Origin of the sequence: Capnocytophaga genosp. AHN8471 (genome assembly GCF_016806945.1) — a bacterium.
Lineage (GTDB): Bacteria > Bacteroidota > Bacteroidia > Flavobacteriales > Flavobacteriaceae > Capnocytophaga > Capnocytophaga periodontitidis.
Map to the genome: position 1 here is coordinate 1 of NZ_JAESPJ010000001.1, position 85,000 is coordinate 85,000.

Sequence of the window (85,000 nt, forward strand, 5' to 3'; positions counted from 1 at the left end):
AGGGGTCAGGTGTCAGGGGTTAGGTGTCAGGGGTTAGGAGGTTGAGGGTCTTTTTAATAGATAATTGATGGCGGTGGCGGCAGCGTGTAAGCCAAAAGCGGCGGGCATAAAACTAATGGTGCCGTAGAATGATTTTTTGTAGTCGAGGCCTTCGGTGCGCTGCATAGTGTCTTTGGAAACGATTTCGGAAGAGAATACAGCTTTAATACCTGAATGGATGCGCTCGTTTTTCAGGCGTTTGCGGATAAACTTTGCTAATGGGCAGTTATAGGTTTTCATCAGGTCGGCTACTTTTATTTGGGATACATCGGTGGCTCCTCCTGCTCCCATACAGCTTACTAAACGCACGCGTTGGCGTTTGGCAGAGAGGATGAGGTTGAGCTTGGGGGTGATGCTATCGATACAATCGATTACATAATCGAACTGAGGGGTTACGATTTCGGTAGCGCGTTCGGGGGTGAGGAATTCGTGTATTACAGTAAGGTTGAGTTGGGGGTTGATGTCTAAAAGTCGGGCAGCCATTACCTCGGTTTTGTTTTTGCCTACGGTGGAGTGAAGGGCAGGCAGCTGCCTATTGATATTAGATAGAGAGACGCAATCACCATCGACGATAGTGAGGGATCCTACGCCTGCGCGGGCTATAAATTCGGCGGCAAAAGAGCCAACGCCTCCTAAGCCTACAATGAGTATATGTGCTTTTTGCAAGGTGTTGATACCTTGCTGTTTGATTAATAGTTCAGTACGTTCTAACCAGTGATTGTTCATATTTTAAAAAAGCCTCTTCGGTATGGAAGAGGCTTGTACTCAATTTTATAGTATCAATTTTTCTACGGTGCAAAGGTAGGAATAATATTGTGAAGTGCAAAAATATTTTGCTACTTAATAAAACTGTCCGAAAAGTTTTTTTGTTTGGGTGGTTATAATAGGAGTTTATAGTGGGTGTTTGCAATGAGCATTTACAATGGGTGTTTGTGATGAGGGTGTCCAAAAAGTTTTATTTATGTGGGCGTTTGCAAAACGCCCCTACACAACATACTCTAAAAGTGATTGATTATCAGATTTATAGACTTTGTCAAAGTTTTGGGACTTTGACAAAGTTTATGATGCAAAAGCGATTGATTATCGGAGTAATCAACTTTGCCAAAGTTGCGAGCCGTATAGTTTGTTAGTTGATTGAACTAAATCATAATTTTTATCACTTTCAAACCATTGGTCTATAGATTTCCAAAGTGTTGAACTATCTACAACCCGTTTTTTTTTCAACATCTTCTAAGGCGAGCTTGATGTAGTAGTGATCTTCTGGTGTTAGTCCGTTATGATCTTCTTGAAAAAGAGAATTTTCAATTGAGAAATTATCAGATAGTTTATCTATCTCAATTTCTGGGGTATAATTTATTATTGATACATCTGTTTCCATTTTGTTTTATTTTTTAGAACTGTCCGAAAAGTTTTTTTGTAATGGGCGTTTGCAGCACATACCCAGCTATCGCTGGCTTTCCTACATAGCATACCGCAAAAGCGATTGATTATCGGAGTAATCAACTTTGCCAAAGGTGCGAGCCGCACGGGCAGGAAACTTTGGCAAAGTATAGCGATGTAAAATCAAATTTTAGACTTTTCGGACAGTCTTTATGGTTTTTAGAAGAATAGAGCAACACCAATACCAACACCGAATTTACCGAATTTTTCGGAATTATTAGTGTTTACTTTTTCCTTAAGGTTCATATAGTCATAGCCTACATAACCTGTAAGAGCAGCACCTTCGTTTACAAAGTAAGCGATACCACCTTTTAATCCAAAGAGAAAACCTCTTGATTTTTGGCTGTCACTGCTTCCTTCTGACTGCCAAGCGTGTCCAACTTTAGCACCTACAAAAGGGGCTAATTTACCTCCAATAGGGAAGTAATAATGAGCATTAGGGGCTATAGCAAAAGTGTTGGTAGCATCTGAAGCTCCTTTTGTTTTTTCGTGTCGGTATTCTAAACCAAGACCTACAGCCAAGTTGTTGATCACGAAATAGTTCACATTGGGAATGAACTTAAAAGTATTGGTAGTACTTTCTCTTTCAACAGTAGTGTTATTACGTTTTTCAGAGCTTGTTAATTTTGTAGACTCATAAGAAAAAGATAAATCAGAACCTACCATCCAGTTTCCTTTTTCGGTTTGTGCGTAGGTAGCGGCTGAAAAAGCGACAGCTACCATCAATAAAAATTTTTTCATATAATTCAATTTTAATGTTTATAAAGGCAAAGATATGAAATAATTACGAAATACGAGTTACAAATGACGAAAAAGTTAGTTTTTTGCCTTTTACTAATGGCAAAAAACAACCATATCCAATTTGTTTTTAAGGCAAAAAGTGATGTTTTCTTTTAAGCCTGTAAATTCACTATTTAAAGTAGTAACGGTATAGCAAGCCATCATCGGCAAAAGCGTATAACACATTTTGAGTATAGTAAAGTTTTTTGATATCGCTTTCGGCTTCAAACTCTTTTTGCCAAGTATTGCCTCCATCAGTAGTTTTATAGATAACTTTGCCTAATGATTGCCAGCCTGTATTTTCATCTTGAAAAGCTAAGGATCGTACACCAATAGGAATTTCAAAAGGTAATTTTTGCCAAGAATATCCCCCATCAGTAGACTTGTATATTTTGTTAACTGATCCAGATATTAAACAATAGCCTATTTGATTAGTAGGGAAATTCACATCGACAGCCCTTCCACTTCCATCGGATTCATTTTCAAATACATATTCTGTCCATTGTTCATTATTACCATTACAGAATAGTATTTTAGGTTTGTAATTTCCGTTTTTGATATCCAATCCACCAATCCATATATGGTTTACATCTCTTTTAAAAGCAAGAAATTGATAATCAACAAGATGACGGGTTGTATTAACTTCTCTTATAGGATAAAAATCTTTCCCATTAGTTGATTTATAGACATCTCCATGTATTGAGACCACAATGATATTTTTCATTTCATCATCACAAATTACTCTATTGAAAGTAATATTTTCTTTGTAAAAAATTTCTTTTCCACTATTAATAAAAGGGTTAGGAGTTTTTGTTCCTCCAATAGGTACTTTGTATACAACACTAAAATACACATTCAGACCTTCGTGAGAGGGGGTAATATAAAAATCAGAAATATAACTCCATACACCTGTATTTGCCCATTTTTCCCAAGTGATACCATTATCTTTGCTAAAAACCACAATATTTCCAGAGGATTTATCCCGTACTTGTGTACTATATATGTAATCTCCTATGATTTGGGTTTTTACATTATATAAATCTTCAGCATTGGCTACATCCCATTGAGTTTTTACCCATTGTCCTACGACTTTATCAATGATACCTATTTTTTGTTCATAGTCATTGGTTACTTTGTTGTCTACCACAGTTTTTTCGCCAAAGTAGAATTTCAACTCTGGCAAATAGGTACTACTGCGGGGTAATACAAGGGTGAGTTTCTTGCCATCGGCTGAAACTGAGGTGATAGTAGCTTCAGTATTTCCAAAAGTTACTTTACATTGTTCTTTTTTAGGGAAATTTTCGCCTAAAATATCCACGCTATCACCTGCATAGCCGTAGTTTTTGCTATACGAAGTGATCACAATTGCTTTTTGTTCAACGGGTGGGGTAACATTGCCGTTACCGTTCCCATTTCCGTTTCCATTGTTAGGGTTAGAATCGTCTTTGCTACAAGAGGTGAGTAGTAAGAGCACTAAGCCTACTGCTTTTAAAACTTGTTTCATATACATTTTATTTTTAGCGTTTTACATTGCAAAAGTAATATTATTTTTCACAAAAACAACAAAGGCTGTCGCAAATTTACTTTGCGACAGCCTTTTTGTCAATTATCAATTGTTAATTGTCAATTGAATATTGAGTTCTTTCAGTTGTGCCTCATCAATAGGCGAAGGGGCATCAATCATCACATCGCGACCGCTATTGTTTTTAGGGAAAGCGATAAAGTCGCGTATGGTTTCTTGTCCGCCGAGAAGTGCTACTAATCGGTCAAAGCCAAAAGCCAAACCACCGTGAGGAGGAGCTCCGTATCGGAAGGCGTTCATCAAGAAGCCAAATTGTGCTTGTGCCTGCTCAGGGGTAAAGCCTAATAGCTGGAACATCTTGGCTTGTAACTCTTGGTTGAAGATACGTATAGAACCACCGCCTACTTCATTGCCGTTGAGCACGAGGTCATAAGCATTGGCACGTACAGCACCTGGGTCGGTATCAAGTAACGGAATATCCTCAGGTTTAGGCGAGGTGAAAGGGTGGTGCATTGCAAAGAAACGTTCTTCCTCTTCGCTCCACTCCAAAAGTGGGAAATCTACTACCCAAAGTGGGGCATATTCATCAGGTTTGCGCAAGCCGAGGCGCTCAGCGAGTTCCATACGGAGGGCGCTGAGTTGCCCGCGTACTTTGTTTGCCTTGCCTGAAAGAATACAGATAAGGTCGCCTGCTTTGGCGCCAGTGCGCTCTGCCCACGCCTTGAGGTCGTCCTCGTTATAGAATTTATCTACTGATGATTTGAAGCTACCATCTTCATTACACTTTACATACACCATTCCGGAAGCGCCTACTTGCGGACGTTTTACCCATTCTACCAAAGCATCAATTTCTTTGCGGGTGTAGCTGTTGGCACCAGGAACGGCAATACCTACTACTAATTCGGCTTCGTTGAATATCTTGAAATCGCGGTGTTGCGCGAGGTCGTTGAGTTCGCCGAATTTCATACCGAAACGGATATCGGGTTTGTCGTTGCCATAAGTTTTCATCGCCTCGGCGTAGGTCATACGAGGGAAAGCCCCGAACTCTAAGCCTTTGAGTTCTTTGAGGAGGTGTTTTGCCAATCCTTCAAAGGTCTGGATAATGTCCTCTTGCTCTACAAACGACATCTCGCAGTCTATCTGGGTAAACTCCGGCTGACGGTCGGCGCGAAGGTCTTCATCACGGAAGCATTTTACAATTTGGAAGTACTTGTCTAATCCGCCTACCATAAGCAGCTGCTTAAAGGTTTGTGGTGATTGTGGAAGCGCGTAGAACTCACCAGCATTCATACGGCTGGGCACCACAAAGTCACGAGCGCCTTCGGGTGTTGATTTAATAAGTACAGGGGTTTCTACCTCTATAAAACCTTGTTCGGATAGATAGTTGCGCACCATTATCCCCACTTTGTGGCGAAAAATAAGGTTATCGCGCACAGGGGTACGGCGTATATCGAGATAGCGGTACTTCATACGGAGGTCTTCACCGCCATCGGTATTATCTTCAATAGTAAAAGGAGGGAGTTCGGAATGGTTGAGCAAGGTGAGTGCTGTAACGAGGATTTCCACCTCTCCGGTAGGAATATTTGCGTTGGCTGCCTCGCGTTTGATCACAGTACCTTGAATTTGAATTACGTCCTCACGCGAGAGGGTTTTCGCCTGCTCAAAGACTGCTTTATCAGTGCGTTCTTCATCGAATATAAGCTGGGTGATACCATAGCGGTCGCGAAGGTCTACCCAAATCATAAATCCCTTGTTGCGGATGCGTTGTACCCATCCGCTGAGGGTTACTTGTTGTTTTTCGTGCGAGAGTCGTAGCTCTCCACAAGTATGCGTTCTGTACATTTATTTTAATTATGAATTAGTACTATTTCTTAAATAATTCGGAGTGGGAACCTACTCTTACCAAGTAAATTTCATTTTGTCCCTCATCATATTGCAACCAAATTATCAATAAATCAGGTAGGATATGACACTCTAAATGACCTTTATAATTACCTGTAAGTTTATGGGGGCTCATATAATCAGGTAGAGCCTCAACTCCTCCTTTTTTTAACAATGTGATAGTGTCAGTAATCTTCTTTACTTTGGTCTCATCATTAAGGAATTTTTTAAAATCCTTTTTGAAAAGTCCTGTATAGTATATTTCATATTTAAATGTTTCTTCTTCCATAGTTAGTTTTTAAGAGATTCTATTAATTCCTCTACTGTTGCATAGCTCTTCTTGTTTTTATCTTTAGCCATAGTTTCGGCTTCTTTCATAGCTTGTAGAGTAAGATCATTAGGGATATAGCTCTCTTCTTGAGGGGGGGTGTATTCAAAATCAATGTTCATTTCTTTGAATAGAGTAGTTAGTACATTGATTTGATTTTGAGTTTTAGGATAAACTAATAAACACATAATATTCAATTTTTAAGTTTTTTACTTTTGATACTCTTCTATACGCCTACTCGCTGACTTCCTCCAAAGAGGAAATGCGATGCAAAAGCAATAACATTCTGTTAATCAGAGATTATTATTTTTCAACTCTTGATTCATATTAATAATAGCTGATTTCGTAAATAGTAGAAGCATCTTGTTTAGTGAATTTCAATTCTTTTCTATCCAAATATTTTCTCTTGCCATTCTCTTCTTTATAAGAAAAGGTGTAGACTCTCTCTTGTTCGTATTTTACATCAATAGGTTTGCCTTTAGAATCTTTGGTGATGTGCTCTTTATGGGTGATACTAAACTTATAAGTGCCATTGGCATTAGTGAACTCTTTGTAAGTCATATTTTTGACAGTACCTGCCTTTATTTTAGTAATTAGAGCTTCTAATTTTTCTATGTCTTCATCTGAGATTGAACCAGAAGAGATACTTACTCCGTTATCATCACCAGAACGATTTTCGACTATACGACTTACATAGCCGTCTTTATCGTAGGTATAAGTAAATTTTATAAGTGTGGCATACGATGCGTTTTCCTTTTTGTACGTATAAGATTTAGAGATAGACTCCAAAATATTTTTAGTGGGAACACCTACCGGAAGTGCATTTAGCAAATCAAAATAGGTGGTATAGATATCTATTTCATCTCTTTCTTCATTGTTGAAAATAAAAAAGCGATTCTTATTTTCGTTAGGATAGTAAGAAAATCTCATTTCTCGATTTTCTTTTGTTCCTTCCCAAGAAGTAGAGGTATAAGTTTCAGCAGTTAGGTTGCCATCTTTCCAAATAAATTTACTATTATTAATTTTAGACAACTGACCTTTTTCGTCATAGCTGAAATAATTATGTCCGCCAGTCTCTTTTAAGTAACCTTTCTCATCTAAAGGAAATTCAAAATTTTGTTTTCCACTATTTGCTATAATTTTTCCTTGAGGATAACTAAATTCATAGGTTACTTGTTCACCTCCCTTATTAGAAGTGTATTTTGAAATGCGCCCCTGAGCATCATATTCATAAGAAAAGACTCCATTTTTTAAAGTATAAATAAATTTAGGTTCCCCATTTAGAAAATAGGTTGGGTCGATATTAGAATTCTTTTTTCTACTTAAATAGGTAATCTTTACCTCTTTAATCCTCTTTACCTCTGTGGTTTTAGGAGGGGTAGGGTTATCAGGTGTTGGGTTGTTTGGGTTATCAGGTGTTGGGTTGTCGTCGCTCTTTCCACAAGAAACTAAAGTAAGGACGGCAGTTGCTACTAAAAATAAGGCTTTTTTCATTGTTGATAAATTTAAATAATTCATTTATTTTTATATTCTATTGAGATTTAACTTCTCGGGGTTATTTCTGTTATCCCAAAAAGATATAATTTCAATCACTTGTTTTTGTTCTATAATTTGGTAAAAAATTGAAAAATTACGAAGTACAATTACTCTTCTTACATCCTTTCTATTATCTACTATTGTTCCTATTCTTGGATTATACTCAAGCATTTCACAAATTTTAGCTATTTCAGCTTCTAATTTTAGAATATAACTTTCTGATTGAGTTTTTTCTAACCAATACAGCGAAATATCATACAATTGAATTTTAGCTTTTGGCAACCAAATAATCGTTAGATCTTCCATTTTTCCAATTCTCTATGAGTTCTCGTAATCCTTTCATTACTTCATTATGAGGAATAAAGACACCTTTTTTTGCCTCTTCTAAACCTTCATCTATAGAATGTAGTTCAGCTTCTGAAACCTTTGCATAAGGTTCAGTGTATTCATTAGTAACAATCTCAAAATCTAAATTTTCAAGAGCGGCTTTAGCCTTTTCCAATGAGAGATGTTTAGGTGGTTTAATAATAAGTGTACTCATAATTTTAGTATTTTTAAATTCAATTATTTTTGATATGCTTCAAGTTCTCTAGTAAGAATTTATAGACAAAGGTTTTTTCTCTTAGGCTTCTTTCTCTATGAGTTCTCGTAATCCTTTTCATTACCTCATTATGAGAAATAAAGATACCTTTTTTGCCTCTCCTAAACCTTCATAGTTCAGCTTCTGAAACCTTTACGTAAGATTCAGAATTGTCAGAGATATTGGAAATAAAGGTGTTCATTCATCTAATTGAGCAAAAACTCATCTTCCTCATTGCTTTTAATGCCTAAGGCTTCGTATATGTACTTGAAGGTGGAGAGCAATTTAGGTTTGCCATCAATGAGCGCTACATCGTGTTCAAAGTGGGCAGAAGGCTTGCCGTCGGCAGTGAGGATTGTCCAACCGTCTTTAAGTTGGCGTATGCTCTTGGTGCCCATATTAATCATAGGTTCTATGGCGACTACCATTCCGTCTTTGAATTTTTTACCATTACCGCGTTTGCCGTAGTTGGGCATTTCGGGGTCTTCGTGCATTTTGCGTCCTACGCCGTGTCCTACGAGTTCGCGCACTACTCCATAGCCGTGTGCCTCACAGTGTTGTTGTATAGCGTGTCCTACATCACCTACACGGTTGCCCGCACGAAACTGACGGATACCTATATACAGCGATTCTTTGGTTACACGCAATAGTTCTTTTACTTCGGGGGCTACTTCGCCTACTTCAAAAGTATAAGCGTGGTCGCCATAGTAACCGTTTTTCAGAGCCCCACAGTCTATTGAGATGATGTCGCCTTCTTGTAGCGGACGGTCGTTAGGAATGCCGTGTACTACTTGCGCATTAGGACTCATACATAGGGTATTAGGAAAGCCATACAAACCCAAAAATCCTGGGATAGCCCCTTGACTGCGGATGTACTCTTCGGCGATTTTATCTAAATATAGGGTGGTTACCCCTGGTTTTACTTCTTTAGCCATTATCCCCAAAGTGCGTGATACTACTTGGGCAGCTTGGTGTAGTAGTTCTATTTCTTCGGCTGTTCTAATGTGAATCATTTGTAATTACGAATTACGAAAGACGAATTACGAAAGTTTTGTCATTCGTAACTCGTCATTCATAATTAGATTTCTATTTTTTGAATTGTTTTAATAAATTGGTTGTGGAACTGTCGTGAGCAGAGAGTTCGGTAGCGGCAAGGTCTTTAAGGATTTTGCTTGCCAACTGTTTGCCGAGCTCTACACCCCATTGGTCGTAACTGTAGATGTTCCAAATCACACCTTCTACAAATATCTTGTGCTCATACATAGCGATAAGGCTACCTAAACTTTCAGGGGTGAGTTTATCGATGAGGAAAGAGGTTGTAGGGCGGTTACCTGTAAACACTTTGAAAGGCACTAACGCTTCGTTTACCTTGTCACCCATTTCTTTACGCACTTCAGCTTCGGTTTTACCTTTGAGGAGGGCTTCAGTTTGTGCAAAGAAGTTAGCCATTAGCTTGTTGTGGTGGTCGGTATTGCCGTGCAATGAGTGTTTAAAGCCAATGAAATCAGTAGGTATCAATTTAGTACCTTGGTGGATGAGTTGGAAGAACGCGTGTTGAGAGTTGGTTCCTGGTTCACCCCAGATGATTACCCCTGTTTGGTAACTTACAGGGTTGCCATCACGGTCGGTTTGTTTACCATTACTTTCCATTATACCTTGTTGTAGGTAAGCCGCTAAGCGGTGCAAATACTGAGTATAAGGAATGATCGCTTGACTTTCGGCTCCGTAGAAGTTGTTGTACCACACGCTGAGCAATGCCAATACTACTGGAATATTCTTCTCAAACGGAGCAGTGCGGAAATGCTCATCCATAGCGTGAGCTCCTTTGAGCAACTTATCAAAATTGTCATAACCTACTGATAGAGCGATGCTCAAGCCTACGGCACTCCACAACGAGAAGCGTCCGCCTACCCAGTCCCACATAGGGAATACATTATCAGGGTCGATGCCGAATTTATCGATTTCTTGCAAGTTAGTAGATACTGCTACAAAGTGTTTAGCAATATCTTTTTCGCTACCCGATTTGAGGAACCATTCTTTTACAGTAAGCGCATTAGAAAGGGTTTCGAGGGTAGTGAATGTTTTAGACACAATCACTATCAAGGTAGTTTCGGGGTTGAGGTGCTTGATAGTTTCGAGCACGTGGTCGCCATCTACATTGCTAATGAAGTGTACGTTGAGGTGATTCTTATAGAATTTAAGCGCCTCAGTTACCATTGCCGGACCGAGGTCAGACCCGCCAATACCAATGTTCACCACATCGGTAAAGGCTTTACCGCTATAACCTTTGCGTTTGCCACTGATGACCTCTTCGCTGAACTGTTTGATTTTGTGTTTTACAGCTACTACTTCGGGCATTACGTTTTTGCCATCTACGTTTATCACGCTATTTTCGGGCGCGCGAAGGGCGGTGTGCAAAACCGCACGTTTTTCGGTGTTGTTGATAAGGTCGCCACCGAAGTACTTTTCGATAGCATCTTTAAGGTGACATTCGTCAGCGAGTTGCACGAGGAGTTTCATAGTTTCCTCATCGATGCGGTTTTTAGAATAATCTACGTAAAAGTCGTGCCATTTGATAGTGAATTTTTCACCGCGAGCAGGGTCTTTCTCGAATAGAGAAAGCGTATGGCGGTTTTTTACTTCAGTAAAATGTTTTTGCAATGCTTTCCAAGCATTGGTTTGTGTTGGATTACTATTTTTTAACATTTTTAGTATAATTATATTAGTTGTTAGTTATCAGTTATTAATTATAAATTGTGTTTCAGAGTGCAAAGGTATAAAATAATCGCAAAACACGAAAAATAACTTGTCTTAAAGAAATACTCTATCTATTGCTTCTTTTAGTCTTTTTATTAATGGCAAATTAGGACTTTTAACAGCTTGAGTGTATAATTGGGTATCGCTAATCTTTGGTAGAACATATTTTTTTGAATACCCCTGAAAATTGAAAATCTCTCGAGGAGTAAGCCTACGAATGCCAAAATCATCTCGTACAAAAGTATTTTTTATAACACTCATTTGTAATGATATACTAGCATTAGGCAATAGGGCATATACTTTTGATGATTTTATTTGGTAAAGAGTATCTTTACACTTCATTTCTCTCATCAATTCTATTGAAAAAGCCGAACTGAGCTCTACATAATAGCAATCCCATTGTTTACCTTTTTCCAAAAAATCATTAATAGTACGACTTGTTGGCATTCTTTCTGGAAACTGAAACACTTCCTGCTGTTTTATACTCATTTTGTCTAAGACAACAATAAAAACCGATTCTTTATCCATCGGTATATCAACATACTCCTTAGGGCTCATCAGCTGGTAATAAGTGTGATAATCTTTACCTTCAAAAAAAGAAAGTAACTCCTTTAATGTTTTTCCCTTTGTATCGGTCAAAAGCCCTTTCTTACCTTCTAACAACATTACTTTAGGACGTGATGCTAATAACTCAATCTCTTTTTGAAACGCTTCTATACCGAAGATTTTGTATGTAGGTATTTTCTCCTCTTCTAATAAGTCAAAATATCTAAATTCAGTAGGTTTCATAATAGCTAAGCCACTTAATTTCCTAATTTATCCAATTGTTCTTTCAGTGGTTTGATAAACTCTAAATACTTTGCTTTTAGCTTGGCCTCTATAGGCACCGAGTCAGGTAGTTTTTCTTTCAAGGGGTCTACTTGCACACCATTTTTCCAGAAGCGATAACATACGTGAGGGCCTGTGGCTAAACCGGTACTTCCTACCAGTCCAATCACTTCACCTTGAGCTACGTGTTTCCCTTTACGGGCTAAGATTTTTGACATATGTAAGTACTGTGTTGTATACATATTGTTGTGGCGCACTTTCACATAGTTACCATTGCCTGAACTATAGCCTGCTTCTATCACGGTACCTGCAGCAGTTACGCGTATAGGGGTACCCGCAGGAGCGGCATAATCAGTGCCGAAGTGCCCTTTCATACGGTGAAGCACAGGGTGAAAACGCATTCCAAATTTAGAAGTAATACGGAAGATATCCAAAGGTGATTTTAGGAACATACGTTTCATCATATTGCCGTTCTCGTCGTAATAGCCATTTGTACCTTTGATAGAATCGGTGGTAAAATTGAAAGCGTAATACGCCTTACCTCCCCATTCAAAATAAGCGGCTTTTACTTTTTCAACACCTGCATAGATGGTGTCGTCTACATAGCGTTCGTCGTAAATAATTTTGAATTTATCGCCTTTTTGCAAGCGGAAGAAGTCGATAGTATAATCGAATATTTGACCTAATTGATAGGTAGCATTTTGGCTAATTCCAGCATTTTGTGCATCGACAGTAAGGTTGTTTTCAATTTCACCTTTTATAGCTTTTTCTTTTATAGAAACTTTTCGTTCAGCGTTATAAGCGTGGATAGAATCGGTGAGTCGCACTACGATATAATTTACAATGTCGGGTTGATAGACGAAGCTATGAGGTGTATCGGGGTGTTTTTTGTCGAATAAAAAAGCATAAGGATGCCCTACGCGGAAATCCTTAGGTTTGATAAATTCCTTAGTTACCTCGGTAATATGATGGATTTCGTTTGCACCGATATGCTGTTCTTCAAGGAGTTTGCCAAAAGTATCGCCTTGTTTGAGGGTGTCTTTCACAATGTTGTAGTCGTTGAGGTTGAAGCCAAACTCATACACGGGAGGTTTAGGGGCTTCGGTAGTGGAAGAGGCAGTAGTTTTTTCGGTTTTAGAGGTGCGGTCACAAGCCGTAAAAAGTAATAGAGAGCTGAGTAGTGAAAGGTAATATATTTTTTTCATTCTAATTGTTTTAGTAAAAAGATTGCAAATAATGCGCCAAAGGTAAGAATAATTTGTCAATTAGCAAATTTGTCGATTAGCAATTTTGCTTCTAAAAATATTTTGTCAATTCATTAAAAGTTTGTAATTTTGCTCGTCTAAAAATATATTTTGAATTATATAAACCTTTTATGACTCTTACTTTAGCCTCTTTAAAAATAGGACAAACAGCTGTTATTGTGGGATTTGCCCCTGAATGCCGACAAGAAGTGCGACAACGCTTACTCGATTTAGGCTTTGTGCGCGGCTCAAAAATTAAGATAGAAAATGTGAGTCCGCTTGCCGACCCGATTGCTTATACTATTCATCATACCCAAATTGCTTTGCGCAAGAGTGATGCACTTTGTGTGCTGATTCAGGTAACAGATAACAAGTAACAGGAAACAAGGGATAGAGGATAGGGGTTGTTCAAAAAAATAATTAATAATCAAGCTAATCAACTTTGCTAAAATCTGAAACTTTGGCAAAGTGTAGTAATAGAGATAAATAAAAAAGAATAAATCAAACGAGCTATTTAACGGCTTGTTGTACTACGACTATGAAAAATATTTGTGATACTTGTGCTCTTAATCCTTCAGCTTCCTTAAAACCTTTAGGCGAGGAGGCGGGCGCTTACCACTATACTATCGCCCTTGCGGGGAATCCTAACACGGGCAAGAGTACCGTTTTCAACGCGCTCACAGGGTTGCGTCAGCATACGGGCAACTGGCCTGGCAAAACCGTTACCCGCGCTGAGGGGAGTTTTTCCTTTCACGACCAGCGTTACCGCATTATCGACCTGCCAGGTACATATTCGCTGCTCTCTACCTCAGAAGACGAGGAAGTAGCGCGCGATTTTATCCTCTTTGGCAAACCCGATGTAACTGTGATAGTAGTAGATGCAAGTCGATTAGAGCGCAACCTCAGCTTGGCATTGCAAATACTTGAAATCACTGATAAAGCTGTGCTTTGCCTCAACCTGATGGACGAAGCACGCCGCCATCATATCACGATAGATACCCGTACACTCTCTCGCGATTTGGGTATTCCTGTGGTGGCGACTTCAGCACGTACTAAAGAAGGGATTGCCGATTTGCTTTTTGCTATTGAAGAAGTGGTAAGCGGTAAATTTCAAACCAAAAAACAGACTTATATAGATCTTCCTAAAGAAAATGCTGAAGCTATTGCTGAACTGCAATCGGCACTTTCTGAACTCAATCCCGAATTGCCAAATACTCGTTGGCTTGCTATGCGACTCATTGAAGGTGATGAGAGCGTGCAAAAAGGGGTTATGGCAGGCACTTTTTCAGCTGAAAATAATCCCGAAAAACAAGCACGAGTGCTGCGTATAGCCGATGAGTATCACAAGATTTTAGGCGATACCTACCGCAATGATTTGGTAGAGGCAATTTACGCTGAAGCTACGAAGCTGATTAACGCTTCGGTGAGTACTGATTTTTCGGCGCGTTCTTTCCGTATCGATCGTGCGATTGATAGGGTAGTTACGCATAAAATTTGGGGTTTTCCTATTATGTTTTTGCTGTTGGCAGGCGTGTTGTGGATTACTATCATCGGAGCTAATTATCCTTCACAATGGCTTTCGGATGTGTTTGTAGGGTGGCTTTATCCGCTTTTGAAAAATGGAGCTAATGCCTTGCACTTTCCTTGGTGGCTCAGCGGTTTCCTCATCGATGGGGTGTATTTAGCCACCACGTGGGTGATTTCGGTGATGTTGCCCCCAATGGCGATATTCTTCCCTTTGTTTACTCTTCTTGAAGATTTTGGTTACTTACCACGTGTGGCTTTCAATCTCGACAAGCTCTTCCGCACCGCGGGCGCTCACGGCAAACAAGCCCTCACAATGAGTATGGGCTTTGGCTGTAATGCTGCAGGGGTAGTAGCGACACGTATTATCAACAGTCCGCGTGAGAAACTGATAGCCATTATCACCAATAACTTCTCGCTTTGCAATGGGCGTTGGCCTACCCAAATACTTATTGCGACCTTGTTCATTGGGGCATTAGTTCCCAAGCAGTGGAGCGGTACAGTTGCGATGCTCGCTGTGATAGGCATAGCAGTGTTGGGCATAGTATTTTCATTCCTCACCTCGTGGCTGTTGAGCAAGACCCTCCTCAAAGGAGAATCATCATTTTTTGTATTGGAATTGCCGCCATATCGTCCGCCGCGTTTTTTTCAAACACTCTACACCTCAGTTATTGATAGAACCCTTATCGTACTTTGGCGTGCTATTGTGTTTGCTGCCCCTGCAGGAGCAGTGATATGGCTGATATGCAACTTGCAAATAGCCCAGCAACCCATTGCGCTTTGGCTTATACAAGGCTTAGACCCTATAGGTGTGTTTATAGGTTTGAACGGAGTGATTTTGCTCGCCTATATCGTTGCTATTCCCGCCAATGAAATTGTAATCCCTACGGTGCTAATGCTCACCACTATGGTATTAGGGCAAACAGCAGTAGGCGAGGGAGCTGGTGTACTTATGGAAGCCTCCACCTCACAAGTGGGCGTATTGCTACACGCTGGTGGATGGACACTCCTCACGGCTGTAAATCTAATGCTTTTCAGCTTGTTACACAACCCTTGTAGTACGACTATCTACACTATTTACAAAGAAACCCACAGCAAGAAATGGACACTTATTGCTACCCTGTTGCCTGTGCTCTATGGGATAGTGGTGTGTTTTCTCGTCGCACGAATTTTTGGTTAAAAAACATTAGAAAGATGAAACAAGTTACCCTATTTTTAGTATTGTTAGCATTCAGTTTAGTAGGGAATGCCCAGCCTTTTCAGATTCAAAAAATGAAAGATTTTAGCAAAATAAGTTTTAAAGATTGGCAACCCGATACTTCTGTATTTTGTGGAGGGTCGAGTACTTATTTGCGAAAAGGAGATGATAAAGTGCAAATACTTATAGACGAACGAATAAAACAGATAATGTTCAGCAGTGTTGTACACCCTTATAGGTATGTGTATCAGTATGATGTCCATAGTAATAAACTTATAAAAAGCACTACATTTTTTTATGATATGCTTGTAGGGAAGACCTATCATTACGGCGCAAATGGGAAGATTATTAAAGAAGAAGATTGGGATGCCCCTTATAAAATATCTATTGATGAGCTAAAAACTATTTGCAAACAGAAATTTCATCTCAATTTGATGGATGTCTCCTTGAAGTTAGACGTTCATAGAGCAAATCATCAAAAACCTGTTTATGTTATTTGTATTCCAGCACCTTATAGAAGAGGACCAGAAGGGAAATACATCACTTTGAGTGCAGATAATGGAACAGTCCTTTTTGAGAAAGAAATTCATTCTAAAGCAGAATTTAAAGCGTGTTTAAATGAAATTTACGGTATTTCAGAAGAATAAAAGGTTAATAGTTAATGAACAATTAGCTCTGCAAAGTGTTACCATCATCGGATTTAAAACATCCACCTCTCTCGCGGACTTCCTTCAAAGAGAGAGATGCGATGTAAAAGCAACAACATTCTGTTAATCAAGGATTATTATTTTTCAACTCTTGACCCATATTGTAATAAAAGATTTATAGCTTCGCAAGTGTTGTAGAACAAAAACATATTTTTAAATAGCAATTATCCAGCCTAATATAAAAAATAATACCCATACAATATGTAACACCCAAACAATGATTGCCCTATCAGCATCTCTTATCTTCTTTTGCCAAAGGTATAATAACAAAGAACAAATCACTACATACACCCCAAACAATATGTAATACACTTGATATTGCCACAAAGGTGGTTTGTATATTTCATAATCCAATCGTTGCATCAGATTTTCTGTATCAAACCAATTTCCAGCCATCCAAGAAAACTGAAATATCGCAAAGATATTGTAAATCCAAAATAAAAATACAATTTTATATAGTTTCATTATTTAGAACTTTTTCTTCATTAGAGCTTACAAAAAAGACATCTCGGCAACATCCTTTTTAGCCCAATATATGCATTTTTTACCATCTATTTAGTTCTCTTACTTAATTGTTCCAATCGGAATTCTTTAAAATTTTTGTAAAAAACAAAATCTTCAGGAAGTAGTTCATCAGCAATATGCCATTCGATAGTATCTCTTTGTCTGAAAATATAGAAACATTCGTAAGGATAATCACGAAAGAATTTGAAATTCAAAAAAGGATATGCTTTAGCATTATTGAGATATGTTTGAGGTATTGATGAAAATAGAGTATCAGCTCTGAAAGGGATATCCACTATGATGGAATCTTTAAGAACTCCCTTGTTGTAAATCTGTTCATAGATTAGAAATCTGCTTTTAGTAACTTCAACTATTTCTAGTTCATCTTTGTCGATATTTATAGGGATCTCAGGTTCTACATAAAAATATTTAATCTTTAAGATTTCATTTTCATTGGATTTTTGTGCTTTCTCTATGGTATTTTTGTCGCTTTTCTGTTCTTTGGTAGAGCAAAAAAAGAGTGAAAAAGCCATTAGTAACAAGTAAAATTTCATCTGTTTAGGAATTTAAAAGGTAATACGCTGACAAAGGTAATGATTTTTTAGTGGAAATCAAAAAGTTTTTTCTAATGAGAAGAGATTATTCAATTAACAATTGACAATTAAGAATTAACAAAGATGGTGTGGAGGGATTGGCAGCTAGGTATGTGAAACACAAATTTTCACGAATTTTCACCTGACGGTGAATTATTAGAATTACTGTACCCATAAAAAAGGGTTTATACAAAATTCCAAAAGTTCTTTGGCACTAACATATTCATTAAATGTTAGGAAAATAACAATCATTATCATAGGAAAATAATAATACCATAGAAATATTACTATAGGAAAAACATAGTAACTATAGCTACTAATATTGCATTTTTTTAATATATACTTGATTATTTTGAAAATAATAAAATGCAAACAAAAAACCCAAATAAGTAAAAAAGATAGTTTTACTAAGTAGTGAATAGAGAATTTATTTATAAATTTTACAATATCAGGTTTAATAGAGAATAGATATGATAAAAATTCAGTGCTGAAAAAGCTATTACTTTCTAAATAAGCAAAGAATATTTTTAGTATTAAAAGAGTGAGTACTATTATGTACAAAAAGTTACTCATTATTTTTTTGGGGGGATAAAACATATATTTCATTATAACAAACTATCTACAATTTCTTTTATTCTATTGGCTGTAAGGATTCCTTTTCCCTTTTTCTCTATTTCTTCTAATTCTTCAATAATCGCTTTAAAAGAGTAAAGTATTTTATTCAGCTTGTTGATGTCGCCAAAAATTTCAATGTAGACATAAGTCTTAGCAATTATTTTTATTTCAAAATCTATCCAATCCTTATCATTGTCTCTGCCCCAAGGTTTGCTTGCTTTTAAAAAATCGCCATAATTACTTATATCAGCGGATAAGAGCCACCCCGGATTGTCTAACATTTTGATAGATACTCCAAGCTCGTGCTCCCAATCTCCATCTATTTGACTCATAGTCCAATTTTGTAACCAATCTACTATATTATCCATAAATAGTTTTACTTTTTTAATTTCTAAAGAGAATGCACTTCTTCAATATCGGCTATAAAACCCTCGAAAATTTCATCATATGTATTATTTTTATCATTATTTTTTGCTGAATAAACGCATTCTTTGATAAAAGGATCTCTTTTAAAACATAAAATAATATACAAAAGCGTTTCAAGTTCTTCGACAGAAGATATATCATTCAGCAATTTTAGATAAACACTTTTGTTAGCTTCCATATAGGTTATAATTGAGGGTAAAAGAGGGGCTTCCCTCCCTACTGAAATAGGAATAAAATACTCAAACGGCTCTATTTCAGTATTATATTTAATTATTATATGCTCGCCTTGCGCATTTTTGTCGTTACCATTGAATATTTCAAAAATAATATTTAGGAGTTCGAGTCTGTTGTTTGTAATGGTTACCAATTCATTAAGAAAAGGTAGTATATAAAAACAGCTTTCGGATATACCTCCTTGTATAACAATATGGTTGTCTAACTTCCAATAAGCGATATTTCTTTTGTGTGGATCATCATCAATAAGGTTGTTCAATATATCAGCTATATTGTAATCTATAAAGCCTAAACAATCCTTTAGCGTTCTCCACTCTACTTCCCTGACAGATTTTAATATAATATCTAATGGTTCATTCATATCAATTGTGTTTTAACGATGTAGAAAAACGGCTACAAAGTCAGCGGGCTGGTGCAGTATAGAGAAAAGCCCACGAATTTTCACGAATTTGGGATTGTATAAAAGTCTTTGTTTTGTATTATCTCACGAATTTTTCACCTGACGGTGAATTAAAAGCCTCGCACTTTAGACGTATATTTAACTATTAAAATCCTCTTTGGGAGGAGCTATAATTTATTCTAATCTTTGTGTTTTATAATAAATAGTATTATTCCTCTACTTTGGGATTATCTTTTAACCATTCTTGAATGTTCTTTGCTTCATTGAGTAAAAGGGCTCTATCTACATCAGAATTGTCGTTAGGAATACACTCAACGTTGATATAAACTTGCTCTCTCGGCTGATTGATTGAGAAAACACCTTCCTGATCCAATTTTTGCATCGCTTGTACCATTGCCGAGATTCTTAGTTCAAACTCTCGCTCTATTTCATCTTCGTCTTCCATATCAAAAATACTAGGATAAGTATCTAACAAACTTTGAACAGGCTTGAAATATTCTTCACCAAAAGCGTAATAAGGCGAATCGGCAAAGTTCCATTTGTATAACCAAATTTCTTCTTTGGGATGTTTAGGTATCTCTCTTTCTAATGCTTCATAAGACCAAGCTGATAAAATAGGTGCATAGCCCTCGGCAGGAGCAAGTAATACACAATTGTAATAATGTTCCTTGTTCTTAAACAATTCCAAGAATGCTTCTTTAGCACACTTATAGATAAGCTGACTTAATGCTTCTGTTCGCGCTTCTTCTGTCATTTTAATTTGATGCTATTTTTTGAAAATATTGAGGGTTTATTACCTAATTATGGCAAAGTGGTATGCTCTAAAATAGTTATAAACTCGCTGAATGTATCGCATATAAAGTAGGTATTACAATCGCTATTGGAAGCCTCAAAAAAGTGAGAATGGTCATAGAAATAAATCCCTTTGGAGAAATCACCTACGTCTGTGGTTACTAAAAGAAGCATCCCCCCTCCTGGATCTGACCCGATGACAAGACTTTTGCTCGGAAAATCCTCACTGAACTCTTCATAGGTTTCTATACATTCTTTTATATCGTAGAAAAGTTCAAACATAATGTATTCCTCTATATCCTTTACATAGAAATAGGCTTCATCAATGGTAGCACCGTCATTTTGGGCTAAAAAATTAAAATAATCATCGGGCAAGGTAAAGCCTAAAAGCTCCTGAAAAGCAAGGGCTTTTGCTTCACTACCTTTGTTAATTGCTTTTATTTTCATACTTGTAAAATATTTGTTTTATGAATTGGTAAATGAACCTTAACAGCATATTTAATTCATTTCCTAAACCATTTTTCAAATCGACCGACCATAAATTCCTTTAAAACTAAATCCTTTGGCAAATGGGATATATAATCAATATCATTATAAGGATATGGCAAAACAAAGCAAAAGCCATAATCCTGATTGACGAATAAAGAATCAAACATTATTACTTGTTTATCTGTTTTACTAATAACTTCTTGTACTGTAATGCCTAAATAAAGAATATCTTTGTACTTGCCATAATAGGTGTTAGTGCAAGAAATATTGAGAATCTCTCCTTTTTCAGAGGTATTGATTTTTATATTCTTGTCGATAATATAGCGATGTATTTCATTGCTTTTGCCTTTGCTGAATATAACTCTATCCACTTCTACTTCTTGCAAATACAAATGGGGAAGGTATGAGTTTATATTCTTGCCTATATGAAATCCTGCAACAGATGTTCCTGATTTTATTTCATCATTGTAATTCATATTTTTAATATTTCATTCTTTCTAACCTATGATTTAAAATAAAGTATCAAATTCATTTACAACGCTATGAAATTGCGACATAATTCTTTTAATTTTATTAAAAACTGTTTAGTGTAATAGAGCTACAAGCTGTTAGGATAATAACTATAAACCTTTTTATCCTCTATAAAATCCTTTTTCTTCTAATATTTCTCTCTCACAATAGTCTATAGAAATAAATGTTGTAATGACATTAAAAGTTAAATCATATAACATAGGAGGAAATTTACATTCATAAATTACTTCTCCATTAAATTTGCGATAATATAATTCGTTATCTTTGTAGGTTGGGCATTCTATAAGACTATTATAGGACAATAAAAAGTCAAACAAATAATAAAGATCTGAAATAAAACTATCAAAGGTTGATGGCTTTTTTCTTGTTGAATAATAAACTTCTTGTTTTATGGAACACCAATCAAAGTTAAAATGAAATGGCAAAAATACCATTTTATTAAATCCCTGCAAATTAGAATTTAGATATATTGCTTTATAATTAGCTAAATTACTTCTTAACACCCAATCTTCTAATAATAAGGTGTTTTTCTGTAATATAGAAAGATAAGGAGTGTTGAAATCACTATCTATTTGCAATAATTCATCTCTTATTTTCTCATAAAAATAATTCCATTTTTTCATAATGTACTATAGGGGGGAGGGTAAAAACTCTTCTTTTTTATTCATATTGTTATAAGCTGTAGGAAAATCTTCTATCAAATAAATCTCAGGTTTATAGAATGAACTCAAAACAATATCTTTTGTCTCTTCCGTGAATAATAAACCTTGTTCGTAAGCTATCCTATCGTAATAGAACACGCCTTTTCTCTGATCTTTTATAGTTATATTCGGGTATAGATATTCGAAACGATTACCCGCCATACGTTTTTTCCCTTCTTCTTCTACGATAAAAGAGGAATTATCCACCTCTAAAAGGAAAAGAACAAAGTAGGACTTATCCGAGCAAGATACTCCTTTCGAGTGTTGCACCAAACAAGGAGATACTACATAACGATTTTCCCCCCAATACGCTGATAAAAAAGATAAAAACTCTTCTGAGACAACCATTATTCTATTTCTATAGAAAACCCAGTCAAACCTAACATTTCCTTTGTTTTTATAGGTAAGAAGCATCTGAGAAGGGATATTTTTCATATATTTCCAATCAGAATTAGTAGGATTTTCTAAATCCGATAACTCAGCATTGTAAAAGAACTGGGGTACCCCTGCCCTCCAGCGTGTTGTAGTCATAAACCATATAAATAATTTTTCTTTCATAGTTTGTTATAAATAAGTTGTTAATTGTTATAATATCCCCTCCTCTACTTGTTCTAAGATATAACTCCACCAAGTATTTTGATCCAAACAAGGAGTATCTATTTTTAAAAAATGTCTTTTTATAGTTTTTAGCTTTTCCGAGCGTAATGTATCGCTGTACTCTTCCTGAAAATCAAAGTTTTTAGTAAAAAATAGCAAGCAATCTATAAGTTGGTTTAAGGACGAATTTATAAAAAGAGTACTCTCTGATAGGGAATAAACAGAATGGTTGTTATGGTTAACCCCTATTTTATCCTCGTAATCAACTCCTATAATATAAAAATCACCTTCTGTATAAATGGGAAGTTTAAAAGAAAGTCCTATAAAGCTAAAGTCTAAAAAGTTTTTTATTATTTTCTCTATTTCTAATATATCCATTTTTATTTAGATAAATTGGTGTTTGTTGAATATTCCTTATTTCTAAAAATATTCCTATCTTCTAAAGAAAAAAGAGGGGGTGTTTGCTTCAAACAGATAGGATATATTCCATAAATTAACTACCCCTCTACTTTGGGATTTTAACGAGTAAAAGGATTTTTGCCACTGATAATTACATTATCTTCGCTTGTTAAACAAATCATAGCATCTAAATTTACATCTGTTATATAAACATCTAAACTACTGGGTAATTAGGGAGTCTTTTAGTAGTTTATCATCTATTTTCATAATGAATAATCAGAGTATTCTTTAGATTTTGTTGTTTTCTTCCCAAAACTCTACTAGCTTTTCATACAAACAATGGATTAAAAGCATTTCATCTTCTTTAGTTAAAGTCTTTGTGAAATCTTTTTTAAAAAGGTAATATTTAATTTGTTGAGAAAAGGCAAAGTTAGTAGGTAATTTGTATTTAGAAGCTAACCACTCGCTAAACCCCTCTAACAATATATTATCTTTAGCTAAATCATAGCCAATAATAAGAGATACATAGTTACTATAAGTACTATCGGGTACAAACATACCGATGCAGTCCTTTATATGTCTAAACAATTCTATTTCTTTCATATAACACACTATCTACAATTTTTAAAAAGAATATCGGCTATAAAACGCCTACAAAATCAGCGAGCTGGTAGGCTGGTATGTAAAATAGGGATTTTCACTTAACAGTGAATTATTAGAATTATTGTACCCATAAAAAAGGGTTTATACAAAATTCTAAAACTTCTCTAGCACTAACATACTCATTAAATGTTAGAAAAATAATCATCATTAACATAGGAAAATAATAGTGCCATACAAATACTACTATGGGAATAATATAGTAACTAAAGTTGCTAATATGGCACTTTTCAAATATATACTTCATTGCTTTAAAAACAATAAAATGCAAACACGAAACCCAAATAAGTAAAAAACACAGTTTGATCAAGTATTTAATAGAAAAATTGCTTGTGAACTCTACAATATCAGGTTTGATAGAGAATAGGTATGATAAAAATTTAGTGCTGAGAAAGTTATCACTTTCTAAATAAGCAAAAAATATTTTTATTACTAAAAGAGTGAGTACTATTATATACAAAAAGTCACTCATTATTTTTTTAGGGGGATAAAACATATATTTCATTATAACACACTATCTACAATTTCTTTCATCTTCAAACCAATCTACTATATTATCCATAAATAGTTTTACTTTTTTAATTTCTAAAGAGAATGCACTTCGTCAATATCGGCTATAAAACCTTCAAAAATTTCATTATATATACTATTTTTTTCATTATTTTTTGCTGAATAAAAGCATTCTTTGATAAAAGGATCTCTTTTAAAACATAAAATAATATACAAAAGCGTTTCAAGTTCTTCGACAGAAGATATATCATTCAGCAATTTTAGATAAACACTTTTGTTAGCTTCCATATAGGTTATAATTGAGGGTAAAAGAGGGGCTTCCCTCCCTACTGAAATAGGAATAAAATGCTCAAACGGTTCTATTTCAGTATTATATTTAATTATTATATGCTCACCTTGCGCATTTCTGTCGTTACCATTGAATATTTCAAAAATAATATTTAGGAGTTCAAGTCTGTTGTTTGTAATGGTTACCAATTCATTAAGAAAAGGCAGTATATAAAAACAGCTTTCGGATAGACCTCCTTGTATAACAATATGGTTGTCTAACTTCCAATAAGCGATATTTCTTTTGTGTGGATCATCATCAATAAGGTTGTTCAATATATCAGTTATATTGTAATCTATAAAGCCTAAACGATCCTTTAGTGTTCTCCACGCTACCTTTCTGACAGATTTTAATATAATATCTAATGGTTCATTCATATCAATTGTGTTTTAACGATGTAGAAAAACGTGTACAAAGTCGGTGAGCTGGCGCTGCATAGAGAAAAGCTCCCACGAATTTTTCACCTGACGGTGAAGTAAAAGTCTCCCACTGATTACGCGGATTACACGGATTGCGACACGGATAAATTTCTTTTATCGCACGGATTGGCAGCTGGCGCTGCCGGATTACACGGATTGTGGGGTAAAATGGGTGAAAAGCCCCCACGAATTTCACGAATTTTCACGAATTTGGGATTGTATAAAAGTCTTTGTTTTGTATTATCTCACGAATTTTTCACCTGAGGTGAATTAAAAGCCTCGCACAAAATCAGCTAGTTGGCGCAGTTGGGTATGTGAAACGCGAATCTGTACTTTTAATGATTGATGGTTAATAATTTTAAAAATGTTGCTCTTGGGATTTCTTCGGCGCCTAAACTTTCTAAATATTCACTGTGAATTTGGCAATCTACTAGGGCGATATGAGGGTGGGCTTGCAGGAAGGTGATAAAACCGTACTGTGAGGCATTGGGCTGCTTGCTAAACATACTTTCTCCACAGAAAATTTTGCCGATTTGAAGTCCGTATAAGCCGCCTACAAGGGTTTCGTCTTGCCATACCTCTACCGAATGTGCAATACCTTGCTGATGGAGGGTTGTATAGGCTTCTATGAGTTCGGGGTGAATCCAAGTGCCGTGTTGGTCTTTGCGGGGCACTGTAGCGCATTGCCGCATCACTTCGGTAAAACAACGGTTGTAGGTAACGCGATAAGATGCTTTGCGGAGGAGTTTGCGCATATTTTTGCCAATATGCAGTTTTTCGGGGAAAAGCACAAAGCGAGGGTCGGGACACCACCATAGTACAGGTTCCCCCTCATTATACCAAGGAAAAATGCCTTGAGAATAGGCTTCTATGAGTCGGGTAGGGGAGAGAGAACCTCCAAAAGCCACAATTCCTTCCTCCGAAGCGGTATCGGGGGAAGGAAAAGGCGTTTCATCGTTTATTAAGTATATCATTCTTAGAATGGTAGATCGTCTTCGGGTTCAGCAGGAGCCACGGGAGCATTTTGTACTGGAGGAGTGCCAAAAGCCTGCTGTGGAGTAGGCTGAAATTGCTGTTGAGGCGCTTGAGGTGGGTATTGAGGAGGTACTTGTTGTTGGTACTGAGGGGCTGCTTGCTGATATTGAGGAGGCGCCTGTTGGTATTGTGGTTGTGCATATCCTTGTGGAGGGTAAGCAGGTTGCCCATAGCCTTGTGGATAAGTTTGCCCTTGCGGAGGATAGTTTTGTGCCATTTCGGCATTTTCGATACGCCATCCTTGTAAGTTTACAATGTATTTGGTCTCTCCTTGAGGGTTTACCCACTCACGACCGCGAATATTGAAACTGATGCGCACTATTTGTCCTTCTTGAAAGTTATCGAGTAGCGCACATTTTTCCTGTACAAAGTCAAATGGGATGTACTGAGGGTATTGTTCCTCGGTCATAATTATAACATCGCGGCGTTGGAAGCCATTTTGCCCTACGGTTTGTGTAGGTGTAATTTTGATGATTCGTCCTTGGATATCCATATTGGTATTTTTATTTATTGGTTATTCGTAAATAATGATTTGTAAGGGCAAAGGTAGTACAAATTTAGATATTAGCAAATAGTTTTGTAAAAAAATGTAAGTGAATCTAACTCATAATCAACTATTGTTTATTACCTGCTTACTATAGCTGTAAGAAATAATACATATTTTATACGCTCTTTATCACTATTCTAAATAATATTTATACCTTTGCACCAAATTTCAAACTAATTCATTTTACAAATACATTTTTGTATGAGAAATTATATCCAACATTCAGTAAAAGTGATGATAGCTGTAGCGTTCATCGCTTTGGGCAGTGCTTGCAAGAAAAGCGATAGCCCAGAACCTCCCAAACCAGAAAAAGACAAAGTAGCTATTGAAAACCCTGCTTTGGTAACTGCCTTAAAAGAACAAGGCTTTACTTTTGAAGGCAATACCCTTGTAGTAAACGACAAAGTGCGCACCACTACTTCACTTAACCTCAGTGGCAAACAGCTTACCGATGTAAAAGGCTTAGAGGCTTTCCCAGCCCTTAGTGAGGTAAACCTCAGCAACAACAAGTTTGCACAAACATTCGATTTTGGTACATTGCCTGCAACGGTAAAGAGTGTAAACCTCAGTGGTAATGAGCTGTACGACTTTAAAAACCTCGCCACTACCGACTATAGCGACAATGCCCAAGAGCCATATAAACTCATTCGCAGTTTTGATAAGCTGGTATTGCCTGCAACCGCTAAATACAATATGGACGTATTGCCGGCCTACGTAAAACTTGCTCCTAAGAGTGATGTACAAATACTCAACGCACAAGGTACTACTGAGAAATATACTACCTTGCGCGAGGTACCTGACCCTGTGTTGTTGCAATATTTGAAAGCTAATTTTGCAAGTGTGTTTAGTGGTGATAAGATAGACCTTTCAAAAAGATTAAGCTCTGAAGAGGCTGTTAATGCGCTTATGATTTCACAAGCTTCACAAAATAATCCTAATATAATTGATACTTCTAAGATAAATAATCTTGAAGGAATTGAATATATTATCAGTAATCCATTGCTTAAAGCTACTATTTATATAGAACTAAGTGCAACTAAAAAACAAACTATTCCATATTTAAAATTAGGACAAAAGGTGGGTGGCTTTGGTATTGTTTGGGTAGATACTCCTAATATAGATTTATCAAAAGCTGAGAATTTAATTGCTATTCAAATAATGAATAATGCAAGCATAAAAAAAATAGATTTATCTGCATCAAAAGCAATAATGCAAAAAGGAGTTGCTAATCACAATAATTTTTCAGGAACTGCTATTCGTTTTGCAAACTGTTCACAATTAGAAGAAGTGATCTTTCCTGATGTAAGCAAAGCCCCCGCTCCTATTTCTGCTTATAGTATTTCTTTTTTAAATCTACCCGCTTTAAAATCTATTATAGATTTAAGTAAACTACAAGTGGTACAATATATATATTTAGGCGGTATCTCTGCTAAAGTTATTTATCCTACTCAGAAATTTTTATACTACCTATCTCGTGGAGAAAAAGACAACACGAATGGCACGCTATTTTTTACTCCTACTAAAGAGATTTTTGATCGCCCAGAAACCAAAAAATTTGTTGAAACATATATCCCTGATAAAAAAATAGGTGTTGCGAGATTTAATGACGCTCCTTCTCTAAGAGTGTTTGATTATCTTCCTTTATATGATGACGAGGAGGAATAATAAATAGATGAGTATAAAGATTTTATATAACCATAAATATTTTAACTATGAGAAATTATATCCAACATTCAGTAAAAGTGATGATAGCTGTAGCGTTCATCGCTTTAGGCAGTGCTTGCAAGAAAAGCGATAGCCCAGAACCTCCAAAACCAGAAAATGGCAAAGTAGCTATTGAAAACGCTGCTTTGGTAACTGCCTTAAAAGAACAAGGCTTTACTTTTGAAGGTAATACTCTTGTGGTAAACGACAAGGTGCGCACCACTACTTCACTTAACCTCAGTGGCAAACAGCTTACCGATGTAAAAGGCTTGGAGGCGTTCTCTGCACTTAGTGAGGTAAACCTCAGCAACAATAACTTTGCACAAACATTCGATTTTGGTACATTGCCTGCTACGGTAAAGAGTGTAAACCTCAGTGGTAATGAGCTGTACGACTTTAAAAACCTCGCCACTACCGACTATAGCGACACTGCCCAAGAGCCTTATAAACTCATTCGCAGTTTTGATAAGCTGGTATTGCCTACAACCGCTAAATACAATATGGACGTATTGCCGGCCTACGTAAAACTTGCGCCTAAGAGTGATGTACAGATGCTCAACGCACAAGGTACAGCTGAGAAATATACTACCTTGCGCGAGGTGCCTGATGCTGTGTTGTTGCAATATTTGAAAGCTAACTTTGCAAGTGTGTTTAGTGGTGATAAGATTGATATTAGCAAGAGTATAAAAGTAGATGAAAGAGCCAATGCTGTAAAAATATTAAAAGGTGAAGAAGGTTATAATGAGCCTGAATTTGCTAACCTTAAAAACTTAGAAGGCATTATTTTTATTACAAATAATCCTTTATTTCGCGGAGATGTAGAAATACGAACCTTACCTGATGAAAATTTTGTAGTCGATAATTTAAAGATATCACCCAAAACAGGAAGTGTTGTCCTCTATGGGGTTAGTACACCTAACCTAAACTTAACCAGAGCAGAAGATCTTTTTGCTTTTTGGGCTGTTCATAATAAAGGTATTACTAATGTCAATTTATCAGCCTCTAAAAAAATTATGCAACGAGGAGAAACAAGTCATTTGGGTTTTGTAGGTGATTTTATTATAATTGCAGATTGCCCTAATTTAAAAACTTTTACCTTGCCTGATGTTTCTAAAAGTACCGTTTCTCCTATTTCAATATTTGCAATCTCTCTTTTAGAATTACCTAAGCTTACTTCTACTATTGATTTAAGTAAAATACAAGTTTTTTCTTCTCTTCAATTAGCTAAAATACCAGCAACTACTAAAATTATATATCCTGCTGATATTAAATATTTTACAATAGGAGGAAATAAAGAAAAAGAAGGTCAGTTTGGAAAATTAATTTTAACTATTACAAAAGATATATACGACAAAGAGGAAACAAAAGCTTTTATCCAAAAATATCTTCCTAATAATAGAATTACAACTTCATACAATTTTGTAGATAATTTATTAGAGGATTCAGAAATTTATGACTATACTGACACCAATAATGAAAGTGGCCGACCTTCCATCCACAACCGAAGTTTTTTAAATAAAACTAACAATAAAGCACTAACTCTTAACGAAATCGTAAAACTTAGATTCGGAAACTCTAAGCATAAAAAGTAATTATCTAAATTTAATAACTATGTCAAATTTATTTAAATCGATAGCTTTTGTAGCTATCTTAGGAATGGCATTAGTAGGATGCCAAAAAGAAGAGGCGAACATTGCTGATCATCCAGCTAATGAAGGGAACTCACAAAACGCTAATGAGACGACAGTTGTTAGCGAACATCCCTCTGTTAATTCTAACTTCACTGTAGATAGTGTAGTGGGAAATTACAAAGGTGAAATTAACCAAGTAAAGATGAACGGAGAAAATAAGGACTCTGTTTCTGATAGAACGGTAAATATCACCAAAAACGGCAATAACAAGTTTAACCTAAGTGTTGATGCTTTTAAAGTAGGAAGAATGCCTGCTAAACTAACTATCAACGTTAAGGGTATCACATTAAATAGTGACGGTACTTTTTCAGGAAGCTTTTCTAATGGAGTAAACTTACTGTTGACTGATTACCCTGCCAATATTAGAGGTAAATTCTTTAAGAAAGATAATGCGACAAAAGTAGAATTTACTTTGGAAAGTAGCGGAACCTATCTTTTATTTGTAAATTTTGATGCTTCTGTACATTTTGATACTTACTAAAAAGTAGTAACTTTAAGGGGCTGTCCTAAAAGTTTTTCTTGAGGGGGCGTTTGCAGCACATACCCAGCTATCGCTGGCTTTCCTACATAATACACTCTAAAAGTGATTGATTATCAGTATTATGAACTTTGTCAAAGTCCCAAAACTTTGACAAAGTTTATGATGCATGGAGAAAAAGACAACACGAATGGCACACTATTTTTTACTCCTACTGAAGAGATTTTTAATAGACCAGAAACCAAAAAATTTGTTGAAACATATATCCCTGATAAAAAAATAGGTGTTGCGAGATTTAATGACGCTCCTTCTCTAAGAGTGTTTGATTATCTTCCTTTATATGATGACGAGGAGGAATAATAAATAGATGAGTATAAAGATTTTATATAACCATAAATATTTTAACTATGAGAAATTATATCCAACATTCAGTAAAAGTGATGATAGCTATAGCGCTCATCGCTTTGGGCAGTGCTTGCAAGAAAAGCGATAGCCCAGAACCTCCCAAACCAGAAAATGGCAAAGTAACTATTGAAAACGCTGCTTTGGTAACTGCCTTAAAAGAACAAGGCTTCACTTTTGAAGGCAATACTCTTGTAGTAAACGACAAGGTGCGCACCACTACTTCACTCAACCTCAGTGGCAAACAGCTCACCGATGTAAAAGGCTTAGAAGCTTTCCCTGCACTTAGTGAGGTAAACCTCAGCAACAACAAGTTTGCACAAACGTTCGATTTTGGTACATTGCCTGCAACGGTAAAGAGCGTAAACCTAAGCGGTAATGAGCTGTACGACTTTAAAAACCTCGCTACTACCGACTATAGCGACAATGCCCAAGAGCCTTATAAACTCATTCGCAGTTTTGATAAGCTGGTATTGTCTACAACCGCTAAATACAATATGGACGTATTGCCTGCCTACGTAAAACTTGTGCCTAAGAGTGATGTACAGATGCTTAACGCACAGGGTACAGCTGAGAAATATACTACCTTGCGAGAGGTGCCTGACCCTGTGTTGTTGCGTTATATCAAACAAAACTTTCCAAGCGTAATAACTAATGACAAAATAGATATTAGCAAAAACTTAAAAATAGAAGAAACACAAACTGATATAGTTATTGACCAAGCAGTTCAAAGAGACCCCAACGTAGTAGATACTTCAAAAATAAACAACATTGAAGGTATTGAGTATATATTTAATAACCCGCGCCTCAGTGGAGGTGTTTTTTTAACAATGACAGCAAGCAAAACCATTACTTTCCCTTATGTAAAGATAGGAAAGAATGTAAGTATATTTGTTATAGAATGGATAAATACTCCAAAAATAGACTTTTCAAATGTTGAAAAATTAAGGGCTATAAAAGTTAGTAACAATTCTTCTATACAAAAAATAGATCTTTCATCTTCTAAAACATTTATGCAATTAGGAGCTAAAGGTTATGATTCAAATGGAGAGCTAACAGCCTTACGTATAGATAACTGTCCATTATTAGAAGAAATAATCTTCCCTAACTTAAATAATGCTCCCGCTCCTATTTCAGCAAGTACTGTTCGTCTTCTAAATCTTCCTAATTTGAAATCTGACATTAATTTTAGCAAACTACAAGTAATAGAAGGAATAGCCTTTGGAGGTCTTCCTAAAGCTAAAATTATTTATCCCAGCAATGGACTTACATATTTTATTGATGGAGGTGTAAGAGATGATGAAAATGGAATTTTGGTGTTTGAAATTACGAAAGAAATTTATAATAGACCCGAAACACAAGCGTTTATAAAACTTATTCCAAAAGATAAATTAGATGATGGAGGAAATAAGCACTTTGAAGAAGCTCCTAATCTAACTAGGTTCCCTTATCTTCAAGAATTAGAAGGTAATAATGAAACGGGTAGAAAATATCTAAGGAGAGATAATTCAAAGAAAATAGATATTTTTGAACATTTATTGAAAAAAGCAAAAAAAAGATAAAAAAGTTTGCTTTGTAAATATTTTATTATACCTTTGCCTCGCTAAACTTATTTATAATGGGTTTAAAATAGTGAACTAATAATTTTTTAATTTTGTCTATATGAAATATTCATTTTTAAAAATGATTGCTTTTACAGCAATCGCAGGGGTGGCATTTATAGGGTGCCAAAAAGAGGAACTCAACTCTGCTGAGACAGGATTAGTTGCCAATAGTCAAGCAGCTGTTCAGCAAAATGCTGAAAGTCAAAGAGCAACTATTACAGTAGACGATGTAAAGGGAGACTATAAAGGTGTCCTTGACGAAGTTGTAATGAATGGGAATAAGAAAAGCCCTGTTTATGATCAACTTTTCAGTGTAGAAAAACATAGTAATGGTAAATTTAACTTATATTTACCTCCTTTTAAAATAGGAAATATGCCAGGTACAATTACTATTGACACTAAAGGAATCACTCTTAATAATGATGGTTCTTTCCGTGCTAATAATCTAAAAAGGTCTGTGATTTTAAACACTCCTATTAGTACACATAGATACACAGCTACCTTAGTAGAAGGAAAGTTTACAAAAGAAGGTGATACCTGCAAATTAACAGTAGGAATTCATAGCGAAGGTAAATTTGCATTCATCACCCTTTTTACTGCCTATGTTCATTATGATGGTAAGCAAGTGAAAAAATAATCTTCTTACTTCTACTCTTAAAAGTCAGAAAGTAACAACTACAATTGTTGCTTTCTGGCTTTTACTCTTAACTTCAACTGTAATTAATTTCCTTACTATGAAAAAAATACTTTTATTATTTATAGGGCTTTCCTTCTTCGCTTGCAAAAAAGAAGAACAAAATAAGCCTATTGAAAATACCGACCCTAAACTGCAAACAGCTATCAGCGTACTAAAAGGCGATATGGTATTAGGGCAACACGTGAAATTGGCTGGTACGGACAGATCATTATTGCCTTCGGGCGTACCTACCAAATTTACTTTTACTTGGGACGAGCCCAGCAAACGCCTCAAAATGCACCTCGAAAAAATACAACCGGGTACTATGCCTTTTGCGGTGAGTATGCAAGCTTCCTTGGAGGTAATGGAACTCAGCTATTGGGACAAGCAGGAATACGAGGGCAATTGGATAAAATTCTACGACAAAGCTGCCGTAACTACCCCTTATGTACCTAAAGATTACCAAGGTACTCCTATTACTAAAGAAGGCAGTACGGTAGTAACGGGCTTCTTCAACGTAGATACACACGAGGTGTATTTCTTAATCCAATACAATATGATGAACGTAGTGGGCACGGTGTTTAAACAAAAAATTGACCGCTCTCGCTTAGCTCACTTTCAAGAAGAACTCGATGCCTACGAAGAGGCGTTGGCAGAAAAAAAATTGGACACAGGGGTTGAAATCTTCCACAGTGATAACAACCAGCAAGCTATTACGCTTTTGGGAGCTACTCAAACTATTACGGCTAAGCTCACCTACGAGGGTAAAACTACAGAGGTAGCCTTGCCTATCACCTTTGTGTGGGACGGTAAAGAGCCTAACAATGTAACAGGGCGTATGCAACTATCACTTGCCAAAACGGCAGTGAGTGGGGTGAACTTGCAATTGGATTTCAGTGGCAAAGCGCGTTTTATAGATGTGCTTACCCAAAATGAGAAGACTATTTACGGGCAAGGCAATACCGATAAAACCAAACTCAAAGCAGCGGACGTAACCACTACCCTTTGGGACGCTACGGGTACACAAACGCTTAAAACTTCTGCTAAAGGCGAAGTGCGAATGATTGTGAATGTAGAGAAAAAAATAACCTCCTTCTCTTACCTTAACAAAGAATTAGGACTTACCATTTATGCCAAAGAAGTAGCTATAAGACCTTAATTTAATGAGAATCACCATATCCATTTTACTATTTCTATTAGGAGGAATCCTCTCAGCCCAACAGGTGCGTATGCGGGTGCTCGACAAGGGTACCCGCTTGCCTATAGCTGCTGCTGTGGTGAGTTATACTGAGCCTGCTTATAGTGATAAACTACAACACAGCATTGCCGATGACAATGGCATTGCCCTCCTGAAAAGGCGCAAGGGGGGTGTGCTGCATTACACGGTGCAGTCGCTGGGCTACACACTGCTAAAAGGTACGCTAAACGCAGAAAACGAGCTCACGGTATACCTCAGTGAGGAAACTACCCAATTGGCGGGCACTACCCTCACAGGTAGAACGACGGGTGCTACCGTGCGCCCCACCAAAGAAACACCTACGGTGGTGCAGGTCATTACGGGGCAGGAGTTAGTGAAAGCGGGGTATAGCAATATCCAGCAGGCGCTGATGCAGGAAACCCCTGGGATGAATATCCAAAAGGTGGGTTTCGGCAACGAGATAAGTATGCAGGGCTTGGATGCGCGCCATATCCTCTTCTTGATGGACGGCGAGCGTATGACGGGTGAAATGGCGGGTAACCTCGATTACGAGCGCTTCAACTTGCACGCTGTGGAACGTATTGAGGTGATGAAAGGGGCGTCGTCTACCCTCTACGGTTCGAGGGCAGCAGGAGCTGTCATCAACATTATCACCAAGAAAACAGATAAGCCTTTTGCTATTACGGTAGGTTCGCGACACGCCGAGATGAATGAGCGCAATTACCACAACCCTGAGCGGCGTGATTTTCTCTATATGTTTGAAAAGAATGCCGATAAGCCCAACCTGCAATCGTGGGTGTCGGCAGGGGCTAAGATAGGGAAGTTCACTACTCAAACGGATGTGTGGTTCAGCAGTCAGGATGCATATTACCTTTACCAAAAAGAACCCGATCGCAAGGTGTATACCAAAGAAGCCAATCCGTTTCTCAGTAAAGATACTGTAGTGCAAGCCACCTTTTTGCGTCCGCCAATGGGTATTGAGGGGGTTGAGCATCTCTCGGCTTCACAAAAACTGTATTACGACAGTAAAAACTTAAGCGTACAGCTATATGGCACGGGCTTTTTGATGAACTCGTATGATATGGTGCAAGACCTCTATTTCTCGCAAACCAAAGACTTCACCGGAGGGCTAAAACTCTCCTACCGTCTTAAAAACTATTTCGCACTACACGGCACTTTCCATACCGACTTTTACGAGCGCTACAAACGTCACGAACGCCGTGATGTAGATAAAAAGGTGTATGACTCTAAGATTATGCAACCGCGACTCACGCTCACCTCGCAATACTTCAAAAAGCACGACCTCATTTTGGGGATTGACTATTTTCAAGACGACCTCACCAGCGACCGCTTTGCAGCCAATCGTATGCTCACACGAGGGTTGAAGGAATGGGAGTTCTTCTTTCAGGACACCTATACCATAAGCCCTAAGTGGCAAGTGGAAGCCGGATTGCGCACCAATTACAGTCTGCAATTTGGTACGATGGCACTGCCGAAAGTAGCCATAAAATTCTCGCCTACCGAAGCCCTTTCGTACCGCTTGAATTACGCCAAAGGCTATCGTTCGCCTTCTATTAAAGAGTTGTTTTTTAATTGGGATCACTTGGGAATGTTTCAAATTATAGGCAATGAGATGTTACAACCTGAGAAGAACCATTACTTTTCGGTAGGAGCTGAATATGCGGTGCCTAAATTCTTTATTTCGGGGAATGCCTTTATCAATCAGTTTCAGGATAAGATAGAAGGGGTGTGGAAAATCTACGAGTTTCAGTATAACTTCGAGTATATGAACCTCAGTCAGCAACGCCTCTTAGGCTTTGACCTGCTCACCCGCTGGAAGATAGTGCCCGCCCTTACGCTCAACGCTTCCTATTCGTATGTAGATGTAAGTAAAACAGAAGGCTTGCGCATCAACACTACCTCGCCTCACGCCGCTACTGCAGGGCTTGAATACAAATGGTATCGCGACAACTACGACCTATCGGCAAACCTGACGATGAGTATGATGGGTAAGAAAACTTTTGATGTGCAAGATCGCATCACGGTGCAGGAAGAAGTACTTTTATACGGTGGTGGCACGCAACGGCGCCCTGTGAGCAAAGAGGCGTATTTTCGTTGTGAATTGCCTGCTTACGCACTCTTCAACTTAAATGTACAACAGCGCTTTTTGAAACATTACAAGCTGAATGTCGGGGCAAATAATATTTTCGATTATAAACCTTCAACCTTGGGCTCTGGCGTAACGATGTTCAACATTCCTGCTACTGCAGGGCGTAGGTTTTTTGTGCAGGTAGAGATCGATTTTTAAATTAGCAAATATGAAAAGAATCTTATATAGTATACTGATAGCTTTGTTGAGTACGGCTTGTGTGAAATATGAGGCTCTGCCTTTTACAGGCAAAGTGCTACCGCGTCGTTCGGGGTACATCAATAATGTCACCAACGATTGGATATACTATAACCTCCGTACAGGTGAGATATTCAATGCCTACCAAGTGAATGCCGATATTATAGAAGGCAATCAGAAAAATAGATTAGATTGGGATTTAGCATTCTGTGGTAATAAACTTCGCACCAATAGCGGTACCAGTGGCAACGGACACGGAGGAGTTGCCGATATGGGCTTTCAGGGGTATGACCGCTGGACGAGTGTTTCGCAACTGCCTCACGACCTGCAATGGGTAGTAGATACCGACAACGTGTCTATCACTATGTCACAACGCGAGTGGATAAGCTATACCGTAGCCCATAATATCACAGGTATTCCTTGGTTTGACCCCAATAAAGGCCCCCAACAAACCAAAACCAATGCTAATCCGTTACTCAATAAGGCGTTGGTATTCTCAGGGCCGCCTCCCTCTTATACTCCCTCGTTTCACACTTATATCATCCGCACTGCCGATGGGTTGCGCTATTTTAAGTTACAAATAGTGAGTTGGTATGACGAGAGTATTGAAATAGGCGACACAGGGGGGCGTATTAGTTTTTATTGCGATGAGTTGAAGTAAATCAAAAAAAGTAGTATATTTGCCTTGTTATTTATCACATACTGAAAAAACAATGAGAATATTCATTACCTTTTTCTGTTGGGGCTTTTTTACTTTGGCACAAGCCCAAAAAGCTCCTATTGACCTCAAAAGCAGTGCCGTAGCGCAAGAGCCTAAATGTATAGGTATCACGAAAACTATACAAAAGGAAGGACGTAGCGATTTCTGGCAATGTGTTGATAGCTGGGTGTATGACCATTTTAGCTACCCTCAAGACGCTTTTGACAATGAGCTTGAGGCTGTAGTGTGGGTGCCTTTTGTAATTGATAAAAAAGGTGTGATGTCTGTAAATAAGGATTCTATAGATATCAATGTACCTTATAACAAGAAAGAAGATTTAGAAAAAGGTAAATATAAGGCTATAGAAGAAGTGAGTTATCGTATTTTTGCTAATTTTCCGAAAGTAACTCCTGCTAAAAACACAAAAGGGAAGGTTATCGCTGTGAAAGGTCGTTACCCTATTAGCTTTGAAATCCCCAAAGATGAGCATAAAAACCCTATAAAAGGGGCAGAAGGGCTTGCTAAAGCACACGAGAAAGCCTTAGCCCCTGCTTTAGAAAAAAAGGCTTATAGAGTAGGGAAAGAACACTTATCGGAGAAAGAAAAAATTGCAGATGTCGGTCAGTTTTTTAGTACTACCATTCGCAATAAATACCACTATCCTCCTGCTGCTATTGAATTAGGAATCTCAGGAACCGTAATTGTAAAAATAGTAGTGGACAAAGAAGGCAAAATAACAGCTAGAGCAATAAGAGGTCCTAAAGAATTAAGGGCTGGAGCTGAAAAAATCTTTACAAATCTCCCCGATTTTGTGCCTGCTATCGACCAATATGGAGCTCCTATAAAATCAACGTATGTAATACCTATCAAATATTCTTTTGTTGATGAATAATCTCTAAAAATATTCTTTGAGAGTATGATAGTCTAAATACCCATTTCGACCATTTTTAGTGATTTTATAGAATGAAGGGGATAGCTTTTCAAGATGTTCATACTCAGCAGTTGTTTGAGGATAAATACCCGTTTTACCCTCTTTTACAAAAGTAATACGTTGGTCTTGTTTGTTTATTTCAAGAGTGTCAAATGTTATAGGAAGTACTTCTTTCCCTGTGAGATACTGAGGGCTAAACAGTCTTATATTGTGAGGATATCCATAATCGTATAAAGAAATTGGTACTTTTTCATATCCTCCTGCAAAAACATTTGAAAAAGTATAGAAATACAGACCGTACTTATCACCCCTTTTCACACGGATAGGAATTTGGGTAGCGATAGTTTCCTGAGTATAAGGGTTGTAAAATTCTTTTTTTTCTCCTATAAACGAAAGATACTCCTCAGCAAGGCGATCGGTAAGGTAGTAATTTCGTCCGTGAAGTTTTAAATCATAGTTATCACTTATATACGACACATAGTATTCATTCGTTAAGGAATCTTTCTCTATATGATAGCCTAATTTAGGAGATCTATATACATCATTTCCCTCTCCAAAAATCCATTGGTTTAGATGCTCCTTTGTCTGCCGGATATTGTAATAGCTCACCCCTTTATCAGTAAGCATTTCTACAGAACCATTATCTGTAAGATAAGCCGATAGCACTCCCGTAAGTGGTTGTTTTTCAAAAAGAGCATTGTAGATATCTATTTGAGTTCCTTCTTTCCCGATAATAGCCCAGCGATTGAAGAGAATTGTATCGTAACTTTTGGGTAATACATTTTGAAGGTATCGGTTTTTGAGTTCGTATTTATCACCTTTAGGAAGCAGATATAAAAACTCATTTATCTTGTGATAGTCGTAATAATCAGATAAAAAACCTTGAAAATCAGTGAGGTAGGAGGTATCAATAGACTTCCTTTTTTCAGCTCTCAAAGAAGTACAAACACTGTATTCGCTTGATATAAATAGCGTTTTATGTTGCAAAGGCACTATCATATCCGATTCTTTTAAAAGATATACCTTTCTACCCTCACCAAAATCGAGCGCCATTAAAGGAAAGTAGTCCACCTTATAAGGTCGCCATTTCTTAATCTTAGTTTCTTCAGTATAGAAATATCCACCTACATCTTCTGAATCAGCTTTTTTGTATTGCAAGAGTTGTACTGTTGCCAACGATGGATTTAAAAATTTTACAATGGTTTTGACTCTTTTAGTATACTTGTTATCATTTTCGGAAAAAGACAATAAATGAGAGGTAACAAGCGGTTGGTTTATAAAATTAGCCCATTCGGTAGGGCGGATATCGCGTGGATAGATAAGTTTATCCCCCTTTTCTAATAATTCGGATAGCGTTTTTTCTTCGGTATCATATTTCCACGACAGGGTAAAAGGTCGGTAATAGCCTTGATAGGTTTCATCGTAGTGTTCTTGTAGTGAAGCCTCGACATATTTGCCATTGGGAGTTTGTTTATAGACTGTTATGTTACTATCTTTATTGTAAACAATGAGCGCAATATCTTGCGAAGGCAATGTATATTGCGCATAAGCCAAAGAGGTAAAAAAGGATAATATGGCAAGCCAGAGTTTCATTTTATCAAAGATGATTTTAGTTTTATGAGGCAAAAATACATTTTATATTGCTTATTTCAAATAAATTTTTTATATTTGTCCCATTATTTATCACATACTGAAAACAATGAGAATATTTATTATCTTTTTGTGTTGGGGCTTTTTTACTTTGGCACAAGCCCAAAATACTACTATTGACCTCAAAAGCAGTGCTATAGCGCAAGAGCCTAAATGTACAGGCATCAAGAAAACTGTACAAAAGGAAGGGCGTAGCGATTTCTGGCAATGTGTAGATAGCTGGGTGTATGACCATTTTAGCTACCCTCAAGACGCTTTTGACAATGAGCTTGAGGCTGTAGTGTGGGTGCCTTTTGTAATTGATAAAAAAGGAGTGATGACTGTAAATAAAGATTCTATAGATATCAGTGTTACTTATGACAAGAAAGAGGATTTGGAAAAAGGTAAATACAAGGCTATAAAAGAAGTCTGTTATAGTATTTTTGCTAATTTTCCGAAAGTAACTCCTGCAAAAAACACAAAAAGGAAGGTTATCGCTGTGAAAGGCAGTTACCCTATTAGCTTTACAATCCCGAAAGATGAGGATAAAAAGCCGATAAAAGGGGCAGAAGGGCTTGCTAAAGCACACGAGGAAGCCTTAACACCTGTCATAGAAAAAAGAGCTTATAGGGTAGGGAAAGAACACTTATCAGAAGAAGAAAAAATTGCAGATGTCAATCAGTTTTTTAGTATTACCATTCGCAGTAAATACCAGTATCCTCCTGCAGCTCTTGAATCAGGAATCTCAGGAACCGTAATTGTAAAAATAGTAGTGGACAAAGAAGGCAAAATAACAGGAAGAGCATTAAGAGGTCCTAAGGAATTATGGGCTGTCTCTGAAAAAATCTTTACAAATCTCCCCGATTTTGTGCCTGCTATTGACCAATATGGTGCTCCTATAAAAACAACGTATGTAATACCTCTCAGATATTATGTTGCTGAATAATAATGCCAATCAAGGGTTAAATTAACTTGTTGATTTAAAAACCTCCCCCCCTAACTCACTTACTTGGCAATTGCCGACAACCCTCCAAAGGGATAACCTCCCCCTAACCCCCTCCAAAGGGGGAAGTGCGATGCAAAATCGATAACATTCTGTTAATCAGTATTATTATTTTTTCAATTCTTGATTTATACTAATCACTAAAAATATTCTTCAAGAGTATAAATATCTAAGAAGCCTTTTCGACCGTTTTTTTCTATTTGGTAGAAAGATTCTGTAATGGGTACTAAAACATCGTATTGAGGGGTAGTAAATTGAGGAAAAACGCCTATTTTGCCATTTTGGTAGAAAAGAATCCGTTCGTTTTTATCTTGTTCTATCTTGTTGAAAGCGATAGGGAGGAGCTCTTTGCCTTTGAGTTGATGAGATTTGTGATATTCGTACTCAAAAAGTCCAAAGAGGTTGCCTTGTTGCACACGTAAAGCTTCAAAAGGGAATTTTTCTTCTATGGAAAATCCTGAAAATTCTGTTGTGCCATCTGCAAAAGCAATTTTTTCAGTTGGTTTGCGATCTATAAGGTAATGCTTTTCCTTGATAATATTGGGATTATTAGTGTCTACTCTTTCTATATAAGGTTTAGGAGTTTGCTTAATACGGTATTCTAACCAACGTTCTATAAAACTAGTTCCACATTCTTCTATTTCTCTTTCAGGTTTATCGAGTTCTTCGCCACAACAATCATAGTAATGAGCTCCATTGTCATCAAGTACTTCCAGAGCATCTAGGTGTAGATATACCTTTTTTAGGTTTGGAAAGAGCATTTGTTGCAGATATATGTTGTAAATCTCTAAAGAACTTCCCTTTTTTGCTAAGATAAAATGCCCGTTGAACTGAATCTCATCATAAGCAGAGGGCAGTACCCGCTCTCCATAGTTATCTATCAAAATATATTGTTTCCCCTCTTTTTGTATATCGAACATAGTTTCTATATAGCGCCCTTCAGAAAAACAAGGTTTTGAAGTAGGTTCCTTCTGTTTTTTTAAATGGAATGACATTGGTTTCTTTATACTTACAGAGGTACTTATATCATATAACAGATTTTTCTTATCTGTAGGAATCAACAGATAGCTAAGAGTATTACCTCTCGCTAAAGCATAAGCCTTCTTGCCATTGCCAAAATCTAACTCAATAGGCGTTTGATATGATATCAACATATCGCTGAGTGTACTGATTCTCACCAAATGAGGATTGATAAACTCAAGGCGAATTGTATACCCCTCTTTTTCAGAAGTATAAACATTGCCTGTAAAGTTACTGAGTTTAGTAGCGCGCAAGTCCTTTGTATTGAAAAAAGTAGCTTTTTGTTGTAATATTTTACTATCTATAGAGCTATGAGAAGCGATAAGCCATTGTTTATTTTTAAGTTGCAAAAAAGCTCCTGACAGAGAGCTATCAGTTTTTTGATGGCAGAAAAATAGACGTCCATCGGGTTCAAAACCAATAGTATTTATACTATCGGAAGGGATTACTATCTGCGCTTGAGCAGTTGAAAATAAAATCAAGAAGAAAAATAAGACCCTCATAATAAATAACAATTAACAAATAACAATTAACAATTGGCAAAGAATGTGCCAGCAAAATTACTTTTTCAGTTCTTTAATAGTTTCAGTATTGAAAAGTGCGTGTCCTCTTTCTTCTAAGGTTGCAACAATGCTGCGTATTTTCTTTTTTAACGCTAAGGGAAGTTTGTAATAAGAGCGGTCTATTTGGGTATGTCGTCCATCGTCTAAGCTAGAATTTTGATGACGAATGGCTGTTTTCTTTCCTAAGTAGTAAATAATGAATTTTAGTCGGTTTTCTTCATACGGTTCTCCGTATTGAGATTCTGTACCATATAGTACAATAGGGTCTATGTAACCATCGTTATTGAGGTCGGTGAGGCTTATATAGCGTGTGTAGAACCACATTGCTTGTTCAGTATCATCAATAGCATCGGTAATTGTCCAAAGGACTTGAGGTGGTGTATCTTCTTTTAGAAGCACGTTGAAAGCTTTTATAGAGGTTGCTTTATCGGGGTTGCTATTATTTTCAGAAATGATAAGATACTGCTTGCCTAATTTATCTTGAAAAGCATACACTTTCCTGATAGGGAATGTTACCCCTATTTCTTTAAGGGTTTCGTGGGGAAAAAGCGTTTGTACTTGTTTGTCTGTAAGGAGTGTAGCTCCTGAAGAGTCGGGTTGAGCTTGTAGTGATAAGAAGCTAAAAAGCAAGAATAGATAAAGATTTTTCATAAAAACTAAATGGATTTAAAAAAGCTGCCCATTATCTTGAGCAGCTTTTTGTTATTTATAACTCGTTATTCGTCATTCGTAACTCGTCATTAAATCACGCCTTGGTCGAGCATCGCGTGAGCGACTTTCATAAAGCCTGCAATGTTAGCACCTTTCACGTAGTTGATATAATCCTTTTCTTGACCGTATTTGAGGCAAGCGTTGTGGATAGATTCCATAATTTGGTGCAATTTAGCATCAACTTCTTCGCTTCTCCACGCGAGGTGTGCGGCATTTTGAGTCATTTCAAGACCAGAAGTTGCTACCCCTCCGGCGTTCACTGCTTTACCAGGAGCGAAAGGCATTTTAGCATCTTGGAAAGCTTTGATAGCCTCAGGAGTACAGCCCATATTCGATACTTCGGCAACGAGTTTTACACCATTTTTGATAAGCATTTGAGCGTCATCGCCATCTAATTCGTTTTGGAATGCACAAGGCAAAGCAATATCACAAGGGATAGTCCACGCTTTTTTGCCTGCAGTAAACTTACTTTCTTTAGCAAATTTTTCGGCAAAAGGTGCTACGATGTTGCGGTTAGAAGCGCGGAGTTCGAGCATATAGTCAATCATTTCGTGAGTCATACCATTAGGTACTTCTACACAACCATCGGGGCCTGAAAGTCCGATAACTTTTGCGCCCAACTGAGTTGCTTTTTGTGAAGCTCCCCACGCTACGTTACCAAATCCTGATACTACTACGCGTTGTCCTTTAAGGTCTTTGCCAAGTTTTTTCAACATGTGGTCTACAAAGTAGAGTGCGCCATAACCTGTAGCTTCAGGACGAATGAGAGAACCACCCCAGTTGATACCTTTACCGGTGAGCACCCCAGTATTGTACTCGTGGGCTAATTTTTTGTACATACCGTACATATAGCCTATTTCGCGTCCGCCTACACCCACGTCGCCAGCAGGCACATCGGTATCAGGACCTATATATTTCCAAAGTTCGAGCATAAAGGCTTGGCAGAAACGCATAATTTCGGCATCAGATTTACCGGTAGGGTCGAAATCAGACCCCCCTTTAGCACCTCCCATAGGTAGGGTAGTAAGGGCGTTTTTGAAAGTTTGTTCAAAACCGAGGAATTTAAGCATTGAAGGGTTTACAGCTTTGTGGAAGCGGATACCACCTTTATAAGGGCCTATGGCAGCGTTGAACTGCACGCGGTAACCGAGGTTGCTTTGCACTTCACCTTTATCGTCAACCCAATCCACGCGGAAGGTATGAATGCGGTCGGGCTCAACAATGCGTTCAATAATTTTAGCTTTGGCAAATTCGGGGTGTTGGTTGTACACCTCTTGTACTGATTCAAGCACTTCGTGTACAGCTTGTAAGTACTCTTTTTCACCAGGGTGTTTCGCCTCTAAAGAGGTCATAATTTTTTTTACGTCCATAATATATTAATTAGTTATGAATTATGTGTTAATGAATTATTTAGTTACGCAAATATATTAATGAGCGACAAAAGTAGTTAATATTATTGAAATGTGCAAAGAAAACGAAAGAAATTTTTCTTAAAAAGAAAATATAAAGATTTTAACTTATCTAAAGCTCGAAAATTTATAGCACTATTTAGTCTTGTTTTTGTACTAAGTCACTAACAAATTGTTGATATTTTTATTTTTTCTTTCGCAGAATTTGCATTTTAAATAAAAAGCACTATTTTTGCCCCCGAAAAGAAATCTAAAAAAACTTATGGCTTTATTTCTTAGCATACTTCCGATTGCGCTCCTCATCTATTTGATGGTAAAGAAAAATGCGCTTCCTTCGTATATTGCACTTCCACTGATTGCGGGATTGGTGTATATACTTCACCTTACTTATTTTAATGGCTCGTTTGTAGCCGTAAACGCCAATTTTATCAAGGCAATTATCTCGGTAGCTACCCCTATTACAGTAATTTTTGGGGCAGTGCTCTTCAACCGAATGATGGAGATGACAGGGGCAATGAACGTATTGCGCCGCTGGTTGGGCAATATCAGCCCCAATCCTGTTGCTCAACTGATGATTATAGGCTGGGCATTTGCCTTTATGATTGAAGGCGCCAGTGGTTTTGGCACACCTGCTGCTATTGCCGCTCCTCTATTAGTAGGCTTAGGGTTCAAACCCTTGCAGGTGGCCATTCTCGCCCTAATTATGAACTCGGTACCTGTATCGTTTGGGGCAGTAGGTACGCCTACGTGGTTTGGTTTTGGTACACTCATTGGCAATGGAGCTATTTCCGACGATCAGCTTTCGGATATTGGTAAAATTACGGCTATCATACACCTATTTGCAGCTTTCGTAATTCCGATAATGGCACTGAAAGTGATTGTTTCGTGGCGACAAATACGCGAGAATATTGTTTTTATTCTCATCAGTATCCTTGCTTGTACCTTGCCTTATGTGGCCATTGCGTGGTTTAACTACGAGTTTCCTTCGTTGGTAGGGGGGGCTATTGGTCTTTTCATTTCGGTAGGGGTTGCCAGCAAAGGTATTGGTTTATCAAAAACTGATAACAGTGAAATACAGCACGAAAAAGTGAAGACTCCAGAGCTGTTGAAAGCCCTCTTCCCGACGGCTTCACTGATAGTAATTTTAGCAATCACTCGTATTAAACAACTCCCGCTAAAATCTCTTTTGAACGATACTACCGAGTGGTTTACTATTAAATTAGGATATTTAGGAGATTTTCAAGTAACTAAAGGATTGATTTTCTCGTTGAAGAATATTTTTGCTACGGGCGAGAGTGAGAGTTACAAGCTACTTTATGTGCCAGCGCTCATTCCGTTTGTGGTGACGGTGTTGATTTCAATTCCGTTGTTCTCACTGAAATGGAAGCAAACTAAATCGCTTTTTTCAGCCAGTTTTGTACAGATACAAAAGCCTTTTTTAGCATTGGTGGGGGCACTTATTATGGTGAATGTAATGCTGATGGGAGGAGAAAACTCAATGGTGCAAATTATAGGTCGTAGTTTAGCCGATGCTACGGGTAGTTATTGGACGATGTTTGCTTCATATTTAGGTGCAGTTGGGGCGTTTTTCTCGGGCTCGAATACCGTGTCAAACCTCACTTTTGGGGCAGTACAATATTCGGTAGCTAATACCACAGGGCTTTCAATCCCTTTGATTCTCGCCTTGCAATCGGTAGGGGGTGCGATGGGTAATATGGTGTGTATCAACAATATTATTGCGGTATGTTCGGTATTAGGTATCGACAGAGCTGAGGGTAAAATTTTAAAAGTTACAGCGGTACCTATGTTTGTATACGGAATTATAGCGGCTGTGGTAGCGCTTTTAGTAATACCGCTCATTTTTAGCTGAAAAACAGATTAGTATTAATAAACAACAAAAGGCTGCATAGAACATTTGTTCTGTGCAGCCTTTTCCAATTAATTAATTTAACCCATTTTAAACATTTCACTTCTTAGCAAAAGTAAGCAGAACAGTTCCTTTATCGTCCTTTAGTAATAACTGTTCGTTTTTCACTTCATATTTAGCTACTTTTTTCATTGCAGAGCCAAAGGCATCGGCAACTTCCATTTTGTCGGGGCAAAGCATTAGTGTAGAAGCTAAATCACTAAACACTAATTCGTTATCGGATACTTTTACGATGCCTCCCATAAAGGTATTACAGCTGTCGGAGCCATTTACCTTCATTTCTTTCACATTGAGTTTTAGGGTAGGTTGTGCTTCGGCTGTTACGGCAGTAGTTCCCATAGTAACTAATTGCCATTCACCTTGCAAACTATTAGAATTAACGCGTGCAGTATTACAACTGCCTAACCCTATTGCTACAGATAATAGCATTAAAAACTTGATTTTTTTCATTGTATGATTACTTTAAAAATTATTTCTCGGTGAAATAGATATCAAGCCCCATTGTACCATCGTCATCCTGACTATAAAACGCCATTAGTTCCTCTTCGCGGTAGTAAAATTTGTAATCTTGATAAGGATAGGGTTTATTAGATGCCGAAAAGATGATTTGGTTGTTGCGTTTATTGATGCGCCAAGCTACCTCTACTTTGTAGATGAGACGAGGTTGCTTAGTAATCGTTAGTTTTTCTTCTTTGATGATAGCTTTATCTTTCAAAAAGGTTACAAAGATATATTGTTTTGTATTGATACTATCACCAGCGGCTCTTTTAGTAATTTCACCCTCAAAGTGCCTATCGATGAGGTCGGTGCGTTCTTGTGCATATAGGTTTAGCACGCCCAAAAACAAGAGGATAACGAGAATTCTATTCATAACATTTACTTTTTTAAAGGTTTATATATTGAGTTGTTATGCTTCAAATGGGGTTGTTTTCTCGGTTTGGGTTGTAGTAGAACACTGCTGGTTGAATGGTTTTATTTGATATATTTTTTGAGTGTTTTGAGCAACTCGTTAGTTCTGAGGTTGTCGCCTTGGGCTAATAGGTTGCCTTCGGGGTCGATGAGAAAAGGTGCAGGGATGCTACTAACGCCATAGCTATTAGCGGCTTTATTTTCGCTGTCCCACACATTGTACCATACCATTCCTTCCATTTTGATAGTGTCGAGCCAAGAGTCTTTATCTTTAGGTCTATCAATGGATACAGATAGTATAACAAAGTTTTTTTCTTTGAGCTCTTTATAGGCTTGTTTGAGGTATCTGTTTTCTTTTTTGCAAGGCATACACCACGATGCCCAAAAGTCGATGAGTACGTATTTACCGCGTAAGGAAGACAACTTCAATTCTTCACCATTGGCTTGTGGTAAGGTGATTTCGGGTACGGGTTTGTGGCGTTGCAATGTTTGAGCAAAGGTTGGGGCAGTTGCTAAAAGGAAAAGCGCTATGGCTGTAAATAATAAATTTTTTCTCATTTGTGATTTTGTTTTTTAGTATTCAGATTTTACGCATACAAAAATCTGACCATTTTTTTAATGATTTGTTTTTGAGGTTATTTAATTAGAAATATCCTCCTTTTTTGCGGTCTTCCATCGCTGCTTCGGTTACTTTGTCGTCTATACGGGTTTCGCCGCGTTCCGAGATGCGAGAAGCAGTGATTTCGTTTACCACTTCTTCAAGGGTTGCAGCATTGCTTTCTACGGCGGCGGTGCAGGTCATATCGCCTACAGTGCGATAGCGTACACGCTTGTTGAGAATGGTATCATTTTCATCTATTTGAATGAAAGGTGATACGGCAATGAGGCGACCTTCGTGTTCAATTACTTCGCGGTTGTGAGCGAAATAGATAGAGGGGAGTTCAATTTTCTCTTGTTGGATATAGCTCCACACATCGAGTTCTGTCCAGTTTGAGATAGGGAATACGCGTACATTTTCACCTTTTTGGATTCTACCGTTATAGATGTTCCAGAGTTCAGGGCGTTGTAGTTTTGGGTCCCACTGACCGAACTCATCTCTTACTGAGAAGAAACGTTCCTTGGCACGAGCTTTTTCTTCGTCGCGGCGTGCGCCCCCGATGCAGGCATCGAAATGGAATTCTTCAATAGTATCTAATAAGGTGTGTGTTTGCAGCCAGTTACGAGAGGCGAATTTGCCTTTGGGTTCAGTAAGACCTTTAGCTTTGATAGTATCTTCTACTTGTCGTACAATGAGTTCAGCACCAATACGTTTGGCAAGGGCATCGCGATAAGCGAGCGCTTCGGGGAAGTTGTGACCTGTATCGATATGAACCAATGGGAAAGGTATTTTCATAGGGGCAAAGGCTTTCATAGCCAAGTGCACCAAGGTAATAGAGTCTTTTCCACCGCTAAAAAGTAGAGCAGGGCGTTCAAATTGAGCTGCTACTTCGCGCATTATATAAATACTTTCAGCTTCTAATTGTTTTAAATGTTCTTTATTCACGATTGTTACTTGTTATCTATTTTACTACATCGAAATCAAATTCTAAGGGGTAGATTCCTTGTACATCGATTTCGCGACCTTGAGCGTCTTTAGCGGGAGCCATTTTGGGGAATTTTTGAAAAAGGCGTTTACCTTCGGCTGCTAAAATAGGTTCTCCTTCTACTTTTTGAACAGAAAAATTACCTTTTTTGTCAATTAGGTAATATACTTTCACATTTCCTTTGATTTTTTTGTTGAGGGCTTCTTGAGGATAATTTAAATTATTGACTATCCAGTCGTTCAAACATTCGTCAAAATTAGCTTCTTTGGTGGTATAAATGCTTTGATAATGCAAGCAGTGAGGTTTTTGTTTTACCACTGAAGTGTTATTAATGTCAACAGCTTTACTGTCTTGAGCTTGTGTAGTAGCGAAACTGGCTACTAATAAGATGCTTGTTACTAAGGTTTTAATTGCTTTCATTGTTTTAGATATTTTAAAATTTTCAAAAAGTATTTATACATTAATTTTGCTTGATGTAATTGAGAATTGCAAAAAGCTACTTTGTTCTGTAAGTTTATTTTCTAAGGCTAATTGATAATGTTTTACTGTTTCTATAAAGTTCAGTACTATAGTTTTGAATTCTATAGTATGATCATACTTTGGAGTTCTTTTTTACAGTTGAAAACATAATCTCTTTACTTACAAATTTTACAAAGGTACAACTTTTTTTTAACTAACAAGTTTCCAACCATTTTTCTATTACTTTAGGGAAGTGCTCGTATTCTAAAAGGTGTATTTTTTCTGCTAAAGAATCAGCGGTATCGGTAGGTAATACTTGGGTTTTTGCTTGAAAGAGGATGTTACCTTCGTCGTAATGTTCGTTTACATAGTGAATGGTGATACCGCTTTCTGTTTCGCTATTGGCTACTACGGCTTGGTGTACGCGAGCGCCATACATTCCTTTGCCGCCGTACTTAGGCAGGAGTGAGGGGTGGATGTTGAGAATGCGGTTAGGATAGGCAGTTATAAGATTTTCAGGTACTTTCCATAGGAAGCCTGCCAGCACAATAAGGTCGGGTTGTTGTGTTTTGAGAACATCGAGTACTACATTTGTTTTGTAGAAAGCTTGTCGGTTGAACACAAGAGAAGGGATATCTAAGCGTTTAGCGCGTTCCAGCACGCCAGCTTGTAGATTGTTGCAGAGGATTAAACTCACTTGAGCGCTACCTTTTTCGCTGAAATAAGTAGCGATACGTTCGGCATTTGAGCCAGAACCAGAGGCAAAAACAACGATTTTTTTCATAGTTGAATAGGCAAATTAGCAAATTGTGAAAGGGTAACTTTCACGGCATTTTCTATTTCGGTATAGGTAACTTTTTCTTTTCCTATATAAATAAAGGCTAAAGCGTAGGGTTGTTCAGTTAGAGGTAAAAGGTGTTTTTGTAGTCGATAAGCCTCTCGCAATCGGCGTTTGAGTAAATTTCTATCTACAGCGTGTTTAAAAGTGCGTTTAGGCACACTTATCAGTAACTGATAAGGTACCTTAAGAGCAGTGATAGGGGTATACAACAAACGTATGGGGTAGGCTGTAAGTGCCTCACCCTGAGCGAAAAGTTGCTGTATATACTCACGTTTGCAGAGTTTTTCGGCTTTTGGGAAAGTATACATAGGGCAAAAATACGAATAATTTGTCAATTAGCAAATTTAGTCACTTAGCAAAATACATATTATCAACAGATATAACCGAAAATCTATTTCTTAAAAAACGTTAAATTTTCATTTTAATTTCATCTAAATGAATGTTTTTATCTAAGTACTTTATTTTTAGTTTATCGCTTTATTTACTTAAAAATAAATAACTTACAGTTTAATAGTCACATATAAGAAAATCTTCATTTTTTTAAGAGAATATTTGAGGTATTTTCATTGAATCTTTAAAAACGTTGAGAATACTGTAATTTTTTAACAATAATGCTAAGTAATCTTTAAAAAACAGTTTTTTGGAAAAGATTTTGCACTCTTTAAAACGGCCGCCAAAAAAAATGCTATATAAATTTGCATTTATAATTTTTTTTTCTGAAACTTTGCAAAAATAATTGACTTAATATAATAGCGATGAAAGAAAAATTGATGTACGCACTGTTATGCGCTGTGCTGTTCGTCGGCTATGCTTTTGCCCAAGAACACACCGTAACAGGGGTAGTAAAAGATGATGCGGGCACTCCGCTACCCGGTGCCTCTGTAGTAGTAAAAGGAACCTCTCACGGGGTCGCTACCGATTTTGATGGTAAATACTCCATCAAAGTACCTAATAATAAGGCTGTATTGGTCTTTTCGTCATTAGGTATGAAGCCTGTCGAACGTCCTGTAGGTAATAACAAGGCAATCAATGTAACACTTGAAGTGGAAGCGCAACAGCTTACCGGTGTAGTGCTTACAGGTTACCAAGAGTTCGACCGTTCTAAGTTTACAGGTAACGCCCAAACCCTTAAAGCCGACAATATTAAAATGGACGGCGTGGTGGATGTAGGTCGTATGATTGAAGGTCGTGCCGCAGGGGTAAACGTACAGAACATCTCTGGTACTTTTGGTACTTCACCTAAAATTACTATTCGCGGGGGTTCATCTATCTTTGGTGATACTAAACCGCTATGGGTAGTCGATGGGGCTGTACAAGAAGAAGTAGTGCCGCTAACCTTCGAACAGCTCGCCTCTGGTGATGCTTCTACTTTGGTGAGTTCGGCTATCTCTGGTATCAATGCGAACGATATTGAGAGTATCGAAATTCTTAAAGATGCTTCAGCCCTTTCTCTTTACGGTGCACGCGCCCTCAACGGTGCCGTGATTATCACCACTAAAAGCGGTAGAAAAAACGTAAAAACTCAGCTAAACTACCAATTGGAAGAGTCGGTGCGTATGATTCCTAATTACAATCAGTACGACATTATGAACTCTCAAGAGTCTATGGGAGTCTACCGCGAATTGGAGGAAAAAGGCTATTTTTCACTTTCTTCATATACACAAGCGCGTTATGGAGGGGCTTATAATATAATGTATCGCGCTATCGATACTTATAACCCTGCCACAGGTACTTTCTTGCTTGAAAATACCGAAGCTGCACGCCTTGCTTTCTTGCGCAAATACGAATACGCCAATACCGATTGGTTTAAAACACTTTTCCGTCCTTCACTTACACAAAACCACACTGTGAGTCTTTCAGGTGGGGGTGAAAATGCGACTGTATATGGTTCAGTAGGTTTCTTTGTAGACCCAGGATGGACAATTGCCGACCGTGTGCACCGTGTAACAGGGAACCTCAAAACCACCTATACCCTTTCACCCAGCGTAAAAATAGGGGTGCTCACTCAAGGGTCCATACGTACCCAAAAAGCTCCTGGTACTTACAACCGTACTGCCAACACTGTAAGTGGTGGTTATGATCGCGATTTTGATATCAACCCTTTCAGCTATGCGCTCAATACCTCACGTGCATTGCGCCCTTATGGTGATGATGGCAAATACGAGTACTACAGCTACAACTATGCTCCTATGAACATCCTCAACGAGCTCGCTAATAACTATATGGATTTGAACGTGCTCGAGTATAAAATTCAAGGGGATTTAGAGGTTAAATTAGCTAAAGGACTTAAATATAACTTCCTCGGCTCTGTACGTCACGTAAAGAGTTCAAACGAACACTCTATGAGAGAAAACTCTAACGTGGTAGGAGCTTATCGCGCCAATCGCACTACTGTGATTGCAAAAGCCAATCCTTTCTTGTTTAAAGACCCAGAAAATCCTGATATGATTCCTCAAGTAGCATTGCCTAACGGAGGTATCTATAAACTTACCGAAAACAACTTGCAAAGTTACTACTTCCGCAATGCTTTGGAGTACAAACGTTTGTTTAAAGAAAAACACGACCTAAAAGCATTCTTAGGGCAAGAATATCGTCATACCGACCGCGATAACTCTTTCTTCAACGGTTATGGTTACCAATTTGAGCGCGGAGGCACTGCCTTTACCGATTATCGTGTGATTCAAAAAGCAATTCAGGATAACTCTCCTTACTTTGGTAAATCATTCACTAAAGAGCGTGGTATAGCCTTCTTCTTACAAGGAACTTATACTTACGACAACCGCTATGTATTCGCTGGTACAGCCAATTACGAAGGTTCTAATCAATTGGGTAGAAGCCGCAGTTCACGCTGGTTGCCTACTTGGAACGTGAGTGGTCGTTGGAATGCTTCTAATGAGAGTTTCTTGAAAGACAATACCAAGATTTCTAACCTTGCTTTCCGTTTGAGCTATGGGCTTATCGCTGGTTTAGGTTCTGCCAGCAACGCTTTAGCAATCTTTAAAAACGAAGTAGCTAACCGTTACAATCTCAGTGATAGAGAAAACACTATATTTATAGAAGCACTTCAAAACTCTGAACTCACTTGGGAAAAAGTATACGAAGCCAACGTAGGTATGGAACTCGGCTTGTTTAAAAACCGCGTTAATTTGTCGTTAGACCTTTACCAAAAGAATTCTAAAGACTTGATTGACTATGTACGTACCTCAGGTGTTGGAGGGCAACTTGTAAAATTGGCAAACAACGCCTCAATGGTGACCAAAGGTATAGAGCTCGCTTTGGATACTAAAAATATAAAAACTGATAATTTCAGCTGGAATACAGGTATCAACTTTGCGTATTTCAACCAAGAAATTACAAGCCTTACCTATCGTCCTAATGTGTACAACTTAGTGCGTGAAGTAGGAGGAAACGTAGTAGGCGGAGCGCGTAATACTTTGTACTCTTACGACTTTATAGGATTGAACAGCAAAGGGTTGCCATTATTCAACTTGCTCAATGGTAGCACTAATTTTGAGGATATTAATTTCCAACAAATTGATAATATCTTGAGTTACCTCAAAAAAGAAGGCCCTGTAGAGCCTAATATCACAGGAGGGCTTTCTAATACCTTCCGTTACAAAAATTGGGAACTCAGCTGCTTGATTACAGTAGCCGCAGGTAACAAAATACGCAAACCCGATCAATATAGTGTAGATTACAACGACCTTAGCGTTTTCCCTAAAGAGATGAGAAACCGCTGGATCAACCCAGGTGATGAAAGGGTAACCAATATCCCTGCTATTGCCGATAAAAGAACGGTAAACGAAGTAGGTAGAGCTACCCTCCGTCGTGTGTACAACGCCTATAACTATTCAACTGAACGCGTAGTTGATGGTTCGTTCGTTCGTATGAAAAGTATTGGGCTCTCTTATGCTTTCCCTAAAGACGTATTAGACGCTCTACACGTGAACAACCTTACCTTGCGCTTGCAAGCTACTAATCCGTTCTTGATTTATGCCGATAAGAACCTCAATGGTCAAGACCCTGAGTTCTTCCGCACTGGTGGGGTAGCTTACCCTGTAAATACCCAATATACCTTTACTATCAATCTTGGAATCTAAAAAAATACGTAAGCAATGAAAAAGAATATATATACACCCATAATAGCCCTCTTTTTAGGTTTATCGTTTACCGCTTGCAATAAATTTCTGGACGAACTACCCGATGCACGTGCAGAACTCGATACACCCGAAAAAATACAAGAGCTCTTATCAAGAGCCTATCCTGACGCGCTGTATGCTGATTTCTGCGAAACAATGAGCGATAATGCAGGTGATAAAGTAAACCTTACTCAGTCGTCTATATTCAATACACAAATGTATTCTTGGCAAACTAACAACGAGTATAGCACTTGGGATACACCACCTCACTATTTCTATGCCGCTTATGGAGCAGTTGCCAATGCAAACTACGCCTTAGAAGCTGTAGAAAACCTTGGTGGCGGTAGTGATCTCAACTACCTCAAAGGAGAAGCCTTGGTAGCCCGTGCTTATGCACACTTTATGTTAGGACTTTTTTGGTGCAAGCCTTTTAATCCTGCTACCGCTGCTACCGATTTAGGTTTGCCTTATGCCACTAAAGCCGAAAGAAAAGTGTTTGAAGTTTATCGCCGTATATCAGTAAAAGATTATTACGATGCGATTGAAAAGGACTTGACTGAAGGTTTACCTCTTATTGATAACAGCAAGTATAGCAAACCTAAATTCCACTTTACCAAAGAAGCGGCTCACGCTTTTGCTTCGCGTTTCTACTTGGTAAAAGGCGATTGGGATAAGGTAATTTCACACGCCAATGAAGCTCTTGGCGCTAATCCAGAAAACAAACTACGCGATGTAAAAGGACAACGCCCACGTACCTACGCACAACAAGAGCTATTGTACGCTAGTTCCGATGAACCCGCTAATGCTCTAATTGTAGGCGCTTCCTCTGTTTATGCAAGAAACTTTGCTTACAATAAATATGGCTTGACTTTACAAAAATCGGTAGAAGTATTAGGTGATAACAAGCATCCGCTAAACGGTTTCCGCGCTACTTGGGCTTATCCTCTTTACGGAAACGACGATTATCGCAATTTCCCTAAATACCAGGAGTATTTTAAATATACCAATGTATCAGCAGGTAATGGGTACGCTTATGATATGGCAGTACTCATCTCTTTCGATGAGGTATTCCTCAACCGTTTGGAAGCTTACTTGATGAAAGGCGAAAAAGCTAAGTTCCTTACTGATTTGGTAGTTTTCTTAAAAAAGAAAACAATGCAAAATATCCCAGATTCTTTTGTGTTGAGTGAAGCAGATATGAATACCATTTATCAAAACAAAGGTACTGAGTTCGATCCTGCCTATACGCTTTCTACTCAACAACGCGAATGGTTACAAGCGGTAGCCGATGTGAGAAGAGCTGCTTTTGTGTTTGAAGGCTTGCGCTGGATAGACAACAAACGCCTCGGGATGAAAGTTGTACACGTGAAAGGTGGTCAAACTATGGAACTCCCTAAAGATGACCCACGTCGTGAGTTGCAAATCCCTGAAGATGCTATTTCTAACGGTATTACTGCAAACCCAAGATAACTTAACAACAAACATTCAAATTAGTAAGATATGAAAAAGTTATATATCGCCGCAGTGTTAGCGCTGTCGTTAGCTGCCTGCAACAATAAAGAAACCCTTAGTTCTGAGAGTGTATTAAAACCCAGAACAACGGCTAAAACGCCATTAGATACCTATATCTACAACAATTTCCAGAAACCGTACAACATTATAGTTACCTATAACTATATCGATGCCGATTTTGAAATGGGTAAATATTTTTACCCTCCTACCGAAGCCAAAGTGCAACCGATGCTCGAAATCGTAAAAAAAGTATGGATTGATGCCTATTCCGAGGTAGCAGGGCCTAACTTCATAAAAGAAGTAGCACCGCGCCAAATCTCTCTTATCGGGGGGTACAACGTAAACCCCAGTGGTACTATTACCCTTGGGTTTGCCGATAGCGGTATGAAAATCACCCTTTTCAATGTCGATCAGCTCGATGTGACCAAACACGCCGCTACTCGCCAATATTTCCATACCATTCAGCACGAGTATTGCCACATCATCAACCAGAAGAAACCTTATTCATCTGAATATGGCAAGATTACCCCTTCTGGTTATACCGCCAACTGGTATAACGTGCGAGAAGCTGATGCTAACGCCGCTGGTTTTATCACCCCATATTCTATGTTGAATGACATCGAAGACTTTGCCGAGATGACCTCTGGAATGCTCAGTATGAGTAAAACCGCTTGGGATGCTAAAATAAACGCCATCAGTAGCGCCACAGGAAAAGAGGCTATCCGCAAAAAAGAAGCTTTTGTAGTAGCTTATTTCAAAAGCGAATGGAACATCGATATCTACCAGCTACAAGCTAAAGTAGAACAACAAATGCTATCAGTATTACAATAACGCTAATCTCATTAATGAAAAAAATCATTTATATAACTATTGCAGTTTTAGGAATCTTTGCTTGCCAGAAAAACGAACCTGATGACCTTTTTGATGGTAAAACGCCTTCTGAGCGTTTTGAGCAAAGCCAAAATGAATTGCGCACCCAACTTACCACCCCACAGCAGGGGTGGAAGCTCACCTATTTCACCGATAATAAAAAGTTTGGAGGGTTTACTTTCCTAATGAAATTCACCCCCGAAGGTTTTGTGAATATGGCATCCGATATAAGCGCTACCGCCTCCCCCACAACAAGTAAATACGAAATTAAATGGGGGCAAGGTACTTTGCTTTCTTTCACCACTAAAAACTATATCCACGAACTTTCCGATGCTATGCAGGGTGAACAAGGAAAAGGATTAGAAGGTGAATTTGAATTTATTTATCTCGGAAAAGAAGGTAACAAACTCAAATTCAAAACTCAACGTCAAGCTACTGAACAAATTGTGTATTTTGAGCCCGCTACTGCCCAAGATTGGAATGTTATCCAAGACCTTAGCGGAAGTGTAGATGCTTTAGAAGGCGATATCCTTAGACACTTTTTTAGAGTAACCAAAGATGGCGTAACCAAAGATTATAGCATATCACTATCTAACAGATACCTAACGCTAAATCTTTCGTCCGACCCTTCTCAAACACTAAAAACAGCAATTGTTCCTACTCAAGCAGGCTTTACTTTCGACCCTCCTTTGGTGATTGAAGGCAAAACATTTACTCAAATCACTTGGGATAACAACGCTTCTCCAGCGCGTTATATCACTACAGTAGATGGAGTAACTGCCGAAATACGCTTTGAGTTGAGACCCTCTCAAGAACATATCTCTAATGATTATCAGTCAGTACCTGCAAGTGTAAACCGATTCTTATTCTTGTCGGAAACCTTGCTAAGTACTCCTTTTACTACCGAAGGTTTTAGAGATAACGTGATGAAAATAGAAAGCAGCAAGTGGTTCCCTTCACTACTGATTTCTTTTAAAAGCAGTACCAAATGTGAAGTAGAAGTGCGCTATCAATTTCCTAATCAACAGTTTCAATCTCGACTCATCTTTGTTCATAACTACGAAATTAAAGATAAACGCATTTATATCAAAGATAGAACAAGTATCGACGGCACTAATTTAGATTTGTGGCAAGCTACTGAAAATGAAGCTATTTTAAGGAAAGCCTTAACAGCCCTCAACAGTATAGCCTACTTAGGAAGTGAAGGTCTCTATATAAAGAAGGTACCTAATAAATTCCGTTATACCGATGATGTGTATGTAATACAAAGCCATCGTTTGCCTAATATCTATTTCCCAGCTTATGGATATTTTCAAAGAGATTAAACTAAAAAAGAACTTGCAATGAAAAAAATACTTATTTTACTCGTTACCATTCTTGCTGTAGCTTGTAGCAAAGATGATAATAAAATCAATAATAATAGTAACAACAATAGTGGGGGAGGAGGAAACACTTCCACTCCTACTGTTCAATACGACAATCTCAGTGTAGCAACTCAAACTCTTACTTTCATTACTTTAAGCAGTACCCAAACGCTCACTATTACAGCAGGTTCTGGCAGCTATAGCGCTACAGTAGCAACTCCTATAGTGAGCGTAAAGGTAGTGAGTAACACCTTAGAGATTACCAGCGTGGCTACAGGTACCACTACTATCACAGTAGTCGATACCAAAAGCCAACAAAAAGCTGAAATTCCAGTAGTTGTAAAAACACTTTATACAGTAGATGCCAATGGCACTATCACCCATTCCGATCGCCATAACTTCGCCGATGATACCGATTTGGTACTCTCTGGAGTAAAAGCAGTAGGCGAAGGCGTGTTTAAAGGCTTTGGTGAGTTCAAAAGCATCACTACCAATGGAGTAGAAAATTTTGGAAAATTAGCTTTTGCCTATTGTCAACAAGTAGAACAAATAACCCTCAACGGGGTAAAAAACATTGGCTTAGGTGCTTTTCAGTTCAATGCTTCTCTACAAACCCTTACCATCACAGGGGTAGAGAATGAAGAGTTGAAAGTTAGCCAAGAAGCTTTTGCCTCTTGTGCCGAACTCAAAACAGTAGCATTGCCCGCACAAACTAAAGAAATAGGAAAGAATGCTTTCTTCCAATGCCGCCAAATAGCAGTAGTGAAATGTGCAGCTGTTGAACCTCCTAAAGTGTTTAGAGGCACTTTTCCTAACCTGATATCTGGTACTCAAAGAGTGTTGTTTGTACCTAAAGGAAGCAAAGAAAAGTACGAAGCTGTAGATAATTGGAAAAGCAAATTCAGTCGTATTGAAGAAACTGATTTTTAAAACCCTTTAAAACTACATTTACAATGAAAAGACTCCTCTTATTACCCATCATCGCTTTGGCACTTTTTGCTTGCCAAAAGAACGAACCCGATGACCTCTTCGGTAAAACACCCGCTGAGCGATTCAACGAAAAAGAAAGCGAACTTCGCAGTGCTCTTACTTCCGCCCCTCAAGGATGGAAACTTACCTACTTTACCAAAGAAGGTACCTTTGGAGGCTACCATTTCTTGATGAAATTTACCCCCGAAGGATTTGTATCTATGGCATCCGATTTTAGTAGTAATACTGTTTCTGCAACTACCTCTAAATACGAATTACAACAAGGACAAGGGGTGAAACTCACCTTCACTACCAAAAACTATATCCACGAACTTTCCGATGCGATGCAAGGAAAACGAGGAGCAGGTTATGCAGGTGAATATCAGTTTCTATACTATGGTAAAGAAGGCGATAAACTCAAATTTAGAACGCAACGTGAGTCTACCGAGCAATTTGTGTACTTTGAGCCCGCTACTGCCCAAGATTGGACAGATATCAGCACTCTTTCAAGTAACCTCAATACCTTAGCAGAGAATATCTCTAATTATTATATGGAGGTAACAGCTAATGGTAATACCATTCCCTATGAAATTGCTATGCAAAATGGAAGTATAGGGGTAGCTCCACTTTCTAACACCGATGATTTTTCACAAGCCTCAACTGTGGCTACCAAAGAAGGTGTAGCATTCAAACCCGCCCTTACTATCCAAGGTAAGAAGTTTACTGAATTTACACGTGATAACAATACCACACCTCCTACCTATAAAGCTACTGTTGATGGCGTAACGGTAAAGGTACACTATTCATTAGTACCTCCTGATGCATTTATCACTGATGATTATAGAGATGTGAACACTCGTATAGCTGCTTTTATCTTACTTACAGATGAAATGAAAACATATACAAATATTACAAGTACTCCTTTCTATGAAAATGTCTTAAAAGTAAATAGCACTACCGATTTCACAAGAGCACAATTAGTTTTTCAAGGTACAAAATGTCTTGTAGCTTTAGGTTATAACTTTAGTGGAACAGAAGCGTATTACACAGCAACTTTTGATTATGAGTTAAGAAACAAACGTCTTTATCTCAAGAATAAAGCAGAAAATACTTTATCTGCTCAATGGCAAGCTCCTGCTAATAGTACAGTTTTACAAAGAGCACGGTCTGCTATGGATTATTTTGCAAATATAGCCTCTGATGGTTTTTATGTAACCAAACTTTCTAAAAGAATCGGACGTTATACCAATCCTGCTTATACCTTACAAAGTGCTAATACCCCAGAGAATAATATTCCTTATTATGCACAAATGAGATAATTGTAAATATATTAGAGGTTACTATTTTTAGTAGCCTCTAATATAAAAATTACTTATATTACTATGAAAAAGTTTTTACTGTGCCTAATTTCAGTAGCTTTTGTTGCTTGTAACAAAGATATTGATGAACAAAATGAGCTTCTTCCCTCTGGTAGTGAAGTCTCAGCTAATGCCTCTATCTCTTTGCAAAAAGAAATAGAAAATCAAAACTCTCTTTTAATAGAGTCTTTTTTGAAAAAGGAACAATTATTTGCTCAAGAAGTCCAAACACTCAGAGGTCGTAAAACTTTCACCGAAGAAATTGCTCGTGAAAAGTTAATGCCTTTAGTAAAAGAATCTGTATACCTCCTCAATTTCTTTGGAATGAGTAATGAGGAAATTGTACAAAATTTTGGTTCTCTCAATGACCCTCGAATTGCTTTGGCAGGTACACTTATCACTACTTTAGAAAAAGAGAAAAATAAGGGAGGAGATATTAGTGAGAGTAAGTTTTGGGATTGTGCACAAGAAGTAGTAGGGTTTAAAGTTATTAATGAAGAAAGGCATGAAAAATTTAAAGAAATAAGGACTCGTGTTACTTTAATTATAGGTTGGTTTAGATTTGGAGGATATGGTAGTCCAGCTTCCTATCTAAATATAGGTTCTTCAATAGCAGAATTTATTGTTTGTATGTTTGATAAAATAAATATACAAACTCCATTAACAACCTTACTTCACCCTTATAGTCCAATTGATGAAAACGATCCTTATAGTTTTATAGGACGTCCATTAATACTTGGAAAACATCTTGTAACTTTTAAACTAAAAAATAATCCTAGTCAGAGGGTTCTTTTGTTAAAAAAGGAAATAAAGTATAATAAGGCAAATCATTCTTTTGAGATTGAAGATAATAAATTTTATAACTTGTTTAAGTATATAAATAAATCTTTATATGTAGGCCCTTATTTTCCTAAAGAAATAGGAGGAATCCAAACAAGCATAACTAAGGATTACATTTTACACATTGATGGCTATTATCCATATACAAGTATAACAGGAAATCAAATAGATAAAAATAGTATTTCTGAAGAAGATATAGATTTTTAACTAAATTTAACCCCTTATGAAAAAAATAACCCTACTTCTGCTCGCTTTGAGTCTCTCGTTTTGCTCTAAAAAAGACGATGATACTAAAAACGGTAACTCAACTACCGTTACCCCCGAAGCTACACTTTTAAATATCCCTGCTCAACAAGGTAACTACTCAGTGAACGTAACTGCCGATGGTGCTTATACCGAGCAAACCGATGCCGCGTGGATCAAACTCTCCCCCGACACCGATTATAAAACCCTAAAATTTGAAGTCCTCACCAACGAAGGTGGCGACCGCCACGGTACCATCAACCTAATGGTGCAAAACTCAGTGAAAGCCAAAATAGATGTCTATCAAAAAGCGCGCTTGTTCGTAACCCCCGAAACAACAGCCGTTGAAGTAGGCGCACAAGCTGCTGAACACACCATCAACATCACCGATAAAAATGTGAATGACTATACGCTCAAAGCGTCTCACGATTGGATTACTTTTCCTATCCAGCCCAATAAAAACAAAATTGTTTTCCAAGTAAAAGAAAACACCACAGGAGCTGATAGAACAGCTACAATTACCGTGTTAGTAGGCGATAAAACCGCTGGTGAAATTGCGGTAACCCAAAGAGTGAATGTATCGTATATCTTGCCTTTTGTAGAGTTTGGCAAAGTAATCGACGATATTAAAAACTTTGAAAAAACGCGTAAAAGCACCCTCAAAAGTGAAAAAGATTTAGGCTCTGGCAGTCAATTAGTATATACCGTAACCGATAAACTTTTCAGCGAAATACAGTACGTAGTCAACTTGCGAGGCTTGCAAAAAGCAGGACTCTTTGCCAAAGAAAACCCTCTTACTGAGGCTCAGAAAAAGAACTTTGAGGACTTCCTCGTGCAAGAAGGCTTTGAGAAAATCACTATCAAAGGCTATAAAACCACTTTGGATATGACCCTCACCGATAAAGACGCCTTTGTACATCGCGAAAAACAAGTGTTAGTACAATTTATGGCTGATGCCAAAGCAAACCACTACGCGTTTTCTTACTATCCTGTACAGCAAAAAAACTTTACTACCTTTGCTCAACTCCCTGCTCTGCTTAAAAAAGGAGCTACTAAAGACGAAATAGCCACTTATGAGCAAGCTAACGGAGGTACTTACGATGCTGCTAATTCGCCTCAATCCAATGAAAAACGCGATGCTTATACGTATAATGTGAACAAAAACAATGTACTCAGCCGCACTTATTTCGTAGGTAAGAGCACTAATACACTTGTAGGGTTATACCAAACCACTTTCCGTTTCAACACAGCTTCTTTAGCTTTCTTTGCAGGCTTAGATGGTGAATATTACCCTACCAAAGAATTTTTAGCCCTCTTGAAAAACGAAGGCTATGTGTACAGCGGAATCTCTAAAGGTTATTATATCTTCAAAAAAGGAAAAGATATAATCTCAGCTAAAGTGCTTATAGAAAACCAAGAAACCGTATTAGATTTTAGAGTCTACTATGTAAAATAACGTTCTATCCCTTAAAAGCCTAACCACAAATGAAAAAGTTATTATTATCCCTGCTATTAGGTGCTACTGTTAGCGCTTTTAGTCAAGAAAAAGAAACTGCTAAAGATAGTATTCCGTATGCGAAATGGTCTTGTGAATTTGATGCAGGCTTAGGGCTTGCCGAAATGGTGAGCAGTGATTTCCAAATGGGAGGTGATGTAATGCGCATACAAATGCGAGTGCTCTACTCTCCTGAAAAAAACCTCCGCTTTGAAATGGGTTTTGGAGTCAGTGAGTTTTCACAAGGAGGCTTTCATCAAAGTGAAAGTAACTATGCAATGCTCAATGTATCTACCCTCGATGTGCCTGTGCGGTTAGCCATAGTTACTCCTGTGAGTCCTAATATTGGTATTGTTACCGGTGCCGGACTCCATGTCAGCGCTCCTTTGTGGCGACAGTTCAAAACTCAGGATGTGGACAACAAAGATTGGATAGGAGGTACCGTCAACCTCGGCTATCACATTTTTGCCGGAGTAGATTTATACGCTTCCGATCACAGTAAATTAGCAATTTTTGGAGAAATAGGAGGCTCTTTCTGGAACAAAGGCAACTACATCACCCGTTACCACGCAATCATCAATTTTAGTTATATTTATACACTTTAACCCCCTAAAAACACAATGAAAAAAATCACCCTCCTTTTGCTCGCTATGAGCCTTACGTTCTGCACCAAGAACGACAACGATGCAGTAGACAACCCTATCGACCCAGTAGACAACCCCGCCCTGATGAAAGAGCTTACTGCATCTCCCGAAGGCTGGAAACTCACCTATATCTCCTCCGATGATTCTTTCGGGGGCTACCACTTTTTGATGAAGTTCGACGTTCGAGGCAAAGTAACAATGCTCTCCGACCTCAGTGCTACAGCTACCCCTACTACCAGTAACTACACCACCCAAGAAGAAGGAAAAGGCTTAGTACTTAGCTTTATCGGCAATAACCAAATCCACCTATTAGCCAATGCTCTACAAGGGGCTATAGGCAATGCCCATATAGGTAAAGTCTATCAGTTTCTATATACAGGTAAAGAAGGTAATAATCTCAAATTCCAAAACATGCTCCTCAGTGGTATGCAGTTAGTGTTCGAACCTGCCACCGCTGCCGATTGGTCAGGTACCCCTGCGTTGTACAAAAATATCACCCCTTTAACCACCGCTGCCGCTCATTATTACCTAAAAGTAAGCACTGCTACGGGTACACCCACTACCTATCCTATTGAGTTTACCAATAGAGTGTTATCACTGAAAAATACCCAAAGCAAAGTCGCTGTTTTGGCAACCGAAAAAGGTATTGCTTTCCATCGCGCTTTTACCTTAGGCGGACAGTCTTTCACCGAGTTAGAACGCGTTGCAGGTAGTGTACCCCCCGTGTATAAAGCAACCGTGAATGGCGTTACTGCCGAGCTTTTCTACTCCTCAGTACCACCTAATTTCTTTGATGGCGACGATTATAAAGATATCAATACCACTATCGAAGCTTTTGCTCTTATGAGCCAGTATTTCAAAAATAATGAGTATATGACCGAGGCTTTCTATGAAGATGTATTGAAAGTCGATGCCTCTACCGACCTCTATATGCTCAGAGTAATGTTCGACGGTGCCACCGATTGCCATATCCAAATAGGACATATTTTCCCTGAAAAAGGCTTCTCTGTACTCCAAATCAGCTGTAAGTACGAACTCAAAAACAAACGTTTGTACTTTAAAGATAGTGATAAAAACCTGAGCACTTCTGCGCCTGATGTTTGGGGTGACGAGAAAAACAAAGCAATCTTAGAACAAGCACAACGCGCCTTAGGAAGTGTCTATGCTCTTGGAGCACAAGGGTTGTACATCAAAAAACTGAACATCAAAGTTAAACCCCAAGAGGATAACCCCGTATATCTATTGCAAAGCTACGAATTTCCGTTGTACGCTTTCCCTATCTGGGGAGTCCCACTGTAGGGGCGATTGGCAAATCGCCCCTCCTGACCCCTGACCCCTAATAATGAGAAACTTAAGAAAGAAATAATAATAATGAAAAAATCCTTAAAAAACACCGTTCTCCTCGCGCTCGCTATGAGCCTCTCATTCTGCTCTAAGAATGATGATGACAACACTGGTAACGACTCCGTTACTCCAGTACAAAACCCTGCCTTGATGAAAGAGCTCACCGCATCTCCCGAAGGCTGGAAACTTACGTATGTCTCTCCTGATGATTCTTTTGGAGGCTATAATTTCCTGATGAAGTTCGACAATCAAGGCAAGGTAACAATGCTCTCCGATCTCAGTGCTACGGCTACCCCTACCACCAGCGGCTACAGCACACAAGAAGAGGGGAGAGGCTTAGTTCTCAGCTTTATCGGCAATAACCAAATCCACCGTTTAGCCGATGCTCTACAAGGAGCTGCAAGTATTGCTCACACAGGTAAAGTCTATCAGTTCCTGTATACAGGCAAGGAAGGTAATAACCTCAAATTCCAAAACTTGCTTCTGGGAAACAACGCTTCTGTAGTGTTTCAACCCGCTACTGCTGCCGATTGGTCGCGCACTCCTGCGTTGTACAAAAACATTGCCCCTTTGAGCAACAACGCCTCTCACTATTACTTGAAAGTAAGCCCTACTACAGGTAGCCCTACTACCTATCCTATCGAGTTTACCAATAGAGTGTTATCACTGAAGAATACCCCAAGCAAAATTGCTACTTCAGCAACCGAAAATGGCATTGCTTTCCATCGCGCTTTTACCTTAGGCGGACAACCTTTCAACGAATTGAAACGCGTTGAAAACAGTAACCCTCCTACCTATCGCACTACCGTGAATGGAGTTACCGCCGAACTTTTCTACTCATTACTCTCTCCTGACGATTACAACAGTGATGATTACCAGCACATCAATACCCAAATTGAAGCACTTGCAATTAACACTCAAGTAATGAAAAAATATGAGTATCTAACCGAGGCTTTCTATCAAGATGTATTGCGCGTAGATGCCACTACCGACCTCTATATGGTGATGATGACCTTCTCAGGAACTGTTTGCCAAATAGAAATAGGGCACAATTTTGAAGAAAATAATCTTTCTTTTATAAGTGTAAACGCTAAATACGAACTCAAAAACAAACGCTTGTATTTCACCGAAACTGACGGAACTTTAACAGTTGATAACGAAGATCTTTGGAATGACCCTAAGAACAAGGCAGTGGTAGAACAAGCCAAACGAGCCTTAAATCGCATCTATGAACTTGGTAATCAAGGTTATTATGTGAAAAAATTGGATCTCTCTATCCGACCTTTTGCTACAAACCCCATCTATTTTTTCCAAAGCTATGAACATCCTCAATATGCTTTCCTTGCTTGGGGACAATAAACAGTAATTTTTGCATCAATACACTTTGTCAAAGTTTCTTGCCCGTGCGGCTCGCACCTTTGGCAAAGTCTATTTCCTAACCCCTAACCCCCTAAAAACACAATGAAAAAAATCACCTTCCTCCTGCTCGCTATGAGCCTTTCGTTTTGCGCTAAGAACGACAACCCCACTGCTGGAGATGACCCTATCACTCCAGTGCAAAACTCTGCCTTAATGAAAGAGCTTACTACAGCTCAAAACGGCTGGAAACTCTCCTATACTAATGGAAACAGCATAGGCGTTTATCAATTCCTCCTCAAGTTCACCTCTGAGGGCAAAGTATCTATGCTTTCCGACCTCAGTGCGACCGCTACCTCCACCACCACGCGCTACACCACTCAGGAAACCAAAGAAGGCAGTGTATTGAGTTTTGTAGGCCAAAATTATCTACACCAGCTCGCCGATGTACTCCAAGGCGACCCCGCTAAAGATTTTTCAGGTAAGGTATACCAATTCCTATATCTCGGTAAAGAAGGTGATAAACTCAAATTCAAAAACCTTCTCAGCAATCAGCCGTCGCAACTCTATTTTGAACCTGCCACTGCTACCGATGAAGCGCAATTCCCTAACCTTGCGCGCAATATAGTGCCACTCACCGAGCACACTTCTCACTACCTTTTGAAAGTATCAACAGCCACCGCTTCGCCTACCCTTTACCCTATTGCTTTCACCAATAGAGTCTTAACCCTTCAAGGCGCCACGGTAAAAGCACCCGTAAAAGCCACCGAAAACGGCATCGCTTTGGTACCTCTTCTAACGATAGAAGGTAAGAGTTTCAGTGATTTAACACGTAGTGGCAGTACTGAAACTCCCACTTATAGCGCGACGGTAGAGGGGGTAACTGTCGAATTGTACTATTCACTCATCAGCCCAGAGGTCTTCAATTCCGATGATTATTTAGCCATCGTTAACGATCAGGTGAGTGCCTTCACCTATTTAGAGTCTTCCTTTAAAAACTCAGCTTATACAAGTAAGCCTTTCCACGACAACTTTTTAGCAATTGATAGTGAAAAAGCGTTCAACTCTATCACTATCCGGTTCAAGGCAGGAAACAAAGTAGATCTTATCATTGGCTATAAATTCCCCGATAAATCGAGTACCGAATCAATTACTGCCAATGCCACCTATGAGTTCAAAGATAAAAAACTCTATATGACCTTTCAAAGTTTCAAGCATCCACTGGCTTCGAGCTCTTGGTTAAAACCCGAAAACCGCGCCCTTTTAGACCTTGCCTTTGAGCGTTTAGAAAACTTGATAGCCCTCAGCAACGAAGGTTTGTACATCAAAAATACAGGAGAAAAACAAAACGATCGCTTTATCTATTTCTTCCAAAGTCATAGTAAGCCCTCTTTCTATTTTCCTGCTTATGCACTCAAAAAACTATAATACTTTATGAAAAAGAATGTTCATTGGAGTAATACAGTAAGAATCATCACAGTATTAGTAAGTGTATTAGTCATCGTTGCTTTAGTGACGATGGGCAGGAATTATCTTTTAAATCCCAACTACGGCTTGTTGTTAGGTATCATCGCTATTACCATTACCTTAGCTGTATTTATACTCAGCGCTCCTATGAGTATAGTGTTAGAACCCGATAAGCTTACTTTGGAAAAACTTTTCGGTAGTAACAGCTTAAAATACAGCCAAATCCTCTCCGTAGAAAAACACAAGCCGTCGTTTTGGGATATGAGAATTTTCGGTTCAGCAGGCTTTTTTGGCTATATAGGTATTTTCTGTAACAAACGTATCGGAAAGTACACTTCGTTTGTAGGTGATACCCATCAGTGTTTTTTGGTAACCACCAAAAGCGGTAGAAAATACGCCCTCAGTTGTGAATCGCCCGATGAGGTAATAACACAACTTACCGCTAAATTGTAATACACCTAAAAAAACAGCAAATTTGCTAATTAATAAATTTGTCAATTACAAAAAGTTTCGTATCTTTGCGGGTGAAATCAATAAACAAAAACATTCACCTTAAAAACGCAATTATTATGAGACAAAGAGTACCCGTTTCACAAATTATGAGTAAGGAGTTAGTAACCCTCTCTCCCGATCAATCACTCTATGAAGCCGAACGTTTGTTCAAAAAACACCGTATACGCCACATCCCTGTGGTCGAAGGCGATAAACTTATAGGCATTGTAAGCTATTCCGACCTCCTTCGTATCAGCTTTGCCGATATGACCGACGGCGATGAAGAAGTAACCTCCGTTGTCTACGATATGTATACCATCCCGCAGATTATGGCTAAAACACCCCTTACAGTAACTGCCGACACCTCCATCAAAGAAGTAGCCGAAATCCTCGCCGCCCAAAGCTTCCACTCTATCCCCGTGGTAGATAACGGCAAACTTGTCGGCCTCGTAACCACTACCGACCTTATCAAATACCTATTAGAACAATATTAAATTTAGGTAAGAGGTAAGAGATAAGAAAAGCAAATTCTTACCTCTTACCTCTTATCTTTTACCTGAATATGAATGAATTAACATTAGAACTTACCGAAGTTAGCCCCCAAGTATTTTGTGGGGAAGACGAAAGTAATATCAAGTACATCAAAACCCTATTTCCTAAACTGAAAATCGTTGCACGCGGTAGCAAACTCATCGTTTTTGGCGAAGAACTACAGCTCAAAGATTTCCAAACACAAATCGAAAAACTCATCGCCTATTGCGCAAAATACAACCGCTTAGACGAGCGCACTATCGATAGTATTCTTTCTGCATCTACCCCCGAAACTGCCGAAAAAGTACGTGAAGAGGATATCATTGTACACGGAGTCAGTGGTAAAATCATCCGCCCGCAAACCCAAAATCAAGTAAAATTGGTAGAAATGATGCGTAATAACGATATGGTTTTTGCCGTTGGGCCTGCCGGTACCGGTAAAACTTATGTAGGGGTAGCCTTAGCTGTAAAAGCCCTCAAAGAAAAACAAGTACGCCGCATCATCCTCACCCGTCCAGCAGTCGAAGCAGGCGAAAACCTCGGTTTCCTCCCTGGTGATCTCAAAGAAAAACTCGACCCCTATATGCAACCTCTTTATGATGCCTTGCGCGATATGATTCCCCACGAAAAACTCAACGCTTTTATTGAGGCTGGTATCATCGAGATTGCCCCCCTTGCCTTTATGCGCGGACGCACCTTAGACAACGCTTTTGTAATCCTTGACGAGGCACAGAACACCACCCACGCCCAGATGAAGATGTTCCTCACCCGTATGGGGCGCAATGCCAAGTTTATGATTACCGGCGACCCTGGTCAAATCGACCTTCCCCGCAAAGTCTCTTCCGGACTCAAAGAAGCAATGCTCATCCTCCAAAACGTACAGGGCATTGCCTTCCTCCACTTAGACGATAAAGATGTTGTGCGCCACCCATTAGTACGCAGCATCATCGAAGCCTACAAAACCATAGAAAACAACGAATAGTCGTAGCACGACAAACAATTATATTTTACCCATAACCCCCAAGACTCTCTGAGAGTTCCAAGTTTCTCAGAGAGTCTCCCATTGTTCCCATTGTTCCCACCTCAGTCGTTTGCTTATTTATAACATTCTTCATTTTACTTCCTTATTACTCAAAAACTTCTCACGTTATTCCAACCTTTTCAAAAAATCTTCGTTTATATGGGAGAAAGCAATAAAAAGCTTTCTAAAAAAATCAACTGATAATCAGTGTGATAAAAAATAATTAATACAAAATAACAAATTAAAAGTACCTTGCATTGCATAATACCTTTATTTATCATATCTTTGCACCGTAAAATTAATTTAGTAACCAAAAACCATATAAACAGATGAAAAAGATTATCCTATCACTGCTATTAGTTGTAACTACCTGCAGCTTTGCACAATCTTCTTTTAAAGGTACATTAGTTAGCCCCGACCAAAAACCTATAAGTGCCGCTAATGTTATCCTGATGTCCCTACCCGACTCTACCCTCGTAAAAGGGGCAATAAGCAATCAGCGAGGTGTTTTTGAACTACCCAATGCCGCTGAGGGTAAAAAAATACTTCTCAAAATTACCCATTTGGAATATCAAACGGAGGTATTTACCCCCTCGGGGAGTAACTTGGGCACCATTGTTTTGACTCCTGCTACCAATCAGTTAGGGGAAGTAGTGGTGAGTGCTCATCGCCCGATATTAGAGCAAAAGGGTACGCGCATCAGTACCAATGTGGCGCAATCTACCTTGCAGAACCTTCCCAAAGCCGAAATGCTTATCAACTTCTTGCCTGGGGTAAGCACTTCCTACACCGGTGGAGGTTATGAGGTGTTTGGCAAAGGCAATCCTATCTTCTACATCGATAACCGCAGGGTGCGCAATTTAGATGAGGTGAATCAGTTATCTCCCAAAGATATTGAGAGCATAGAGCTGGAAACCCAACCTGGTGCAGAACACGACAATACCGTCGGGGCAGTTATCTACATCAAACTGAAAAAGAAACAAGGCGATGGACTGAGCGGGTCGGTTGAAAATGAAAACTATGTGTTAAAAAAAGGAGCCTTAACAACTACTTGGCTTAGTCTCAACTATCGCAAAGGCAAAACCGACTGGTTTACTACCATAGGCAACTTCAACAACTTCAACAAGAAAAATGCCGACATCTATCAGGATTTGCAAGTGCATACCCAAAGCAATGATTGGCGCGTGACAAGCGACGAAACTAACAGGAGTAATGCCAAAGGAATAAATGCTAAAATAGGGGTAGCACACGAGATTTCGGACAAACATTCCATAGGCGCAAGTGTGAGAGGGAGTGTAGAACCTTGGGTAGGACACAGGTTTAGCACCCAAGAGACCACTACCTTCAAAAATAACCTCCTTACTGCCAAAGGGCTCAATGAATACGACCGCTTTAGCCAAGATAAAAACCTGAATGTCAATGCTTATTACGAAGGTAAACTCACCGATAAACTGAAACTGCAAACCGATGTAGATTATGTCGGTCAGCGTTCCGATAACACTTCCGATATTGTGGAGCGCAACCTCCTCATCGCTACCTCTCGTAACGTGCACACCCATTCCGAGGCTACTTCCGATTGGTGGGGACTCAAAACTACTTTCTTGCAAACCCTTGGCAAGGGCGCTATAAACTATGGCGTAGAGGCAAGCGACCTGCATCGCACTGAGGACTATACCGATAATGTGCTTTCGGCTTCGGATATTAAGAATACCGAAACGCGTTCGGCTGGTTTTGTGAGCTTCTCTTACCCTATCAAAAAGGTAAATTTGAAACTCGGTACGCGTTACGAGTACGCCGACTTTGGTTATTACGAAAACGGACAAAAGAGCCCCGTAAAAAGCAAGACCTACCGCGATTGGTTACCCAATATTTCTATCGCATTCCCTTGGGATAAAACTCAACTGACCTTTAGTTATGCACGCAAAATTAAACGTCCGGCTTTTTATGAGCTCAGCGATTACAACACTTATAGTTCTCCTTTCTTGTACAATCGTGGAAACCCATATATTGTGCCTCAGCTTACTGATGAATGGAATGCCTTGGCTACTTATGGTCCTATTTCGGCTTCGGTAAGTTATTCGAATATTCACAAGGGTATTTATTCCGATTACCAACTCTCAAGCATCAATCCCGATGCCGTTGAGAAAACCATTCGCAATTACGATGATTTTAGCGTACTGAAATGCGTACTCAATGCGCAAACCCAAATAGGCAAATGGATGCCTAAGCTTACCCTTACTTACGGAAAGCCTTTTGCAAGTAATGTGTTTTACACCAATAAAGGTAGGTTTATGGTAGAATGGATGAACCAAATCACCCCTACTGAAAATTGGTTAATCTTAGCGATGTTTATTTATGCAAGCAAAGGTTCAAACCGAGAAGCCTACGCCTACAAAGATATGAGCGGAATAGTCGTAGGGGTAGCCCGTATGTTCTTCCACCAATCGCTTACGGTGTATGCTGTAGTTTTTGACCCCTATAACGGTCTCAATGAGCACACTCGCGTACAAAATCCGTATATTAGCAATAGTACTGCTCAGAATTACAGCAATTTTGGATTTAAAGTAGGACTGAGTTACAATTTCAATACCACCCAAAGCAAGTATAAAGGACAAGGAGCGGGAGAAGAAGAGAAGAACCGACTGTAACGAATCACAACACATTATATTATTACGAGAAATCTGAAAAGTCTCAAGAATGTTACAGTACCAATTCAAAGTTTTTAATTGATCGTCGTGCTACGACCTTTGCCAAAGTTTTAATAGCTTCTTGTGCTACGAGCTTTGGCAAAGTTTATTATCTTTATAATCAATCACTTTTAGAATATGTTGTGTAGGGGCGTTTTGCAAACGCCCTTACAAATGTCTATTGCAAACGCCCTCACAGAACAAAACCTTTTATTCCCTTTTCATTTTCCATTCTCCACTTCCAAAACTCTACCTCTCCAAGTTTCTCCGAGCCTCTCTGAGATTTTCTGCCCGTGCAGCTCGCACCCCCATTCTCTGCCCGTGCGGCTCCCACAGTTTCCACCGCTCCCAAATTTGCTAATTCTCTAATTTGCTAATTTACTAATTCCCATACTCCCATTCTTTGCCCGTGCGGCTCTTACCTCCCAAATTTGCTAATTCTCTAATTTGCTAATTTCCAAATTCTTACCTCTTACCTCTTACCTCTTACCTCTCAAAAATTTTGCAGTTTCAAATATTTGTCGTACTTTTGCGCCCTAAAAATAAAAGTGTCGTTTGATGACACTATAAGGAATGTTTAATTTTTAATAAAAATCACAAAGAGTGGACACATTAAGCTACAAAACCATCTCTGCCAATAAAGCCACTGTAAACAAAAAGTGGGTCTTGGTAGATGCTGACGGACAGACTTTGGGTCGCCTTGCTTCTAAAGTAGCAAAACTACTTCGCGGTAAGTACAAACCCGATTTTACCCCTCACGTTGATTGTGGCGATAACGTAATCGTTATCAATGCCGAAAAAATCAACCTCACAGGGAACAAATGGGAAGATAAAACCTATCTTCGCCACACTGGTTATCCAGGAGGACAACGATTCACAGGAGTAAAACAACTCCTCGAAAAACACCCTGAACGTATCATCGAAAAAGCTGTAAAAGGTATGTTACCAAAAACAAGATTGGGTGCAGCAGTTTTACGTAATTTAAAAGTGTATGCAGGTACCGAGCACAAACAAGAAGCTCAACAACCTGTTACCATTAACTTAAACGATTTGAAATAATGGAAGTAATTCACACCATCGGTAGACGAAAAACCGCCGTAGCGCGTATCTACCTTAAAGCAGGTAACGGTACTATCACCGTAAACAAACGCGAACTCAACAATTATTTCACTACCCCTACATTGCAATACAAAGTAAAACAAGCCCTCAGCCTTGTAGGTGCTGAAGATGCTTACGATGTAAAAGTAAATGTATACGGAGGTGGTATCACCGGTCAAGCCGAAGCCGTTCGTTTGGCTATCGCTCGCGCACTTTGCGAACTCAACGCCGAAAACCGCGCAGTATTAAAACCCGAAGGGCTCCTCACTCGTGACCCTCGTATGGTTGAACGTAAAAAATTCGGTCAGAAAAAAGCCCGTAAGAGATTCCAATTCTCTAAACGTTAATATCAATTTGCTCCTTAGTTTAGCATCCAAATGGCTCAGGCGGTTATCTAAAATTTACAAAACCTCTCCAAGCTATTGCTAATAGTAGGAACGTAAACTATTTAAAAAGAAATGGCAAATAACATAGAAATTAAAGATTTATTAGATGCAGGCGTACATTTCGGCCACCTTACCCGCAAATGGAATCCTAATATGGCTCCCTACATCTATATGGAACGCAACGGTATCCACGTAATCAACTTGTACAAAACCGCTGCTAAAATCGAAGAGGCTACCGAAGCCCTCAAAAAAATCGTAGCCTCTGGCAAAAAAGTGCTTTTCGTGGCTACCAAAAAACAAGCTAAAGACGTTGTTGCCGAAAAAGCAACTTCAGTAAAAATGCCTTACATCACCGAGCGTTGGCCTGGTGGTATGCTTACTAACTTCGTAACCATCCGTAAGGCTGTAAAGAAAATGTCGTCTATCGACAAAATGAAAAAAGACGGTACTTTCGATACTCTTTCAAAACGTGAAAAACTACACGTAGAACGTATGCGCGAAAAACTCGAGAAAAACTTAGGGTCTATCGCCGATATGTCTCGCCTCCCTGGTGCCCTATTTGTAGTCGATACTCTCCGTGAACACATCGCTGTAAAAGAAGCGCAAAAATTAAACATTCCTATTTTCGCTATGGTAGATACAAACTCCGACCCTCGTGAGGTGGATTTTGCTATCCCTGCTAACGACGACGCTTCTAAAGCTATCGAAAAAGTTCTTTCTTACATCACCGAAGCTGTAAACGAAGGTCTTTCTAGCAGAACTGCCGACGCTAACAAAGAAGCTGATGCAGCCGAATAAATCAAATAAGCTTTGACAAAGTCCCTAACTTTGTCAAAGCCTTAAAATTATTTTTTAACTCACTTTCACCGGCTTCTCCCTCCCCTCGGGGGGAGGGCAGGGGAGAGGATAAACATTAATAAAAATGGCAAATATTACCGCCGCAGACGTAAATAAACTCCGCCAAGCTACCGGCGCAGGTATGATGGACTGTAAAGCTGCCCTCATCGAAGCCGAAGGCGATTTCGATAAAGCAATCGAAGTATTGCGCAAAAAAGGTCAAAAAGTAGCCGCTAAACGTGCCGACCGCGATTCTAAAGAAGGCGCTGCTATCGCTCAAGTTAATGCTAACCACACTGTAGGTGCTATCATCTCTCTCAACTGTGAGACCGACTTCGTAGCCAAAAACGCCGATTTCGTAGCCCTCGCTAAAGATTTAGCTGATCTCGCTCTTACTGTAAATAGCAAAGACGAACTTCTTGCCCTTAACTATAAAGGTATTACTGTAGCCGAAAAACTCCTCGAACAAACAGGTGTGATCGGTGAGAAAATAGAACTCGGGGCTTTCGAAAAAGTAGAAGCTCCTTTCGTAGGTTCTTACATCCACCACGGCAACAAAATCGCTGCTATCGTAGGTTTATCAGCTGCTATCGCCGATGCTGCCGAAGTAGGTAAAAACTTAGCGATGCAAATCGCTGCTATGGGTGCTGAAACCCTTTCTTACAAAGATTTCTCTCCTGAGTACATCGCTAAAGAAACTGAAGCACGCATCGCTATCATCGAAAAAGAAAATGAAGAGTTACACCGCTTGGGCAAACCGCTCAAACACGTACCTCAATACGTTTCACAAGCACAACTCACTCCTGAAGTATTAGCTAAAGCTGAAGCCGATGCTAAAGCTGAATTGAAAGCTGAAGGTAAACCAGAACAAATTTGGGATAAAATCCTTCCTGGTAAGATACAACGCTTCATCTCCGATAACACTACCCTCGACCAAGAGAAAGCGCTCCTCGACCAAGTGTACATCTACGACGAAAGCAAAAAAGTATCCGAGTTTGTAAAATCTAAAAACGTAGAGATTACAGCTTTCAAACGCGTAGCCTTGTAATTTATATATTTAAATGATATATGTTAAAAACTCCTCTTACTATTGAGTAGGGGGAGTTTTTCTCTAACTAACGTTAGTTTGATATAACAGAATATTGATTTACAGTTTTATATCGTAATATATTCACAAAATAATTCACCGTCAGGTGAAAATTCGTGAGATAATAAAAAATAAAGACTTTTATACAATCCCATTTTCGTGAAAATTCGTGAAATTCGTGGGAGATTAAAAATATTTTACTGATTGTTAAATAATTACTTACGCTGAACTCACCTTAACTACCAATCGTTAGTCGTACTACGACCCCTTTCAAAACATTACCAAATTAAAATGAAACATATTATCTATTTATTCCTCTACCTCAGTTTTACCACTGCTCAAGCACAATGGAATATTGCCCTTCCTAATGGCGAAACCCTTAATCTCCAATGGCAAGAGCGCGAAAACTCTCAGCAAAATAAAGGTATTCACACCTTTGTAGGCTACAGCCAAAATCAGTTTGTCGCTACTTTGGTAGTACACCCTAATAAAGAGGCTTCTGGTAGCTTGCAATGGGAAGGAACTACTTACCAACTTACAGGCTCACAGCAAGGTAAGCTATCAGCAAAAGAGCAACTTCGCCATAACCCCAATGCAAAATGTGGTACCGATACTCACCAGCACACCTCTCTTTTTCCTTCTCCTCAAAACAGCCCTACAGCACGCCCTGTTACAACCGCTACATCTCTAATGCCCAACGACCCCGAGGGGATTCTCTATCTCTATCGCTTGGCAGTATTGGTTGATTACTACGATTTTGCCCATACTTTTGGCAGTGATATCACACAAGTAAAAAACTTCCTGCTCAACCTCGAAACCTTTCTCAACGAGGTGTATGTACGCGATATAGGAGTGAAATTCAGCATCGTAGACGATAACCGACTCATTATTCAGGAAGCTACTAAGCAGTTGTACAATCAAAAATCACGACGAGATATTATCGAAAATTCTACTGAAAAGATGAATGAACTCATTGGCGATAAGCAGTATGACATAGGAATTGTAATCGCTCCAGGCACCGATGCTACCTTGTCAGGACTCGCTTTCTTTTCTGGAGGATTCCGCCTCGTACGAAAAGGAGGGGCTTCGGCAATAGCCGAAAATGCAACCATTGCTCACGAAATCGGACATTTATTTGGTGCCGATCACACTTTTAAAAACGCCTATTCAGGCAACTCTCTTTATACAGAACCTCGCTACGGTCAATCACTGATGGGCTATAGCAATGATTTCCCCGATGGGGCTTTCTTTTCACTACCTACCGCTTATCAAATACGTAGCGGGATCGTCAACAGGTCTTATTTCAAAGATTCTCAGCGCACTCAGTTAGTAGACCGCAATGGGAATGATGTGAGTAATTTCAATTATGCTTATGGTGTCAAAACTGAAAGCTCTTTCCCCACAATTGATCGCACAAAACTACAAGAAACCTATACCATTCCTAAGGACACTTATTTCCAATTCCGTATCAAGGCGACAAACACTAACAATCTCCCTATTTATTACACAGCACAACTCACCAGTAGGGCAGGAGTAAACGATCCTAAGTTCCTCACTCGTAAGGGGAAAACAGAAGGGAATCCTATCACTTTCCAAACACAATACAGCGATTCAGGAGGCTTTATAGAGTATACACGTCCTAATGCAAAGGGCGAACACCTCTTTTGGGTGGCGACCTCTAATCCTGCCCCTCAACATTTTGTGAATTACGATATGGTAGCCGTAAAGGTGAATATCGCCGACGGTAAAACTTTTGCTATCACTAACGGAATGAATGAGGAATACCAAGGAGGCGATAAAATAACACTTCATTGGCAAGTAGACCCTAACTTCTTCGACCCCAATAGCAAAGTGCGCATCCTCCTTTCCGATGATTTAGGTAAGACTTTTAAATATACTTTGGTAGAAAGCACCGAAAACGATGGTACTTGCGAAATTACACTTCCTAATATCGAGATAGGTACGGTAGAATGGGGCAAACAACCAAAAATCCAACTCCCCGCGGGGGTTATCAAAGTGGAAGTGATAGACCATATCGCTTTTGCTATCACCAATGTAGCGCCTTATAAAATCTCTAACGGAAAATCAGTGCCCAATGGAGGCTTTAAAATTAAAAAGAAAACAGGAACGCCCTCTCCTTTAACTTTTGTAGAGAATAGCAAACCCCAAAATGTAACCGTTCAATGTGCTAATGAGATACCTGCACCTGTCAACCCCACAACCGAAGGAGGTTGTGGAGCAGTAACCATTACCCATACAGATAAAAAGCTCGCTGGAACTTGTGCCAATAGCTTTACCATTCAGCGCACATTCAAGGCTTACGATGGCTGTGAAACCATTACTTATCAACAAACAATCGTAGTAAATGATACCCAAAAACCTACTTTTGTAGGGAGCTTACCTCAAGATACAACGATTGATGAAGGAGCTAAAATACTTCTTGGAGCTACTCTTACCGCTACCGATAATTGTAAAGGTACATTTCAAGTCGTTCCTACCAAAGAAACCCTTGCCAATAAAATAATATATACTTGGGTAGCCAAAGACGATTGTGCTAATGAGTCAGTACACAAGCAAACCATTACAGTAAGACCCATAGCAAAAAAACCACAACAAGAGCCAGAGAAAAACATTGTTATCTACAATGGCGTTTCTACCGAGAATACGAATAATTATTTTACCGTAGAAGGAGCAGATGATAATAGCCCTATTCACCTCCTTATTTTCGATGAAACAGGCTTAAAAGTATATGAAAATGAACATTATGGCAAAAATGGCGATTATTTTAGAGGTTATGCCAATGTCAAAGGTTTTATAGGCAATAACAAAGCCCTTCACGGCACTTATTTCTATATCGTTCGTTACAGCAAACGCGGAAAAGAAGAACAGCAAAAAGGCTTTTTATATGTAAGATAATACTATCACCGTCAGGCGAAAATGGTCTCCCTACACTTTTCCAAGATTTTTAATTGCTTATCATATTACAACCTTTATTAAATTTGATTACCCTGATATTCAACCACTTTTATACAATGTTATGTAGGGGCGTTTTGCAAACGCCCCCACCAACGCCTCCACCAACACCCCCACAAATAGAACTTTTTTATATCCCCCTCTCCGAGCTTTTCCAAGATTCTCCGAGATTCTCCCCCTCATCACAACATCACTTTTTCAACCCCAATTTTCGTGCAAATTCCTATTTCACATACCCAGCTGTACAATTTTGTGAAATTCGTAGGTGATTTAAAATATTTTACTGATTTTCAAATAATTAACCACAATAAACTCACGATAAAATAATTTTATGATTTATTTTTGGTTATTTACTTTTATTGTTGTACCTTTGTCTCCTAATACAAGAAATCAACCTTATTATGTTTAAGAAATTTTATTTGTTCATACTTTTGCTAATGTCAGCTTCGGCATTTGCACAATGGCGAGTAGAAGGAACGGTAGTAGATGAATTGAGCAAAAAGCCATTAGAAGGCGTGAAAGTACACGTCAATGCTTCTGCTTGGCAAGCAACTACCAATGGAAAAGGAAAATACGCCCTCTCTCTTCCCGAAGGCGAATACCTTATCATCTATTCACTTAATGGGTATACCCGTCAAGAGCAATTAGTCTCTGTAGGAGGGGAGAAAATCACTCAGCAACTGCCTGAGGTGAGCCTAACAGCCGATTTAGTTCAAGAATCCGAACAAATGGCTGTAATCAACGAATCTGAACTCGAAGACGATGAGAGCGGTGCCGATGCTATGTCTGGCCTCTTGCAAAGCTCTCAAGATGTGTTTATGCGACGTGCAGCTTTCGATTTTAGTTCTGCTTTCTTCAAACCTCGTGGTTACGATTCCAAAGATGTAACTGTACTCATCAATGGTATCCCTATGAACCGATTTGAAAATGGTCGCGCCCAATGGAATAATTGGGGAGGTCTCAACGACATCACTCGCAACCAAGAGTACAGCAATGGACTCTCAAAATCCGACTATACTTTCGGCGGTCTAATGGGCTCTAACTACATCAACATTCGCCCCTCACTCAACCGCGCTGGGCTTCGCATTACTTCTTCAGCAAGCAACCGCAGTTATACCGGTCGATTGATGGCTACCTACAACTCAGGTGTACTCCGCAATGGCTTGTCGTTTATGGTATCCGCCTCCCGACGCTTCGCCCCTCAAGGCACTTGGGTCGATGGAACGCTCTACAACGCTTATGCTTTCTCTGGCGGCGTTGAATACCAACTCAACGATCATCACAGCTTCAACCTCATCGGACTCTTCTCTCCCGTAAAACGCGGCAAAAGCTCTCCTCTCACTCGAGAAGCTCTCGATTTGTTCGGCTACCAATACAACCCTTATTGGGGCAGACAAATGGGCGACAAACGCAACTCTCGCAACCGCATCATCTCCGAACCTATCTTCGTTCTTTCATATAACTATTTGAAAAACAATACGCGTTTGAATATCGACTTAGGCTATCAGTTCGGCGAAATTGGCAATACCCGCATCGCTTATGCGAACGCCCAAAACCCCGAACCTAACTATTATAAAAATATGCCAAGCTATTACCTGAACCAAAATGCAGGCCCCGACTTTGCAGCCGCCGAAGAACAAAAAAACTATATCTTGGCTAACTCTCAACTCAATTGGGAAAACTTGTACTATGCTAACTATAACAATGCCGATAAACACAGTACTTTTATAGTGAGCAACGACATCAACCGCGAACGCACCCTTTCTGCCAATGTGAATTTTGCAATGCCTATTCACGACTTCATCAAATGGACATCAGGACTCGTATACCGCAATATCTCTTCCGATAACTTCGCCGAAATCGACGACTTGCTCGGTGGTCAGTACTTTGTGAACTACGATTACTTCGAGAACAAACCTTACGATGCCAATGAGGCAGATATGAAAAAACAAAAAGGCGATAAATGGAATTACTTCTATAGCCTAAAAAGCAATGTAGCCGAGGCTTTCTCTCAATTAGAATTTACCTTCAAAAAAGCCGAACTCTTCATCGCTGGTCGTTATCACTACACCGATGTACAACGCGAGGGTAAATACAACTACCCCCTTTACAGCGATTCGTATGGCAAAGGCGCCTTGCAAGTGCAAAACGGGGTAAGTACCAAAGCTGGAATTACTTATGCCCTCACTGGTCGCCACCTCTTGCAACTCAATGTAGGCTATTTCAACACCCCACAATCCTTGCGCAATATCTATCCTAATGTGCGCAACTCCAATCGAATATTGCCTAATCTCAAAAACGAAATGGCTTACACCGCCGATGCAAGCTATATATTGCGCTCCTCTTTCTTGAAAGGTCGCCTCACAGGCTTCTTTACCGAGATTGAAAACACTGCCGAAACTAACTTCTTCTATACCGAAACCGCCCTTACCGATGAAATCGACAAAGATTTCGTGGCACAAACCATCGATGGCATCAAAAAACGCCACTTCGGATTAGAATTGGGTGCCGAAGCGCAATTGCACCCTACTGTAAAACTTACAGCAGTGGCTGCTATAGGGCAATACACCTATATCAATAATCCATCGCTCTACATTTCAGCAGGTGATGTAAATAAAGCTATCGACGAGGTCAAAATGAAAAATTACCACGTGCCAAGCGGGCCACAACAAGCTTATTCATTAGGATTGGAATACCGAAATCCTAAATATTGGTGGGTAGGCGCCACTGCCAATTTCTTAGCCCAAAACTACGTATCGCTATCTGCCCTCAACCGCACCTCTCAGTTCTTTATCGACCCAGCTACCAAAGCACCCTACTCTAATATCGACCTCGATAAAGCTCGTCAACTCCTCAAACAAGAACGCTTAGACGATGTCTTCTTAGTAAACCTCGTCGCTGGTAAATCTTGGCGCGTAAAGAAAACCTATATCAACCTAATGGCAAGTGTGAACAACCTCTTCGATACCAAATTCCTTTCAGGAGGTTTTGAACAATCACGTACGGCTAACTATGGCAGAATGCTACAAGATAACGCCCAAGGAGTCCCTTCTTTCGGTAACCGATATTTCGTAGGTTACGGACGTACCTATATGCTCAATTTAGCCGTAAGTCTCTAAATAGTAAATCAGAATTGGTTTGCAAATTTTGTGTCGCTACACTTTGCCAAAGTTTTAATTGCTCGTCGTGCTACGACCTTTGGCAAAGTTGATTACCTTGAAAATCAAATACTTTTAAATAAAGTATGTTATGTAATTCGTTTTACAAGCGCCTTTAAAAGTGAACTTATTTGCAATCTATTTTTGTTTGACTATTAATAATAGGTAACAAGTAACATTAAAAATCGCCCCATTGAATCCCTTTTGCGGATTGTCCCCCTTCGGAGGTTTGGAGGCTAAACTAATAAATAACAACAATATGAAACTAAATGCATTAAAACCCACAGCGATAGCCCTATTGTCGCTATTCGCAATTACATCGTGCGTAAAGGACGACGATTATGACATCCCTAACCCTGAAGGCGAAAAAACACTACCGCCTTTTAGTGGTCAGGTAGTAAGCTTCGATACAGCCATAGGTAAAGCCGTTACAAATGTAACTACTTATGGAGCCGACGAGGCAATCGAAGGTTATGTAATCTCCAGTGACGAAGCTGGTAACTTCTATCAAAAAATTTATATCCAAAACGAAGATAAAACCAAAGGAGTTACCGTCGCTATCAATAAAACAGGTCTATATACCGATTTCCCATTAGGTGCCAAAGTGCAATTGCGACTCAAAGGACTCACCTCACAAGTAAACAATGGTGGAGTCGACTTTGGAAGTGGTATATTCCAAGCAAATAACGGAAGAACTAGTGTAGGACGAATGTCAGAAGCCATCGCTAAAAATCACCTTTTCGATAAAGGAGGTGTGCGTAAAACTTTAGCCGAACTCGCTAAAGCCGATACTTCTATAAATACATTAAAGGTAGAAGCCAATATCAACCAACTCATCACCCTTAAAGGAGTACACTTCAAAACGGAAGATGTAGGTAAAAATATGCATCAAAAAGCCAATGATACCCGTCAAGGAACAGACTACACCCTCATCGATGCACAAGGCAATACCATCCCCTTCAGAACCAACCGTTATGCCAAGTTCAAAGATGAGAAAGTACCTTCAGGTACCTTAAACATCACAGGAGTACTCACAAAGTACGGTCAAAATTGGCAGTTTATGATTAGCAACTACGCTGATATAGTAGTCAACGGAGGCACCTCTACCGGTACCCAAACCAATACTCAAACCAATACAACCGTTGAAACTGTAGAAGCCAGTACCGCTACAGCCGCCAACTTCGTAGAAGGTAAAAAGGTAAAACTACACGGTAATCTTAAGGTAGAAGGAAGCAGAGCCTATATTCTTTTTAGTGATGGCACCAAAATACAATTGTACACTAAAAACTTCAGTAAAATTAGTAAAGAGAATAAAGATAACCTCAAAGTAAATGGCAAAGAAGTTACTGTAACAGGTACTTTTGGCAAACATAATACTACGCTTCAAATCGCTTATGAGCAAGACAGTGATTTAGTATGGGGCTCAGGTAATAACAACCCACAACCACCGGCAGAAACTATAGAAGCAAGTACCGCTACAGTAGCTGTTTTTGAAGAAAATAAAGTTGTTACTATGCACGGTGTATTAGTATCTAAAGGAGGTAAGGGCTATTTTAAATTAGGAGATGGCACCTTAATACAAGTTTATTCCAGTACTAAAAACATCAATGAAACTAAAGAAAAAATTGCAATGGGTGGTTACGAAGTTACTATAAAAGGAACCTTTGGCCTACATAATGGAACAAAACAAATTCAATATACCAAAGCAGAAGATGTAACTTTTGGTCAAGCCCCTGCTACCCCCACTTATGAAGCCTTAGATGCTTCTACAGCCACTATAGCTAACTATGCCGATGGTAAATATGTAAAACTTACAGGTACTATTATTACTCAAAAAAATGGTAAATATACAGATTCCTACATCACATTATCCGATGGTAATAAAATAAAACTTTTCCCAGCAAATAGTGCTAGCATTTCAAAAGCAAAAACTGATAGTCTAAAAAAAGATGGTCAAAAAGTAACTATTTCAGGTAAGTTCGAAGACTACATCGATAATAAAGGAGCAAAAATTTACGAACTCATCTACATAAAAGATAGCGATGTAGAAATACAATAAAAAACATTTTTTCTTACCTAAAAAGAGGCTGTCCGAAAAGTCTAAAAATCGCTTTTGCATCATAAACTTTGTCAAAGTCGCAAAACTTTGACAAAGTCTATAGCACTGATAATCAATCACTTTTAGAGTGTGTTATGTAGGAAAGCCAGCGATAGCTGGGTATGTGCTGCAAACGCCCCCTCAAGAAAAACTTTTAGGACAGCCCCTTTTATTCTCATCCCCTCCCACAGTTCCCACCGCTCTTACCGCTCCCACCACCACCCTCTCTTTCCCTAATTCCCTATCCGCCCGCACAACTCCCACACTTTCATCACCACCCAATCCCATCACCCCCCTCTCTTTCTCTAACCCCCACCGCTCCCACCGCCTCCCACCACTCCTATCACTCACACCCCCCGAAAAAAACTCTCACCCCTCTCAGTCCTTCCGAGTTTCTCCCAGTCCCTCCGAGTTTCTCTCCCACCCCTCCCATCCCCGCCCGCACAGCTCGCACCCCTCCGACACCTCGGAGTCTCACCGAGATTCTCTTGTAAATCTCTATTGATTCTCAACCACTTAAAAAATAAATTAAAAAAATCATAAAAAAAGTTCACAAAAAATTTGCTAGTTTAAAAAAACGCCGTACCTTTGCACCCGCAAATGAGACAAAACACGGTCTCAAAATAAGAAACAACACGTACATTGACATAATGTTGTACAGCACAAAAAAGATTTAAAGAATCGAGTGAAACCTGAAGTCAATTCGTAGGGGCGTATAGCATACGCCCACTACAAAAAAACAAATCGGTTAAAGAAATAAAAGAATTTAACGATGAAGAGTTTGATCCTGGCTCAGGATGAACGCTAGCGGCAGGCCTAACACATGCAAGTCGAGGGAGAAGCCTTCGGGCTAAGACCGGCGCACGGGTGCGTAACGCGTATACAATCTGCCTTTTATCCGGGGGATAGCCCGAAGAAATTTGGATTAATACCCTATGGTATAAGAGCACGGCATCGTGCACTTATTAAAGCTACGGCGGTAAAAGATGAGTATGCGTTCTATTAGCTAGTTGGAGAGGTAACGGCTCCCCAAGGCGACGATAGATAGGGGTTCTGAGAGGGATGTCCCCCACACTGGTACTGAGATACGGACCAGACTCCT

At 38.8% G+C, this 85,000-nt stretch carries 78 protein-coding genes and 1 rRNA gene (1 of these 79 cut by a window edge); 40 read left to right on the forward strand and 39 right to left on the reverse strand.

What is annotated here, in order from left to right:
* Positions 1-33 precede the first annotated feature (33 nt).
* The 14 genes from JMN12_RS00005 to JMN12_RS00070 all read right to left on the reverse strand — a co-directional run bounded on the left by JMN12_RS00005 (position 34) and on the right by JMN12_RS00070 (position 12,896).
* Positions 34-765 (reverse strand): ThiF family adenylyltransferase, encoded by a 732-nt coding sequence (locus JMN12_RS00005; RefSeq protein ID WP_203135945.1) that lies wholly within the window; start codon positions 763-765, stop codon positions 34-36.
* Positions 766-1,237: 472 nt separating this feature from the next.
* Complete coding sequence (locus JMN12_RS00010; protein ID WP_203135947.1) at positions 1,238-1,417, reverse strand: hypothetical protein; 180 nt, start codon at positions 1,415-1,417, stop codon at positions 1,238-1,240.
* Positions 1,418-1,638: 221 nt separating this feature from the next.
* Positions 1,639-2,220: an outer membrane beta-barrel protein gene (locus JMN12_RS00015; protein WP_203135957.1), complete on the reverse strand. Its 582-nt coding sequence runs from the start codon at positions 2,218-2,220 to the stop codon at positions 1,639-1,641.
* Positions 2,221-2,389: 169 nt separating this feature from the next.
* The gene (locus JMN12_RS00020) at positions 2,390-3,763 is read right to left on the reverse strand and encodes a WD40/YVTN/BNR-like repeat-containing protein (RefSeq protein ID WP_232205454.1); all 1,374 of its coding nucleotides are present in this window, start codon (positions 3,761-3,763) and stop codon (positions 2,390-2,392) included.
* A 105-nt stretch (positions 3,764-3,868) separates the two neighbouring features.
* Positions 3,869-5,623, reverse strand: coding sequence for an aspartate--tRNA ligase (aspS, locus tag JMN12_RS00025; protein WP_203135968.1), 1,755 nt, complete (start codon positions 5,621-5,623; stop codon positions 3,869-3,871).
* 22 nt (positions 5,624-5,645) lie between these two features.
* Entirely contained in the window at positions 5,646-5,951 is a 306-nt protein-coding gene (locus tag JMN12_RS00030; protein WP_088593366.1) for a type II toxin-antitoxin system YafQ family toxin, read from the reverse strand.
* 2 nt (positions 5,952-5,953) lie between these two features.
* The gene (locus JMN12_RS00035) at positions 5,954-6,178 is read right to left on the reverse strand and encodes an antitoxin (RefSeq protein ID WP_128091383.1); all 225 of its coding nucleotides are present in this window, start codon (positions 6,176-6,178) and stop codon (positions 5,954-5,956) included.
* Between the two features lie 139 nt (positions 6,179-6,317).
* The gene (locus JMN12_RS00040) at positions 6,318-7,484 is read right to left on the reverse strand and encodes a DUF4595 domain-containing protein (RefSeq protein WP_203135970.1); all 1,167 of its coding nucleotides are present in this window, start codon (positions 7,482-7,484) and stop codon (positions 6,318-6,320) included.
* A 30-nt stretch (positions 7,485-7,514) separates the two neighbouring features.
* Positions 7,515-7,832 (reverse strand): type II toxin-antitoxin system RelE/ParE family toxin, encoded by a 318-nt coding sequence (locus tag JMN12_RS00045; RefSeq protein WP_009420594.1) that lies wholly within the window; start codon positions 7,830-7,832, stop codon positions 7,515-7,517.
* Entirely contained in the window at positions 7,795-8,067 is a 273-nt protein-coding gene (locus JMN12_RS00050; protein WP_009418528.1) for a hypothetical protein, read from the reverse strand. Before JMN12_RS00050 ends, JMN12_RS00045 begins: the two co-directional genes overlap by 38 nt.
* 245 nt (positions 8,068-8,312) lie before the next feature.
* The gene (gene map, locus JMN12_RS00055; RefSeq protein ID WP_088593370.1) at positions 8,313-9,119 is read right to left on the reverse strand and encodes a type I methionyl aminopeptidase; all 807 of its coding nucleotides are present in this window, start codon (positions 9,117-9,119) and stop codon (positions 8,313-8,315) included.
* A 73-nt stretch (positions 9,120-9,192) separates the two neighbouring features.
* Entirely contained in the window at positions 9,193-10,812 is a 1,620-nt protein-coding gene (gene pgi / locus JMN12_RS00060) for a glucose-6-phosphate isomerase (RefSeq protein ID WP_203135981.1), read from the reverse strand.
* A 105-nt stretch (positions 10,813-10,917) separates the two neighbouring features.
* On the reverse strand, positions 10,918-11,652 hold the full coding sequence (locus JMN12_RS00065) for a DNA cytosine methyltransferase (protein ID WP_203083557.1): 735 nt from the start codon (positions 11,650-11,652) through the stop codon (positions 10,918-10,920).
* A gap of 14 nt (positions 11,653-11,666) precedes the next feature.
* Positions 11,667-12,896 (reverse strand): M23 family metallopeptidase, encoded by a 1,230-nt coding sequence (locus JMN12_RS00070; protein ID WP_088593373.1) that lies wholly within the window; start codon positions 12,894-12,896, stop codon positions 11,667-11,669.
* Positions 12,897-13,066: 170 nt separating this feature from the next.
* Between JMN12_RS00070 and JMN12_RS00075 the strand changes: the two genes are divergently transcribed.
* The 3 genes from JMN12_RS00075 to JMN12_RS00085 all read left to right on the forward strand — a co-directional run bounded on the left by JMN12_RS00075 (position 13,067) and on the right by JMN12_RS00085 (position 16,304).
* Positions 13,067-13,312, forward strand: coding sequence for a ferrous iron transport protein A (locus JMN12_RS00075; RefSeq protein ID WP_088593374.1), 246 nt, complete (start codon positions 13,067-13,069; stop codon positions 13,310-13,312).
* Between the two features lie 161 nt (positions 13,313-13,473).
* On the forward strand, positions 13,474-15,639 hold the full coding sequence (feoB, locus tag JMN12_RS00080) for a ferrous iron transport protein B (protein WP_203083556.1): 2,166 nt from the start codon (positions 13,474-13,476) through the stop codon (positions 15,637-15,639).
* A gap of 14 nt (positions 15,640-15,653) precedes the next feature.
* Positions 15,654-16,304, forward strand: a complete 651-nt coding sequence (locus JMN12_RS00085; RefSeq protein ID WP_203083555.1) for a hypothetical protein — start codon at positions 15,654-15,656, stop codon at positions 16,302-16,304.
* Positions 16,305-16,517: 213 nt separating this feature from the next.
* On the opposite strand, the gene JMN12_RS00090 is transcribed toward JMN12_RS00085, so the two are convergent.
* The 14 genes from JMN12_RS00090 to JMN12_RS00155 all read right to left on the reverse strand — a co-directional run bounded on the left by JMN12_RS00090 (position 16,518) and on the right by JMN12_RS00155 (position 26,090).
* Positions 16,518-16,829: a hypothetical protein gene (locus tag JMN12_RS00090; protein ID WP_203083554.1), complete on the reverse strand. Its 312-nt coding sequence runs from the start codon at positions 16,827-16,829 to the stop codon at positions 16,518-16,520.
* 86 nt (positions 16,830-16,915) lie between these two features.
* The gene (locus JMN12_RS00095) at positions 16,916-17,422 is read right to left on the reverse strand and encodes a hypothetical protein (RefSeq protein WP_203083553.1); all 507 of its coding nucleotides are present in this window, start codon (positions 17,420-17,422) and stop codon (positions 16,916-16,918) included.
* Positions 17,423-18,066: 644 nt separating this feature from the next.
* Complete coding sequence (locus JMN12_RS00100; protein ID WP_203135983.1) at positions 18,067-18,444, reverse strand: Imm53 family immunity protein; 378 nt, start codon at positions 18,442-18,444, stop codon at positions 18,067-18,069.
* Between the two features lie 23 nt (positions 18,445-18,467).
* Positions 18,468-19,097, reverse strand: a complete 630-nt coding sequence (locus tag JMN12_RS00105; protein ID WP_203135985.1) for a hypothetical protein — start codon at positions 19,095-19,097, stop codon at positions 18,468-18,470.
* Positions 19,098-19,344: 247 nt separating this feature from the next.
* Positions 19,345-19,890, reverse strand: a complete 546-nt coding sequence (locus JMN12_RS00110; RefSeq protein WP_203135987.1) for a DUF4303 domain-containing protein — start codon at positions 19,888-19,890, stop codon at positions 19,345-19,347.
* 47 nt (positions 19,891-19,937) lie between these two features.
* Positions 19,938-20,375 (reverse strand): SMI1/KNR4 family protein, encoded by a 438-nt coding sequence (locus tag JMN12_RS00115; protein WP_203135995.1) that lies wholly within the window; start codon positions 20,373-20,375, stop codon positions 19,938-19,940.
* A gap of 56 nt (positions 20,376-20,431) precedes the next feature.
* Positions 20,432-20,893, reverse strand: coding sequence for a hypothetical protein (locus JMN12_RS00120; RefSeq protein WP_203135998.1), 462 nt, complete (start codon positions 20,891-20,893; stop codon positions 20,432-20,434).
* Between the two features lie 156 nt (positions 20,894-21,049).
* A complete protein-coding gene (locus JMN12_RS00125; protein WP_203136000.1) occupies positions 21,050-21,571 on the reverse strand; it encodes a hypothetical protein in 522 nt (173 codons plus the stop codon).
* Between the two features lie 6 nt (positions 21,572-21,577).
* A complete protein-coding gene (locus JMN12_RS00130) occupies positions 21,578-22,207 on the reverse strand; it encodes an Imm43 family immunity protein (protein WP_203136002.1) in 630 nt (209 codons plus the stop codon).
* Positions 22,208-22,234: 27 nt separating this feature from the next.
* Positions 22,235-22,624: an SUKH-4 family immunity protein gene (locus tag JMN12_RS00135; RefSeq protein ID WP_203136005.1), complete on the reverse strand. Its 390-nt coding sequence runs from the start codon at positions 22,622-22,624 to the stop codon at positions 22,235-22,237.
* A gap of 309 nt (positions 22,625-22,933) precedes the next feature.
* Complete coding sequence (locus tag JMN12_RS00140; RefSeq protein ID WP_203136014.1) at positions 22,934-23,248, reverse strand: hypothetical protein; 315 nt, start codon at positions 23,246-23,248, stop codon at positions 22,934-22,936.
* 642 nt (positions 23,249-23,890) lie between these two features.
* Positions 23,891-24,520 (reverse strand): hypothetical protein, encoded by a 630-nt coding sequence (locus JMN12_RS00145; RefSeq protein WP_203136016.1) that lies wholly within the window; start codon positions 24,518-24,520, stop codon positions 23,891-23,893.
* 377 nt (positions 24,521-24,897) lie between these two features.
* Positions 24,898-25,536 (reverse strand): leucyl/phenylalanyl-tRNA--protein transferase, encoded by a 639-nt coding sequence (gene aat, locus JMN12_RS00150; RefSeq protein ID WP_203136018.1) that lies wholly within the window; start codon positions 25,534-25,536, stop codon positions 24,898-24,900.
* 2 nt (positions 25,537-25,538) lie between these two features.
* Positions 25,539-26,090, reverse strand: a complete 552-nt coding sequence (locus JMN12_RS00155; RefSeq protein WP_203136020.1) for a DUF3127 domain-containing protein — start codon at positions 26,088-26,090, stop codon at positions 25,539-25,541.
* Between the two features lie 255 nt (positions 26,091-26,345).
* Here JMN12_RS00155 and JMN12_RS00160 point away from each other — a divergent pair, with 255 nt between their 5' ends.
* The 10 genes from JMN12_RS00160 (at position 26,346) to JMN12_RS00205 (ending at position 37,836) form a co-directional block, all read left to right on the forward strand.
* Positions 26,346-27,809: a leucine-rich repeat domain-containing protein gene (locus tag JMN12_RS00160; protein ID WP_203136022.1), complete on the forward strand. Its 1,464-nt coding sequence runs from the start codon at positions 26,346-26,348 to the stop codon at positions 27,807-27,809.
* Positions 27,810-27,856: 47 nt separating this feature from the next.
* Positions 27,857-29,440 (forward strand): leucine-rich repeat domain-containing protein, encoded by a 1,584-nt coding sequence (locus tag JMN12_RS00165; RefSeq protein WP_203136024.1) that lies wholly within the window; start codon positions 27,857-27,859, stop codon positions 29,438-29,440.
* Between the two features lie 19 nt (positions 29,441-29,459).
* Positions 29,460-30,020, forward strand: coding sequence for a calycin-like domain-containing protein (locus tag JMN12_RS00170; protein ID WP_009413987.1), 561 nt, complete (start codon positions 29,460-29,462; stop codon positions 30,018-30,020).
* Positions 30,021-30,179: 159 nt separating this feature from the next.
* Positions 30,180-30,377 carry a hypothetical protein gene (locus JMN12_RS00175; RefSeq protein WP_203136027.1) on the forward strand — a complete coding sequence of 66 codons (198 nt, stop codon included), beginning with the start codon at positions 30,180-30,182 and terminating at the stop codon, positions 30,375-30,377.
* Between the two features lie 47 nt (positions 30,378-30,424).
* Complete coding sequence (locus JMN12_RS00180; protein ID WP_203136029.1) at positions 30,425-31,981, forward strand: leucine-rich repeat domain-containing protein; 1,557 nt, start codon at positions 30,425-30,427, stop codon at positions 31,979-31,981.
* Between the two features lie 121 nt (positions 31,982-32,102).
* Positions 32,103-32,660, forward strand: a complete 558-nt coding sequence (locus tag JMN12_RS00185; RefSeq protein WP_203136031.1) for a calycin-like domain-containing protein — start codon at positions 32,103-32,105, stop codon at positions 32,658-32,660.
* Positions 32,661-32,757: 97 nt separating this feature from the next.
* Complete coding sequence (locus JMN12_RS00190) at positions 32,758-33,858, forward strand: DUF4903 family protein (RefSeq protein WP_203093729.1); 1,101 nt, start codon at positions 32,758-32,760, stop codon at positions 33,856-33,858.
* Between the two features lie 4 nt (positions 33,859-33,862).
* A complete protein-coding gene (locus JMN12_RS00195; protein WP_203136033.1) occupies positions 33,863-36,205 on the forward strand; it encodes a TonB-dependent receptor plug domain-containing protein in 2,343 nt (780 codons plus the stop codon).
* 10 nt (positions 36,206-36,215) lie between these two features.
* A complete protein-coding gene (locus JMN12_RS00200; RefSeq protein ID WP_002674066.1) occupies positions 36,216-36,905 on the forward strand; it encodes an HmuY family protein in 690 nt (229 codons plus the stop codon).
* A 52-nt stretch (positions 36,906-36,957) separates the two neighbouring features.
* The gene (locus tag JMN12_RS00205; protein ID WP_203136043.1) at positions 36,958-37,836 is read left to right on the forward strand and encodes an energy transducer TonB; all 879 of its coding nucleotides are present in this window, start codon (positions 36,958-36,960) and stop codon (positions 37,834-37,836) included.
* 3 nt (positions 37,837-37,839) lie between these two features.
* On the opposite strand, the gene JMN12_RS00210 is transcribed toward JMN12_RS00205, so the two are convergent.
* The gene (locus tag JMN12_RS00210) at positions 37,840-39,468 is read right to left on the reverse strand and encodes a hypothetical protein (protein ID WP_203136044.1); all 1,629 of its coding nucleotides are present in this window, start codon (positions 39,466-39,468) and stop codon (positions 37,840-37,842) included.
* Positions 39,469-39,574: 106 nt separating this feature from the next.
* Here JMN12_RS00210 and JMN12_RS00215 point away from each other — a divergent pair, with 106 nt between their 5' ends.
* Entirely contained in the window at positions 39,575-40,450 is an 876-nt protein-coding gene (locus tag JMN12_RS00215) for an energy transducer TonB (protein ID WP_203136054.1), read from the forward strand.
* A 197-nt stretch (positions 40,451-40,647) separates the two neighbouring features.
* Here JMN12_RS00215 and JMN12_RS00220 read toward each other — a convergent pair whose 3' ends face one another.
* From JMN12_RS00220 to gdhA, 3 genes are all read right to left on the reverse strand, one after another.
* Positions 40,648-42,030: a hypothetical protein gene (locus JMN12_RS00220; RefSeq protein ID WP_203136056.1), complete on the reverse strand. Its 1,383-nt coding sequence runs from the start codon at positions 42,028-42,030 to the stop codon at positions 40,648-40,650.
* A 57-nt stretch (positions 42,031-42,087) separates the two neighbouring features.
* Positions 42,088-42,741 (reverse strand): M949_RS01915 family surface polysaccharide biosynthesis protein, encoded by a 654-nt coding sequence (locus JMN12_RS00225; protein WP_203136058.1) that lies wholly within the window; start codon positions 42,739-42,741, stop codon positions 42,088-42,090.
* 89 nt (positions 42,742-42,830) lie between these two features.
* Entirely contained in the window at positions 42,831-44,171 is a 1,341-nt protein-coding gene (gdhA, locus tag JMN12_RS00230; protein ID WP_203136060.1) for an NADP-specific glutamate dehydrogenase, read from the reverse strand.
* A gap of 301 nt (positions 44,172-44,472) precedes the next feature.
* Here gdhA and JMN12_RS00235 point away from each other — a divergent pair, with 301 nt between their 5' ends.
* Complete coding sequence (locus JMN12_RS00235; RefSeq protein WP_203136062.1) at positions 44,473-46,080, forward strand: L-lactate permease; 1,608 nt, start codon at positions 44,473-44,475, stop codon at positions 46,078-46,080.
* Between the two features lie 96 nt (positions 46,081-46,176).
* Here JMN12_RS00235 and JMN12_RS00240 read toward each other — a convergent pair whose 3' ends face one another.
* From JMN12_RS00240 to rnpA, 7 genes are all read right to left on the reverse strand, one after another.
* Positions 46,177-46,587: an META domain-containing protein gene (locus JMN12_RS00240; protein ID WP_009413975.1), complete on the reverse strand. Its 411-nt coding sequence runs from the start codon at positions 46,585-46,587 to the stop codon at positions 46,177-46,179.
* A gap of 19 nt (positions 46,588-46,606) precedes the next feature.
* Positions 46,607-47,008, reverse strand: coding sequence for a hypothetical protein (locus tag JMN12_RS00245; RefSeq protein WP_009413974.1), 402 nt, complete (start codon positions 47,006-47,008; stop codon positions 46,607-46,609).
* Positions 47,009-47,109: 101 nt separating this feature from the next.
* Positions 47,110-47,604, reverse strand: a complete 495-nt coding sequence (locus JMN12_RS00250; RefSeq protein ID WP_198467452.1) for a peroxiredoxin family protein — start codon at positions 47,602-47,604, stop codon at positions 47,110-47,112.
* An 85-nt stretch (positions 47,605-47,689) separates the two neighbouring features.
* Entirely contained in the window at positions 47,690-48,589 is a 900-nt protein-coding gene (gene cysD / locus JMN12_RS00255; RefSeq protein ID WP_088593404.1) for a sulfate adenylyltransferase subunit CysD, read from the reverse strand.
* A 16-nt stretch (positions 48,590-48,605) separates the two neighbouring features.
* Positions 48,606-49,049, reverse strand: a complete 444-nt coding sequence (locus JMN12_RS00260) for an energy transducer TonB (protein WP_198467453.1) — start codon at positions 49,047-49,049, stop codon at positions 48,606-48,608.
* Between the two features lie 253 nt (positions 49,050-49,302).
* Complete coding sequence (gene purN / locus JMN12_RS00265; protein WP_203136070.1) at positions 49,303-49,872, reverse strand: phosphoribosylglycinamide formyltransferase; 570 nt, start codon at positions 49,870-49,872, stop codon at positions 49,303-49,305.
* Positions 49,869-50,237 carry a ribonuclease P protein component gene (gene rnpA / locus JMN12_RS00270; RefSeq protein WP_009413969.1) on the reverse strand — a complete coding sequence of 123 codons (369 nt, stop codon included), beginning with the start codon at positions 50,235-50,237 and terminating at the stop codon, positions 49,869-49,871. Before rnpA ends, purN begins: the two co-directional genes overlap by 4 nt.
* Positions 50,238-50,684: 447 nt before the next feature.
* Between rnpA and JMN12_RS00275 the strand changes: the two genes are divergently transcribed.
* From JMN12_RS00275 to JMN12_RS00395, 25 genes are all read left to right on the forward strand, one after another.
* Positions 50,685-54,029, forward strand: a complete 3,345-nt coding sequence (locus JMN12_RS00275; protein WP_009413968.1) for a SusC/RagA family TonB-linked outer membrane protein — start codon at positions 50,685-50,687, stop codon at positions 54,027-54,029.
* A gap of 15 nt (positions 54,030-54,044) precedes the next feature.
* Positions 54,045-55,538: a RagB/SusD family nutrient uptake outer membrane protein gene (locus JMN12_RS00280; RefSeq protein ID WP_203136079.1), complete on the forward strand. Its 1,494-nt coding sequence runs from the start codon at positions 54,045-54,047 to the stop codon at positions 55,536-55,538.
* A 30-nt stretch (positions 55,539-55,568) separates the two neighbouring features.
* Positions 55,569-56,411, forward strand: a complete 843-nt coding sequence (locus JMN12_RS00285) for a putative zinc-binding metallopeptidase (RefSeq protein WP_009413966.1) — start codon at positions 55,569-55,571, stop codon at positions 56,409-56,411.
* A 14-nt stretch (positions 56,412-56,425) separates the two neighbouring features.
* Positions 56,426-57,775, forward strand: coding sequence for a DUF4302 domain-containing protein (locus JMN12_RS00290; protein ID WP_203136081.1), 1,350 nt, complete (start codon positions 56,426-56,428; stop codon positions 57,773-57,775).
* An 18-nt stretch (positions 57,776-57,793) separates the two neighbouring features.
* A complete protein-coding gene (locus tag JMN12_RS00295) occupies positions 57,794-58,744 on the forward strand; it encodes a leucine-rich repeat protein (protein WP_203083014.1) in 951 nt (316 codons plus the stop codon).
* 23 nt (positions 58,745-58,767) lie between these two features.
* Positions 58,768-60,102 carry a DUF4302 domain-containing protein gene (locus tag JMN12_RS00300; RefSeq protein WP_203136083.1) on the forward strand — a complete coding sequence of 445 codons (1,335 nt, stop codon included), beginning with the start codon at positions 58,768-58,770 and terminating at the stop codon, positions 60,100-60,102.
* Positions 60,103-60,165: 63 nt separating this feature from the next.
* Positions 60,166-61,188 (forward strand): hypothetical protein, encoded by a 1,023-nt coding sequence (locus JMN12_RS00305; RefSeq protein ID WP_203136085.1) that lies wholly within the window; start codon positions 60,166-60,168, stop codon positions 61,186-61,188.
* 16 nt (positions 61,189-61,204) lie between these two features.
* A complete protein-coding gene (locus JMN12_RS00310) occupies positions 61,205-62,680 on the forward strand; it encodes a BACON domain-containing protein (RefSeq protein WP_203136087.1) in 1,476 nt (491 codons plus the stop codon).
* A gap of 29 nt (positions 62,681-62,709) precedes the next feature.
* Positions 62,710-63,324 carry a hypothetical protein gene (locus JMN12_RS00315; RefSeq protein ID WP_203136089.1) on the forward strand — a complete coding sequence of 205 codons (615 nt, stop codon included), beginning with the start codon at positions 62,710-62,712 and terminating at the stop codon, positions 63,322-63,324.
* 15 nt (positions 63,325-63,339) lie between these two features.
* On the forward strand, positions 63,340-64,662 hold the full coding sequence (locus tag JMN12_RS00320; RefSeq protein WP_203136091.1) for a DUF4302 domain-containing protein: 1,323 nt from the start codon (positions 63,340-63,342) through the stop codon (positions 64,660-64,662).
* Positions 64,663-64,734: 72 nt separating this feature from the next.
* On the forward strand, positions 64,735-66,066 hold the full coding sequence (locus JMN12_RS00325; protein ID WP_203083009.1) for a DUF4302 domain-containing protein: 1,332 nt from the start codon (positions 64,735-64,737) through the stop codon (positions 66,064-66,066).
* Positions 66,067-66,168: 102 nt separating this feature from the next.
* Positions 66,169-67,491, forward strand: coding sequence for a DUF4302 domain-containing protein (locus JMN12_RS00330; protein WP_198467466.1), 1,323 nt, complete (start codon positions 66,169-66,171; stop codon positions 67,489-67,491).
* Between the two features lie 6 nt (positions 67,492-67,497).
* Positions 67,498-67,983: a PH domain-containing protein gene (locus JMN12_RS00335; protein ID WP_203083007.1), complete on the forward strand. Its 486-nt coding sequence runs from the start codon at positions 67,498-67,500 to the stop codon at positions 67,981-67,983.
* Between the two features lie 116 nt (positions 67,984-68,099).
* Positions 68,100-68,516 (forward strand): CBS domain-containing protein, encoded by a 417-nt coding sequence (locus tag JMN12_RS00340; protein ID WP_034555884.1) that lies wholly within the window; start codon positions 68,100-68,102, stop codon positions 68,514-68,516.
* 68 nt (positions 68,517-68,584) lie between these two features.
* Positions 68,585-69,535: a PhoH family protein gene (locus JMN12_RS00345; RefSeq protein WP_009413952.1), complete on the forward strand. Its 951-nt coding sequence runs from the start codon at positions 68,585-68,587 to the stop codon at positions 69,533-69,535.
* A 368-nt stretch (positions 69,536-69,903) separates the two neighbouring features.
* Positions 69,904-72,222: an outer membrane beta-barrel protein gene (locus JMN12_RS00350; RefSeq protein ID WP_203136100.1), complete on the forward strand. Its 2,319-nt coding sequence runs from the start codon at positions 69,904-69,906 to the stop codon at positions 72,220-72,222.
* A gap of 642 nt (positions 72,223-72,864) precedes the next feature.
* Positions 72,865-73,320, forward strand: coding sequence for a 50S ribosomal protein L13 (rplM, locus tag JMN12_RS00355; RefSeq protein ID WP_203136102.1), 456 nt, complete (start codon positions 72,865-72,867; stop codon positions 73,318-73,320).
* Complete coding sequence (gene rpsI / locus JMN12_RS00360; RefSeq protein WP_002681865.1) at positions 73,320-73,706, forward strand: 30S ribosomal protein S9; 387 nt, start codon at positions 73,320-73,322, stop codon at positions 73,704-73,706. Before rplM ends, rpsI begins: the two co-directional genes overlap by 1 nt.
* 111 nt (positions 73,707-73,817) lie before the next feature.
* A complete protein-coding gene (rpsB, locus tag JMN12_RS00365; RefSeq protein WP_198474788.1) occupies positions 73,818-74,543 on the forward strand; it encodes a 30S ribosomal protein S2 in 726 nt (241 codons plus the stop codon).
* 124 nt (positions 74,544-74,667) lie between these two features.
* The gene (gene tsf / locus JMN12_RS00370; RefSeq protein ID WP_203136104.1) at positions 74,668-75,630 is read left to right on the forward strand and encodes a translation elongation factor Ts; all 963 of its coding nucleotides are present in this window, start codon (positions 74,668-74,670) and stop codon (positions 75,628-75,630) included.
* A 330-nt stretch (positions 75,631-75,960) separates the two neighbouring features.
* A complete protein-coding gene (locus tag JMN12_RS00375) occupies positions 75,961-78,585 on the forward strand; it encodes a reprolysin-like metallopeptidase (protein ID WP_203136107.1) in 2,625 nt (874 codons plus the stop codon).
* Positions 78,586-79,043: 458 nt separating this feature from the next.
* On the forward strand, positions 79,044-81,761 hold the full coding sequence (locus JMN12_RS00380; protein WP_203083002.1) for a TonB-dependent receptor: 2,718 nt from the start codon (positions 79,044-79,046) through the stop codon (positions 81,759-81,761).
* A gap of 298 nt (positions 81,762-82,059) precedes the next feature.
* Positions 82,060-83,859, forward strand: coding sequence for a DUF5689 domain-containing protein (locus tag JMN12_RS00385; protein WP_203136109.1), 1,800 nt, complete (start codon positions 82,060-82,062; stop codon positions 83,857-83,859).
* Positions 83,860-83,986: 127 nt separating this feature from the next.
* Positions 83,987-84,403, forward strand: coding sequence for a hypothetical protein (locus JMN12_RS00390; protein WP_203136111.1), 417 nt, complete (start codon positions 83,987-83,989; stop codon positions 84,401-84,403).
* A 264-nt stretch (positions 84,404-84,667) separates the two neighbouring features.
* A 16S ribosomal RNA gene (locus JMN12_RS00395) occupies positions 84,668-85,000 on the forward strand; its annotated part runs 1,071 nt beyond the window's last position; the annotation flags it as partial.

Excerpts from the sequence above, each read along its gene's own strand:
- JMN12_RS00005 (WP_203135945.1), bottom strand. The coding sequence starts at position 765 with ATGAACAATCACTGGTTAGAACGTACTGAACTATTAATCAAACAGCAA.
- JMN12_RS00010 (WP_203135947.1), bottom strand. The coding sequence starts at position 1,417 with ATGGAAACAGATGTATCAATAATAAATTATACCCCAGAAATTGAGATA.
- JMN12_RS00015 (WP_203135957.1), bottom strand. The coding sequence starts at position 2,220 with ATGAAAAAATTTTTATTGATGGTAGCTGTCGCTTTTTCAGCCGCTACC.
- JMN12_RS00020 (WP_232205454.1), bottom strand. The coding sequence starts at position 3,763 with ATGAAACAAGTTTTAAAAGCAGTAGGCTTAGTGCTCTTACTACTCACC.
- aspS (WP_203135968.1), bottom strand. The coding sequence starts at position 5,623 with ATGTACAGAACGCATACTTGTGGAGAGCTACGACTCTCGCACGAAAAA.
- JMN12_RS00030 (WP_088593366.1), bottom strand. The coding sequence starts at position 5,951 with ATGGAAGAAGAAACATTTAAATATGAAATATACTATACAGGACTTTTC.
- JMN12_RS00035 (WP_128091383.1), bottom strand. The coding sequence starts at position 6,178 with ATGTGTTTATTAGTTTATCCTAAAACTCAAAATCAAATCAATGTACTA.
- JMN12_RS00040 (WP_203135970.1), bottom strand. The coding sequence starts at position 7,484 with ATGAAAAAAGCCTTATTTTTAGTAGCAACTGCCGTCCTTACTTTAGTT.
- JMN12_RS00045 (WP_009420594.1), bottom strand. The coding sequence starts at position 7,832 with ATGGAAGATCTAACGATTATTTGGTTGCCAAAAGCTAAAATTCAATTG.
- JMN12_RS00050 (WP_009418528.1), bottom strand. The coding sequence starts at position 8,067 with ATGAGTACACTTATTATTAAACCACCTAAACATCTCTCATTGGAAAAG.
- map (WP_088593370.1), bottom strand. The coding sequence starts at position 9,119 with ATGATTCACATTAGAACAGCCGAAGAAATAGAACTACTACACCAAGCT.
- pgi (WP_203135981.1), bottom strand. The coding sequence starts at position 10,812 with ATGTTAAAAAATAGTAATCCAACACAAACCAATGCTTGGAAAGCATTG.
- JMN12_RS00065 (WP_203083557.1), bottom strand. The coding sequence starts at position 11,652 with ATGAAACCTACTGAATTTAGATATTTTGACTTATTAGAAGAGGAGAAA.
- JMN12_RS00070 (WP_088593373.1), bottom strand. The coding sequence starts at position 12,896 with ATGAAAAAAATATATTACCTTTCACTACTCAGCTCTCTATTACTTTTT.
- JMN12_RS00075 (WP_088593374.1), top strand. The coding sequence starts at position 13,067 with ATGACTCTTACTTTAGCCTCTTTAAAAATAGGACAAACAGCTGTTATT.
- feoB (WP_203083556.1), top strand. The coding sequence starts at position 13,474 with ATGAAAAATATTTGTGATACTTGTGCTCTTAATCCTTCAGCTTCCTTA.
- JMN12_RS00085 (WP_203083555.1), top strand. The coding sequence starts at position 15,654 with ATGAAACAAGTTACCCTATTTTTAGTATTGTTAGCATTCAGTTTAGTA.
- JMN12_RS00090 (WP_203083554.1), bottom strand. The coding sequence starts at position 16,829 with ATGAAACTATATAAAATTGTATTTTTATTTTGGATTTACAATATCTTT.
- JMN12_RS00095 (WP_203083553.1), bottom strand. The coding sequence starts at position 17,422 with ATGAAATTTTACTTGTTACTAATGGCTTTTTCACTCTTTTTTTGCTCT.
- JMN12_RS00100 (WP_203135983.1), bottom strand. The coding sequence starts at position 18,444 with ATGGATAATATAGTAGATTGGTTACAAAATTGGACTATGAGTCAAATA.
- JMN12_RS00105 (WP_203135985.1), bottom strand. The coding sequence starts at position 19,097 with ATGAATGAACCATTAGATATTATATTAAAATCTGTCAGGGAAGTAGAG.
- JMN12_RS00110 (WP_203135987.1), bottom strand. The coding sequence starts at position 19,890 with ATGACAGAAGAAGCGCGAACAGAAGCATTAAGTCAGCTTATCTATAAG.
- JMN12_RS00115 (WP_203135995.1), bottom strand. The coding sequence starts at position 20,375 with ATGAAAATAAAAGCAATTAACAAAGGTAGTGAAGCAAAAGCCCTTGCT.
- JMN12_RS00120 (WP_203135998.1), bottom strand. The coding sequence starts at position 20,893 with ATGAATTACAATGATGAAATAAAATCAGGAACATCTGTTGCAGGATTT.
- JMN12_RS00125 (WP_203136000.1), bottom strand. The coding sequence starts at position 21,571 with ATGAAAAAATGGAATTATTTTTATGAGAAAATAAGAGATGAATTATTG.
- JMN12_RS00130 (WP_203136002.1), bottom strand. The coding sequence starts at position 22,207 with ATGAAAGAAAAATTATTTATATGGTTTATGACTACAACACGCTGGAGG.
- JMN12_RS00135 (WP_203136005.1), bottom strand. The coding sequence starts at position 22,624 with ATGGATATATTAGAAATAGAGAAAATAATAAAAAACTTTTTAGACTTT.
- JMN12_RS00140 (WP_203136014.1), bottom strand. The coding sequence starts at position 23,248 with ATGAAAGAAATAGAATTGTTTAGACATATAAAGGACTGCATCGGTATG.
- JMN12_RS00145 (WP_203136016.1), bottom strand. The coding sequence starts at position 24,520 with ATGAATGAACCATTAGATATTATATTAAAATCTGTCAGAAAGGTAGCG.
- aat (WP_203136018.1), bottom strand. The coding sequence starts at position 25,536 with ATGATATACTTAATAAACGATGAAACGCCTTTTCCTTCCCCCGATACC.
- JMN12_RS00155 (WP_203136020.1), bottom strand. The coding sequence starts at position 26,090 with ATGGATATCCAAGGACGAATCATCAAAATTACACCTACACAAACCGTA.
- JMN12_RS00160 (WP_203136022.1), top strand. The coding sequence starts at position 26,346 with ATGAGAAATTATATCCAACATTCAGTAAAAGTGATGATAGCTGTAGCG.
- JMN12_RS00165 (WP_203136024.1), top strand. The coding sequence starts at position 27,857 with ATGAGAAATTATATCCAACATTCAGTAAAAGTGATGATAGCTGTAGCG.
- JMN12_RS00170 (WP_009413987.1), top strand. The coding sequence starts at position 29,460 with ATGTCAAATTTATTTAAATCGATAGCTTTTGTAGCTATCTTAGGAATG.
- JMN12_RS00175 (WP_203136027.1), top strand. The coding sequence starts at position 30,180 with ATGATGCATGGAGAAAAAGACAACACGAATGGCACACTATTTTTTACT.
- JMN12_RS00180 (WP_203136029.1), top strand. The coding sequence starts at position 30,425 with ATGAGAAATTATATCCAACATTCAGTAAAAGTGATGATAGCTATAGCG.
- JMN12_RS00185 (WP_203136031.1), top strand. The coding sequence starts at position 32,103 with ATGATTGCTTTTACAGCAATCGCAGGGGTGGCATTTATAGGGTGCCAA.
- JMN12_RS00190 (WP_203093729.1), top strand. The coding sequence starts at position 32,758 with ATGAAAAAAATACTTTTATTATTTATAGGGCTTTCCTTCTTCGCTTGC.
- JMN12_RS00195 (WP_203136033.1), top strand. The coding sequence starts at position 33,863 with ATGAGAATCACCATATCCATTTTACTATTTCTATTAGGAGGAATCCTC.
- JMN12_RS00200 (WP_002674066.1), top strand. The coding sequence starts at position 36,216 with ATGAAAAGAATCTTATATAGTATACTGATAGCTTTGTTGAGTACGGCT.
- JMN12_RS00205 (WP_203136043.1), top strand. The coding sequence starts at position 36,958 with ATGAGAATATTCATTACCTTTTTCTGTTGGGGCTTTTTTACTTTGGCA.
- JMN12_RS00210 (WP_203136044.1), bottom strand. The coding sequence starts at position 39,468 with ATGAAACTCTGGCTTGCCATATTATCCTTTTTTACCTCTTTGGCTTAT.
- JMN12_RS00215 (WP_203136054.1), top strand. The coding sequence starts at position 39,575 with ATGAGAATATTTATTATCTTTTTGTGTTGGGGCTTTTTTACTTTGGCA.
- JMN12_RS00220 (WP_203136056.1), bottom strand. The coding sequence starts at position 42,030 with ATGAGGGTCTTATTTTTCTTCTTGATTTTATTTTCAACTGCTCAAGCG.
- JMN12_RS00225 (WP_203136058.1), bottom strand. The coding sequence starts at position 42,741 with ATGAAAAATCTTTATCTATTCTTGCTTTTTAGCTTCTTATCACTACAA.
- gdhA (WP_203136060.1), bottom strand. The coding sequence starts at position 44,171 with ATGGACGTAAAAAAAATTATGACCTCTTTAGAGGCGAAACACCCTGGT.
- JMN12_RS00235 (WP_203136062.1), top strand. The coding sequence starts at position 44,473 with ATGGCTTTATTTCTTAGCATACTTCCGATTGCGCTCCTCATCTATTTG.
- JMN12_RS00240 (WP_009413975.1), bottom strand. The coding sequence starts at position 46,587 with ATGAAAAAAATCAAGTTTTTAATGCTATTATCTGTAGCAATAGGGTTA.
- JMN12_RS00245 (WP_009413974.1), bottom strand. The coding sequence starts at position 47,008 with ATGAATAGAATTCTCGTTATCCTCTTGTTTTTGGGCGTGCTAAACCTA.
- JMN12_RS00250 (WP_198467452.1), bottom strand. The coding sequence starts at position 47,604 with ATGAGAAAAAATTTATTATTTACAGCCATAGCGCTTTTCCTTTTAGCA.
- JMN12_RS00260 (WP_198467453.1), bottom strand. The coding sequence starts at position 49,049 with ATGAAAGCAATTAAAACCTTAGTAACAAGCATCTTATTAGTAGCCAGT.
- purN (WP_203136070.1), bottom strand. The coding sequence starts at position 49,872 with ATGAAAAAAATCGTTGTTTTTGCCTCTGGTTCTGGCTCAAATGCCGAA.
- rnpA (WP_009413969.1), bottom strand. The coding sequence starts at position 50,237 with ATGTATACTTTCCCAAAAGCCGAAAAACTCTGCAAACGTGAGTATATA.
- JMN12_RS00275 (WP_009413968.1), top strand. The coding sequence starts at position 50,685 with ATGAAAGAAAAATTGATGTACGCACTGTTATGCGCTGTGCTGTTCGTC.
- JMN12_RS00280 (WP_203136079.1), top strand. The coding sequence starts at position 54,045 with ATGAAAAAGAATATATATACACCCATAATAGCCCTCTTTTTAGGTTTA.
- JMN12_RS00285 (WP_009413966.1), top strand. The coding sequence starts at position 55,569 with ATGAAAAAGTTATATATCGCCGCAGTGTTAGCGCTGTCGTTAGCTGCC.
- JMN12_RS00290 (WP_203136081.1), top strand. The coding sequence starts at position 56,426 with ATGAAAAAAATCATTTATATAACTATTGCAGTTTTAGGAATCTTTGCT.
- JMN12_RS00295 (WP_203083014.1), top strand. The coding sequence starts at position 57,794 with ATGAAAAAAATACTTATTTTACTCGTTACCATTCTTGCTGTAGCTTGT.
- JMN12_RS00300 (WP_203136083.1), top strand. The coding sequence starts at position 58,768 with ATGAAAAGACTCCTCTTATTACCCATCATCGCTTTGGCACTTTTTGCT.
- JMN12_RS00305 (WP_203136085.1), top strand. The coding sequence starts at position 60,166 with ATGAAAAAGTTTTTACTGTGCCTAATTTCAGTAGCTTTTGTTGCTTGT.
- JMN12_RS00310 (WP_203136087.1), top strand. The coding sequence starts at position 61,205 with ATGAAAAAAATAACCCTACTTCTGCTCGCTTTGAGTCTCTCGTTTTGC.
- JMN12_RS00315 (WP_203136089.1), top strand. The coding sequence starts at position 62,710 with ATGAAAAAGTTATTATTATCCCTGCTATTAGGTGCTACTGTTAGCGCT.
- JMN12_RS00320 (WP_203136091.1), top strand. The coding sequence starts at position 63,340 with ATGAAAAAAATCACCCTCCTTTTGCTCGCTATGAGCCTTACGTTCTGC.
- JMN12_RS00325 (WP_203083009.1), top strand. The coding sequence starts at position 64,735 with ATGAAAAAATCCTTAAAAAACACCGTTCTCCTCGCGCTCGCTATGAGC.
- JMN12_RS00330 (WP_198467466.1), top strand. The coding sequence starts at position 66,169 with ATGAAAAAAATCACCTTCCTCCTGCTCGCTATGAGCCTTTCGTTTTGC.
- JMN12_RS00335 (WP_203083007.1), top strand. The coding sequence starts at position 67,498 with ATGAAAAAGAATGTTCATTGGAGTAATACAGTAAGAATCATCACAGTA.
- JMN12_RS00340 (WP_034555884.1), top strand. The coding sequence starts at position 68,100 with ATGAGACAAAGAGTACCCGTTTCACAAATTATGAGTAAGGAGTTAGTA.
- JMN12_RS00345 (WP_009413952.1), top strand. The coding sequence starts at position 68,585 with ATGAATGAATTAACATTAGAACTTACCGAAGTTAGCCCCCAAGTATTT.
- JMN12_RS00350 (WP_203136100.1), top strand. The coding sequence starts at position 69,904 with ATGAAAAAGATTATCCTATCACTGCTATTAGTTGTAACTACCTGCAGC.
- rpsI (WP_002681865.1), top strand. The coding sequence starts at position 73,320 with ATGGAAGTAATTCACACCATCGGTAGACGAAAAACCGCCGTAGCGCGT.
- rpsB (WP_198474788.1), top strand. The coding sequence starts at position 73,818 with ATGGCAAATAACATAGAAATTAAAGATTTATTAGATGCAGGCGTACAT.
- tsf (WP_203136104.1), top strand. The coding sequence starts at position 74,668 with ATGGCAAATATTACCGCCGCAGACGTAAATAAACTCCGCCAAGCTACC.
- JMN12_RS00375 (WP_203136107.1), top strand. The coding sequence starts at position 75,961 with ATGAAACATATTATCTATTTATTCCTCTACCTCAGTTTTACCACTGCT.
- JMN12_RS00380 (WP_203083002.1), top strand. The coding sequence starts at position 79,044 with ATGTTTAAGAAATTTTATTTGTTCATACTTTTGCTAATGTCAGCTTCG.
- JMN12_RS00385 (WP_203136109.1), top strand. The coding sequence starts at position 82,060 with ATGAAACTAAATGCATTAAAACCCACAGCGATAGCCCTATTGTCGCTA.